The following is a 112,838-nucleotide window of genomic DNA, read 5'->3' as shown; positions in this document are numbered from 1 at the left end:
AGCGTCCGGCCGGCAAACCGCATCCACGACAGCGCGTAGGCGGCAAAGGCGGCGACGAGGATCGGGATGATCGTCGCCGGGATGGCGACCGTCAGCGAGTTGATGAAGGCGCGGCCGATGCCTTCGGAATTCAGCACGGTGCGGTAATTGTCGAAGGTGAATTCCGGCGGCGTCGTCACCGTCAGGTAGATGCGCCGGCCGCGGGAACCGTCGAAAGCTTCCGGCTTGGCATAACGATAGCTGCCGTCGGCATTGACCTGCAGCGTCTCGCCCTCGCCTAGATCGGCCGTTTCGCCGGCCTTGACGGCCGAAGGTTCCTGGATGCGGGTGCCGAAACTGTCGATCGTCCGGGCATCGCCGGCCTCCCAGACGTTGCCGGCGATGACGTAGAGATTGCCTTCCTGCTTCTGCGTCGCGGGATCGGCGAGGCGGGCGACCTCGGTGCGATGGGCGGTCGACAGCGCCGTCCACCAGCCGGAGACGGCAAGCTGGTCCTTGTCGCGCAGGGCGCTAATGAAGATACCGAGCGTCGGGAACAGCCAGAGCAGGACGATGGCGAGGACGGAGAGATGAACGATCAGCCGGGGGAGGCCGATGCGGCGGAGTTGCGCGACTGCGGCGGCCATCTCAATGTCCTCCCATTTCGCGGTTGGCGCGACGGATGTTCCACACCATGATCGGCGTCACCGCAAGCATGATGATGACGGCGATGGCCGCACTTCGGCCGCTGTCGCCGCCGCCGCGGAACATCCAGTCGAACATCAGGTTGGCGAGGACGATGGTGTTCCACTGGCCGTTGGTCATCGTCAGCACGATGTCGAAAACCTTCAGAACCAGGATGGTGATCGTCGTCCAGACGACGGCAATGGTTCCCCAGATCTGCGGCACCATGATCTTCCAGAAGATCTGCCAGCCGTTGGCGCCGTCGATCACCGCCGCCTCGATGGTTTCTTCCGGGATGCCGCGCAGTGCGGCCGAGAGGATGACCATGGCAAAACCGGTCTGGATCCAGATGAGGATCGCCATCAGGAAGAAGTTGTTCCAGAAGGGCAAGGCGATCCAGACCTGCGGCGTACCGCCGAGCCCCTGGACGATGGCATTGAGGATACCGATCTGCGTTTCGCCTTCGGCGCGGTAGTCGTAGACGAATTTCCAGATGACCGAGGCGCCGACGAAGGAGATCGCCATCGGCATGAAGACCAGGCTTTTTGCGATGTTGCCCCACCAGATGCGGTCGGTCAGCACGGCGATGACCAGGCCGAAGAAGGTGCAGGCGGCCGGCACCACGGCGAGCCAGAGGATGTTGTTGAAGATCGACTGGCGGAATTCGCGGTCGTTCAGCGCCCATTGGTAATTGGAAATGCCGACGAATTGCGTGCCGGAACGGTCGTAGAAGGACAGGATCAGCGTGGCGATGACGGGATAGACGAGGTAGACCACCAGGACCAACAGCGCCGGCCCGACGAACAGCCAGGGCCGCACGATGGCCCGCCGCCTGAGGCTGCGCGACGCGGCCATGACGTCGCCGTCGCGCACCGGGAAAATCATGTCGAGCAGCTTGTTGGAAAGCCAGAAATAGGCGATGCACGCCAGCACGCCGACGATCATCACGCCGACCGCGGAAACGATCTGCCCAACCATCAATTCCCCTCCCCTTCGTGGGTTTGCGTATCGTCCCCGCCGGTCTGTCGCCGGCTTGAATCAATGTGTTTTGTGTTCTTGAATGAAACATGCAGGCGATTGCGGAAGTCCCCAGCCCCCCTGCCGGGACCTTCTCCCCGCCGGGGAGAAGGCGGATCGAGCGCCGCCATTGCCCCAAGGTCTCTTCCCCCAGCGCGGAGAAGATACCGGCAGGCAGATGAGGGGGTACTCCCCCCTCATCTGACAGCGAAACGCTTACTTGATCGCGTCCCAGGCCTTCTGGATATCGGCGGCGACGTCGGCTGCCGGCTTTCCGCCGACATAATCGATCATCCCCGTCCAGAAGGCGCCTGCGCCGACCTTGCCGGGCATCAGGTCCGAACCGTCGAAGCGGAAGGTGGTGGCGGTTGTCAGGATCTCGCCTTCCTTGCGCAGCGTGTCGTTGCCGTAGGCTTCGACGTTGACGGCCTTGTAGGGCGTCAGGAAGCCGGACTGCGCCATCCAGATCTCATGGGCGATCGGCGTCTTGAGGAATTCGAGGAAGGCGCGCGCGCCCTTCGAATCCTTGGTGATTGCCATCAGCGTGCCGGCGCCGAGAACCGGGCGACCGAGCTCCGGCTTCGAGGCATAAGGCGGCATGTAGAAGAAGTCCGCATCCTCGCCGAGCTTCGTGCCTTCGGGGAAGAAGGACGGAATGAACGATGCCTGGTGGTGGAGGTAGCACTTCGGCGGAACGCCGAAGAGACCCTTCGGGCTGTCGCGGAAATCGGTCGCGGCAACGCCCGCCGGGCCGCCATCGGCATATTTGTCGGTGAGTGCGAACTTGCCGAACTCCTCGATACCGCCGACCACGGCGGGATCGTTGAACGGGATCTCGTTCTTCACCCACTTGTCGTAGACCTCGGGCGCCTGGGTGCGCAGCATCATGTCCTCGACCCAGTCGGTCGCCGGCCAGCCGGTCGCACCACCCGATCCCAGGCCGATGCACCAGGGCGTGCCACCATCGGCGACGATCTTGTCGCTGAGCGCGATCAGCTCTTCCATGGTCTTCGGCACTTCGTAGCCGGCTTCCTCAAAGTTTTCCGGCACGTACCAGACCAGCGACTTGATATCGGCCTTGTACGGGAAAGCAAAATAGGCGGCATTGCCGTCCTTGCCCTTGTAGGTGCCGAGATCGATCCAGGACTGGCCTGCACCATAATTTTCCTTCACCCAGTCGGCCTCGCCCTGGCCAAGCGGCGTCAGGAAGCCCTTGCTGGCGAGATCGGCCAGCAGGCCCGGCTGCGGCAGGATGGCGACGTTCGGCGGCGAACCGGCCTGCGTGTCGATGACGATCTGCTGCTCGTAGTTTTCCGACGAGGAATATTTGACGTCTGCGCCGGTCGCCTCGACGAAATAGTTCAGCACGCTGGTGAACAGCGTTTCGTCGTCGCCGCGCCACGGGCCGAAAATGGTGATCGTCTCGCCCTTGAGATCCGTATGCGCCGCCTTGAAAGCATCATAGCTTGCCCAGTTGAACTTGGCGTCCTCGCCGGGCTTGAACTTCAGGTCAGCAGCCGACGCGCCGGACGCCAGCAAGGCCACGGCGGCAACGCCGAGCCAGAACGATTTCTTCATGTGATATACCTCCCGATCACAAAAGCAGCCTGTGAATTCCTCGATCAGATTTGCAATGCCGAAGTTTTTCAAAGCGCTTTGACAACTCTTCATCTCACCCCACAGGAAACGAAGTCAAGCGCTTTTACAGTCCGAAGTGGAAAAGTCCCGGCTTTTGCGCCGCAACATAATTTCGCCACGCAGCACGGCCTTTTCCGGTTCCCGTCCGGGCGCCACGCTGTTACATAGGGCGCAACCGCTTTGGGGCCAGAAGAACGATGGAAAAACATCGATCTAACAGGAGGCCGGTAGCGGAGTTGGGACGACGTGACGTGAATTTGAAAGAGCTTTCCAAACTTCTGGGCCTATCGCAGACAACCATCAGTCGCGCCCTGAACGGCTATCCCGAAGTCAATGCCGCCACGCGGGAACGCGTGCTCAAAGCGGTCAAGGAAACCGGCTACCGCCCCAACAAGGCAGCCCAGCGGCTGGCGACCGGCAAGGCCGGCTCGATCGGCCTCGTCATGCCGACGGCGCCCGGCCACCATTCCGACGTGCATTTCGGCGAATTCCTCGCCGGCCTCAGCGAGGCGGCGGTCCGCCATGATTTTCACCTGGTGGTGATGCCGTCCGATCCGGATGACGAGGCAGGCGCCCTGCGGCGGCTGGCGGCGAGCGGCAATGTCGATGCGCTGGTGCTGGCCTACATGCGCTCCAACGACCAGCGCCTGGCCATGTTGCGCTCGCTCTCCCTGCCCTTCATCGTCCATGGCCGCTCCCGCGGCGCCGAGGAAGATTATCCATTTGTCGATATCGACAACGAAGCCGCCTTCTACGAAGCCACCAAGCTGCTGCTGCAGCTCGGCCACAAGCGGGTCGCGCTAATCAACGGCCAGGAATATTACGATTTCGCCATCCGGCGGAAACAGGGCATGGTCAAAGCCCTTGCGGAAAAACAGCTGTCGCTCTCGCCCGACATGGTCAGTCATTCCGCCATGAGCGACGATTGCGGCCTGGCGGCCATGGAACGCTTCCTTCGCCTGCCGGAACGACCGACGGCGGTACTCTGTTCCAGCACGGTCCTGGCGCTCGGCGCCGTGCGGGCGATCAACATGGCGGGCCTGAAACTCGGCGAAGATATTTCGCTGATCGCCCATGACGACGTGCTGCCGGTGCTAAGACCGGAGCATTTTTCCGTGCCGCTGACCACGACCCGCTCGGCCTTGCGGGCGGCGGGCTCGCGCATCGCCGAACGGTTGATCGACCGCACGAAACACGCCGAGGCGGAGTTGCAACAGGAATTGTGGAAGGCGGAACTGATCGTTCGCTCCTCCACCGGCCCCGCTCCGGCCTGACCGGAACGGCAATCCGCTGCGGCCGACAGCCGTCGTCAGAACTTCGGAGCCGGCCGGCCGGCGGCGCGATGGGCGGCAATGACGGTATTGGCCATCAGCATGGCGATGGTCATCGGGCCGACGCCACCGGGGACCGGCGTAATCGCGCCGGCGACGGAGGCGCATTCCGCATAAGCGACATCGCCGACCAGACGCGTCTTGCCCTCGCCCTTTTCCGGCGCCGCAACGCGGTTGATGCCGACGTCGATGACGGTCGCGCCGGGCTTCACCCAATCCGCCTTGACCATTTCCGCACGGCCGACGGCAGCGACGAGGATGTCCGCCGCGCGGCAGATGCCGGCGAGATCCTTGGTGCGCGAATGCGCCATGGTGACGGTGGCGTTGCAGGCGAGCAGAAGCTGGCCCATCGGCTTGCCGAACAGGTTGGAGCGGCCGACGACGACGGCGTTCAGGCCGGACAGATCGGCGCCGTGAATGGTGCGCACCAGGATCAGCGCGCCGGCCGGCGTGCAGGAGATCAGGCCCGTTTCCAGGTCGCCTGTCGCCAGCTTGCCGGCATTGACGACGTGCAGGCCATCGACGTCCTTCTCGGGACGGATGGACTGGATGATCGGCTCGGACTTGAGATGTTTCGGCAGCGGCAGCTGCACCAGGATGCCGTGGATCGACGGATCGGCATTCAGCGTCTCGACCAGGGCGGCAAGCTCTTCCTGCGTCGTCTCTTCCGGCAGCGTGTGCTGCACGGACTTGAAACCGCATTCCTTGGCCATCCGGCTCTTGGAGCCGACATAGGCGTGGCTTGCCGGGTCGTCGCCGACGATGACCACCGCAAGACCTGTCCTGACTCCGGCCTCCGCCTCCAGGGCCGCGCTTTTCGCCTTTACCGCCTCGATCACCGAAGCGGCAACCTGCTTGCCATCAATCACCGTCGTCACGTGTTCCTCCGGGCCTTGAACCGCCTGCAATCTAGGCTGTGTTTTCTGCAGGAATGTGCCTGCCAACGCCCTATGGTGTCTGAAACCGACAAATGCAAGCGGATTTGAAGTCGCGGCCCGTAGCGCTCAGCGCCCACCGCGCCGGTCGGCCCAGTCCTGCACCCGCTGGCGCAGGGCTGCGACCTCCTGCTTGATCTGGCGGATATCCTGCTGGCCGTCCTCGTCGCGGAACATCGTCGGGGCGACGCGGCGCAATTCGGCCAGCAGCGACGGCTGGCGATACGCGGCGTGACCGGCGGTATCGAATTCACCTGGATAATCCGGGTCGAAGTGGACATGCGCCCGTCGCCCGGCAACATGATCCTCGGACTGCTGCGGCCACGGATCGATCTCCTGCGGATAATCCCTTTCGGCGGCGGCATGATAGGCATCGTGATGATCGGACGGCTCCTCCTCGACCAAGTCATCGTCCGCGACGTGGCTCTGACGCCGGATATGCAGCATGGCAAGCCCGCAGGCGGCAACGGCAAGAACGAGCAGGATGGCGAAGAGCAATTCGCCAAGGCGCGAATCGCTCTGCGCCCGCGCCCCGATTTGCGGCAAAGAAACCGCCGGCGTCGCGATGCTGGCGGTCACCAGCGGATCGACGGGGCCGGCGCCATCGTTCTGCGCCAGCGCAGTGCGGAACGTTTCCTGCGCGGCCTCCACGGAGGCCTGCAGCGCCTCGTAGCGCGCCAGGTCGATGCCCGTGCCTTCCAGTTTTTTTGTCGCTTCCGCCGACTGGGCAGCCAGTTGCCTGGCTTTTGCCTGTGCCTGCTGCAGCGAGGCGAGGCCTTCGGCGAAGGCGTTGCGCAATTCGCGCTCGATATCGGATTTCAGCGTATCGACCATCGTCTGCGCCGTCTGCAGCCGCGGATGCCGCGGGCCGAAGGCAACGGCGAGTTGTTCCAGCGCGATCTTGGCGCTGACGTAACGGCCGCGCAGGTCTTCCAGTGCCGGCGTCAGCAGGGCGGCGGGGAAGCTGCCGTCGAGAAGGCTGGACAGGTTGCCGGAAACGGTCTTGCCGCCCTCGTCGTTCAGGCGCTTTTGCGCCAGCGCATTTTCGAGGCGCAGCTTGTCGACATCGGTCTTGAGCTTGATTGCCGCCTGCAGTTTTTCTCCGCCGCCGGCGATAAATGCCTGCAGCTCCGCCTGCGCCTTTTCAAGCGCGACCCGTTCGGCGTCGACATCCGGGCCGGCGGCCGCATCGACCTTGCGGACCGGCCGCTCGGCATTGACCGCCTCGACGAAGGTTTCCGCCACGGCGCCGGCGATCGCGGCGGATTTCTGCTCGTCCGAACTGCGGACGGTGACGACGATGCTTTCGTCGGAGGGATCGACCACCGCATCGACGGCGGCACGCAGCCTGGCTTCGGTACCGCGCTCGAAATCCGCTTCCGGCGAGGACGTCAGAAGCTCGGTGAGCACGCCCCAGGACGTGGCAGTACCGGCGGCGAATTCCGGATCGTAGTCAAGCCGGAGCTTCTCCACCGTCTTCGACAGCACGTCGAGGCCGGTGACGGCCGAAAGCCTTGCATTCAGCAAGGCGAGCCTTTCGCCGCGATCGGCAATATCATTCATCTCCAGCGAAATATGCGCCGAGGCCACCTGCGGCTGCGTACCAAAAGCCCACAGGCCGACGGTCGCGACGGCGGCAATGGCAAGCGCCCCGCCCAGCCAGTAGCGCAGCCGCAGCCGGTTCGGACGATTTTGCGATTTCCCCGAAATCCTGGCAACGGGCGGCTGGTTCTGCTGTTCTTCGGCGGCCCGGAACTGCCGCGGCGCAGCGGATGGGAACTCGGGAGGTTCAGCCGAGGCGTGCCGGCCGGCAAAATCCTGGCGGAACAGGATGGAGCCGATGGTGTCCGTCAGGCGAGGATCAGCCGGCTGGCGGTATGAGCCGGTCTCCGGCGCCTCCCTGCCCGCCCGCATCGGCTGGCCGTCACCATGTGCCGACGGCGGATAACGCCCGTCGAAGCTATCTGTCCTCGAATACATCTGCCTCATCGCCATGACCGCCCGCGCTGGAACGCAACCCGGTCGATGCATGCCATCGCCGGGGTCCTTAACGCAGGTTAAATTTTCATGGCAAAGAAAAGGTTAACGTCCGCTGCCCGCTGCCGCTTTCGGTGCTTGTATCTCTGCGGCGCCGTCATCGAAATCCGTAAGCGGCGGCAACGGGACCATCGCCGGCCGTTCCAGGGGGACTGTCATGTCAGATACTCTCCCGAAACGGTAACGCAGCAGATTGCAAAGGAAGAGCGGAATGCCAATCAGGTAGCGGCGTCCCAGGCGCCGGGGTTCGAGAAGCAGCCTGTAGGCCCATTCCAGGCGCAGCCGGCGCACAAGCGACGGCGCACGCGGCACCACGCCGGCGGCAAAATCGAAATAGGCGCCGACCGTCAACACCAGCCGGGCATGTTTCGGGCGGATATGGGCATCCACCCATTTTTCCTGCAACGGCGTCCCCATGCCGACGATCAGGATATCCAGCCCCTGCCGCTCGATTTCGCTGACCACCTCCTGGCTGTTTTCCTTGTCGAAAAAACCGTCGGAGATGGCGACGACCTCATGCCAGGGCGCATGGGCGCGCAAATTTGCCGCAGCCCGCTCCAGGACTTCCCGGCGGGCGCCGACGAGACCGATCCGCATCGAATGGGTCATGTAGGTCAGCAGCGCCGGCACGAAATCGGTGCCGTTGAGATTGGCGGGAAACGGCGCGCCGTGAAAGACCCGCGACGCCAGATCGACACCGATGCCATCCGGCAGCACCAGGTGCCTGGAGAGCGCCTGCCGATATTCCCCGTCGGCGATCATGAGGTTGGCATTGTTGGCGTTGAGGAACGAAACGACCGTCTGCCCCAGGGGCAGGCAGGCGAGATCGTTAAGGAAGGCAAGCGCGCTCGACCAGCCGCAATCGCAGACGGACAAGCCGAATAGGCTGCGCCGCGACGCCAGCATCGAAAAATTGGCAGCGAGGTTCATTCATTTCCCCCATGCGCCCAAACCGGCACGCTGCGGCACCCGTCATGGTGCCCCCCGCGAACCGGATACGGCTCTACGATGGCCTGCCGTCGAGAAGGAAAGGATGCAAACCGCTTTTCGGCCTTCCCCATCCATCGGCAAACCGACTGGCCGAAGCTATAGAACGGAAGGATGAAACGCTGCTTAAGTCATTGTTTAAAATTGAAGGTGTTGTCGGATTGAAACAGCAGGGCAAAAGAAAATCCGCCCTGCGAGAGGGCGGATTTCACAATGCAACACTTCGGTGCGACCAGCCGTCCCGCGGCACGGTCAGGAAAGATCAGTGCGACTCGCTTGCAGCTGCCGCCGGCGTCTCTGCCGCCGTGCCTTCGACGATCTTGACCGGCTGCTTGACGTTTTCGGCACCGCCGCTGACCCGCGTGTCCGACTTCGCAAGATAATCCAGTTGTTCGACCAGTACGTCGGCGACGATTTCATCGCCGAGTCGCTTGTTGAGGCCTTCTTTCACGCCTTTGCGGAACTCGTCGACGTTGAAGGTCGACGTGTCGGCGATATCGACCATCTTGTTGCCGACCAGGAGCGTGAACAGCTCGTCGGTCAGATATTCGGTCATCGGCAGGTCGACGCCCTTCATCTTCTCCTTGTCGAGCATGAAGGAAATCTTGCTGAGGAAGTAACCGGCGACCTTGCCGTTGGAAATCATCGGCAAGGTGATCGATTCGCCCTTGACCAGTTCAAGGGCTGCTTTTTTCTCGGCATCCGGATCTTTCGCCGGCGCCGTGGCCATGACGACGGAAAAATACACCGTCCCCAACGTGACGATGCAGACCCAGGCTCCTGTGAGAATAAGCTTGATCATCACGAATCGCTATAGCGGAACTGTTCCTGGGAATAGGTGCCGTCACCATCCGCTTCCTGAACGGCATTCTTGAGGATGTCGGCCACCGCGCGCACCGCTTCGAGATGGGCCTCGACGCGCTGCTGGTTGACGACCAGCTTCTTCTTCAGGCCGTGCAGCTGATCGACATACATGGTCGACATCTGGCGCGGGTCCGTGTCGCGGAACAGCATCGTCAGCTCGTAGAGGCAACGGCTCTTGTGAGCATTCGAAACCTTGAGGTCGAACTCCGGATCGGCGCCGATACGCGTATTCTCGTTGTCGATGATCATCTCCAGCCGTCCGAGGACCGACTTGATGCGATAATCATTCGAAGCTGCTTCAATATTGACCGTACCGCTCATGAGTTTTCGGCTCCCTCGTTATCTGTCGCCACTACGCCGAAAGTGCGCCGTTCGAAATCGGTCACCATGCTGAGTGCGAGCTTGCGCTGGTTGTCATCGGGGACAACGCTGCTCATTTCGTTGTTCTGCGCCCGCATCAATGACTGCGAGTACATCTGCGCGGCAATGCCGACGCCGCCGGCCTTGGCGATCGAATCGCCGAGTTGTTCGGCCATCATGCCTTTCCAGATCTCACCGGCGTTGCCCTTGCCGTACAGCTCTTCGCTCTCGGGCAGCATCGAACCGACGAAGCTCTGAAGCACCATGGCTTCGAACTTGCGGTAGCTTGCAGGAATTTTTGATTTGTCGGACGAGACATTGCTAAGACCGGCGCTCGACGCAGTGGTGTCGAGCTGATCGATGGCATTGCTGAAGCCGGCGCCGCTTTCCGTCAGGCCACGAGCAGCCGCTGCCGCGCGCGTCGTCATCAGCTTTTGCTGAGCCGCCTGAACGGCCGCCGGATCGGCCGCCTTCACAACGTCCAGGACCAAATCACTTGGGGGTGAGATAGCCACGTGTCATTCCTCTCATTTCAGATCGGAGCAAGTTATGGCTTTTCAACCTTGCTGGAGGCTGGCGTGTTTATCAGAATGAGTTGATCGACGAGATCGTAAATACTTTCATCGGCTTCGCCGCGCTCCTCCAGGGTGCGCGCCTCCTTCATGTTCTCCTCCAGACGGTCGCCCTTGGCGCGTTCGCGCATGATTTTCATCTCCTGCACCTGCTGGATGCCCGCCAGTTGCTGGTCGCGCACCGAAAGCCGGCCGAACCGTTCGGAATAATGCTGGGTGAACAGGCTATGGATCCCGTCGATGGAGCCGATCGCCTGGATGACGACATCCATCGATTCGTTCACCTCGTGACGATAGCGCGTCGTGGCCGCAAGATCGCTTTCCGCCATCTTTTCCAGCTGGCGCTGGACGCTCACCAGGCGCTTGAGTTTTTTCGACTTGCTTGTTGCAGCCATGACCAGTTCCGTCTTGAAGGCGGCCCCGAAGGCTAACCGCCGATGAACACGCCGGGAAATGCGGCGGCGAACAGCCGCAGCAGGGCCGCGACCGAAAGATAGAGCATGAACAGCCCGCCCATCAGCAGATAGGGCGTCGAGATGAAGTAGATCGGGATCTGCGGCGCCAGCTTGTTGATCAGGCCGATGGAAACGTTGAACATCAGACCGTACAGGATGAATGGGCTGGCGAGCCGCAGCATGATATGCATCGTCTGGTCCAGCGTATCCGTGAGGGTGATCAACGACTTCTGGCTGCTGAACAGGGCGCCGGGCGGCATGCTGGAATAGGAGTCGATCACGGCGCGGAAGACGATGTGATGAAAATCCAGCGCGAACAGGACCATCAAGCCGGCAAAGCTGATCATGTTCGTTACCTGGTTTTCAGGCGTATCTTCCACGATGTCGGGTGCCGGCGGCGAGTTGAAGCCGATCATCATGGTGATGACCGTGCCGGTAAACTGCAGGCCCAGCGTGAAAAACCTTGCCAGCATGCCATACATGATACCGATCGCCAGTTCGTTGGCGATCAGGAAGATGAACGTCACACGATCCGCGGAGACCCGCGGATAGATGGTGTCCCACAGCAAAGGCAGAAGCGCCATCGAAACGGCGACCGCCGTCAGCATCCTGATCATCATCGGGATGCGTGCCGACGTAAACCCCGGCAGGACCATCATGCACCCGCCCACCCGGCATAACACCACGAAGAGGGCGAGTACGGTCCCTTGGGGGTCGTCAATCATGAAATAGAGCCCAGGATCTTGATTTCGATGCCCTTGGCGAGTTCCACATGGGACAGCACCGGCAGCGTCGCAAACAAGCGTTCGATGATCATGCGCACATAGGAGCGCGTTTCCGGCGACGTGACAAGCACGAAAGGCAATCCGCGGTCCATGAATTCACGGATAACTTTGGTCGCCTGCTCGCTGAACTCTTCCAGGCTGCGCGGATCGATGTCGAATTCGACCACTTCGCCCTTGGCATCGCGTTTCAGCGCCTGGTGGAAGACGAGGTCCCACTTGCTGCCGAGGCGCAGGACACGCAGCACGCCGTTGTCGGCCAGGTCGCCGCAGAGCTGCTGCGCCATGCGGACGCGGACATGCTCGACGATCTGTTCCGTCTTGCGGACATGCGGCGCCAGTTCGGCCACCGCTTCGAGGATGAGGTGCAGGTTGCGGATCGAGACGCGCTCGGCAAGCAGAAGCTTGAGCACCGCCTGCAGGCCCGAATAAGACATGTGCGTCGAGCAGATCTCGTCGGCAAGCTTCTTGTATTCCGGGTCGAGGCGATCGATCAGCACCTTCACGTCCTTGTAGGAGAGAAGCTGCGGCAGGTTGTTACGGATGACTTCGCTGACGTGGGTCAGGACCACCGAGACGTTGTCGATCGGATGGAAACCTTCGCGCTTGAGGTCTTCGGTGAAGGCCTCGAGGACGGACACCGCCGGCATGCCAAAGGCGGGTTCGCGGATTTCGTCACCCGGCACGCTCGGCTTGCGCCCCGAACCGGTGACGACGAGGACTTCCCCGACCCGCAGCAGGTTCGATGCCACCGTCGTGCCGTGGATGCGGATCTGGTAGGATTTTTCGGCGATGGCGATATCGTCCGTCACCTTGATTTCGGGAACGACGAAACCGTACTGGCTGGCGAACTTCTTGCGCATCTTGCCGACGCGGAAACCCAGTTCCTGGTGCGCGCCGAGCAGGCGGGTCGAGACCAGCTTGCCGAGCGCAAGTTCGATTTCGGAGGTCTTGAGCACCGCCTTGACCGAATCCTTCTCCTGCTCCTTGGTCTGGACCGCCATCTTTTCCTCCTGCTCGCGCAGGAAGGTATTTTCCTTCTCCAGCTGGCGGGGAATGAACCAGCTTCCGAACGCCATGAGGCCGCCGAGCGCCATGAAGGGCAGCATCGGCAGGCCCGGTATCAGTGCCAGCAACACCATCAGCGCCGCAGCGACCGAAAGCGCACGCGGATAGCCGCTCAACTGGTTGATGACCGCCTGGTCCGTCGAACCCTGCGTGCCGCCGCGCGACACGAGCAGGCCGGCGGCCAGCGAAACGATCAGGGCCGGAACCTGGGAAACGATACCGTCGCCGACGGACAGCTTGACGAAAACGTCGGCGGCTTCGCCGATTTCCATGCCGTGGCGGAAATAACCGATGATGATGCCGCCGAAGATGTTGATGGCGGTGATGAGCAGGCCGGCGACGGCATCGCCGCGCACGAATTTCGAGGCACCGTCCATCGAACCGAAGAACGAGCTTTCTTCTTCCAGCTCGCGGCGGCGGCGCTGCGCTTCCTTCTCGTCGATGATGCCGGCCGACAGGTCGGCGTCGATCGACATCTGCTTGCCTGGGATGGCGTCCAGGGTGAAGCGGGCGCCGACTTCGGCGATACGCGTCGCACCCTTGGTGATGACGATGAAGTTCACCGTCACCAGGATGAGGAAGACGATCACACCGATGACGAAGTCGCCGGACATCACCAGGCTGGAGAAACCGGCGATGACGCCGCCGGCCGCGTTGTGGCCTTCGTGTCCGTGGGAGAGAATCACGCGGGTCGTGGCGATGTTCAGCGCCAGGCGCGTCATCGTCGCGATCAGCAGAATGGTCGGGAAAGACGAGAAATCCAGCGGTCTCTGGATCCACAACGCCACCATCAGGATGAGCACCGAGAAGGCGATCGAGAACGCCAGGCCCATATCGATCAGGAACGGCGGGATCGGCAGGAACAGGATGCAGAGAATGACGACGATGCCGAGGGCAAAGCCGACATCCCGGGCGCTGCCGCCGAGTTTGGGAATAGAAATTGCAGGTGTCTGCGCCATACTTATCCATCTCCTCATGAGAGGCGGGCAAGGGAAAATCGACCTTCTTGCCCAATTGGAAACGATGGATAGTCGGCGAAGCTTGCGCGAGGGTGGCAGGACCGGGCAAAAATGCAAAACGGCCGGAGCGCGAGGGCGGGCCGGCCGTCGTCAGGAGGACATGCGGTCGTCAGAAGCCGGACTGCACCCTGGAGAACACCAGATTGGTGAACAGCGAAATCTGCCCGCCGATGAACGGCGCCGTGATGCCCACCACCACGAAGATCGCGACGATCTTCGGCACGAAGGTCAGGGTAATTTCCTGGATCTGCGTCAATGCCTGGATGAAGGCGATCACCAGGCCGACCACCATGGCCGAAAGGACTGCCGGTCCGGACGCAACAAGAACCGTCCAGATGGCCGCCTGCACGATATCCAGGGCATCAGCCTCATTCATAGGAATCATTCCTTGGTTGGAAATCGCCGGTAGCGATGATTCGCAATTCTACATCAGCTCGAGCCGACTTCATATCGGCCCGGAACGGTTTCGCTGATCGGAGAAAAGCGGAATTGCTCAGCTGGCAGTATCGCCGGTCGCCGTATCGGTATCGCCGGCCATGGCTTCGGCAGCCGTGGTGGGCGTATCGCCAGTGGCAGTGGTGGAGGTCGATGTCGTCGTACCGTCGCTAATCTTGATGCCGGCCTGGATCAGGATCTTGTCGCCCTTCTCGGTGATGGCGATCAGGCCGTCCGAATAAACCTCGACTTCCTTGATGACGCCGGTGACGGAATCGTCGGCGCTGGTCAGGGTCTTGCCGATATAGTTCGACGCCTGTGTCAGCGACTGGCTCTGGATCAGGTATTCGAGGTTCTTGTTCGTTTGGATGGCCTGCTCGACCTGCGAGAAGGTCGCCAGCTGCGAAACCTGCTGGGTCGCATCCATCGGATCGGTCGGATCCTGATTCTTCATCTGGGCGATCAGCAGCTTCAGGAAGCTCTGATAGTTCAGCGACGCTGCAGATGCAGCGGAATCAGCCTTACCGTTCGCCCCGGTGGGCGCGGCAACCGAATTAACACCGCTTACCGCCATGGGGCAATCTCCCTGCGAATCTGTTCGATGGTGGCTGGAGTGAGTTCCTGGTTGTTGAGGATACGATCCTCGGCAACGTAAAGCCCGCGAATGGCCTTCAGCGCGTCGAAGGCGCGGCCGGACGTCACCATTCCGTCGATCCGCTTCAGTTCGGCGAGAATTTCGTCGTCCTTGAAGCAATTCAACAGCATGGCGACGGACTTGCGGAACATCGCCATGGACTGCTCTGCGCCGTCCGGATTGATCAGCATCATCTGGGCGATAAAATACAGCTGCCGCAGCGGCGTCGTCGCATCTTCCGGCTGGAGAACGTGGTTTTCCAGGAGGAACGTCACATCATTCAAGAATTCCAGGGCGACCTTGCGGTCAACACGCAGCACCGCTCCATTTATAAAAATTCTTTCGCCGGATTTAAGCGATATGCGTAGGGTACTTTTCATTTAAGTCCATCCCTGATGATGGTGGTTACGTCGATAATGCCCTGAAAATTTTCCGACTGCCGTTTTCTGATCCGGTCGCACTCCTTCAAGATCCAGATAGCGATCGAGATGAGATTGGCCCGCAATTCGGTGTCGAGCTGATTTTCCGGCTGTTTCAAATCCTCAATAAAGCGAATCCAGATTCGGCGCGTATAGAACAAGGCGTCGATCGCCTCGCGATTATAGCCGCCCCGATCACGCGCAGCAGAAAGCAGTTCAATAGAGCGATTGAGTACCTGTCGTTCGCGATCCTTTGCGTCCGCGACGCCGTCTTCCATGATCTCGGCATATGAAAACTGGTACATTCATGCATCCTTCATTTTCATCGTCTTTCCTTTTACATCAAAGGAAATTTACCAGGCTTAACTGCTGTATTCTTGCCGTCAGCGTGTACGACGCATCGACCAGTGCCAGGAGATTCTTGACCCGTGTCGCCGCTTCGTAGCCGTCGACACCCTCCAGATCCCCGAGATAGGTCTTTATGATAGTCGATTGAGCGTTAAGGGAGTCATTCGCTTTCTTAATTCGCTCTTCGGAAAGTCCAAGCTTACCGCGGTCGACGTCTATGCCGTCGATGCCTGCCGCGATGAATTGGTTCATCTTCTTATTGGCAGCCTGGCGGGCCGGCGTATCGAGCGACGCATCCATGAACGTCAGGGCGCTGATCGCACCCAATGCCATGTAGCGCATGCCCTGGGTATTGGTGTTCGTCGAGCTTTCGACCACTTCCGTCTTGCTGATGCGGCTGGTCATGTTGGTATCGCTGGCCTGCGAGACGTAGGACGTCCAGAGGTCCTCGCCGCCGCGGCCGGTATGCGGCGGATCGGTCAGCGTCGATGTGCCATTGAACTTGGCTTCCACGGTGGTGAGGAAACTGTCCATCTGCGTTGCCGACATCTGCGACTTGTCAGTGAGGCCCTGGCTGGTCAGATAAAACTGCAGTTCGGTATTGTAGGCCGTCGCGACATTGGTCTGCATGTCGGTCGCCGGCTGTACGTCGGAGTTGATGCCGGAGAACAGGAATTCGCCGTTCAGCGCCATGTTCGACATGTCTGAAAAGATCGAAAAGGCATTCTCGATCGACGTCCGCGCCGTCTTCAGGCTGTTGGCATCCTCGCTGCCGCTCAGTGCCAGCACTGTATTGAGCATGGACTGGCCGGCGTTGCTGATATTGTCCAGCGCTGTCTGGGAGGAGGCGAGACGCTGCGTCGAAAGAGAATTGGTCTCCGAAAGTGCCTTGAGACGCGCCACTTCGCGGTTGAGGTCCAGGCTCTGGGACGTCCGCTCCGCGAGCGACACCCCAAGATCGTAATATTTGCCAGTCGTGGCCTCCGACTGCGCCTTGAGCAATTCGGACTGCGCCTGCGCCACCGTCAGGCGCATGGCATTTTGAATGGATAAAGTCGATACAAAGGAAGTCTTCATGACTTAGCTCGCAATATTCAAGAGTGCTTGCAACATTTCATCGATAGCGGACACGAGCTTGGTCGCGGCCTTGTAGGACTGCTCGAGATCCAGCATGAGCGACAGTTCCTCGTCGAGGCTGACGCCCGTCATGTTGGAATAGGCTTCCGCGGAGCGCGACAGCAAGGCAGTCTTGCTTTCACCGGCTGCGGTCGCGCTGCTGCGCAGGCTTTCGAGCCAGCTCAGCGAATTGGAAGAAAAGGTGATCAACGTCTTCTGGACATCGATACCCGCAGTTGCATCGAAGGCCATCGAGCTGTCGAATGCCTGATCGTACTTGTCGAGGAGCGTGGAGAAGCTGCTGTTGTTGTCCGGATTCTGCGTCGTACCGTTGACCGATCCGTCTCGGACCTTGGACGGGTTGGCAATGGCATTGGGAGCGACGACGATACTGGCCGCAAGACCAGGAACAAGCGTGCCGGCCGCGGGAACGGTCGTGCTGGTGCCGTTCTGAAAAAGACCGGCGATCGTGCCACCGTTTTCCGCAAAAATTGTGATCAGGCCGCGTGCGATCTCATCCAGTTGCGACTGGAAGGTCGGAGCAATGTCGTCGCGAACCTGCAAGAGCGCCGGCAACGAACCGAGAGCGGTGGTGTTGGCGCTCTTCGCAGCATCGACAGCGACACCGTCGATGTAGATCGCGTTGCCCGTCGTCGAGGCGCTGTAGAACAGGTTCCGTTGAAAGGTAACCTTTCGAGGGCTTGTTTCGAACAGCGTCGTACCGTCCGATGTATAAAGCACCACGTCGTTGTTTTCGCGGTTGACGATGGACACACCGACAATCTCGGAAATCTGCTTGAGCAGGGAGTCCCGCCGGTCCAGAGCGTCGTTCGGATCACCACCACGTGCGGTTTCCGTGGTCACCATGTCATTGGCGGCCTTGAACTCCGACAGGAGGTTGTTCAGCTTGTCGACCTGCGCCTCGATCTGCTTGTCGGCGTCGGCGCGAACGCGCTGGATTTCACTCGACGCGGTATTCAGGGCCGTGACGGCATCCTGTGCCGCGCTGATCACGCCGGCGCCGACGACCTGGTCGCTCGGCCGCGTGGCATATTCATGAATCTTGTTGCGAAGCGCCTCAAGATACTTGGCGGGCGACATTTCGTAATTCGTGCCGCCCATCACCGAACGCATGTCGCCGAGAGCGGAGAGAACACTCTGCTGTCCGCTGTTCTGCGAAATGGCGGTGAGGTTCTGACGCATCAGAACCTCGTTTTGTGCGCGCACCGTCGTCGAGACCTGCGCACCGAACAGGGTGGTGGAGACGATCGTCGTACGTTTCGCATAGTCCGCGTTGCCCGAGTTCGCCATGTTCTTCGACACGGTAGACGTCTGGGTACCCGTGTTGTTGAAGATGGCCTGGGCCGTGTTCATTGCAGAAGAGAGCGACATCCGACTCTTACCTCACCTTACCTTGTCAACATTATCTCTTGAGGTTGATCAGAACGTCCATGATATCGGCACCGGTCTGGAAGACCTTGGAGTTCGCCGTGTAGCTGCGCTGAGCCTCGATCATGGACGTCAGTTCACCCGCGAGGTCGACGTTGGATTCTTCCACCGCATTGTCGACGATCTGGCCGAAGTTGCCCTGGTTCGGAAAGCCGATGATGACGACGCCCGATTCGGCACCCGGAGAATAGGCATTGCCGGTCTCGATCGTCAGCTTGTCCGGGCTGGCGACGGTGGCGAGCGGAATGCGGTAGAGCGGCTCGACCGAGCTGTCGTCGTAGATGGCGTATACCGTGCCGTCCTTGTCGATCTCGACGTCCTTGATCGCGTTGGCGGCCTTGCCGTCGATCGTCGCCTTGCCCGGCGTGAACTTGGCGCCGAACTGGGTCATGGTCGAGAGGTCGATCGTGATCTCCTGCCCAGGCGACGGCGATGTGGTATCGTCGGAGAAAGTGATTTCCGCCGGAGTGGTTGTCAGCTTGCCGTTGGTGGGATCGAACGTCAGCGTTATGGTTTCCTGCACCAGAGATGCCGGCGCCGTTGCCGTATAGGGGAAGCCCGTGCCCGGGGTCGCCTGGTCCTGGCGATAAACCGTGACCTCCCACTCGTTGGCTGCAGTCTTTGTATAATAGAAGTCGTAGAGAACCTCACGACCGAGGCTGTCGTAGGCCGTCAGTGAGCTCTTATCCGAATAGGTTGAAGTCGCAACGTTGTCGCTTGGCAAACTTCCTGCAGGGACGATTGCTGCATCGGCATTGAGATTGGCGCCGAACGTACCGAAAGTCGACCCCTTGGCCGTCAAGCCACCTTGACCAATCTGAATCGGAACGAGACCATCGAAACCGTTGACGACAGCCGCCGGCGTGCCGGCGGCGTAGGAGTAGCCCATCAGCTTGTAGCCGGCGGAGTTCACCAGGTAACCCTCGGAGTCCTTCTGAAAGGCGCCGGCGCGAGTGAGATAAGCCTGCTCGTTGGCGCTCTGCACGACGAAGAAGCCGTTACCCTGGATGGCCAGATCGGTAGAGCTGGTGGTGTAGGCCAGGTTGCCCTGTTCGGAAATGGAATAACGGACATTCGTGGTGACGCCACCGGACTGGTAGCTGCTGCTGCCCGACGGCAGGACGAGCGACGAGAATTCCGTGGAAGCGCGCTTGTAGCCGACCGTGCTGGAGTTTGCGATGTTGTCGCCCACCGTGCCGAGGCGGTTGGCCTGCGCATTCATGCCGGCGACAGCCGTCTTCATTGTACCAAAAATGCTCATTTTGGATCCTCGTTTCCGTATTAATTACAGAGCTTATGAGTTGGGCCTTGCGTGAAGCTGTCTGGCTTCGTGGGAGGGCGCGGTTTCCGGGAAAGATTATCGCCCGCGCCGGCAGGCCTGCAGAATATCAGTTCCAGTCGATGCAATAGCCAAGGAAACGCTTGGAATCGACGGGATCGAAGCCAAGCTTCTTGCGCAGCTTCTTGCGCAGCTTGCTGATGTGGCTTTCGACGACGTTCTCTTCGACTTCTTCATCGAAGATACCGTAGATGGCATTGAAGATCTGGGTCTTGGATACCCGACGACCGCGATTGGCGATTAGGTATTCCAGGATGCGGCGTTCGCGCCGCGGCAGGGGGAAGACTTCGCCGTGCAGTTCCGGGTCGCGACCGTCCGAGAAGACCCGGATCGGGCCGACATCGGTAAAGTTCGAAATCGCCTTCAGGCGGCGACGGATCGCCGCGGCACGCGCCAGGATCTCGCGAGGATGAACCGGCTTGCGCACGACATCATCGACGCCGCAGTCGAAGAGTGCCAGTGTCGTCTCCAGGGAGGGGTGGTCGCTGACCGCAATCACCGGTGCCATCGAACGATCGCGGATCACCCGCGGCAGTTCAAAGGTCTGTTCGCCCTGGCCGATCAGAAAGGCCTCCACGGCAGCGATATCCGAATCGGCTGCCGTGTTGACCCATTCCCCGAACTCCCGGGGATCAAAGCCTGTGGAGGGAATACCCTCTCTTCCAAACAGGGAAGTGTAACCATCTTTTACGAGCTCACGCTCATCAACCACTACGATCATTCGTCCGCCTCCGAATCACTGTGGTACCTCGATGAAACAGACCTACGAATCGAGCGAATCGCGAACAACTGGAGAAAGTTAATGGCAGGAATTAATAGTAGATTAACAAATTGGCCGTGATTTGATCTATATCTAGTGGGCATCCGAAATTATCCACACAAAAATTTTTTGAAAAGGTTAACGATCGATTAATCCAAGGTTAACAGGCGTTAACCATCCGCCGCTGCACTGCGGTGTTTGAAGGATGAAGCATCAAAGGTAAAAACAATCCAAGATTGTTATCCACGACAAAACTGCGATGCATTCGCAGTCCATTTTCCGTAGCCCGTGGCCACCAGATTGGCGATCACCCGGCAGACATATTTCTTCTGCGCAGGGTCGTTGTTCGGCCCGGCATGGTAGCGGGCGACCGTCATGGTCCACGTCTGGTGGCGGTCATGCAGGTTGCGCAGGAATTTTGCAGCGTACTGAACATTGCGTCGGGGATCGAGCATGTCCTGCACCGATGCGAAATTCTCGCCGTGGAAATGATGATTGATCTGCATGCATCCGAGATCGATCAGCTTGGCGCCGCCTGCCCTGGCAGCCTGAAACTGCTTGAGCGCCTCGCTCTCGGTGCGAGGGAAATAGGTCTTGCCCTCGACATTGAGGGCGTAGGGCTGCAGCGATCCCTTCCTGCCGGTCTCGGTCAGACCGACAGAATAGAGGATGCCTTCCGGAATTCCGTAGCGTACCGCAGCCGCCTGGATTTCGCGCTCACAGGCATTTCCCGACGCCTGGGCGTCAGAGGTAGAGATGCCCAGAACGAGCGCCAGCAGAGCCGGTACCGCCGTCGCTGAGACCATTCTCGCCAGATTGCGAAGCATTGCTCCATTGCTGTTGCGCTGCATTTCTTTCGTCCCTTCGGGAAGCAGCGCCGCCGCTGCCGTCCTGCGCCCCCTGCTGGCCGAACGAAGCGTTCTGGTTGCCGTTCTGGGTGCTGCTGTTGCTGCTGTCGGCGTTGCTCGTCGGCGCCAGGGTAACGGTCACCTGGTCGATCGAGAAACCTTGCGCGCGCAGCGCCTCGATGATGCTTTTGTGGTCGCTGCTCAGCTGCCGGTAGGCGGAGGTATTCTCGACCATCAGATCCACCGACAACTCGTCGCCCACAAGCCGCATCGTCGCCGTCACCATGCCGAGCGAGATGGGCTGCAACTGCAGCTTCAGCATATTGACCACCTTGCCGGTGCTGGCCTGGGTCGCGGCATTGGACAAGGCGCTGCTCGGCTGCATTGCCCTCGCCCACTCGGAATCGCCGGAAATCGCATCCAGGACGGCGCTGGAATTCTGCGCCAGGCCGAGATACCGCCGGGAATCGAGCACGGTCACCGTTTCAACCGACGTCGTGCGCCGCGGTTCGTCGACAGCACCGTTGCTTTCGCGTCCGCCGACGATCATGTCCATCGTCCGGCCCTTGCCATCGGCGCGGGAGAAGCGGAATGTCCTGGCGTCGTCGCCATCACTCTCCGTGGCGGCCATGTCTTCGCCGCCCAGGCCGCTTGCCACATCCTTGCCGGAAACATCATGGGGCGCCGTTTTCGTCCGACCGACGCCGTCGGCGTGCCTTTCCGACGTTGCCGGCACCGTGGACGGCACAGCCTGCCCGATTTCGCGAGCGTTTTCCGCCCCGAGCAAGGACATCACATCGTCGCTGGACGTTGCACCTGCCGTCGCGGCGGGGTCAACCGGGGTTTCATCAACCTTGGCATTCATACCGGCCAGTGCGCTAGCCGCCGACTTGCGGGCATGGGTGCCTCCACCCTTGACGGCAAGGTCGGAGACCGACTGCGGTTCCGCCTCGTCGGCATGCTGGGGAAGCTTGTCAAGCCCTCCCTTCGATTTCGCCATGGCAGCCTTGGCCTCGGAGATCGCGGAGCCTGCCTGGAAAAGATGTTGCGCCGTCTGGCGCTGGGACGCGCCTTGCTGAATGTCGATGATCGGCTTCTTGATACGATTTGCACCAGCCCCTGCAATCGGCGCTTCGGCCGTTTCGCCTGCCTGCTCCGGCGTCGCGTCCGGAAGATCGTCGGCCGCCGCTTTCTGCCCATGCCGGTGGTCACCATGCCCGACCTGCTCGAGCGTCTCGCCGAAGCCACCGTTTTCCGACTGGCCTTGCTGGCCGTGCTTGGCAGCGGGTTTGGCCGATGCGGCCGCATTCAACCCCGGCAAAGCGCTTCCTATCCCCTGATCCATCATTTTTTATCGCTTTCTTTCGCCAGCAAACCGTCGATTTCCACCAATTTGGCCCGACTGTTCGTTACAAACTCTTCGAAGACGGCACCGCTGCGGTAGACCGCCTCATTGGCATCCGCCTGGGCGGCAGCGCCGGAATGCCCCTGAACTGGCAGGTTTGCGGCGGAGTGTTCCTGATTCTCGACATTCGCTGACGCTTCTTGCGTCAGGCTATTCATGTCCGGCTGCCGCAGCACCTCTTCCGCAACGAGCCGGGCGGCCGAACGCAGGGCTTCATCCCGCGGCGACAGCGTGCCCTCCGGGATGCCGTCGATATTTTCAACCGCCTGGTCGATATCCTTCGTCGAGATTTCGGCAAGCCCGGTATAAAGTTCCGTCTGCTGCTTCCGGTCCATGCCGGGTGACGCGGGAATGGCATCGGCATGGCTGGAGGCCATGCGTGCGAGGTCTATCTTGCCGGCGATTGCCGCCCTGCGGGCAATGCGCAGGTAAACCTCCCTGCGTCGCTCGTTGTCCATGAACGACAACGTGTTTTCGATGTCATCGTTCCTGACCGAGTCGTAGTTGTCCACCGCCAGCATCACGAAGAGATCGACGAACTGACTCGCATAGGGGGAATGCAGGAAGCGGCGAGCATAGCGGTTGGCATAACCGAGCCCTCTTTCCACCATGCCGCGCTCTGCGGTAACGGCAACCGAGCGACGTAGCGCAGCTTCCTCGATGATCGTGCCGGGCGCCGTCAGCCGGGCGAGATCGTAAAATTTCAGGGCTTCTTCCGGATTGTTGCCGACAACCGCATTGGCGGCGACCAGCGCCAGATAGGGGCCGAGCGTCGTATCCCGGTATTCCGGTAGCATCTCCACCAAGCTCTTGGAGACCAGCGTTCCCTTGCCGCTCAGATATTTCCTGAGCGCATCGGCAACACGGTTGTCGAAATACCCGCCGACATCCCTGGATACCAGATATTCGAGCGTCGCGGGATTGCCGCCGCTCATCGAATAGATCAGCGCGGCATCGACATTGCGCGTGTCGTCGAAGATTTCCGGGTCCGCCGTCCTCAGCCGCCTGTCGATCGTCGCCAGCATGAATTTCTGCATCTCTGCGGCCGAATGGTCGCCCGCGACGACGGAATCCTGCACGAACTGCATGGACCGCAACATTTTATAGGGCGCCAGGTCTTCCGGGGTCGGCAGAGCCTCATCCTCGGCGACGGCCACCCCCGACATCGCGATGCCGAGGGCGAACAATGCGGTGAAACGTAGCGACGATCGAGCCATGGCCATGATCACCCCTGGTTCGCCTGCAGGAGGATTTCGATCCGCCGGTTGGCGTCGGCAAGCGGGTCCTCGGGAACCTGCAGGCGCCGGTCGGCGAAGCCGGAGATCTGCTGCACGCGCTTTTCATCCAGGCCGCCGCGGACCAGCATGTAATAAGCGCTCTGCGCACGATCGTTCGACAGTTGCCAGTTGTCCATCTTGCCGCCCTTGAACTGGCGGCCGTCGGTATGGCCGCGGATCAGCACCGCGCCCTTGCGTTCGCCGAGAACCTTGCCGACCTTTTCCATGGCCAGCACCATGTCCTTCTGCGGCACGGCCGAACCGATATTGAACATCGGCGTGTTCTGCTGGTCGGAGATGGTGATGAGGAGACCGCCTTCGGTCGGCGTCACGACCAGGCCCTCGGCGAGTTTGCCGCCCGTGCCGCCGAGCGCCTGCTCGAGCTGCTCGTGCAACTGCGCCGCCTGCTGCTCGCGCTTTTCGGCCTTCTCCTGCTTGTCAGCGGTGTCCTTGCCGTTTTTGTCGGCGGTTTCCTTTTGCGTCTTGTCGTGATCGTCCTGCTTGTCCTTGGCCTTGTCGGCCGTTTCGACGTCGGGCTTGTCTTTCGTCGCCTGGTCCGGATTGGCCATGGCGATCGCCTGCTGCTCGACATCGTTCTCGGCCGCAACCGGCTGGTCGGAGGTCGTCCGCCCCTGCTGTGCCCGCGATACCTCGACCTGCTGCGTCCAGAAATCGGGATCGAACGGGTCGCGATAGGCTTCGCCGCCATCGGCGCCGGTCGCCGGGCCGGAATCGGCAGCACCGCCTTCGCCCTTGGCGCTGACGTTCGCCTGTTGGCCGACTTCCTGGGCAATTTCCGCCAGAACCGAATAGGGATTTTCGAAATAATCGGCTTCGGAATAATTGGTCTGCTCGCCGGAGGCCGCCGTCTGGTCGTCGCCGGTCGCAGCGGCAGCACCGACCGTCGTACCGTCGGCCTTCACCTTCGAACGCTCGTTCTGCTCTTCGCCGTCCGCCTGCTCGACCGGTTTTTTCAAGCCCTTTTCCGTCGGCTTCTCGTCGGCGAGCTTGATCGGGTTGAAATAGGTGGCGACGGAGGCCTTCGTCTCTTCGTTTGCGGCGTTGACGAGCCACATCACGAGAAAGAAGGCCATCATGGCCGTCATGAAGTCGGCGTAAGCGATCTTCCATGCACCGCCGTGGTGACCGTCGTGATCGCCGCCATGCTTCTTGACGATGATGATTTCGTTTTTGCCGTGGTGGTGATTTTCGCCTTCGCTCATTCGAGCACCTTCTTCAAGCTAGCCGCCCACGCGGAGATCCGGGTCACCAGGACCGCTCCGGCCACATCCGCAGTGAGATCGAGATCCGGCGTTTCCACATGGCGCAGGAGCGCGGCGTCTTCGCCCAGCTCGGTTTTCAGAATATCGAAGAGTTGACCCGGGCCGCGCACGACGATCGTGCCCGCCGCGCCATCCAGGATCGCCTTCCTTATCATCTCCGCCATGGCCCGCACGGCGTTGGCCGCCAGCGTTTCCGAGAGGATCGGCGCAAGGATTTCGGCCGTCTGCACGCTGATCGCTTCAGAAATGGTAAGGGAAATTGCGTTGATCCTCGTCGCGATCAGCGCTGCCGCCTGGGCCTCGTATGCCTGGCGCAAAGCCTCCAGTTCTTGCTGGTGGGCGGCGGCTACGGCCTCGGCTTCTGCGGCATGCTGCGCCTGCAGTTCCCGGGTTGCGGCTTCGAAACCCTCGGCGTAGGCCTCGCGGCGCACCGCTTCGGGGTCGACCGGCTCCGGTTCCGGCAAGGCGTTGACGAAAACGTCGTCATCGAACGCAGACGTATCGAAGACCGGTTCCGGCTCGGCCGGCTCGCTGAAATCCTTCAGGTATCGGGCAAGAGCTGCTGTCATAGATCTGCCCCGTCATTCCCGCCGAAGGCGACATGTCCACCCGGCGTCCCTGTCAGTTCATAGGATAGTCTCAATTTTTCGATCATCAGCACATCCGGCATTTACTTCCGACGGTCACGAAGACAGCGCCTGGGCGTTTGCGGATACATTTCCGCATGGTCAGTCGCCGGGAAATTAGGATGTCAAACTTGTGCGAGGATGAATGCGTTGGACCGCGCCAGGGCAGTGCGCGGTCCAACTGTTCCACCATATGCCGATGACCGGCGGCACGGCTGGAATGCTTTCGATCGGCTCCGGTCAGCCGATCCTGCTCTTACTTGAAGAGCTGGAGAATATTCTCCGCATTGGTATTGGCGATCGACAGCGACTGGATGCCGAGCTGCTGCTGCGTCTGCAGCGCCTTCAGCTTTGTCGACTCTTCGTTCATATCCGCATCGACCAGACGTCCGACGCCCTTTTCGATCACGTCCATCAGCGTGGCGACAAAATCTTCCTGCATGTCGACACGCTTGGTGATCGCGCCGAGCGTCGAGGCCGAATCGGTCAGGCGTGCCAGCATGGCTTCCACGGCAAGCATCATGCCGTCGATCTGGTCGTCGCTCGTCGTCGACGTCAGCTTCACTTCCGTGGCGCTGGCCGCTGGCGTGCCCGGATTGATGAGATAATACGTGACGGTGGTCGTGGTGGTGCCGCTCGGCTGAGCGATCGGATAACCCTTACTCAGAATACCGCGGCTCGCATCGCTGGTATCGATGAGAACCGATGTCGCCGTGTCGTAAGCCAGAGTGGTGATGGAAACCGAGCCGTCGGCGGAACGATTGAAGGACGCGACGATTTCTTTCGTCGCCGGCGCGGCGGTCGATTCGTTATAAAGCCAGTTTTCGCCGGAGAACGATGCCGATTCGGCAATCGATTGAATCTGGTTCTTGAGCTCGGTCAGTTCCTTGTCGATTTTCGTTCGATCGACGCCCGGTTCGCGAGCCGCAACGAGCTTCTTCTTGATTTCGGTCACGACATCGACGGCCGATTCCAGGCCGGTATAGGAAACGTCCGTCTTTGCGGCGCCAAGGCCGAGAGCGTCCTGAACGGTGGACAGAGCGCCATTGTCGGAGCGCATCGTGGTTGCGATGGACCAATAGGCGGCGTTGTCGGCAGCCGTCTGCACCCGGTAGCCGGAAGAAATCCGGTTCTGGGTTTCTTCCATGTTGTTGTTGATGCCGCGGAGAGTCTGGAGAGCCGCCATGGCGGCGGTGTTGGTCAAAATGCTGGTCATATGTCTTGCCCCAAGGAGATTGCGGGACATACCGGATTGCACGAAAACACCGGTAACGACGGGCTGCTTCATGCTTGCCGATCACGTGTTTGCCCTGATGATCGACCCGACGCTGTTAACGAATGGTTAAGACCATATGGTTAACAAATGGTTAACGCAATAAAGAAGTTGTTAGGTTTCCTGAACAAAACCTTAACGGCGCACCTTGCAAGACGTTGCGACAAAACAAAAAAACCGCCTCGCGGAGAGGCGGTTTTTCGTTTTCGAACATCCGAAGCCGAACCGAAAGTCCGGCTTTGGCCAATCGCTTCCGATTAACGGAAGAGCGAGAGGATGTTGTCGGCGTTCGAGTTGGCGATCGACAGAGCCTGGATGCCCAGTTGCTGCTGCGTCTGCAAAGCCTTCAGTCGGGTCGACTCTTCGTTCATGTCAGCGTCGACGAGGCGGCCAATGCCGGTGTCGATCACGTCCGTGAGGTCGGCAACGAATTCCTTCTGCAGTTCAAGGCGGCTGTTGGTCGCACCGATCGTTGCAGCAACGTCGGTCATCGTCTTCAGCATCACGTCTACAGCCGAAACCATGGCCTCGACAGTGTCGTCGCTCGTGGAAGTCGTCAGCGAGACCAGCGTACCCGTGGCCGTGCTTGCTGCCACGAGGTAGTAGGTGGTTGCCGTACCGGTAACAGAGTTGGAGACGCCCTTCGTCAGAATGCCGTTCGCCTGGGTCTTCATGTCGATCAGAACGGACGTGGCGGCGTTGAAGTCGATGGTCTTGATCGATACGCTGCCGTCTGTGGCACGAACGAAGGAGCCGACCATTTCCTTGGTACCGACTGCAGTCGTCGTGTCGTTGTAGAGCCAGTTTTCACCGTTGAAGGAAGAAGACTGGGCGATAGACGACAGCTGCGACTTGAGTTCGGTCAGTTCCTTGTTGATCTTGTCCTTGTCGACACCCGGTTCGCGAGCGGCAACGAGCTTCTTCTTGATTTCAGAAACGACGTCGATCGCAGCTTCGAGACCGTTGTAGGCAGTGTCGGTCTTGGCAGCGCCGAGGCCGATCGCATCTTCGACAGCGCCAAGGGCCTTGTTGTCCGAACGCATGGTCGTTGCGATCGACCAGTAGGCTGCGTTGTCAGCTGCAGACTGAACGCGCAGACCGGAAGAGATACGGCTCTGAGTGGTCTCCATGCTGCTGTTGATCGAACGCAGCGTGTTGAGAGCTGCCATTGCTGCATTGTTGGTAATGATACTCGTCATGATACTGCCCCTTTTGGACTATATAAATGGAAGGGACATGCCGGACTCTTTATACCGGCAAAACGGCAACGCATCATGCAAGCTAATACTCGAAAACTCTATTTGACTTAGCTCGCCGTTTCGATGGTTGTATTAGAAATCATTAGGGTTAAGGAACCTTAAATTCGAAATCTTTTTGTGAATAAATTTAGTTATTATTTCATTAATATAATTAAATGTTAATCATTACTTAAATTTCGTTAAAATGGCGCCCACTGCTTGCGCCATACCAGTTGCGATTGCCGAACAGAAAAAACCCGCCGAATGTGATCGGCGGGTTTCGGATGTCAGGCGCGCCGTCTAAAGAGGCGCGGTTGTCACGCTGGCAGCACTTACTGGCGGAAGAGCTGCAAGATGTTTTCGGAATTGCTGTTGGCGATCGACAATGCCTGAATGCCCAGCTGTTGCTGAGTCTGCAGTGCCTTCAGCCGAGTGGATTCCGCATTCATGTCTGCGTCCACCAGGCGGCCGACACCCTTGTCGATCGTATCCATCAGGTCTTTAACAAATTCCTCCTGCATTTCGATGCGCGTCTTGGTGGCGCCCAGTGTCGCAGCGGCATCGGTCATCGACTTCAGGATCGTGTCAACGGCCGAGATCATCGCTTCGACAGTATCGTCGCTCGTCGAAGTCGTCAGCGAGATCAGCGTACCGGTGGCCGTGCTTGCCGCCACGAGATAATAGGTGGTTGTCGTACCGCTGATGTTGTTCGCGACGCCCTTTGTGAGGAGGCCGTTCGCCTGCGTTTTCATGTCAATCAGGACATAGGAGCCGGCATTGAAGTCGATGGTCTTGATCGATACGCTACCATCGGAAGCGCGAACGAAAGAGCCGACCATTTCCTTGGTGGTGATGGCGGTCGTCGTATCGTTGTAGAGCCAGTTTTCGCCGGAGAACGAAGCCGACTGCGAGATGGAAAGCAGTTGCGACTTGAGTTCGGTCAGTTCCTTGTTGATTTTGTCCTTGTCAACACCCGGTTCGCGAGCAGCAACGAGCTTGGCCTTGATTTCCGAAACGACGTCGACGGTTGCTTCCATCGCCGTATAGGCCGTATCGGTCTTGGCAGCGCCGAGGCCGATTGCATCCTGCACGGCGCTCAGGGCCTTGTTGTCCGAACGCATGGTGGTTGCAATCGACCAGTAGGCCGCGTTGTCGGATGCGGTCTGGACACGCAGACCGGACGAGATGCGGCCCTGGGTGGTTTCCATGTTGCTGTTGATCGAACGCAGGGTATCGAGAGCTGCGATTGCTGCGGTGTTCGTAATAATGCTGGCCATTAGAGTGCCCCTTTTGGATCGGTTTGAGGGACATTCCGGATTGGGTACCGGGAACGGTGGTCGACGTCATGCCAATTAATGCGAGTTGAGTTGTGATTAATTCACCGTTTCTATGGCTGCAGAAAACACGATTATGGTTAACAAAACTTAAAAGCATTGAAGCTCGAACTTTAAAAATCGAGTAACAAAGGTAAATAAAAAACCGCGCCTTTGCAGACGCGGTTTACATTGTTTTAACGCTTCGTCTTTGACCGTTACGAAGCAGGTGTACCGATTAACGGAACAGGGACAGGACGTTGTCGGCGTTCGAGTTGGCGATCGACAGAGCCTGGATGCCCAGCTGCTGCTGCGTCTGCAAAGCCTTCAGTCGGGTCGACTCTTCGTTCATATCTGCGTCGACGAGGCGGCCTACGCCAGCAGTGATCACGTCGCGAAGATCCTTCACGAATTCCTTCTGGGTATCCAGACGGCTGTTGGTCGCGCCCAGCGTCGCGGCGACGTCGGTCATCGTCTTCAGCATCGAGTCTACGGCCGAAACCATGGCCTCGACAGTATCGTCGCTCGTGGAGGTCGTCAGCGAGACCAGCGTACCCGTGGCCGTGCTTGCTGCCACGAGGTAGTAGGTGGTCGCCGTACCGGTCACAGAGTTGGAGACGCCCTTCGTCAGAACGCCGTTGCCTTGGGTCTTCATGTCGATCAGAACCGAGGTTGCGGCGTTGAAGTCGATGGTCTTGATCGATACGCTGCCGTCGGTGGCACGAACGAAGGAGCCGACCATTTCCTTGGTACCGACTGCAGTCGTCGTGTCGTTGTAGAGCCAGTTTTCACCGTTGAAGGAAGAAGACTGCGAGATCGACGTCAGCTGCGACTTGAGTTCGGTCAGTTCCTTGTTGATCTTGTCCTTGTCGACACCCGGTTCGCGGGCAGCAACGAGCTTGGTCTTGATTTCAGAAACGACGTCGATCGCGGCCTGCAGACCGGTGTATGCGGTGTCGGTCTTGGCAGAGGCCAAGCCGATGGCGTCCTGTACGCCGGAAAGCGCGCTGTTGTCCGAACGCATGGTCGTTGCGATCGACCAATAGGCTGCGTTGTCGGCTGCCGACTGAACCTTGAGACCCGAAGAAATACGGCTCTGCGTCTCGTTCATGTTGTTGCTGATGGACCGCAGCGTGTTCAGAGCGGCCATTGCAGAGTTGTTGGTGATAATGCTGGTCATGGGATTGTCCCTTTGGTTACGCAAAACAAAAAAAGAGAGGGACATACCGGACTTATAACTTACCGGTGATGGCGGCTCGGCTTCATGCCTCTCGGTTCTGCCCTACGGCCAAAAACCAAACCCGTCATGTGAGGTTCACACTAGGGGCCAGCCGTTTCAAATCAATTAATTTGAGCGCCCGCGACAAAGGCGGCTCTGACTATGGCTAACAAATGGTAAAAATCGAAAATTTATAGTTAATTTTTCCCAAATAATTGTTTTTATTATGAAAAAGAGCGAACCAAGCTCCCTACGAGCAGGTTCCAGCCATCGATCAGGACGAAGAAAAGGATCTTGAACGGCAGCGAGATCGATGTCGGCGGCAACATCATCATGCCCATGGCCATGGTGATGGTGGCAACGATCAGGTCGATGACCAGGAAGGGAAGGATGATCAGGAAGCCGATTTCGAAACCGCGGCGGATCTCGGAAATCATGAAGGCGGGAACGAGGACCCGGTAGTCGATGCGGTCGCCGGTGCCGACCGCCTGTCCGCGTTCGCGGGCGATGTCGACGAACAGCGCCAGGTCCTTGTCGCGGGTATTGGCAGCCATGAAGGTGCGGAACGGCTCGGCTATGCGCTCGACGGCCTCCGCCTCGGTCAGGCGGTTCTCCAGAAGCGGACGAACGCCGTCGTTCCATGAGCGATCGAGCGTCGGCGACATGACATAGAAGGTCATGAACAGCGCCAGGCTGAGGAGAATCATGTTGGAAGGCGTCGTTGCCAGGCCCATGCCTGAACGCAGGATAGAAAATGCGATCACGAAGCGGGGGAAACTGGTGACCATGATCAGGATGCCGGGCGCAACTGACAGCACGGTCAAAAGACCGAAGGTGCGGATGATCCAGGCTGCGGCGGAACCGTCCACCGGAATATTCAAAAGGTCTGTCGGAAGCTGCTGGGCTTCCGCCACACCGGGTAGCGCCATCATGGCACCGAGAAGAAGAAGAAATCGAATCATTCGATCACAAAGGTCCTGAACATGACCTTGGTTACTCGCCCCTGCGAACGCTGGTCAACACGTTCCTGAATGTCATCCCGAAGATATTGAAAGCCGCGCGGCCCTTCGATCTGCTGCAGCGACACCGTCCGCAGATAGAAGAGGATGTCCTGGTGCACCTCTTCGGAAACCTTGACGTCGGGCTTGTCCTTGAACATCAGCGCCACCTCGAGCCGGATCCAGCTTTCGGAGGGATAGGCAAGATTGGTGGTGATCGGCTCAAGCGCCACCACGCCGGTGGTCTCGTTCGAGATATGCGGCAGTCCCTCGCCTTCCTTTTTCTTCTCGCCCTCTTTTTCCTTCTTGGCTTCGGCAGCCTTTTCCTCGGCCGCCGGTTGAAGCTTCCCGGCGAGCATACCGCCGATGACCCAACCGCCGCCGCCGCCGATCGCCGTCAGCACGACCAGCGCGATGACCAGCGGCATGGCACCGGACTTCTTTTTCTTCCCGGTCGATTCGGCGTTTTCCAGTTCAGCCATTGCTTCCTATCCGTCCTTGTGGTTGCGAACCGTCCCGGCCATCAGATCGGCGAGAACAGGTCGACGACCTGCTGGCCGACCGGGGGCTGCTGCACTTCCGTCAGGCGGCCGCGGCCGCCGTAGGAGATGCGGGCTTCGGCAATCTTTTCGTAGGAGATGGTGTTCTGCGAATCGACGTCCTGCGGCCGGACGATACCGGCGACGTTGAGAATACGGATCTCGTGGTTGACGCGGACTTCCTGGGAGCCGCTGATCAGGAGGTTGCCGTTTTCGAGAACGCCGGTCACGACGGCGGCGACGAGCAGCGTCAGCTTTTCCGAGCGCTTCGTCTTGCCCTTGGCCTGCGTGTCCGTATCGGAGCCGAAGCCGACGCTCGAATCCGTCTCCGGCTTCCAGCCGAAGATCTGCGCATTCGCTTTCCAGCCGAGATTGCTCTTGTTGGCGCGGTTGCGTTCGGTTTCGTTGTTGAAATCGGCCCTGTCGTTGATCTGGATGTTGACCGTCAGGATATCGCCCATGTTGATGGCGCGCGAATCCTTGAACAGCGCCGCCTGAGAATCATTCCACAGCGAGTAACCGCGGTTCATGCTCTGCGGCTGCTTCGGATACATCGCCATCTGCGGCGTCTGCGAATATTGCAGGCCGCTGCCGATCGGGCTCATCGAAGGCGCGTTGCCGATCTCACGAACGGTCGTGTTCGAGCAGCCGGCCAAAAGGGCGGCGGCCAGGAGGGCGGTGAGACGCTTCGTCATGAGGGATCCTTCGAGGTATTGGGGTCGGACGCGCTCGACATGATCGAAGCAACCATCGCCGCCTTCTCGGCGTCCATTTCAGCCAGGATGAGGCCCGATTGCCGGGCCGGCAGGCGCATGACGATGGCTGCCGCCAGCACGATGTCCATCTTTTCGAGCTGCGGTGCGGCGGCATCGGCCTTCATCGTCTTGTAGACGTCGACCAGTCCGGCTTCCGCCTGCTTCATGAAATCGTTGCGCCGCTTCAGCCAGTCTTCGTATTCCGCCTTGCGCTTCTCCATGATGGCGATACGCGCATCGACGTCGCTCTGGAGTTTTTCCAGTTCCTGCTTCTGCAGCAGGTAGCGGCGATCGCGTGCGGCGTCTGCGATGTTGGTGCAGAACTGCTTGATCTCTTCTTCCGAGCTCATCTCGGTGAGCGCCTTCGGCTTTTCCTGGGCGAAGGCGCCGGGAATGGCGGACAGCCCGAGGAAAACGGCCGGCAGGACGAATGTCAGCCAGGGCCGCGTCGATGGGGTGGGAAAACGGGATGGGGTCATTGGATGACAAGCTCCGCTTGCAGTGCGCCGGCCGATTTGATGCCTTGCAGGATCGAGATGATCCCGTCGGGCTTGACGCCGATGCTGTTGAGGCCGGAGACGAGGGTGCGCAGGTCCGGGCCATCGAGGATCGCCACGCGGCCGCCGTCCTTCTGCGCCTGGATATCAGTCTGCGGCTGCACCGCCGTCTCGCCGCGCGAGAAAGGTTCCGGCTGGATGATCTGCGGCGTTTCGGTGACCTGCACGGTCAGCGTGCCGTAGCTGACGGCGACCTTGGAAACGCGCACGTCGGCGCCGATGACGATCGTTCCGGTGCGTTCGTTGACGACCACCTTGGCCGGCGTGTCGGTCTCGACCACCAGGTTTTCGATATCCGCCATCAGCCGCGTCAGATCGGCCGACTTCGGCTTCATGATCATCACTTCCTGCGAATCGCGCGGCTCGGCGATGGCGCCGCCGAACTGCTTGGCGGCATAGCTGTTGATCACGTCGGCGACGCTGACGGCCGTGGTGAAATCCGGATTGCGCAGTTGCAGCACCAGGTCGATGGAATCCTTGAACTTCGACGGCAGCTCGCGCTCGATGATCGCACCGTTCGGCACGCGCCCGCCGGTCGTCACGCCCTCGGTGACCGTGGCCGCCTCGCCTTGCGCCTGGAACCCGGAAACGATGACGGCACCCTGGGCGACGGCATAGATCTGGCCGTCTGCGCCGGAGAGCGAGGTCATGATCAGCGTGCCGCCGCGCAGCGAGGTGGCGTCGCCCAGCGAGCTGACCGACACGTCGATGCGGCTGCCGGGGCTTGCAAAGGGCGGCAGGTTTGCGGTCACCATGACGGCGGCGACGTTCTTGGCGCTCGACTGGCCGCCCTGGGTCGAAATGCCAAGGTTCTGCAGCATGGCGCGCATCGACTGCTCGGTAAACGGCGACGAACGCAGGCTGTCGCCGCTGCCCTGCAGACCGACGATCAGGCCGTAGCCGATCAGCTGGTTGTCGCGGCCGGACTGCAGCGAGGCGATGTCCTTGATGCGCGAGGAAACGGCGTTGGCGGCACCGACGCCGACAACGCTCAAGACAGCGGCCAGAATGATCGTAGACAGGAAACGCAATTTGCTCATTTAGCCACCACGTGGATAGTGCCGTCCTGCATGACGGTGCCGCTGACGATAATGCCGGAATCGAGATTGCGGACGCGGATCACGTCTCCGACCGACGCGTCCTGCATCGGAGCGCCGGAAGCGGAGATCGCCAGATTGCCGAGCGTGAAGGTGATGCGCACGTTCGTGCCGCGCTGGACGGCATAGGGTTCGCGCAAGGAGGAAAGCTGGATGGTGCGGCCGGCCAGCAGCGTGCGCTTGGTCACGAGGCCGACCACCTCTCCGGCGCGCTGTGCGTAGCCGCCGGTCAGCTTGGGATTGGTGACCTCGACCTCCTCGACCCGGTTGGCGGTAATTTCTTCGCCCGGATAGATCGTGGAGGTCGGCACCACGGCGTAACCCATGTCCGCCGTGGCCGTGTGGATTGCGCCAGAGAAGAGAAGGACGAAAACCGTTCCGACGACATTCTTCCCGATCAGGCTGCTCTTGCGGCGAAATCTCATATTTGCCACCCTCTTTTTAAAGGACTTACTTCAGGTTCTTGCTGACGATGGAGGCCATTTCGTCGGCGGTGGTGATCACCTTGGAGTTCATTTCGTAGGCACGCTGCGCCGAGATCAGCTCGGTGATTTCACGGACGGCGTCGACGTTGGAGGATTCCAGGTAATTCTGCTTCAGGTAACCGAAGCCCTGGGTGTCCGGATTGTCGACGACGGGCTCGCCGGAAGCCGGCGTCTGCGCGAAGAGGTTGTCGCCGAGCGGCTGCAGGCCGGCTTCGTTGACGAAGTTGGCGATCTGCAACTGGCCACGCTCCTGGACTTCCATCTGGCCGCTGGCGGCATTCAGCACCTTGGCGGTGACGAGGCCGCTGCGGCTGATCTCGATGTCGGTGTCGTCCTGCTGGAAGACGATGCCCGGCGTGACGGTATAGCCGTCGATGGTGACGAGCTGGCCGTCGGCATTCTTGTTGAACGAACCGGCGCGGGTGTAGAACGTGCCGCCGTCCGGCGTCTGGATCTGGAAGAAACCCTTGCCGATCAGCGCGACGTCGAGGTCGTTGCCGGTTTCGGCCAGCTGGCCCTGGAGGTGCAGGTTGCGCACCGCCGAGGTCTTGACGCCGAGACCAATGTTGGCGCCTTCCGGCACGATGGCCTGGTTAGCGCGGTTCGGTACGCCGGCGGCGCGCTCGGTCTGATAGAGCAGGTCGGAAAATTCGGCGCGCGCCCGCTTGAAGCCGGTGGTGTTGATGTTCGCGATGTTGTTCGCGATCACCTCGAGGTTGGTCTGCTGGGCATCCATGCCGGTGGCTGCAATGGCAAGAGCTCTCATGATCTTGATCCTTTACGCTTTAGATCTGCATCCGGGTGATATCGAGGAAGGCCGTGACGACCTTGTCGCGCAGTGCGATGGCGGTCTGCAGCGACTGTTCGCCCTGCATCACCGCATCGACGACTTCGCGGGTGCTGATTTCACCCTTGATACCGGCGAAGGAGGCGGCTTCCGCGCCCTTCAGGTTGGTGATGGCTTCGGTCGTCATGTTGCCGAGCACTTCGCCGAAGGTCAGCCCGGTGGCGAGGCCGCCGGTCGCCTGCTGCGGAGAGAGGGCCTGCTGGGCGGCGTCGAGCGAGACATCGCCGATGCCCCGGGTCATGCCAAGCGCGCTTACAGCGTTGATTGCATTGATCATTGCGATGCTTTCAGAAGATCAAGCGTCGCAGCGATCAGCTCACGCGTCTGCTTGATGGTTTGCAGGTTGGCTTCGTAGGACCGGTTGGCTTCGCGCATGTCGGCCATTTCGACCAGCATGTTGACGTTCGGCATCTTGACGATGCCTTTCTCGTCGGCCGCCGGATTGCCGGGGTCGTATTCCTCGGTGTACTTCGAGCGATCGACGCCGAACTTCTTGACGGTGGCAAGCGTGCCGCCCGTCGCCTTGTCGAGTTCGCTGCCGAAGGTGATCGTCTTGCGGCGATAGGGATCGGCACCGGGGGTGTCGCCCGTCGAGCGCGCATTGGCGATGTTTTCCGAAACGATGCGCAGGCGGGTGGACTGGGTTTCCAGTCCGCTGCCCGAGATTTTCATTGAGGCTGCAAGGGGATCCATGGTCCTACTTCTTCAAGGTCATCAACATCATGCGATGAAAGGATTTCACCAGCGCGGCATTCAGCTCGTACTGGCGCTTGATTTCGCCGGTCTTGCTCATTTCCTCGACGATACCGACGCTGTTGCCGGATTCCTGGACGCCGATTTCCTGATCCAGCTTTGCCTTGACCACATCGACTTCGTCGCTGAGTTGACTGCTGTCGGTCATGTGCCCGGGGTTGGTGCGCGCCATGCGAACAGGCGTCGAATCCAGGACGGCGTTGAACGGCGTCACATCCTTGGCCATGTACTTCGGCGTGTTTGCATTGGCGATGTTGGTGGAAACCACCTGCTGGCGTACCGAAAGCCACGAGGCCTGGCGGGACGCGAGATCGAACAACTGGATAGGCTGCATAAGCGACTCTCCGACTTTTACTGTCCCGACCCTATGCTGCTAATCTTGCGTGGGACTTACGGAGAAACGCCGGAAAAGACGGTGTTCGGCGCAGATTTTGCAGGAAGGCGAGGACAGCCCGGATCGGCTGTCCAGGAACGCGAAAGGGCGCGGCATGACCTGCCGCGCCCGTCAAACACGCTTGCTGCAGCGCTTCAGTTGGCGCTGTAGATATTGCCGTTCGAGGTGACGATCACCCATTTGCCTTCACGCTGCTCGAGGCTTGCAAGGCGGCTTTCGTCCGGCAGGATCGAACCGACGCGCACCATGTACATGCCGCTCGAATCCTCGATCAGCGCGCGGCCGTTCGCCACGTGCAGCAGGCGGAAATCGCTCTTGCCCGGGAACGGCTGGTCTTCCTTGATATTCCGCTTCTTCCTGTCGCCTGTGTTGGCGACGGTCGCCGTCACCAGGTCGTCGAGCGGTTCGGCGGTGTTTTCCGTATTGTCGGTCATCGCCAGCGGCGAGACGCTGAAGACGTTACGGGGCGGCAGGTCCGGCAGATCGCGCGTGCCGTCCCAATTGGTCATCTGTACGCCGAACTTGTCGGCGTTGAAAAAGACGTACCAGGGAAAGAAGGCGGCGGCGGCGGCAATGGAGAGGCCCAGTATAGTCAGGACGCGATCGCCTGTCCGTGACGCGCGCGGCGGCGCATCCAGATTGACAGCGATATCGGCGATCCTGGCTTTTTTCTTTCTGGCCATCGCTACGCTCTCCTAGCCATCGGTTGATTGACGTTGCCGGAACCGTTCTTCAGACCGGTGGCGAGATCGGTGAAGGCATCCAGCGACGGCCGGTCGCCCGGAGACTGCTTCAGCACGTCGTAGATGATGGGAACCTGCTTCACCGCCATGTCGAGATCGGGGTCGGCGCCGGGACGGTAACCGCCGATCAGCCGCAGGTCCCGGGTTTCCTCGAAACGATGAATGAGGGATTTCAAACGCGATACCAGCTTTTCCTGGTCCGGCGTCCAGGCCTTGCGCGCCAGTCGCGAGATCGAGGACAGCGGATTGACCGGCGGATACCGCCCTTCGTCCGCCAGGCTGCGCTCCAGCACGATGTGGCCGTCGAGAATGCCGCGGGTGGAGTCGGCGATCGGATCGTTGTGGTTGTCGCCGTCCACCAGGATGGAGATGATCGCGGTGATGGTGCCCGACCCCTCCGGCCCCGGCCCGCCGCGCTCCAGCAACCGCGGCAACTCGGTGAAGACCGATGCGGGATAGCCGCGCGCGATCGGCGGTTCGCCGGCGGCGACCGCGACCTCGCGGATGGCGTGAGCAAAACGCGTGACGCTATCGACGATGAGCAGCACGTTATCGCCCTGGTCGCGAAAATGTTCGGCGATGGTCATGGCCGAAAGCGGCGCCATCTTGCGCAGCATCGGGCTCTCGTCGCTGGTGGCGACGACCGCGATCGACTTGGACATGTTGTCGCCCAGCGTATCTTCGATGAATTCGCGCACTTCGCGGCCGCGTTCGCCGACCAGCGCGATCACCACGCGGTCGAAGGCATCGGCGCGGGCAAGCATCGAAAGAAGCGTCGACTTACCGACGCCGGACCCGGCGAACACGCCGAGACGCTGGCCGAGGCAAAGCGGGGAAAAGATATCGATAGCGCGCACACCGGTCTTGAAACCCTGCTCCACCCGCTTGCGCGTCATCGACGGCGGCGCGGTGTTGGAGATCGGCCGGCGCATCGTTCCGGAAACCAGCGGCCCCTTGCCATCGATGGGCTCGCCAAGCGCATTGATGGTGCGTCCGCACCAGCTGTCGTCGGGCGCGACACGGAAGGCGCCCTTGCGGATCACCACATCGTGGATGCCGATCGGCTCGCCCGGCTCGATCGGGCAGACATAGACGACTTCCGGTTCGACCCGCACCACTTCGCCGAGATGGATGCCGGTCGGGCTGCGGTGCCCCACGAATTCGCCGAGCCGGACATGCCGCGACAGCCCGCTGACCGTATAATGGCCGGCGGCTATCGTCTGAACATGTCCGCCATGCGTGACGGAGTAATCGGGATTGGCATACCGGTTCACCAGGCTGGCGAGATGGGCCAGCTTGCGTGACGGGTGGATACCGGCGGACTGCTCTTCGATCATCGGGCTTTATCCGGGCTCAGGCGCTGCCGCCGAGCGTCTTGATGGCTTCCTGGATGGACGTCTCGCTGTCGCGCATCAGAGCCGAGACGCTCTCGAAGGCGCGATTGACCTGGATGAGCTGCGTCATTTCGGCGATGCCGTTGACGTTCGACTGCTCGATGTAACCCTGCATGACGCCCGAGGTGGAATCGTCGACCACCGGCTGCGGCCGGTCCGTGGTGATGACGCCGCTGTTTTCATAGCGGATGAAACCCTTGGAGATATCCGCCTTGAAGATGCCGATCGAGCCGACCTGCGTGTCGTTCTGGCGGATGGTGCCGTCGATGGCGACGGAAATCTCGCCGCCGGAGCGATCGATCTGGATCGGCGCGCCGCCGGCATCCAGAACCGGATAGCCCTGCGACGAGACGAGCTCGCCGGTATCCTTGAGCGTGAAACGCCCGTCGCGCGTCAGCACCTGGCCGGCCGGTGTATCGATGGCGAACCACGCATCACCCTTGACGGCAAAGTCGAGCGGGTTGCCGGTCTTGTCGAACTGGCCCTGGCGGGTGGACAGGTAGTCGTTGCCCTGCGAGACGAACGCGATCTTGGCGTTCATGTCGTTCTGCGTATTGCTCATCACCTCGTCGAACTTGACGTCGGTGGCGCGAAAGCCGGCCGTGTTCATGTTCGCCATATTGTCGGCGATGGTGGTCAGGCGTCGCTCGAGTGCAATCTGCGAGGAAAGAGAGACATAGATCCCGGACTGCATTAGCTGCCTCCAAGTTTGAGATTATTGATAGAAAGCAGGAGATCGGTGGAAATGCCGTGGCCGGAGGAACCGCCGAAGACGGCGAGCGGATCGTAGTTGTCGGACGGATTCTCCATTTCCCACATGGCGGTGAAGCGCTCGAGGAACTTGCCGACCTTCTCCGGATCCTTAAAATCCGCGATGTTGAGGACACGGTCGAGATAGGCCGCCTGCTTGTCGATATCGGTCGCTATCGTTTCCGCCGGCATCTGCAACGTGGTGCGAACCACCTGGATCAGAGCGTCGTCGGCGAGAATGTCGAGACCGGACTTGATCGTCGATGCCGTGCGCTCGAAATAGAGAGCGAGGCGCACGCCGTTGTTGTCGTTGCCGGCGTCCTGTTCCAGCGTCTGGCGCGTGTATTTGTCGACCACACCCTTCGTCGCACGGTCGAAGGACGTTGCCGCCGCGCCGTGCGTGGCAAAATTCAGCGACTTCACCAGGTCGCCGTAACGGCTGTCGGCGAGCTTGTTGGCGAAGGCTTCCTTGTCGTCCACGCCTTCGGTCAGCACCTTGCGAATGAAAGCCTTGGCATAAGCCATGTCTTCCAGACCGTGCGCCTTGAGCGCGTAATTATAAAGGCGGGAATCGGCCATGAAATCGTCGATCGACTTGATATCGCCGATCTTCGACAGGTAATATTCCGTTTCGCGCTTGACGTCAGGCTTGGCAGCCACCCGTTCAAGCGACGTCGTGAGGTCCTGACTGATCAGCCGGTAGCTTGTGTATGTCGTCGTCACGAGATCACCGCCGTGTTTGATGGACATTTGCCGCAAGGGCGTCTGCGGCATTAATGGCGGCAAAGCCTTGCGCGAAACTGTTTGCCGCCGCGCATCCGCAACCGGCCGTCCGATTCAGCTTCACGCAAGCCAGAAACCGTATCCGTCTCGATGAAGAACAACGCTCGGATGCAGGCTCAAAATGAATATTATCATCGGATTTGTGATTACCTGCGGCTGTATCATCGGCAGCTTCATGGCCATGGGTGGTCACGTCGAGGTGCTATTCCAGCCGTTCGAATTCGTCATCATCGGCGGCGCCGGCCTGGGTGGCTTCATCATGGCCAACCCGATGAAAGTCGTAAAGGATTCGGGAAAGGCGCTTGGCGAGGCCTTCAAGCACGCCGTACCGAAGGAGCGTCACTACCTTGATACGCTGGGTGTTCTCTATTCGCTGATGCGCGACCTGCGCACCAAGTCGCGCAACGAGATCGAGGCACACATCGACAATCCCGACGAATCGACCATCTTCCAGTCGGCGCCGACCGTTCTCAAGAACAAGGAACTGACGGCCTTCATCTGCGACTACGTGCGCCTGATCATCATCGGCAATGCCCGTTCGCACGAAATCGAAGCGCTGATGGACGAGGAGCTCAACACGCTCCAGCACGACAAGATGAAGCCCTATAACGCCATCTCGATCATGGGCGATTCCTTCCCGGCCATCGGTATCGTCGCCGCCGTTCTCGGCGTTATCAAGGCCATGGGCGCCATCAACGAGTCGCCGGAAGTTCTCGGTCACCTGATCGGCGCCGCACTCGTCGGCACCTTCCTCGGCATTCTCTTGTCCTACTCGGTCTGCAACCCGCTGGTTTCCCAGATCAAGGTCGTCCGCAGCAAGCAGCACCGTCTCTACATCATCGTCAAGCAGACCTTGCTTGCCTATATGAACGGCTCGGTCCCGCAGGTCGCGCTCGAATATGGCCGCAAGACGATCTCCGCTTACGAACGCCCGTCAATCGATGCCGTTGAACAGGAAATGATGAATCCTGGCGGCGAAAACAAGGCAGCGTGACTCCTATGACAGTAGCATCCGCCAAATATGGAATGAATCCCGCCCTGCTCGCCAAACTGACCGGCGGGTTGGGCGACCAGAAATCCATCGCCAGGCTCTGCGCCGAATTCGGCCAGCTCTATACGGAATTTCTTCCCGACGTCTTCAAGAGCGAGACCGGCCTGAACGTCAAGGTCGGTTATACGGGTTGCGAAACCGGCCTGATGACGGATCTCATCACCGATCTCGGCGACGATATCGTCATCGCCAATGCATCGCTGCGCAACTGGTGCCCGCACTATGTGCTGACCTGCGGCAACAACTTCATCATTACCCTGATGGAAAACCTGCTCGGTGCTTCGCCGGACGCGATCGAGGAACCGATCGAGCGGCCGCTCTCGCGCATCGAACTCGACCTGGCGACGATGGTTTTCGACAAGATCGGCAGCGTGCTGCGTTCGGGCGTCAACGCGCCTGGCGGTTTCGAAGCCACGATCCAGCGTCCCCGCAATGCCGAGGACCGGGTAAGCCCGGCCGGTGAGGCGGACGATTTCGCTGCGGCTTTCAAGATGACGATCGGCATCGGTTCGGTGGTCGGCGAGTTCGCACTTGTCGTTCCGCAGAAGGCCTTGCTGAAAACCAACGTCACCCTGCCGAAGTCGCGCAATCAGGCGCCGAAGGGCCAGAAGGACTGGGGCGACCAGATCGGCGAGCAGGTTCGCCGCTCGCATGTGACGCTGCAGGCCCGCATCCGGCTTGATTCGCTGACCTTGCGGACGATTTCCAAGCTCGCTGTCGGCGACGTGATCCCCTTCCACGACAAGGAAGACGTCCAGGTCGACATCAGCGCCAACGGCAAGGACATGTATGTCTGCGAACTCGGCAAGGCCGGCGCCAACTACATGGTCCGGGTCACCGATAACGTCAGCACCGAAGACGAGATCCTCCGCCACCTGATGGGTTAAGCGATTTTCCGCCGCACTGCAGCGAAGGCAGGTTGAGGCAAGTTTCAACTGGAATAGTGATTTTCATGGCTACCAAGAAAACCCCTTTGGACACAGACTTCTCCATGGACGCTCCCGGCAATGACGCCGACCTGGAGCAGGCCATCGACGATCTGCGCGGCGTGCTCAAGAGCGATGCCGACGGTGAGCTGCCGGGCAGCGATTTCGGCGGGGCAGCCGATCTCTCGGCCTTCGGCGGCGACGATTTCGGCGCAACGACGAGTGCTGCCAGCGACTTCGGCGGCAGCTTCGACAGCAGCCCGAGTTTTTCTTCCGGCGGATCGAGCAGCCGCTCGTCCTCCCGCATGCAGGAGCCGGGCAGCGCGCTCAACTCCAACCTCGACCTGATCATGGACATCCCGATCGAAGTCCAGATCATTCTCGGGACCAGCCGCATGCAAGTCTCCGGCTTGATGAATCTTCAGGAAGGTGCAACCATAGCGCTTGACAAGAAGATCGGCGAACCGGTCGATATCATGGTCAATGGCCGCAAGATTGCCCGCGGCGAAATCACCGTTCTGGATGGTGACGATACCCGCTTCGGGGTCAAGTTGATTGAAGTTATGAGTACGAAGAAGGCCTGATCCCAGTTCGGGACAGAGAGGTGAGAGACCATGATGGACTTTGAGGATTTTGGCGGATCGCTTCCCGGTAGCCCGCTTTCCCAGCCAGACAAAGCCGCTGCGGTTCTTCTGGCCATGGGCAAGCAGGTTGCCGGTCGGCTGCTGAAATATTTCACCCAGCACGAACTGCAATTGATCATCTCCTCTGCGCAGACCCTGAGAACCATTCCGCCGGATGAACTGGCGGCACTGGTCAGCGAATTCGAAGACCTGTTCACCGAGGGAACGGGTCTCATGGACAACGCAAAGGCCATCGAGGACATCCTCGAGGAAGGCCTCACCCCGGAAGAAGTCGATGGCCTGCTCGGCCGCCGCACCGCCTTCCAGGCCTACGAATCCTCCATCTGGGATCGCCTCCAGGACGCCGATCCGGCGTTTGTGGCGCAGTTCCTGCTGCGCGAGCACCCGCAGACGATCGCCTATATTCTCTCGATGATCCCGTCGTCCTTCGGCGCCAAGGTGCTGCTGCAGCTTCCCGACAGCCGCCGGGCCGACATCATGAACCGCACGGTCAACCTGCGCGACGTCAGCCCCAAGGCCGCGAGCATCATCGAAAACCGTGTCCACGAGCTGGTGAGCGAAATCGAGGCCGAGAAGAATTCGGTCGGTACGGCAAAGGTCGCCGACCTCATGAACGAACTCGACAAGCCGATGGTCGATACCCTGCTCAACTCGCTGGAATCGCTCAACAAGGATGCCGTCAACAAGGTTCGTCCGAGGATCTTCCTTTTCGAAGACCTCATGTACATGCCACAACGCAGCCGCGTCATGCTGCTCAACGACATTGCCGCCGACATCCTCACCATGGCGCTTCGCGGCGCACCGAACGAAATCCGCGAAGCCGTGCTCGTCTGCATCAGCCCGCGCCAGCGCCGCATGATCGAATCGGATCTCTCCACCGGCACCACCGGCATCAATCCGCGCGAAATCGCGATTGCCCGCCGCGCCGTCGCCCAGGAAGCCATCCGGCTTGCCAATGCCGGCCAGATCGAGCTCAAGGAAAAGGCGGGCGATCCGGCAGAGGCCGCCTGATCGCTCTACCCTTGCCCAAACAAGACCGGGAGAAACCACCGGGCTTGTTGCCCGCCAATGCGCAAAAGCGTAATTTTACTGGGAAGAGTCGCCCGTGATTCGTCACGGGCTTTTTTCTTTGTGAAAGGCAGCGCGTATGGCTGACGACCAAGACAAAGATAGTAAAACAGAAGCCCCATCAGAGAAAAAAATTCGTGACGCGGCTGAAAAGGGCAACATTCCCTTCTCCCGCGAAGTCACGATCTTCGCGTCTTCCGTCGCCTTTTACATCTACCTGATTTTCTTCATCCCCTCCGGCATCGCCCGCATCGGCGAAACACTGCGCGACCTTTTCGAGCAGCCGGACCAATGGAAGATCGAAACGAGCACCGACGTCCTGTCCCTCTTCGTGCATCTCGTGTGGGAATCCAGCGCGCTGCTAGTGCCGGCCTTCGTGCTTTTCCTGCTCTTCGGTGTCGGCTCCTCGATCCTGCAGAACATGCCGAGTTTCGTACTGGAGCGAATCAGGCCGCAAGTATCACGCATATCGCCGATGAAAGGCTGGTCGCGCATGTTCAGCGCGCCGGGTTTCGTCGAATTCGGCAAATCGCTGTTCAAGATCATGATCGTGTCGCTGATCATGTTTTTTGCCCTGAGAGGCGAATTTTTCTCGTCGATCGACGCGATGTTTTCCGATCCGCAGGTCGTCTTCGTCAAGATGGCTGCCACGGTCAAGAAGATCATGATCGTGATTCTCTTTGCCACCGCTACCGTGGCGATCGTCGATTTCTTCTGGACGCGCCATCACTGGTTCACCCAGCTGAAGATGACGAAGCAGGAGGTCAAGGACGAATACAAGCAATCGCAAGGTGACCCAGTCATCAAGGCGCGCCAGCGATCCATCGCCCGCGACCGCGCCCGCCGACGGATGATCGGCAACGTGCCGCGCGCCACGCTGGTCATCGCCAACCCGACCCACTTTGCCGTTGCGCTACGGTATGTGCGGGAAGAAAACGACGCCCCGGTGGTCGTCGCCAAGGGCCAGGACCTCATTGCCCTGAAAATTCGCGAAATCGCCGCGGAAAACGGCATCCCGGTTTTTGAAGACCCGCCGCTTGCCCGCTCCATGTTTGCGCAAGTCTCGATCGATAGTGTCATCCCGTCAGTATTTTACAAAGCTGTCGCTGAACTGATTCACCGTGTTTATGCGATGCAACCAAACAGACGGGTTCACTAAGCCTGATGAAAAAATGCCCCTATTCCACACACCGTGAAAAAATCATTGCAGACGCGATCAGCCCGGTCGCGACAGAACTTCGTCTGCTCGACGCCGCAGATCTCATCTCCCTTCTGCGCTTCGAATATCATGCCAATCTCGCGGACCTCGTTTCATCGGCCGCGGAGTTGTTCTTCCACCCCGGCACGGTGAATTTCGGCGCGGGCGGGAACTACACGCTGGAATGGGGCGGCGTACCGGAGGTCACCCTCGATCTGGAGATCAAGCCGCCGGGCGTGACGATCTATGCGCAACTGATGCTGAGCGATACCGTGGCCGGTATCGAGATCAATCATATCGCCTTCCAGAACCCGTCGGCGAACCCGGACGAAAATACCGCCTTCCTCGCCCGCAGCCTGGAAGAGTCGAAGTTCGTCAAGGCGACGGAACGCTTCAGGAAGTCGGCCTGAGCCGCAAGCCCCGCAAAGGGGCTTCGCCCCCCCTGCTCCGAACGCACCGGCGTTTGAAGGCAAGCGATATCGACGGCACGATCAGCTAATGTAACCGAGACGGATCGCCTTGGCGATGGCCTGGATGCGGTTGACCGAATCGAGCTTGATCGTCGCGGAGCCGAGATAGGCGTTGACGGTATGGACGGAGAGACCGAGCTTGTCGGCAATTTCGTCGCTGATGCGGCCGTCGCCGGCCAGTTGCAGGCAGGCGACCTCGCGCTCGCTTAGTGTTTCAGCCGGCACCGCCCGCCGCTCGTCGAGCGACAGCAGGTCCATCATGATATGGCAACTCTTGCCGTGCAGGTCGACGAGCGCGTCGCTCGCCAGGTCGATGTAGTTGGATGTGAACATGGTGTAGCCGTTGCCGACGGCGCCGAGCCGCACCGGAAAGGCGACACCCGAGAACGGCAGGAGCCGCCCCTTCAGGCGCACCGTGAACATGTCGAGATCCGACGTCTCGGCAATGCTCGCCTCGTCGCGGCCGTTCCACATCAGCGGCAGCAGCGATTTCTCCATATGGTCGATCAGCGCATCGCCATAGGCCTCGACGAACATCTGCGATGCGGTGATGTTCGACGGCCCCCAGTTTTCGAGCTCACAGACCAGCTTGCGCTTGCTGGGCAGGCCGCCGCCGGAGATGCGAAATACGGCAAAATGCCGGGCGTTGATGATCTTCTGCATCGACACGAGGCGGGGAAACAGGTCCGAGCGACTTGTGATCCGCGTCATGCGGAACGTCCTGATCTCACCTGGAGATTCACCGTTCTTGTCCTGCGAATACGCCATCTATCTTCCCGTCAGACCAGGTTGTTGCGCACCGCATAAGCGATGGCTTCCGACCTGGTCTTGGTTGCTGTCTTGCGCATAACGCTGGTGATGTAGTTGTTGATCGTGTTGCGCGATATTCCCAGGATCATCGCGATCTCATCGCTTGTCTTGCCTTCGGCGATCCAGAAGAGGCACTCGAGTTCACGTTCGGTCAGATCGAAATCCCGTTCCGCCTTCTGGTCGCGTGCCCGCGCGAAGCTGGAATAATATCCGGCAAACAGGCCGACGTCGCGCAGCCGGTCCTGCGAGAGGATGATGCCATCGGCAAAAAGCAGCATCAGCGACAGACGCGTGCGGCCGACATTGAAGGTCAGGGAACAATATTGTTGGCTGACGCCGGCCGGAAGCTCGACATCATCGGGCAGCAAGGCGAAGCTCGGCTGCAGAATGGAGAGGCACTTCTCCAGCTCCGTCGAACGGGAATACAGGCTGGCGAGATCGACGCTCAGGCGCCGCACCAGGTCGAAGGGCCAATTCGAGGACACCACGAATTCGAGCCCCTGCTCCTGCACCAGGTCGTATCGGGCGAGAAGATAATGCGAGGCACCGACATATTCGGTCAGAGCAGCCATGCCTGCGGGAAGATGATTCGAACCGGCCAGCCGTGCCAGCCTGCCGATCAGTTGCTCCCGGGACATCGCCTTGGACAACGGGCCGCTCCCCACGAAAGGACGGCCTTTGAGCGCTATGTCGGACTGCAATGTCTCCACTTCCATATTGCACTCCCATGGGGCTCACATCGAGAGCCGAATTCCGGCCCGAACCGCCCCGGCCCCCAACGATCGATGCGCAGATATCCTGCGACAGGTCAAAATCCACATATCTGCCGAATCACTGCAGTCTAGACAAGAAAGGCAATCGCGGCACCACCAAGCTTTAGGGATTTACCCAGCCTGAATTTTGTGATGCGATTCGCCAAATTTTTGCCAATATACGGGAACACCCAGCATCCGCACCGTAATATGATTCCCGCAAGGCGGCAACGAATTTCCCAAAAAACCAAATCGAACCGCCGTTTCCAGCTATTTTTTCGCACAATACACATCAAATAAGAATATTATTCTTGGAAACGCTCACCAATGGTGAACTGTACAAACCTTACCTGAAGAATATTCTATTGTTTTTGAATATGGATCGTTACGGTATTTATCTCATTATTTTCACAACGTAGCGATGACATAAATCAAATTTAACGAGCACTGCGATTTTTTCTGGTCTGTCTATCGAACCGGACAATCATGTCGTTCTTGTATTTTTTTGAGGCACCGTCCGGTGTCCTCCAATGGAATTCCCGGGAGAGCAACACAGAAATCGCATTTGTCAAAAGGCGATGCTTTGCCGCCATGGATATTCTGCTGAACTAGACCTGCGGACGGTTGAAAGGCACAGTTGCTAAACTGTCGCAGACCTGACTCTTGTCGTGACAAACTTTCGCCGAAATCGACAGCCGCCTTCGAAATGAAAACACCGGCTCGCGGGTGCGGACCGGTGTTTTGGGATCAGGCGGCCTCGTCGATGGCCCATTTGCGGAGGATCTTGGCGGCGCGTTCTTCGCTGATCTCCACCATTCGCGCCAGGCGTCGTTCCGGTCCTTCGCGAACCCGGCGGTTGAAGCCGCCTTCGTCGCCGTCCATGAGCATGTCGTCCGTGCTGTCGAAACCGAAATCCGAACCGAAGCCGTCCATGAGGCCGGTGCCGCCACCCGTCGAGGGCGCGAAGTCGGGCAACTCCAGTCCTGCTTCCTGCTGGGCCAGGGCCTCGCCGGCGGCAGCGTCTGCACCGACCGAGCGGACCAGCGGACGGACACCCAGCCAGACGATCAGGAAAGCCACGGCAACGAAGGCCAGCGAGTTGATGATGCCCGCCATGTTGCGGCTCAGCATATCCATGACACCGGGACCGGACGCGGCTTCGTCGAGAAGCTGGTTTTCCAGGAAGTCCATCGCGGTGACGGTCACGACGTCGCCACGGGCGGTATCGAGGCCAGCCGCAGAGCTGACGATCTTCTGCATTTCGGCAAGATAGGCATCGACCTTCGCCTGATCGGCCGGCTCGCCGACCATCTTGGCGATCCGCCCACGGTTCACGACGACGGCGACGGACAGTTTTTCGAGCTTGTAGCTGTTGCGGGTCGTGGCAACGGTCTTGCTGTTGATTTCATAGTTGGTCTGCTCTTCCTTCTTGTCGGCTTCGTCGGACGATTCCGGACCGGTGCTGCCTTCCGGGCCAGCCTGCGGGACGTTCTGCTCGACGGTGGCGGCGGTGTCGGCCTGCCGGGAGAGCGATTTCTGGGCTTCCTTGGTAATCCTGACCGACCGCTCGACGCGGGATTCCGGATCGAAAACCGTTTCCTGGATCTGCTGGCTGTCGGTATTCAGCTGTGCGGTGACGCTCGAACGGAAGTTGTCCATGCCGAGGAACGGCGCCAGGGCCTTGTCGATGTTCGATTCGACTTCGTTCTGGACCGACTGCACGATACCGAGATTGCGCGCCAGCGAACCGTTGGCGCTGTCGTCGCCGGAGGCGAGAAGCTGGCCGGTGGAGTCGAGGATCGTCACGTCGTCGGCGTCGAGGCCAGGAACGGAGGAGGCAACCAGGTGACGAATCGAAGCGGCGGCCTTGCGGCCCGCTTCGGCACCGGCGCGGATCATCACCGACGCGGTCGGTTTCTGCTCACCCCGGCGAAAGTTGCCGACATCGGGCATGACGATATGGACCCGTGCGGCGGAAATACCGTTGATCGTCTGGATGGTGCGGCCGACTTCACCTTCCAGTGCGCGAACCCGGGTGACTTCCTGCATGAAGGATGTAAGGCCGAGCGAGCCGACATTGTCGAAGAGTTCGTAACCGGCATTGGCGCTGTTCGGCAGGCCGCGTTCGGCGAGCAGGAGCCGGGCCTTGCCGGTGTTTCCAGCCGGAACCCGCAGGCTCTTGCCGTCGGTGCCGATTTCGAAATCCATGCTCGCTTCCGCAAGCGCGACACTGATCTGGTTGAGATCGTTTGCCTCAAGCCCGACATAGAGTGTCTCGTATGCCGGCTTGTTGACGTAGAATGCGGCGAACAGGATGATTGCCATCGAGACGACGCCAACCCCAATCAGGGTCAGCAAACGCGCCTGCCCCAGGGAGGCAAAGTTCCTAAAAACCTGAAGTAATTGATTTAACAGATTCATTCTGTTCTCGCACCGTCAACCAGAGAGGAAGAGTCTTAATTCTCTGCTGCGACACTAAGAAGCGAAGCTTGCGCGAACGTTTCGTTAAATGGTTTTCGGGGCCGGAAAGCGGCCGGAAAGCTTGATATTTGTCAGGGCGTGAAAGGAAGGAAGAGCCTCAGAAGAGGTCGAAGTCACCAGCCACCTTGGTCAGCGGCTGCGAATGGCCGTGGCGCATCCCACCGCCGAGCGCCTTCTGCATGTCGGCAAGCTTGACGAGGCTGAGGGCGGTCGCAACATCGACGATCCAGTTTTCCGGCACGGTTCCCGTAACGGTGTCGATGAATTCGGCAAGGCCGCGCGTCTTCTGCACGGCAAGATCGATGCCCTGCAATATCTTCATGGAATCGGGTGAGGCGAGAATCTCCGCACCACCGAGCTCCAGGAGCTGCGGTTCGATGCGCTCGATCAGATAGGCGACGTCGTGCAGCTCCGAAACAATCCGCATGAGAATTTCGGGTAGCGATTCCTCGACCGCCTGGGTCTGGTTGGCAATGTCCGGCAGCATAGTCTAAAACAGTCCTTAAAAAAACTCGATTGAACTTTCCACCGGACGGGGCGCAGGCGCAGGCCTCTGCTCCAGAGCCACCGTTTTTTGCGTTTCCGCACCCGTCAGAGGATACTGGCGCGCACGGCCGCTGACAGGCCAGTATTCCAGCTTGCGGCCATATTCGCCGCCGGTACTCGAGCCGACGACGGAAATGCCTTCGTCCCGCAAAAATTGCATGGCAAAGGCGGCATTCTGATCGCCGACATTCGAGAAGGTGGCGATCGTCTTGGCGCCGCCGAAGATCTTGGCCTCGAGCCGGTCTCGTCTGGCGCCCTTTTTCAGAAGCCCGTTGATCAGCAGTTCCATCAGATGGACGCCGTAGCGGGTCGCGTCACCGCCAGCCGACATCGCAGAAGCTGACCCCGGCAAGAGGAAATGATTCATCCCCCCAACGCCGGCGACCGGGTCTCTGAGACATGCAGCCACACACGACCCAAGGATGGTGGTCAGCACGACATTCGGATCGTCGATGACCTTGTACTCTCCCTGGATGATGTTCACGCGCCTGGCTGCAGTATCCGTCATCATTTCAAGGCTCCGAACACGGCCTCGATCGCCGCCTTCATTTTCTCGATGGTGAACGGCTTTGCCAGGACGTTGTTGGCGCCCAGCTGCGCGGCCTTCTGCACCAGTGCGCGGTCGCCCTGCGCGGTCAGGATGATGAAGGCAGCCTTCTTGGTGTTCGGGTTCGCACGCACGGCCTGCAGAAAACCGATGCCGTCCATCTTCGGCATGTTGAAGTCGGAGATGACGAGGTGATGCGGCTGCTCGGCCATGATCTTCATGCCCTGCTCGCCATCGCCTGCGGAGGTGATCTGCTTGAATCCGAGCTGGACCAAGGCATCGCTGAGCAGCAACCGGCTGGTGACCTGATCGTCGACGATCAGAACTTTGATTTTTTCGGCTATAGACATTAATCGCTCCCTTCTTTTCGGGCGGCTGTAAATTTCAGGATTTCTTCCCCGATGGCTCCAAGGGGGAGTTGCTGCTCAACGGCGCCGAGCTCGTGAGCAACCCTTGGCATCCCGTAGACCACGCAGGTTTTTTCGTTTTGCCCAATGGTACGCGCACCTGCATGACGCATCTTGAGCAAACCGGCCGCACCGTCGCGTCCCATGCCGGTGAGGATGACCCCCACGGCATTGCGACCCGCCAGTTCAGCGACCGAATCGAACAGGACATCCACCGATGGCCGATGGCCGTTGACGGGGTCCCGTTCAATGAGACGGCAGCAGGGAGCTGCTGCATTCGTGACTTGCAGGTGGCGGTCGCCACCGGGTGCAAGATAGATCTTTCCGATTTCCAACCGTGCGCCGTCCGTGGCTTCCTGCACCGCCGGCGCGCAGATGCGGTTCAACCGCTCGGCAAAGCTCTTGGTGAAGGTGGAGGGCATATGCTGGGTAATGACGGTCGGCGGACAATTGACCGGAAATTTTTGCAAGACCGTGATCAACGCCTCGACGCCGCCCGTCGAGGAGCCGATGGCCACGATCTTTCGTCCGACACGGAAATCACTGGTAGGAGCCACCACCGGGGCCGGGGCCGAGACCGCCGGCCGGCTGATGGACCGCAGCGACCGGGCTGCCGCCTTGACCTTGTCGGCAAGGTCGGTGAACGGCCTCGGTTCGCCCGGCACAGGCTTGCTGACGCAGTCGAATGCGCCGATTTCTAGGGCCGCAAGCGTTGCGTCGGCCCCACGATGGGTCAGGCTGGACACCATGATCACCGGCATGGGACGCAGCCGCATGATCTTTTCCAGAAAATCGAGACCGTTCATGTTCGGCATCTCGATATCGAGGGTGACCACGTCGGGATTGAGCTTCTTGATCGCCTCGCGCGCTTCCAGCGCGTCGCCGGCCTGACCGACGACGCTCACATCCGGATCGGCGCTCAGCACGGCCGTGATCAGGCCACGCATCGTGGGCGAGTCGTCGACGACAAGAACCCGGGCAGGTACGCTCATACTTTTCTCCCCGCCCTGCCGCCGGTATACCGGTAGGTGGTGATGCCGATATTGTCGAACAGGTTCTTGGCGTCGCCGGAAACACGTTCCGAATGGCCGATGTAGAGATATCCGCCGTCCGGCAGGTTGGTGGCGAAGCGCGACCAGATCTTCATCTGCGTCGGCTCATCGAAATAGATGACCACATTGCGGCAGAAAATCACGTCGAACGGTCCCTTGAACGGCCATTGTGCCATCAGGTTCAGTTCGTTGAAGGTGATCAGCTTCTTGACGCGGTCGTCGATCTGGAACTTGCGGCGGCCGCTGACGTCGACTTCACGGAACCATTGCTTGCGCATGGCCGGAGACACCGTTTCCAGCGCCGTCTCGTCGTAGACGCCGGCCCGTGCGAGCGCCAGGATCTTCGGATCGATATCGGTCGCCAGGATGCGGATATCGTAATCGGCGGCATTCGGCATGACCGAAAGCAGCGTCAATGCGATCGAATAGGGCTCCTGCCCGTCCGAGCAGGCCGCCGACCAGATGCGGACGCGACCGCCGGACTTGGCGCGGGTCAGCAATTCCGGCAGCACGTCGTTCTTCAGGTGCTCGAAATGATGATTCTCCCGGAAAAAGCGGGTGAAGTTCGTCGTCAGATGCGACAGCATCTCACGGCGCGGGCCCGCTCCGGCCGGCGAGGACACCAGCTGGCAATATTCGCGAAAACCGCTCAGGCCGAGCGTGCGGATATGCTTCGACAGGCGCGAATAGACCAGCGACGCCTTGGAGTCGTTGAGATAAATGCCCGCATCCGCGTAGATCATCGCCGCGATCTCCGAAAGGTCGCGGCGCGTCAGAGGATATTCTCCACTCGCCAGCACCTCGTCCGGCGATTGCCGGTGATCGCTCAGGCTGATGGCATTCATGCTGCCTCGCTTTCGTCTGGGAAGAGCCCTTCAAGTTCGACAAGGCAGATCATGCGCTTGTCGATCGCCAGAATGCCGCGGGCGAACTGTTTTTCGAGATCCGAAGAGATTTCCGGCGTCGGCTGGATGTTGTCGTCGGTCACCGTCAGTATGTCGGAAACCGCTTCGACCAGCAGGCCGACAACCTTGCGGTTGACCTGCGCCACGATGATGACGTGGCGCGGGCTGGGTTCGGTCGGCCGCATGCCGAGCCGCGCCGACAGATCGATGATCGGCAGCACGGCGCCACGCAGATTGAGCACGCCTTTCATGTAGGAAGGCGAATGCGGCATCGGCGTTGCCGGCGTCCAGCCGCGAATCTCGCGGACCGACATGATGTTCACGCAAAATTCCTGGTCACCAATGCGAAAGGCGATAAGTTCACGACTTCCCTGTGTCAGATTTTTTACGAGGTACGACATGATTTCATCCAACGGAAGCTAATGACATTTCCTGCTTGAGCGACTGACCGCGCGAGGCTGCAACGACCGCATCCACATCGAGGATGAGCGCAACGCGCCCGTCGCCCAGAATGGTGGCCGCTGCAATTCCCGGCACATGCGTGTAATTTGCCTCAAGACTCTTAATAACGACCTGACGCTGGCCCTGAATCGCATCGACCATCAGGGCGCGCTGTCCGCCGCCTTCGGATTCGACCAGAAGCGCCACGCCTTCCACCGGATTTGCCTGCATCGCGCGGAAATTCAGGATCCGGCCGACATCCACCAGCGGGCAGAAAGAGTTGCGGATCGAGATCAGGCGCTGCGTCGCTCCGAAGGAATGGATCGACGAGGCTTCCGGCTGCAGCGTCTCGACGATCGCCGTCAGCGGCACGACGAGCGTCTGGCCGGCCACGGTGACCACCATGCCGTCGAGGACGGCGAGCGTCAGCGGCAGGCTCATGGAGAAGGTCGAGCCCTGGCCGGGCTTGGAGGAGATCGAAATGCGGCCGCCGAGTGCCTGGATCGAGCGCTTGACCACGTCCATGCCGACGCCGCGGCCGGAAAGGTCCGAGACCTTGTCGGCGGTGGAGAAGCCGGCGTGGAAGATCAGGTTGTCGATCTCTTCGTCCGTCAGGTTGGCATCGGCCGAGATCAAGTCGTTGGCGATCGCCTTCTGGCGCACCTTCTCGCGGTTGATGCCGGCGCCGTCGTCGGTCAATTCGATGACGATGCGGCCCGAACGGTGCTTGGCGGTGAGCTTGACCGTGCCTTCCGGGTTCTTGCCGAGCGCGACGCGCTTTTCCGGCATTTCCAGGCCGTGGTCGACGGCGTTGCGGATCATGTGAGTCAACGGCTCGGCGAGCTTGTCGATGACGGTCTTGTCGACTTCGGTGTTTTCGCCTTCGGTGACAAGGCGGACCGACTTGCCGGTGATGTCGGCGATTTCGCGAACGGTGCGGGCCATGCGCTGGAAGACCGGCTTGACCGGCTGCGCACGGATGGCCATCACCGAATCCTGGATCTCGCGGGTGAGCTGCTGCAGCTCCTCGAGGCCCATATTGATCGACGACGTGCCGTTGTTGTCGTTTTCGATGACGCTCTGCGACAGCATCGCCTGGTTGATGACAAGCTCGCCGACGAGATTGATGAGGCGGTCGACGCGGTCGAGATCGACACGGATCGTCTGGCCGGCGCTGGCATTGTTGGCAGCCTGGGCGTTGTTGGCAGCAGCAGCCGCGGCGGTCGCGGCGGATTCCTTTTTCTCACCGCGCGCGGCGGCACCCGCCATCTGCATGACGTTGCTGGCCGTATCGGCGGCAGCGACGGCGGCGGCGACATCGGCAGACGTGTCGGCCTCGGCGACGGCCGGGCCGTCGTCGAGGATCGACAGGTCGAACGGCACGGGGATCATCGGCAGTTCGCTGTCAGCTTCAGCGGACGCAGCATCGTCTTCCTGCAGCTTGATGTCGAGTTCGCAATCCCACTCGGCGAATTCGAAAACCTGACGAATGCCGTCTTCACCCTTGTCGGTCTTGATGGAGATGACCCAGTGCAGGTAGGAGCCTTCCGGATCCATCTTGTGGAGCGCCGGCACGTCGTCGGTGTTGCAAAAGATGCTCATCTCGCCGATGCGCGAGAGATCACGCAAAAGCAGCGAGGCTTCGTTGCCCTTCGAGAACAGTTCCGCACGCGGCTTGAACGTGACCTCGTAGGTCGGCAGCGCGGCTGCGGGTTCGTCTTCCCCGCCGAAATCGTCGAAGGAGAACGGGATCGGCTGGAAACCGCTCGGATCCGTCGGCGCTACGGCAACCACCGGAGCCGCTGCCTTAGGCACCGGCGCCTCGACGGCGGCGCTGGGTGCCGGAACTTCGCCATGCGCCAAAGCTTCCAGCTCCTTGACCAGGCCGCGGCTGCGCGATTCGTCGACGCTGCCGCCGTCGCGGGCGGCATTGGTCAGGTCGGCCAGGACGTCGGCCGACTTGAGCATGACCTTGAGCACGTCCTGGGTCGGCTCGAGCTTGTTGGAACGAACGCAATCAAGAGTCGTTTCGAAAACGTGAGCAAAGGCAACCAGATCGTCCAGACCGAACGCACCTGCACCACCTTTGATCGAGTGAACGGCACGGAAAACAGCATTGACTGTTTCCGGGTCGCGATCACCGTCATTCAGCTTCAAAAGACCGGATTCCAGCTCCGCGAGCTGCTCCTCGCACTCCTGGAAAAAGATCTCTTTGATTTCGTTCATATCCATAGGAGAAGTTCCCGGTTCAGGCGGTTACACGTTCGATGGCATCGATCAGTTTCGTCGGGTCGAACGGCTTCACGATCCAGCCGGTGGCCCCGGCCTGGCGTGCGCGATTCTTCTTTTCCGCGTCGCTTTCCGTGGTCAGGACCAGGATCGGGATGGCACGGTATTTTTCATTGCGGCGAACGCCTTCGATGAAACCGAAACCGTCCAGGCGCGGCATGTTGATGTCGGTGACGATGACATCGGGATTGCAGTCTTCCAGGACTTCGAGGCCTTCCACGCCGTCTTCGGCCTGGATCGTTTCGAAACCCGCATTGTTGAGGGTCACCAGAAGCATGTTCCGGATCGTCCGTGAATCATCCACGGTCAGAACTCGTTTTTTCATTGCCGAATCTCCTTGCCGAGCAGCTGCTCGAAATTGACACCGATGAGTTGGGTCGTTTTCTCAAACGCATCGGAAACCTTGCCGATGGTGAAGGTCTTCTTGTCCTCTTCCCAAGCCTTTGCTCCCGCCAGGAGAACCTGGATACACTGGGTTCCGCAGCGTTCCACCGCCGAAGCGTCGATTACGATATCGCTCCCACGCAAGGACTGGAGCGTCCCTTGCAGCGTCGTGGCCTCGTTGAGGTCCAGAACTGCGGCCAATTTCACATTCTGCGCGCCCGCTTTGCTCGCCATCAGATCGTTCCTCGTCTGTCGCGTCCGTCAAACATCAGGGTTTTTGCATCGGCCGGACGTATCGGTTGCCCCCTCGGCACGGCCGCATGTCGCCACCCCATGTCCCGTTTATAAGCAAAGGTGGTAAAGAAACCGCTCATCGCATGCTTCCCATTCGGTGAATCGGACGATTAAAATTGTTCCGAACGTCATTCTCGCGGGATATTTGCCGCGCAGACGGCAAGATCGCGGTCCTTGCCGGCGCCAAGGGGGCGGCCTTCGGCGCGGCCTGGCGTGCAGCATATTCCTGCCGGTGGATGCGGAATTCGCGAATGGTCTCGCCGAGTTCGAGGATGACGTTGTGAAGCTCGTCCGTTTCCGTCCCGGTGCGGCGCGCAAGCTCGGCGTGGCTGCCGATGTCGCCGCCAAGCGTGCCGAGATCGGCGGTGACGGCATCCAGGCCGCTGGCATGCTCTTCCGTCGACCGGGCGATATCCGATATCGCCGCGTTGATGTCGGTGACCTGGCGGACGATGTTGCCGATCGCGTCCTGGGTGCGGCCGACCATCTGGACACCGGCCTCGACCTGGGATTTCGTGCCGCCCACCAGCGTCTTGATTTCCCGGGCGGCATCGGCGGACCGCTGCGCCAAAGCCCGGACCTCCTGGGCGACGACGGCGAAACCGCGGCCGCTGTCGCCGGCGCGCGCCGCCTCGATGCCGGCATTCAGCGCCAGGAGATTGGTCTGGAAGGCGATCTCGTCAATGACGCCGATGATCTCGCCGATCTGGGACGCGGATGTCTCGATATCGGCCATGGCGCTGATCGCCTTGCCGACGACATTGCCGCTGTCTTCCGCCGCCGAACGGGTCGCCAGGGCAATCTGTTCGGCAGATTTCGTGAAGCCGACGCTTTCGCGGACGCGGGCTGCGATGCCGCCGAGCAGGTTTGCGGTGCCGAGCAATTGCTGCGACTGGCGAGCCGCATGGCCGACCAGCGTGCCGGCATCGCCGGCAAGACAGCCGACCGCAGCTTCGGCCGCTTCCGACCGTTCGGCAAACGAGCTCAAGGCCGTCTGCATTTCGTCGAGAGCGGAATTCAGCGTTTCGGCAAGCTCGGAATAGAGGTCCGGCACCTCGCCGGCCACCCTCACCGTCAGGTCCCGGGAGGCCAGGCCACGAAACACATCGCCGAACAGGCGCTCGACGTCGGCGTGATCCGCCTGCCGCTGGTCGTCCAGCTGGCGCTTGTGCTGGAAGCGCTGCTGGTTGAAGCGCAGCGACACGGCGATTTCGACATCCACCAGCACCATGCGCATGACGGCGGAAAGGACCTCGCCCAGTTCGCGGGCGCGCCTGCGTTTCGCCGGCGTGACGTGCCAGCCGTCCAGTTCACCGATGAGGCCGGAGAGCAGGTGTTCCATGACGACTGCATGGCCGGCCACGTGCCAGCGCGGGTCGATGCCCATCTTGCTCTCGGCATCCGAAAGCACCTTGACGCGCTCGGCATACAGGCTGTCGAAACGGGCGTCGGTCAAAACGTCCCAATGCGACGACTGCAGATCGTGCATGCGCTCGACCTGGCGTTCGCTGGAAAAGACGCGGGCCGCATCGGGAAAGGTCTGGAACCGGTGGAAGAGATCGCGCAGGCCGGCTTCGACCAGCGGCTGCAGCATGGGGCGATACCGGCGCACGAGGTCGCACCGATCGCCGTCGAGACCGGCAAATCTCAAGCGATCGCGCAGGCTGCCCTGCGTCCGCTGCGACTGATCTGATGGCCCCTCGTGCCCCAACAAAAACCCCATGCGACTGGGCCGCCGCATGAACGTGCGGTCGGCCGAACTGATTGCGCCAGACATGCCGCGGAGAAACGGGATCGGTCGGGGATATCGGCCCCAGGCGAATGCCAACGCTGTCTCCAAAGGCTGTTTCTGCAACTGCTTTGTGAGAGATACCGGATCGATACCGGTACGGCGGTGCGGCGTCATGCCTGGTCGGGATTTCCAGGAAACGAAATCCCATTCCGACGTGCCTTCAAATATTTATGGTTAATTCCTTGCCTGAAGGTTAATTGTCTATAGTCATCTTCCAGTGTTTCGTCAAATCGGCACGCCTGCCATGGAATTTGCGCCGAACGGGGACAGTTCCGCGGGGCCGGAGACGCAAGCCAGAGGCAAGTTCCAGGTCTTAGAGCTTAAGATGCAAGTTGGCGATGATGCCGACGGAGGAACGAGCAATGATTGTTCTTGGAATAGGCGCTTCGCTTATCACCGTCCTGACATTGGCAGCAATAGGCTTGCTTCTGGATATTGAAATGGGGCGACGAGAAACGGGCATCCGGATTTTCTGAATTCCAAATTTGAACTGTAATGCTTGAAACGCATCCGGTGGGAAGAAATCTCCATCGCGAATCGAGCAAAAGAGCGGCGGAAGAAAGCAACCGGCATCAGGCCAAGGGTCTTCTTCTTGTCCATTTTGAATCGAAAAGGCACGCAGCATCAGGTGGCGTGCCTTTTCTTTTGATTATTCCGATTGTGCCGCCACCGCGGCTCTCCAGGCAGCTGCATAGGCGGCCAGCGCCGCATCGGCATCGGCGGTCCAGATCCGGGTGCGCGGCGCGATCTCATGCTTGTCCCGCAACACCAGGCCGGCCGTGCCGAGGCTCGTACCCGTCGTCCCCGCGCTCAGGCGAACCGGACGGCCGGTCGCTGCCGCCAGCATGTCGAGATAGGACGGATTGGCGGCGAACGGCCCTTCGACGACGATATCGCCTTCGGCACCGATGAGGTCGAGGCTGGTTGCCGTCATCAGCGCCAGATAATAAGAAACCGCCAGAAGACGGGCGCCGGGCGACAGGCTGCCTTCTTCGCATGACCAGCCGCCATGACGATGCGGGAAAGGCCCGGACCCTTCCGGCAGCGACGGCAGGAAGAACACCGGCTCCTCCAGCACCCGTTTCCGGTCCGCCGGCAGGATTTCCACGTCGCCGGCAGGGGCGAGAAACTGGAAGGCGCGGCCGCCCATGAAGCGCGCCGAGGGGACCGGCTGGCCCAGCGCACTGACATTGACCAGCGTATCGCGATGTTCGTCGAGCGAGACCGGCCGGGCGCCGGGCGCCAGCATCACCACCCAGGTGCCGGTCGAGACCACCGCGAAGGGCGGTTCGCTCGCCCAGAGATGCGGCAGCAGGGACGCGTTCGAATCGTGCAGGCCGCAATAGACGGGCATGTCGGCCGGCAGGCCGGTCGCGGCGGCGACGTCGGGTCGGAGGGTGCCGAGCACCTCGTCCGCCTTGCACATCGGCGGCATTTTCCGTCGCCAGCCCATGGCATCCGTCAGCGTCGAGTAGTCGTTCTTCCACGGCGCCCAGAGATCGGTGTGGCAGGCAATCGAGGTGATTTCGTTGGCGAGCACGCCCGTCAGGCGAAAGGCCCAATATTGCGGATAAGCGATGATGGTCTCGACCTGGTCGAAGAGATCGGCAAAACGCTGTTTCTGCCAGAAGAGCTGCGCGCCGACATTGAGGCCGCCCGGCAGGCGGGCCGAGCCGGTTTCGGCAAAGGGCGGCCGGATCGCGTCGTATTCGGCGGCGAGGTCATCTGGGCCGGCATGCTCATAATCCAGCACCGGCAGGGCAAGCTCACCCTTGCCGTCGAGCACGACGATCGTCGCGCCGTGGGCTGTGATCGAGATCGCCTCGAAGCCGCGTTCCGCATGAAGTTCCTTCAGCGCCGAAAGGATGAAGGTCCACAATGCCTCCGTATCGAAATGCGGATAGGGCGCGGTGTCGAGGACACGGTTGGGAACGGTGCGGGCAGCGACTTCGCTCGACGTGGCGAGGTCGAACAGCACCACCTTGGCATTGGTCTTGCCGATATCGATGACGGCGACGCGGGAAATGTTCTGCATGGCTCAGGCCGCGCTCCTGGCCCAGCGACGGCTCAACCGTCCGTAGACGATTGGCAGGGCGATGACGAGGATCAGAAGCAGGCCGATGAAGATCGACATGACGATGCCCGGCACGTTGAGCAGGCCGAAACCGAAGGTGACCATGCCCATGATCAGCGCCGCCAGGACGACGCCGGGGATGGAGCCGGAACCGCCGAGGATGTTGACGCCGCCGAGAACGACCATGGTGACCACTTCCAGTTCCCAGCCGAGCGCAATCGACGGGCGGGTCGAGCCGAGCCGCGACGTCAGGCAGATCGACGCCATGCCCGCCATCAGGCCGGTCAGCAGGAACAGGATGAATTTTATGCGGCCGACGCGGATGCCGGAGAAAAGTGCCGCCGTCGCATTGTTGCCGATCGCATAGACGGCGCGGCCGAAATTCGTCTTGTGCAGCAGCAGGCCGTAAACAATCGCCGCAACGACGAACAGCGCCAGTTCGAAGGAAAACACCCACCAGACATAACCCTGGCCGAAATAGGCGAAGCTTGCGGGATAGCTGGTGAACGCCTGGTCGCCGAGGATGATGAAGGAGGTGCCGCGAAACAGGCTCATGGTACCTATGGTGACGACGATCGACGGCAGGCCGAGGCCGGTGACCAGCAGCCCGTTGATCGCGCCGCAGCCAAGGCCGGTGGCAAGGCCGATCGCCACCAGCATCGGCGTATCGAAGCCGGCCTGTGCCGCATAGCCCATGGCCGTCGAGGTGAGCGCGATGATGGCGGCGACCGAGAGGTCGATTTCGCCGGAAATGATCACCAGCGCCATGGCGAAGGCGATCAGCGCCTTTTCGGTAAAATTGAACGACGCGTCGGAGAGGTTCCAAGGATCGAGGAAATATGGAGAGGCGAAGGAGTTGGTGATGAAGATCGCCAGCGCCACGACGATCAGCAGGCTTTCCCAGCTTTTCACCCAACGGGCTGCCGGGCTTTTCAGCCGATCGGGAACATAACGGGCTGTCTGTTCGACGCTGATCATGCCACATGCTCCGCGCGCTTGAGGATGACCCTGCCCTTGCGCCGTTCCGCCCGGGCGTTGACGGCGACGGCGATGATGATCACCGTGCCCGAAATCGCCATCTGGGCGAAAGGCGAGATGTTCACCACCGGCAGGGCGTTCTTGATGATGCCGAGGAACAGTGCGCCGAGCACCGCCCCCGGCACGGTGCCGACACCGCCGGCGATCGAAATGCCGCCGATGACGCAGGCGGCGACGACATCCAGCTCGAAGCCGGCGGCGATATCGACATAAGCGACGGCATAACGCGATACCCAGAGATAACCGGCAAGCCCGGCAAAACCGCCCGACAGGCAATAGGCCTTGAAACGGGTGTAACCGACATCGAGGCCGGTATAGACGGCCGCATGCGGATTGCCGCCGACGGCATAAAAGGCGCGGCCGGTCGGCGTGCGGCGCATGACCACCAGCATGGCAATGATCACCGCCAGCGACAGCCAGGACAGCACCGGCATGCCGGCGACGATACCGCGCGGCAGGCTCTTGAACAGGTCGCTCATCTGGTGGGCGTTGATCCAGGCGCCGCCGCTGAGCAGGAAGATGGTGCCGCGGAAGATGGTCATGGTGCCCAAGGTGACGACGATCGGCGGAATGTCGAGCTTCCAGACCAGCAGGCCGTTGATGGCGCCGAGCGCGGTGCCGAGCACGACGGCGATCAGCACCAGCAGCAGCACCGGCAGGCCGGGCACGTAAAAATTCAGCATCGCCGCGACCATGCCGCAGAGCGCCAGGTTGGCGGCCATCGACAGGTCGATGCAGCGCGTCAGGATGACGACCATCTGGCCGAGCGCCAGGATGATCAGGATCGACGTGTCATTATAGACATTGGCGAGATTGGCGAGGGTGATGAACCCCGGAAAGCGCCAGGTGACGACGACGAGCAGTGCTGCAATCGCCACCAGGAGCAACAATTCGCGGCTGCGCAAAAACATGGTGAGCATCAGGCGCCCTCCCCCGGCACCGCGCCGATGCCGGCGGCAGCGCGCACCAGCCGTTCGGCGGTCAATTCTTCGCGTTCGAAACGGCCGACGATCCGGCCTTCGCGCATGACGATGACACGATCGGCCATGCCGATGATCTCAGGAATTTCCGAAGACACCATGATGACGCTGAGGCCTTCGGCCGCCAGTTCGCTCATGAAGGCATGCACCGCAGCCTTGGAACCGATGTCGATACCCTTGGTCGGCTCATCGAGGATGATGACCTTCGGCTTGGTGGCCAGCCACTTGGCGATGACCACCTTCTGCTGGTTGCCGCCCGACAGCGTGCCGACATCCTGGTCCAGCGAGGCGGCACGCAGGTCGAGCCGCGCGGTATATTCCCGCGCCAGCGCAAATTCGCGCGCCATGCGCAAAAAGCCCTTGCGGGAGACCTGGCCGAGCGACGGCAGCGTGACGTTCTGGAAGATCGGCAGGCCGATGACGGCGCCCTGGCGGCCGCGCTCTTCCGGCACGTAGACGATGCCCTGCGCGATCGCTTCCGAGGGGGTGCGGATGACGGCGATGTTGCCGTCGATCCGCACCGCGCCGGCGGACGGTTTGGTGACACCGAACAGCGATTGCATGAATTCGGAGCGTCCGGCGCCGACAAGTCCGTAGAAGCCCAGAATCTCGCCGCGGCGCAGCTCGAAATTGATGTCCTCGAATTCCGTCGGGTGGCGGTAGCCGGCAACGGTAAGCACCGGTTCGCCGATTTCGGCCTGCTTCTTGGGAAACACCTGACCGACGTCGCGGCCGACCATCATGCGCACCAGCTGGTCTTCGGTGGTTTGCGAAATCAGCCCCTCACCCACCATCCGGCCGTCGCGGAAGACGGTGTAGCGATCGGCAATCCGAAAGATCTCGTCGAACTTGTGGCTGATGAACAGGATCGCCTTGCCGGCGGCTTTCAGCTTTTCGACAAGCTCGGAGAGTTCATGGATTTCCTTGTGCGACAGCGCCGCTGTCGGCTCGTCCATGATCACGACCTGCGCATCGATCGACAGGGCACGGGCAATCGCCACCAGATGGCGGTTGGCGATGCCGAGATCGCGTAGGCGGATCGACGGATCGATGTCGGCGCCGATTTCCTTCAGCAGGGCGCGGGCCTTTTCATTAACGAAAGCCCAGTCGACGAAGCCGAAACGCGTTTTCGGCGCGTGGCCGATGAAGATGTTTTCCGCCACCGACAGATCGTCGAACAGCACCGTTTCCTGATGGATGGCGGTGACGCCGGCCTTGGAGGCGGCGTGTGCGGTGGGGAAAGAAACGGCCGTGCCGTTGATGCGGATGCTACCGCCATCCGGCTTGTAGATGCCGGTGAGGATCTTGACCAGCGTCGACTTGCCGGCGCCGTTTTCTCCCACCAGAGCGGTGACGCTGCCGGGATACAGCGTCAGCGACACATCCGACAAAGCGCGAACGCCGGGAAAGGATTTCGAGATCCCCTCGAGCGTGATGGCGGGCGCGATCCGCGATGTGGTGGTGTCGTGCAGCAATGGTCGAGTCCGTTGGTTTAGTATGGAGTGCCGAGTTTGCACGGCAATGACTGTTGAGAGTGCTCTTGCCCCTCATCCGCCTGCGTCCTTCGGACCCTTCTCCCCGTCGTGACGGGGAGAAGGAACTCGCGGCACGGCTTTGAGACCATCGTCAACGATGCGATGGAGGACGTGGGTTCGGCATACTCATCGTCTCTCCCCCCAGCGGGGAGAGGGTTCGGGTGAGGGACACCCCCCACCCGCCAACTTCAAAATCAGAAGATCTTGGCGAATTCTTCGACGTTCGAAGCATCATAGATGAAGGGGTCGGCCATGGCGCCTTCATTGTTGTCGTCGAGTTTCAGCGTGCCCATGCGGCCCATCTTGAGTTCCGCGCCCGGCTTGGCCTCGGCACCGTTGATCAGGTCGTAGGAGAGCATGGCAGCCGAATAGCCGAGGTCGATCGGGTTCCAGATGGCGAAGGATTTTGACGCGCCAGACTTCACATGCGCCGCCATTTCAGAAGGCAGGCCGAGGCCGGTGACGTTGATCTGGCCGATCTTGCCGGCGTCGGTGACGGCCTGCGCCGCAGCGACGATGCCGACGGAGGTCGGTGCGATGATCGCCTTCAGGTTCGGGTACTTCTGGATGAGGCCCTGCGTTTCGCGGTAGGACTTGTCGGCGAGGTCGTCACCATAGACTGTGGCGACGACGTTGATGCCCTTGTAGTTCGGCAGCACCTTGGTCATTTCCTCGATCCAGACGTTCTGGTTGGTCGAGGTAGCGGTTGCCGAAAGAACCGCGACATCACCGCCTTCCGGCAGGTTGTCGGCGGCGAGCTTGATGATCATGTTGCCGATCAGCGGGCTGGACGACGGGTTGAGATGCAGGGCGCGGCCATCCTTGGCGACGCCGGAATCCCACGAGATCACCTTGATGCCGCGATCCTGGGCCTTCTTCAGCGCCGGCACCAGGGCATCCGTATCGTTGGCGGACACGGCGATGGCATCGACCTTCTGGGCGATCAGCGCGTTGATCACTTCGATCTGGCCTTCGGCCGTCGTGGTCGTCGGGCCGGTGTAGATGATCTCGACGTCGCCGAGTTCCTTCGCAGCTTCCTGGGCGCCCTTGTTGGCCGCTTCGAAGAAGCCGATGCCGAGCGCCTTGACGACGAGGGCGATCTTCTTGTTTTCCGCATGCGCCATGTTGGCCATCAGCGCCGTGGAAATGGCTGCCGTCACCAGCAGCGTCTTCAAAATCTTCATGTCCGTTCCTCCCTTTGTTGTTCAAAGACCGTCGGCACCCACTCCTCAGGCGATCGACGGCTGTTCCTCTCTCATTCCTTGCGTTTCGGCGACGATCAGCTGAACGCCGGCCTCTTCCAGCATCGAGGCATGCCTGTCCTCGATGCCCGAATCTGTGATGACGGTGGCGATGCGCTTCAGCCCACACAGGATGAGGCTGGAACGCTGCCGGAATTTCGATGAATCGACGAGCACGACGAGTTCGTCCGCCTGGTCGATAAGTTTCTGCTCGGCCTGGATCAAAAGCGGATCCGTTTCCATCAATCCGAGAGGCCCGAGACCCTGCGCCCCCATGAACATGCGGCGCGCATAAAAATTGCGCGTCACGTCATTTTCGAAAGGCGAGAGGATGACGCTCTGCTCGCGATAGATCACGCCGCCGGAGAGCATGATGGTGTTCTTGGAATTCTTCAGGAGATGTTCGGCGATCGGAAACGAGTTGGTGAAGATGTGCATCCGCCGGTTCGACAGGAAATGCACCATCTGGAACGTCGTCGTGCCGCCGTTGAGGATGATCGGGTCGCCGTCCTCGCACAGCGCCACCGCCTCCTTGGCGATCGCCTGCTTTTCCCGCGCATGCATGGTTTCGCTGACGCTGAAGGGCCGACCGGCCAGGCCGACGAACTGCGGCGGATGCAGCGCCTCCGCCCCGCCGCGCACCCGGCGCAGCCGTTTCTGCACGTGCAGCGCCGCGATGTCCCGGCGGATCGTCGCTTCGGAGCTTTCCGTCAGCTCCACCAGCTCGGCAACGGTCACGACCGGCTTGCCCTGGATGGCGGACATGATGATCCGATGGCGTTCTTTTTCGTGCATGGTTCCTCCAATGCCTGTCATGCTTCCATCATCTTCGCGCAGTGTCAATCACAAACAATCATATTTTTTCATTGTGCAGCGCATCATGATCGAATTTGATCGTTTGTGATTGACAATCGCCGTTCTTCCATGGAATTTGAGCGAAGCAAAGCGGGACCGGCCCAACGGTCCGCGCATGGGAGGATCTCAGCGATGGCAAGTGGAAACCAGGGCTCGCACCTTGCGGATTTGTGGGATGACGCCAAGGCGGCGGGCAAGAACGAGGCGGAACTGCTTCTCTATCGTTCCAATCTCCTCGGCTCCGACAAGCGCATCACCAATTACGGCGGCGGCAACACCTCGGCAAAGGCGACCGAGCGCGATCCGCTGACCGGCCAGCCGGTGGAGGTGCTGTGGGTCAAGGGTTCGGGCGGCGACGTCGGCACCATCAAGCTCGACGGTTTCGCGACGCTCTACATGGACAAGCTGGAAGCGCTGAAGGGCCTCTATCGCGGGCTTGAGCACGAAGACGAGATGGTCGGCTACCTGCCGCATTGCACCTTCAACCTCAATCCGCGCGCGGCCTCGATCGATACGCCGCTGCATGCCTTCGTGCCGAAGAAGCATGTCGACCACATGCATCCCGACGCGATCATCGCCATCGCCGCCTCGAAGAACAGCAAGGAGTTGACGCAGACGATTTTCGGCAACGATATCGGCTGGTTGCCGTGGAAACGCCCGGGCTTCGAACTTGGCCTCTGGCTGGAGAAATTCTGCAAAGAGAACCCCAACGCCCGCGGCCTGATCCTCGAAAGCCACGGCCTGTTCACCTGGGGCGCCACCGCCAAGGAATGCTACGCAACGACGGTCGAGATCATCAACAAGGCGATCAACTGGCTGGAAGGCGAAATCAAGGGCGAGGTCTTCGGTGGCCCCAAGGTGAAGGTGCTGCCGGCCGACGAGCGCCGCGCCGTGGCGCGCCAGTTGATGCCGGTGCTGCGCGGCCTGATCAGCGCCGACGAGCGCAAGCTCGGCCATTTCGACGATAGCCCCGCCGTGCTGGAATTCGTTTCCTCGCGTGAGATGGAAGCCTTGGCCGCGCTCGGCACCAGTTGCCCCGACCACTTCCTGCGCACGAAGATCCGGCCGCTGGTGGTGGATTTCGATCCGGCGAAACCGGACGTCGAAGCGACCATCGCCGGCCTGCCGGCAGCGCTCGACGCCTACCGCAAGGATTACGCCGCCTATTACGAACGCTGCAAACGCGCCGACAGCCCGGCTATCCGTGATCCGAATGCCGTGGTCTATCTGGTGCCCGGCGTCGGCATGCTGACCTTCGCCAAGGACAAGGCGACGGCACGGATTTCCGGCGAGTTCTATGTCAACGCCATCAATGTGATGCGCGGCGCCTCCTCCGTCTCCACCTATGTCGGGCTGCCGGAGCAGGAAGCCTTCGATATCGAATACTGGCTCTTGGAAGAAGCCAAGCTGCAGCGCATGCCGAAGCCGAAGCCACTGGCCGGCAAGGTCGCCTTCGTCACCGGCGGCGCCGGCGGCATCGGCAAGGCGACGGCGCACCGGCTGATCCGCGACGGCGCCTGCGTCGTCATCGCCGACATCGATGCCGATGCGCTTGCCGCGGCCAAGGATGAGCTGTGTGGCGTGCATGGTCGTGATGCGGCCGAGGGCGTGATGCTGGACGTGACATCGGAAGATCAGGTGATCCGCGCCTTCGACGAAGCCGTGACCGCCTTCGGCGGCATCGACATCCTGGTGTCGAATGCCGGCATCTCGTCGGCCTCGCCGTTCGACGAGACGGACCTCGCCACCTGGAACCGCAACATCTCCATTCTGGCGACCGGTTATTTCCTCGTCTCGCGCCAGGCCTTCCGCCTGATGAAGCAGCAGAAGATCGGCGGCAACATGGTGTTCATCGCCTCCAAGAACGGACTGGCCGCCTCGGTCAACGCGTCGGCCTATTGCACCGCCAAGGCGGCGGAAATCCATCTGGCCCGCTGCCTGGCGCTCGAAGGGGCGGAATTCGGCATCCGCGTCAACACCGTCAACCCGGACGCCGTGCTGCGCGGCTCGAAGATCTGGACCGGCGAATGGCGCGAGCAGCGTGCCGCCGCCTACAATATGAGCCCGGACGAGCTGGAGGAGCACTACCGCAAGCGCTCGATGCTGAAGCTCGGCGTCTATCCGGAAGATGTCGCCGAGGCGGTGTTCTTCCTGGCATCCGACATGTCGGCAAAATCGACCGGCAACATCATCAATGTCGATGCCGGCAACGCGCAGTCGTTCACGCGCTGATCACTTGCGGAGGATCACCCAGACGGCGTGGATGATGCCCGGGATATAACCGAGCAGCGTCAGCAGGATGTTGAGCCAGAAATGCAGGCCGAGACCGACCTGCAGGAAGACGCCGACCGGCGGCAGGAGAATGGCGATCAGAATGCGAACGACGTCCAAGGGGACCTCCGAAAACCTTTATTCAACAAACCCATAACGCAGAGAAACGCGGGATGGTTCATGTGTCCGGGGAGGAGAACATGACGGAACTCAAGATCGAGGCCGCGCTGGTGGCGGCCGAAAACGACAAGCGCCGCGCCGCCCTCAAGGCGGATTACCACGCGCTCGGCGAACAGCTTTCCCGCCGCGGCATCGATATCGATGCGGTCAAGCGCAAGGTGGCGGCTTACGGCGTCGCCGTGCCCTCCTGGGGCGTCGGCACCGGCGGCACGCGGTTTGCCCGCTATCCCGGCAAGGGCGAGCCGCGCAACATTTTCGACAAGCTGGAGGACTGCGCCGTCATCCAGCAGCTGACGCGGGCGACGCCGACCGTTTCGCTGCACATTCCATGGGACAAGGTGGCCGATCTGGGCGCGTTGAAGCAGCGAGGCGAGGCGCTAGGGCTCGGCTTCGACGCCATGAACTCCAATACCTTCCAGGACCAGCCGGGCCAGATGCATTCCTATAAATACGGCTCGCTTTCCAATGCCGATGCCGCGACCCGGGCACAGGCCGTCGAACACAATATCGAATGCATCGAGATCGGCGAAAAACTCGGCTCCAAGGCGCTGACGGTGTGGATCGGCGATGGCTCGAATTTTCCGGGGCAGGTGAATTTCACCAAAGCCTTCGAGCGTTATCTCGACTCGATGAAGGCGGTCTATGCCAGGCTGCCGGACGACTGGCGGATTTTCAGCGAACACAAGATGTTCGAGCCCGCTTTCTATTCTACTGTCGTGCAGGACTGGGGCACGAACCTGCTGATCGCCCAGGAACTCGGTCCGAAAGCCTTCTGCCTCGTCGATCTCGGCCATCACGCGCCGAACACCAACATCGAGATGATCGTCGCCCGCCTGATCCAGTTCGGCAAGCTCGGCGGTTTCCATTTCAACGATTCGAAATATGGCGACGACGACCTCGACACCGGCTCGATCGATCCCTACCGGCTGTTCCTGGTGTTCAACGAACTGGTGGATGCGGAAACACGGGCTGCGGCGGGCTTCGACCCGGCGCACATGCTCGACCAGAGCCACAACGTCACCGACCCGATCGAAAGCCTGATGATCAGCGCGACCGAGGTGAGCCGCGCCTATGCGCAGGCGCTGCTGGTGGATCGTGCAGCCCTTGCCGGCTATCAGCACGGCAACGATGCGCTGATGGGATCGGAAACGCTGAAAGCCGCCTTCCGCACCGACGTGGAACCGATCCTCGCCATGGCGCGACTGGAAAACGGCGGCGCGATATCGCCCGTCTCCTGCTTCCGCGCCTCGGGTTACCGGGCGAAGGTGGCGGCGGAGCGGCCGGCGGTCACCGGTTCGGGCGGCGGGATCGTCTGACGCTTACATCGTATGCCGCTGCAGCAGGCGATGCGCCTGCTTGGCGATCATCCATTGCTCCCGGGTCTGGGTGACCAGCACCTTGATCCGCGAGCCTTCCGCCTGCACCTGCGGCGCCTCGAAACCGTCGAGCTTGACCGCCGCATTGCGCGTTTCGTCGAAGGCGAGGCCCAGGAATGCGAAACCGCTGCAGATTTTCGCCCGCATGGCCGCATCGTTTTCGCCGATGCCGCCGGTGAAGGCGATGACATCGAGACCGTTCATCGCCGCCGCATAGGCGCCGATATATTTGAGCACACGATAGGCATATAGCTCAATCGCAAGCCGGGCATCGGCATCCCCCTCGCCTGCCCGCTTGCGGACGTCGCGCATGTCGCGTCCGGCGGCCGAGAGCGCGGCAAGGCCGCTGTCCTTGTAGAGCGCGTCCTCGATCTCGGCGACGGACAAGCCAAGCTCCCGGTTGAGATAATGAAAAATGCCGGGATCGACATCGCCGGAGCGCGTGCCCATTACCAGACCTTCCAAGGGCGTCATGCCCATCGACGTATCGATCGAAACGCCGCGATCGATGGCGCAGACGCTGGCGCCATTGCCGAGATGGCAGGAAATCAGCCGCAGGTCGGACGCCGGCTTGCCGAGTTCTTCCGCCACGCGCTCCATGACATATTGATGCGATGTGCCGTGAAAGCCATAGCGCCGCAGCCCCTTCTCCCGCCAGGAGCGCGGCACCGCATAGGTATAGGCATGCGCCGGCATGGTCTGGTGGAAGGCGGTATCGAAGACGGCGATCTGCGGCACGTCCCAGGTGGTTCGCGCGATGCGGATGCCGGCGAGGATCGGCGGATTGTGCAGCGGCGCCAGCGCGGTGCAGGCTTCGATTTCCTTCAGCACCGCATCATCGATCAGTGTCGCTTCGGTGAACTGCTCGCCGCCATGCACGGTGCGATGACCGACGGCATCGATCTCGGCGACGCCGGCTTCTTGCAGCAAACCGGGAATGGTCGCCACCGCTTCGGCGACATCGGCAACCCGTTCGAGCTCGGATTTGAACCGCTGCTCGCCGGTCAGCATGTCGAAGACGCTGAATTTTACCGACGAACTGCCGGCGTTGATGACCAGAATACGCATCTCGACCCTCCGCTGTGGCACAGGCTGCCGATGCAGCACGCTTTTCGATGCTTAGGAAATACGGTCGTCACGATCAAGCCGGATCAGGCGATGCGACAAAAGCAGGCCGCAAATAAGAAACCCACCGGGGGAGGAAGTCCGGTGGGTTTCTGATAGCGGACTGACAACTGGGAGGAGGAGTGTTGCCAGTCACATCGAGCGGCGTTGGGAGGAGGAGTAGCCGCTTCGATGCTGTGAATATACACGCTTTCGCAGCAAAAAGTATGATTATTACCGCAATGCAGCAATGCATTGAGCGCATGGGCAGCAACAGAAATAGCTCCTCTCTGCCTAGATTTTCGGCAACTGGCTGAGAAGACGGCAAAATCGGAAGTAAAATGCAAGAAACCCACCGGGGGAGGAGATCCGGTGGGTTTCTAATAGGAGACTGACAACTGGGAGGAGGAGTGTTGTCAGTCGGATCGAGCGGCGTTGGGAGGAGGAGTAGCCGCTTCGATGAGTTTTTTATAGCGGAGCCGGCCGATTGGCAAAAGAGGAAATATTGCATTGCAGCAATGCAAATCCGGCATGGCATTCTCTTGCGACTGAAAGTGCGCCGGCGGGCACAATATTGCTCGACGCCGGCAATCGCCCTTTCCGGAAACGCCGCGGAGAACGGTTTCGAACCCCTTGTTCAGCTGCAATTGCGGACCGAAGATCATTCTTGTGCCGTGTCTCAGCGCCGCAACGATATTGGCAGTATCGCCGCCGCCGGCAATCGAAATAAAGCGGCCGCCGTCGTCGCAGCGGACGACGCGGCAGGCCCAACGGTCCTCCATTGTCCGCAAGGCGCAGCCGTCGGCCAAGGCGTGGGGTCAGGCACCGAGCAAAGTGCGCGTCAGCGGATGCGCGGCATCCGCCAGGCCGTCGACGACGTTGAAATGATGCCGGTCCGGCTCCTCGATCGCTGCGGTTTCGGCGCCGAGGCCGGTCCATATATTGGCCAGCAGGGCATTCTGGCGGATGAACTCGGCCCGTTCGCCGGCGCCGACCCAGCAGGTGATGCGAGCACCCGCCATCGGCGGGAGCAAAGCCGGGCTCTCGCTTACCGCCTCGGCATCGTCGATCTTCAACACTTCGTTCATCGCCGTGCGCATCATCGGCCGCAGGTCGTGCACGCCGGAGATCGACACGACATGGCGGATGCGCTCGCGCACCGCCTGCGGCAATGGCGAGGTGGCGCTGACCATGCGGCTGACCAGATGGCCGCCGGCAGAGTGGCCGGTGAGGAAGATCGGCCCGCCGATCATGCCCGCCGCCTTTTCGACCGCCCTGCCGACTTCGGCGGTGATGCCGCCGATGCGGATATCCGGGCACAGCGTGTAGGACGGCATGGCGACCGCATAGCCGCTGTCGACCGAACCCTTGGCGAGATGCGACCAGAAACTGCGGTCGAGACGGTGCCAGAAGCCGCCGTGGACGAACACCACCAGCCCCTTCGCCTCGCCTTCCGGCAGAAAGAGGTCGAGTTGGTTGCGCTCGCCGTCGCCGTAAGCGATGCCGATTTTTGCCCGGCCCGCCGCCAGCGCGCCGTCGCGATAGGCCTGCGCCGGCCCGACCCAGGCGGCCGGCCAGCGGTCGCCGCCGGGAATGTTGACACCGTTGGCATAGGCGTTGTCCCAATCGCTGATATGGTGCAGGATCATCGTCGTCAGTTCCCTTGCAAGCTGTTCGGCAGCATCTTTCCGGCAAACGTGGCGCAATCGTCGAGATATTACAACCTTAAAATTTCTCCTTGAAACCGGCGGGATGCGGTGCAATTCTCGAACCGTCGGCTATATCGCCGGACGCGAAACCATACGAACGGATGAAAAACGCGGTAGACGTTTTTGGCCGAATGTGGAAAGTACGGTTAGAGCATTGATAAAAAAGGCACATAAGATGCCTTTGACAATGCGGTGGACGGGCGCGCAGGCGCAATCCGGACGCTCGATAAAGTGGAACGAACACAAGAAACGGGAGTGCACGACATGAAGAATCTGCTTTCTGCCGCCGTCATCGGCTTGGGCATCGCCGCCACAGGCCAGGCCGCCGCCGAGCCGCTGAAGATCGGCATGATCACGACGCTTTCGGGCGGTGGCGCTGGCCTCGGCATGGATACGCGTGACGGCTTCATGCTGGCGATCAAGCAGGCCGGCAACAAGGACATCGAGGTCATCACCGAAGACGACGGCCAGAAGCCGGAGCTTGCCGTGCAGATCGCCGACAAGATGATCCAGAGCGACCAGGTGGACATCCTCACCGGCATCGTCTGGTCGAACCTTTTGATGGCGGTGGCGCCGAGCGCCGTTGCGCAGGGCAAGTTCTACGTCTCGACCAATGCTGCACCGGCAGCACTTGCCGGCGAAAAGTGCAATCCGCTCTATTTCAACGCCGCCTACCAGAACGACAACCTGCACGAGGCGATGGGCGAATACGCCAACAAAGACTACAAGAAGATGTTCATCATGGCGCCCAACTATCCGGCCGGCAAGGATTCGCTGACCGGCTTCAAGCGCTATTACAAGGGCGAGGTCGCGGCCGAGGTCTACACCCAGGTCGGCCAGACGGATTATGCCGCCGAGATCGCCCAGATCCGCGCTTCGGGCGCCGACGGTGTGTTCATCTTCCTGCCGGGCGGCATGGGCATCGCCTTCATGAAGCAATATTCGCAATCAGGCGTGAAGACGCCGGTCATGGGCCCGGGCTTCTCCTTCAGCCAGGACGTGCTGCCGGCCATCGGTGATGCGGCGCTCGGCGTGAAGAATTCCGGCCAGTGGGCCAAGGACCTCGACAACGAGGCCAACAAGAAGTTCGTGCCGGCCTTCCAGGCGGAGTACGGCCGCCTGCCGTCGATCTATGCGGTGCAGGCCTATGATGCGGCGCAGTTGATCCTCTCGGCCGCCGCCAAGGCGGATGTGAAGGACACGGAAGCCTTCCGTGCCGAACTGCTGAAAGCCGACATCCAGAGCCCGCGCGGAAAATTCAAGTTCAACACCAACCAGCATCCGATCCAGGACATCTATGTCGCCGAGGTCATCAAGGAAGACGGCGTGCTGACCAATAAGATCATCGCCCCCGTCTTCACCGATCACGGCGATGCCTATGCCAAAGACTGCAAGATGTAAGGCGATAACGCCTTGACCATCGCACTCGCCATCGAGCAACTGCTCAACGGCCTGCAGCTCGGCGTCATGTTGTTTCTCATGGCCGCCGGGCTGACGCTGATCTTCGGCGTCATGGGCCTGATCAACCTGGCCCATGGCTCGCTCTACATGGTCGGCGCCTTCGCCTGCGCCACCATCGCCGCGTGGACGGGATCGTTCTGGCTCGGCCTGGTCGCCAGCCTTGCCGCCGCCGCGGCGGCGGGGGCGATCATCGAGCTGACCGTCATCCGCAGGCTCTATGACCGCGATCATCTCGACCAGGTACTGGCGACCTTCGCGCTGATCCTGATCTTTTCCGAAGGCACGCGCTGGATCTTCGGCTCCTTCCCGCTCTATCTCGATATTCCGCCGCTGCTGCAGGGTGCCGTCGCCCTGCCCGGCGGCGCGGAATATCCGCTCTACCGCCTCGCCATCATCGCCGTGGGTGCCGCCGTCGCCATCGGCCTTTACCTCTTGATCTCGAAGACGCGGCTCGGCATGCGCATCCGCGCCGGCGAAAGCGACCGGGAAATGATCGGTGCGCTCGGCGTCGATATCCGCACGCTTTATACCATCGTCTTTGCCCTCGGTTCGGCGCTGGCGGGCTTTGCCGGCGCCATGGTCGGCGCGCTGCAATCGGTGCAGGTCGGCATGGGCGAGCCGGTGCTGATCCTCGCTTTCGTCGTCATCGTCATCGGCGGCATCGGCTCGATCAAGGGGGCGCTGATCGGCGCCATTCTCGTCGGCGTCGTCGATACGCTCGGCCGGTTCCTGCTGCCGCAGATCCTCGCCATCCTGCTGCCACCGGCGCAGGCCGGGCTGATGGGCGGCGCGCTGGCCTCGATGCTGATCTACATCGTCATGGCAGTGATCCTGGCGGTGAAGCCGCGCGGCCTGTTTACGGCGCACGGGTGAGGACAAGATGACGCTCAGCCGCGAAACCCTGATCAATCTCATCCTCATCGTGCTGCTCGCCGCCGTGCCCTTCGTCGCGCTCGGCATCGGCCAGCCTTTCTACATCACGCTCGCCACCCGCATCGCCATCCTGGCGCTCGCAGCGGTCGGCCTCAACCTGGTGCTCGGCCTCGGCGGGCTTGTCTCCTTCGGCCATGCGGCCTTCTTCGGCATCGGCGGTTATGTCGCCGGCATCCTGGCCGCACATGCCTCCTCGGGCGAAGCGCTGATGTTCGGCCTTGCCGGCAGCGACCAGATGCCGGTGATCTGGCTGGTGACGCTCATCGTTTGCGGCATCGTCGGGCTGGCCATCGGCGCCGTCAGCCTGCGCACCAGCGGCGTCTATTTCATCATGATCACGCTGGCCTTTTCGCAGATGATCTATTATTTCGCCGTCTCCTGGCCGGCCTATGGCGGCGAGGACGGGCTGTCGATCCTGGTCCGCAACCGGTTTCCCGGCGTCAACAGCATGAAACCGATCAGCTATTTCCTGATCTGCCTCGGCATGCTCATCGCCGGGCTGGGCCTGTTCAGCCTCATCCGTGCCTCGCGCTTCGGCGCGGCGCTGCAGGCGGCGCGGCAGAATGCCGTGCGTGTCGCCGCCGTCGGCATCTCGCCCTACCCGATCCGGCTTGCCGCCTTCACGCTGTCGGGCATGATCACCGGCGTTGCCGGGGCGCTCTACGCCGACCTCAACCGCTTCGCCAGTCCCTCGATGATTTCCTGGCACATGTCGGGCGAACTCATCGTGCTGATCGTGCTCGGCGGCACCGGCCGGCTGTTCGGCCCGGTGGCCGGCGCCATGCTTTACGTCGTCTTCGAATTCGCGCTCGGCGGGCTGACGGAGCGCTGGCAGTTCTTCCTCGGCCTCATCCTGCTGGCCGTCGTGCTGTTTGCCCGCGGCGGCCTGCTCGGCCTTCTGGCCGGAAAGGCCCGCCATGGCTGAGACCGTTCTCGAAATCGAAAACCTCGTCAAGAATTTTGGCGCGCTCAGGGCCACCGACGGCGTTAGCCTCGACCTCAGGCAAGGCGAGATCCACGCGCTGATCGGCCCGAACGGTGCCGGCAAATCGACGCTGATCCACCAGATCTGCGGCACGCTGAAGCCGGACCAGGGCAACATTCGCTTTTCCGGGCAGGACATCACCGCCCTTGGCGTCGCCGAACGCGCCCGGCTGGGGCTTGGCCGGACGTTCCAGGTGTCCTCCATCGCCCCGGAATTTTCGGCGTTGCGCAATGTCATGCTGGCGGTGCAGGCGAAGCAGGGAACGAGCTTCCGCTTCTTCACGCCGGTGATGCGCGACCGCTCGCTCACCGAGCCGGCCATGGCGATGCTGGAACGTGTCGGCCTCGCCGCCCGCGCCGATATCCCCGCCGCCGAACTGTCGCACGGCGAACGCCGGCAGCTGGAAATCGCCATCGCGCTGGCGCTCGAATCGAGAGCCTTCCTGCTCGACGAACCGATGGCCGGCATGGGGCCGGAAGGCTCGAAGGCGCTGACGGGTTTCCTCGACGGCCTCCGGCACGAAGCGCCGATCCTGCTGGTGGAGCACGACATGGATGCCGTCTTCGCGCTTGCCGACCGGATTTCGGTGCTCGTCTACGGCAAGATCATCACCACCGGCACAGTCGACGAGATCCGCCGCGACCCGGCGGTGCGCAGCGCCTATCTCGGAGACCACGCCTGATGCTGCTCGAAGTTGCCAGTCTCAAGGCCTTCTATGGCGCCAGCCAGGCACTGTTCAACGTCGACCTGACGGTTTCCGAAGGCGAGGTCGTGGCGCTGATGGGCCGCAACGGCATGGGAAAGACCACCACGATCCGTGCCGTCTGCAACCTGACGCCGCCGCGCGGCGGTTCCGTCCGGCTGGCCGGCACGGATCTCAGGGGACGTCGGCCGCATCACGTAGCCCGCCTCGGCATCGGCCTCGTTCCCGAGGGCCGGCGCTGTTTTCCCAATCTCACCGTCGAGGAAAACCTCGTCGCCGCCGCCCGTTCCGGCGCCTGGACGCTGGAGCGCGTCAACACGCTCTTCCCGCGCCTGAAGGAGCGTCGCGACCAGATGGCGCTGTCACTTTCCGGCGGCGAACAACAGATGCTGGCGATCGGCCGGGCCTTGATGACCAACCCGCGCCTGCTGATCCTCGACGAGGCGACCGAAGGGCTCGCCCCTGTCATCCGCCAGGACATCTGGGCGGCGATCCGCACCCTGAAGCAGGATGGGCTTTCCATCCTCGTGGTCGACAAGACCCTGCCGGAACTGCTGCCCGTCGCCGACCGCTGCACCATCCTGGAAAACGGCCGCTCGGTCTGGACCGGCCGCCCGGCGGAACTCGACAAGACGCTGCAGGATCGTTTCCTGGGGATCTGATAGCGGGCGCTCAATGCCCGTTGGAGGCCTTGTGCCAGTTCCACGCGGTCTCGACGATCTGGCGCAGGTCGTAGCGGGGTTGCCAGCCGAGCAGGTCGAGGGCCTTGCGGTTGTCGGCCACCAGCGTCGGCGAATCCCCTTCCCGCCGCGACGACAGCGTCACCTTGAAGGTCCGGCCGGAAACCTGCCGTACGGCATCGAGCAATTCCCGCACCGTCGTGCCGGTGCCGGTTCCGAGATTGACCGCCGTGGACTGGCCGCCCGACAGCAGATGCTGCAGCGCCCGCACATGCGCATCGGCGAGATCGAGCACGTGGACATAGTCGCGCACGCAGGTGCCGTCGCGGGTATCGTAATCCGTGCCGAAAACCGTAAACCCGTCGCGGCGGCCGAGGGCCGCCTCGATGGCGAGCGGAATGGCATGCGTTTCCGGCGTATGCCATTCGCCGATGCGCCCTTCGGGGTCGGCGCCGGCGGCATTGAAGTAACGCAGGATGACGGAGCGCAGGCCGTCGTCGAGACCGAAATCGCCAAGCGCCTGCTCGACGATCCATTTGGTGCGGCCGTACGGATTGATCGGCGCCTGCGGATGCGCCTCGCCCATCGGAAGCTGCTGCGGCAGGCCGTAGGTGGCGCAGGTGGACGAGAAGACGAAGGCCTTGACGCCCGCCTGCCGGGCGGCGGCCAAAAGCGTCAGCGTGCCGACGACATTGTTGTCGTAAAAGGCCGCCGGCTCGCGGACGGACTGGCCGACTTCGATCAGTGCGGCAAAATGCAGGATGGCGGCAGGGCGGTATCGCGCCAGCACGTCATCGAGGCGGTCTCGGTCGCGGATATCCCCCGGCTCGAACGGTCCCCATTTGACGAATTCCTGGTGGCCGTTGCTGAGATTGTCGAAAACGACCGGTGTGAAACCCTGCCTGGCCAGTTCCAGGCAGGTGTGGGAGCCAATGTAACCGGCCCCTCCGACCACCAGTATGGTCTTTTCGTTCATGGCGCTGCTGCCTCTGCAGATGACATTGGATCAGCGTTAGATGATTTCGCTTTACCGAGTGTGAAGCCATGGACGATCCGGTCCATTTGTTGCGCCCTCTTGCGGTGGAGACCGGAATTTTCAACCAGCTCGGGCAAGCTCCCCGACCGGGCGGAAATGGGTTCGGCCGGCTCCCCAGCTTTCGCCGAAAAGCGGAAGATTGGCCCCGCCTGCGATCCGCCGGCCGGCATCCTGCGGATCGACGCTCGTCGGCCCGCCGCCATCCAGCAGGGCGAAACCGCAGCTTGCCTGGTCGAGGCATGTCACCGAAAGGTCGGGCGCCACCGCGACGGCGCTCGATGCCGCCGCTTGCAGATCATGCGCGATTGCCGACCGGAGCACGGCAAGGTCGAGCGGCGCAAGCCGCAGCGTGCCTTGCCAGGCATTCGGCGCATTGGTGGGATCGACCATATCGATGCCGGCGAGGCCGGCGGCCTCGTGCGCCAGCGGCCCGGCGCCGTGCCGCGTCACGTAGCAACGGGTGACATAGTGGGCGTCGATGCTGTCGATGCCGGCTTCCCGGGCGATCGACACCATGTTTCGCAGGCCGGTATTCGAGCGCGTCACATGCGGAAACGCGCCGTAATCCTGGTCGAGCAGCAGGCCCTGCGCACCCTCGAAGATCACCTGGCCTGTTTCTCCCAGGCGGCTGTCGGGCCGCAGGGTGACGTGGTCGAGATAGGCTTCGCAATCGCGGAGGAAGCGACCGATCACCGTCTCGATATCGACATGGCGCATGATGTCGTCGGGCAGCCGGTCGAGGCCGAGGCCACGAAGCCTTTGCGGCACCCAATCCGTCCAGATGCACCACAGGCAGCCGGCAAGGTGCGGCTTCGAGAGATCGCCGGTGCGGATCGCGTGGTCGGGCCGCAGGCACCGCTCGATGGCCTCGCCGAAACCCAGGCCGCAGCTGCCGTGGCGCCCGGTCCCGCGCGACAGTTCCAGCGCCTGGTTGATCATCATGTCGAACGGCGTGGTGACGATGGCGCGCGGATCGGCACTGACCGCAAGCTCGGCGCCGAGCGCCTTCAGGGCCTGCCGCTCGCCCTGGAAAAACATCGGATGGGCGACGAAGAAGGCGCTGAGATGGGTGGGGGCGCCGGCCAGCGCCCCCGAGCCGAAATGATGGAACACGTGCCGGCGCCCGTCGGGCGTCGCCACCGTGTGCCCCGCCTGGGCGCCGCCGTTGCTGCGCACCACCACGGCGTCCGCCGTGCCGCAAGCCAGCCTGTCGGTCAGAAGGCCCTTGCCCTCGTCGCCGTAGCCTGCCCCGATGACTGCCTGTGCCTGTCTGGTCGCCATGGCGGCCTCCCTTTCCTCAAGACGTCGTTCAACGGAAGTAGCGGGCGATGCCGCGCCGGCCGAAATCCTTGACTGCCCTCGCGACGACCGCCGAGGCCGCGCCGCCCCAGCTTGCCGCCACGTCCTGCGGATCGCGGCCTTCGTTGATCTCGATGCTCGAGACCACCAGCTCGGCGATGCGGCGGTAATCGTCGAGGACCAGCGTGCGCTCGGCCAGAAGCGGCCGCCAGCTGCGCAGGACGCGGTCGAGCCCCGTCGCCGCATAACCTTCGCGGATGACGATATGGAACACCTCGTAGCTGCGCTGCGCCAGCGCCAGGCACTCCCGCGCGCCAAGGCCGCGCGGCGCCTCGGTGCCGAAGATCCGGGTGATTTGCTGCTGCGTCAGCCCGTCATGGATCGGCTCGTCGCCGATGGTGAAGAGATACCCCTTGCGGCCGTTGCGCTCGAAGCAGTCCGTCGAGGTCTTGAGGGCGGCGAGCAGATGCGCCAGGCTGTAGCTCTCGCCGTTGTTGCCGCCGCCGTTGCCTTCCAGCCAGAGGCCGCGGATCTGGTCGGCAAGCGAGATATCGGCCTCGAACTGCGTCGCCTGCAGTGGCGCCCGGTCGGTATAGGCATCGCCGATGGCGGCGACCATGATGTGCGGATCCGACACCGGCTTGCGGTCGTAGATCTCCGAGGTGAGCGTGATCAGGCCGCTGCGCATCAATTCATGCGCGATCATACCCATCGAGCCGGTGACATCCGATGCCAGGATGATCGGTGTCGAAAACGGATTGACGGCGCTGTCGCGGCTTTCGCGAACGGTAAAGACCGCCGGGTCGAAGCGCGGATCGATCGTGGTGGCGGCAAACACGTCGTCCCGGCTGCGGCCGTCGACATGGTCGCGATTGTAGGCTGCCCAATCCTCGGTGCTGAAACGTCCCATTCCCATGGTCTTGCTCCTTTCGGTTCTGCCCGCGTCGTCATCGGCGCGCATTCACCTTATAAACTTGCAAAATGTAATTTGCAAATTGCTATTTGCAAATTGTTCCGGCAACCATCTGTGCTAAGCAGGAGAAAACGGGGAGACGACCATGCAACCGGAATACGAACGGCCGATCGTCACGGTCGATATCGTGCTGATGACGATTGTCGAGGGCGCGCTGGCGGTGGCCCTGCTGGAGCGCGACAACGCACCGTTCCAGGGCGTGCCGGCGCTGATCGGCGGTTATGTCCACACCGACGAGGATGAGGACGCCGAGGCGGCGGTGCGGCGCATCCTCAAGGCCAAGGCGGGGCTGGAAGGGCTGTTTTTCGAACAGTTGCGCAGCTTTGCCGGCCGGGACCGCGATCCGCGCGGCTGGTCGGTGTCGATCGCCTATTTTGCGCTGGTGCCCCCTTCCCTGCTGAGCGGCGGAACGGGGAAAACGCTTCTGCTCCGCCCAGCATCGGCGCCCGGCGAGCTTCCCTTCGACCACGAAAGAATCGTTCTAGCGGCGCGCGAACGGCTGCGCGGCAAGGGCGCCTATTCGACCATCGCCGCCTGCCTTCTCCCAAAGGTCTTCACCATGTCGGAACTGCAGGGCACCTACGAGACGGTGCTGGGCGAAACGCTTGACCAGAGCGCCTTCCGCCGCAAGATGAAGGATCTGGATCTGCTGGAAGAGGTGGAAGGCGAAAAGCGCCAGACGCTGATCGCGCGTCGCCCGACGACGCTCTACCGCCTCAAGGCCGCACCCTCGGTCTTCGACCGGCGCATATGAACCGCTACAGCGTGTCGCGATCCTTCAGGTTCGCTCTAGCACTACTATGGCGGAATTGAATTTCCGCTTTTAAAGAGAGAGGTTCGCAGTGCGGACCTCGGATGTGTGCTGTCGGTATGGCAAGGGCGTTGATGACCGCTCGCCGCACAGCTGGTAATGTCGGCTCAGGTGGTCCACGACGAATTCGTCGTTTCTTTTTTTTCCCGCGCTGCAGTCTGCAATCTCTGATGCTGGAGGAAGGCATAAGCGATCATCGTCATCAGAGCGTGTCGGTGCAGTCCTTGCCATGATCGGCCTTCGAAGTGGTCGAGACCAAGCTCCTCTTTCATCTGCTGGTGCGCCTGCTCGCAAACCCATCTCGCCTTGATGGCGGCCGCCAGCGCTTTCAATGTCGCATCGGCCGGCAAGTTGGACAGGTAGTATTTGCGCTCGTCGTTTGATCGCCATTCACCAACCAACCAGGCTTCCTCGCCCGGCATGTGTTGCTGTCCCTTGTCAAGAATGCGTTGCGGCGTGCCGTCGGCGATCCGGACGCGCAATGCTGCAAAGCGTGCCGTCAGGCGGCCCCTTGTGCCACGCCGCCAACTGACCTTCTTCCAGCTTGCGTGCGCCAGGATCGTTTCCGCGGCAACCGACAGAATGTCGGGAATCGGATGCTTGCGTGGCCGACCATGACCGGAGATGGGAAAGATCAATGCGACATCATGGGGATAGACCTTCTGATGCTTGGGGATACCGACCGCCCAGGTGAGGCCACGTCCACTCAGCCCCTGGCGGAAGGCCGCTGACAGGCCGTAGCCTGCGTCAGCCAGCACTGTACCAAACCGGACACCGGTCACGATCAACCGATCGATCTCGGCCAGAGCAATCTCCGGCTTCGTGCGAGATGTCTGCATGGCATCGGGAACCCCGGCCTTGGCCATCCGTTCCGTGTCGCGGGTCCAGCTCTCGGGCAAAAACAAACGCAAGCCAACCGGAACAGGAACCTCGTCTCGGGCAAGTGTCACCGAAACCAGCGTCTGGCAGTTTGCCCTCTTGCCCAGCATCGAAGCGTATTGCGGCGCGACACCGACCGAGTGGTCGCCCTTCTTCGGCAGACCGGTGTCATCGATCACCAGAAACGCATCGGATGCACCACCGATCCTGTCCGCCTGTCGCGCGAGTTCCGTCTCAAGAGGCGCTGCATCCCAAAGGCCATCGGAAATGAAATGGTGGAGGCGGTCGTACTGGCCTGGAGCGAACCGTTCCGCCATCGGCTCGATGCTCTTGCGGTCACCAGGACCGATGAGCCCGGATAGGTAAAGCGGACACATCTGCCGCCGTTTCTTGTGGCCCAGCTTGTTCAGAAATGGCTGCAAAAATGCAGAAAGCTCCGTATCCAAATCGACCATATCGCGCTCCCAATGAAGAGAGCGCAAATCATCTCAAACCAATCTTGCCTCAATCTGCCAAAGTAGTGATAGGGCCAATCCCATTCAGGATTCCCTTTGAGGGTCTTAGCTGAATCAATGCGTTTCGGATTTACTGATTCGGAGCGGACTGATGGGTGTGAAGCGCTATGAACTGAGCGAGGCGCAGTGGGCGCGGATAGCATCTGTGCTACCGGGCAAGGTCGGCGATCCGGGCCGCAGTGGCGCCGATAACCGTCTGTTCGTGAACGGCGTTCTGTGGGTTCTTCGTTCGGGCGCATTCTGGCAGCACCTGCCGGAGCGCTATGGCAAGTGGAAGAGCGTCCATGCCCGCTTCACGCGCTGGGCCAAGAGCGGCGTGTGGGAGAAGGTGTTCGCCGAGCTGATCAAGGACCGCGACAACAAATACCTGATGCTCGACACCACTCTTGTGCGCGTCCACCAGCAGGCTGCGGCTGGAAAAGGGGGGCCAAAACTCAGGCGTTGGGGCGTTCCCGAGGCGGACTGACGACCAAGATCAACATGATCTGCGACACACTCGGCCGTCCGCTGCGCTTCATGCTAACTGCCGGTCAGCGGCACGACAACCTGACGGCGAAAGCCCTGCTCGAAGGCTTCCAGGCCGAGGCCGTGCTGGCCGACAGGGCCTATGACAACAACGACTTGCGCCAGATCATCGCCGACATGAACGCCGAAGCGGTGATCCCCTCAACCCGATCCCGCATGACGCTGCGATCTACAGGGCGCGCAACCGCATCGAGCGTTGCTTCAACAGGCTCAAACACTTCAGACGCTTCGCAACCCGATACGATCGTCGCACCGAATACTTCCTCGCATTCGTCCACATCGCAGCTATCGCTCTATGGCTCCGCTGAATGTGGATTCGTCCTAACATTACAGTTGCGATTTTGATTTGATGTGAGCTTGTGTGGCTACGGCTTGATGTGCCCGACGCCAAAGCGACCATGCGATAATATGTGCAGGTTCGATATGTCGTCGCGCAAGACGTGTTGCAATCCGGCGGATTTCCTGGATCGACCAGCGGATCACAGCCGGAGCCCTTTCGGTATTCGTTTCATCGCGCTTTTTGGGGGCGTCGCGACATTGGCGCGATGGCGGATCGCCGCCGTCATGGCGAATGCAAGCATGACGAGCGGGATATGGCGATGCCAGCCGCCGGGAGCGGGTCTCGTTGTGGTCAAGGCCGAGCTCGTTCTTGGCGGTCTCGAAGCTGTCTTCAATCGCCCAACGACATCTTCCTTGCTTATGTCGAACAGGTGCTGGTGCCAACCTATCGGTAACGTGGTCATCATGGATAACCTGCCGGCACACAAAACAGCAAGTGTTCGCGGTGCCATCGAAGGTGTAGGCGCCAAGCCCATGTTCCTCCCGCTATAGCCCAGACTTCAACCCCATCGAGAACGCATTCTCGAAGTTGAAAGCCATGCTGCGAGGATGCGCGGAGCGGAAGATCGATGCACTGTGGGACGCAGTCGGCGCCTTGATACCAAGCTTCTCGCCAGCCGAGCGCGCCAACCACTTCAGGGCTGGCGGATATGGCCCAGATTGAGCAGGATCTGCTCTAGCTCTTTGTTTCTGCATGTCGTTTTCGCAAAACCGCTGCGCGCTTTTACGCGACATGCTTCAGGATCAGCGCAGGATCTTGGCGATCTCGCGGGAAAGCTGGTCCTGGGTGTAGGGCTTGCTCAGCCGCGGCAGGCTGAGTCCCGAGCCGGGCGGCAGGTCCGCGTAACCGGTCGCCAGCAGGAACGGCAGGTCGGGCCGCAAGCCACGCGCGGCTTCGAACAGCTGCGCGCCATTGAGGCCCGGCATCGAATAATCGGTGATGACGAGCTCGATATCCCTGTCCTTGCCGATCAGTTCGAGCGCCTGCACCCCGGAATTGGCTTCCATCACCTGGTGTCCCAGATCCTCCAGCATGTCGACCGTGCTCATGGCGATCAGCAGGTCGTCGTCGACGACCAGGATCTTGGCCGGCTTGGCGGCGCTTCCCGTCTCCTCCGGCAAAACCTTCGGCGCCTGTCGCACCGCCCGGGTGCCGGCCGGCAGCCACAATTCGGCCGTCGTCCCCTTGCCGGCGACGCTGGAGAGCACGAAGGCACCCTTGAGCTGCAGGGCAAGGCCGTGGATCATCGACAGGCCGAGGCCGGTGCCCTTGCCGATGTCCTTGGTGGAAAAGAACGGTTCGATCGCCCGGTGCAGGGTTTCCTCATCCATGCCCTTGCCGTTGTCGGTGACGCTGAGGCAAAGGTAGGCACCGGCCGGCAGGTCCTCATGCGGCCGGGCATCCGGCTCCTCGCGCAATCCGATACGGATCGTTCCGCCCTCCGGCATCGCATCGCGGGAATTGACGACGAGATTGAGCAGCGCCAGTTCGACCTGGTTGCTGTCGGCCAATGCCGGCGGCAGGTCCTTCGGCAGCCGGACGCTGATTTCGACGTCGCCGCCGACCGAGCGGTTCAGCAGTTCCCGCATGTTTTCGACCAGCGCCGCCAGGTCGACGGCCTCGACCTTGAGCTCCTGACGGCGGGCGAAGGCCAGCAGGCGCTGCGTCAGCGACGCGCCACGCCGGGCGCCCTGCAATGCGGCCTCGATGAGCCGCAGGGCCTTGGGATCGTCGGCGAGATGCTTGCGCAGCAGGTCGAGATTGCCCATCACCGCCATCAGCAGGTTGTTGAAATCATGCGCGACGCCGCCGGTCAGCTGGCCGATCGCCTCGAGTTTCTGCGATTGCCGCAACTGTTCCTCGGCACGCTCGCGCTGTGCCACCTCGGCCACCATGGTGACCTGCACTTCCCAGAGTTCGGCCGTGCTTTCGGTGACGCGTTCCTCGAGGATTTCCTTCTGCCGGAGTTGCCATTCCTGCTCCAGGCGGCGTTCCGTGATATCCGAGGCAACGCCGACCAGGCGCGACGGCGTGCCGCTGCGGCTCCTGACGACACGTCCGCGGACCTCGGCCCAATGCGGGCTGCCGTCCGGCCAGACCGTGCGGTATTCGATCAGGTAGTCTTCGCAGGTCTCCAGTGTGTGCAGCACATTTTCCCGCACGCGGGCGCGATCGTCCGGATGCACGCTGCGCAACAGATCGTCATAGGTCAGTGTGTCCGCCGGGCCGCGTCCGAAGACGGATTTGAAGCCATCGGAGGCGGTCAGGTTCCATGTCTGCGGATCGAGTTCCCAGGTGCCGAGCCGTCCGGCCAGCAGCGCCGTCTTCAGAGTCAGTTCGTTTTCCCGCATCTCCTCCATGCGGGCCCGCGCCTCATATTGCCGCCGGCGGTTCTTCTGGGCGGAACGGGCGGCACTGACGAAGGTGGTGGCATGGAAGGGTCTTTCGAGGAAAAACACATGCCCGAGAACCTCCGTCAGCCGCGCCGCGGCCAGGTCGCGCTCCGGCCCCTCTCCCTTGGCGGTCAGGACGATGAACGGCAGGTCGGACCAGCCCGGCTGCGACAGGACCCAATTGTGGATCGGGGTCAAATCGTTCGGGCACAAGGCCTCGTCGGCCATCACGGCAAACAGCACAGCGTCGCCGAGCGCATCGAGGAACTCGGGAAAACGCGAAGCGACGCGTGCGCTCATGCCATGCGTTTGCAGCAGGGAGACGATCGTGGCGTCGCCACGCTCGAGAGGATCGAAAACCAGGACATTGTTGTGGAAATCAGGAATCGGACCGGCTCCTTGATTTTGGGAACCATACGCCGCCGCTCGCAGACCATGACGTGATCCGCGCAGACGAGGAAACACGCGATAAAACAATCCGCGCATCCCAGGCCTTCATGAACCAGCCGAAACCGGCCGTCGGCTTTGCCTGTGCTACTACCATCTGTCTCCCATCGGCACGCGCAGGCCGAAGCGGCAGATGCCGTTCGGCTGCCTTGTCAGGCACGACTTGATAAGCAGAGATAAACTGTTTCTTTCCGTTCGAACAGATGCAGGCGCCAAAACGGCGGTGGTAGCGAATAGCAGGCCGGTGCGGCAGCAAGAAAACGCGGCCGCTATCCTTGCAGACAACCACGAAAAAAGATTGGTTCTCAAAAGAAAGACCCCGCGCGAGGCGGGGCCGGGGGGAGATCAGGCGACGGCCTTGCGGCCCTTCCAGCGAAGGCTGTCATCCAGCCTTTCGGCTTCCAGATGCTTCTCCAGGGTCTTCAGCCGCATCAGATGCGAATTGCGGAAGTTTCCGTCGGAGAAACCGGCGCGCTGCAGGCATTCCCGAAGCCGGACGATCGATTCATCGAGAGAAAGCTGCGGCAGGTGATCAGGTGCCAGCGATTCATAGAGGCTGAAATCAACCTTGTAAGACCGCTTGTCCGGCGGGGCGTCGATATTGATGTGTACTTTGGTACCCGGAACGTGGTGGGCCACCGCCTCGGCAAGATCCTTGACCTGATAATTGGCATCGTTGCGACCGGTATTGACGGCAAGGAACTGGCCGCCAACCGACTTGTCGCGAGAGATGGCCCAGGAAATTGCCCGTGACATGTCTTCGACATCGATCAGCGGGCGCCAGGGCGAACCGTCGCTGAGCACGGTAATTTCACCGGTCGACACCGCGCAGGCGACGAAGTCGTTGAGCACGAGATCGAGGCGCAGACGGTCGGATTGACCGCAAGCCGTGGCAAAACGCAGGCAGGTGGTGGTCATGGCGCCGAGTTCGGCCTGGCGCAGCGATTCTTCAGTACCGATCTTCGAGCGTGCATAGGCCGTCAGCGGATTTGTCGGATCGACTTCCCGGCGTGCGCCGCCTTCGGCAAAGCCATACATGCTGCAGCTGGAGGCGAACACGAAGTTGCGGACGCCGGCATCCGCAGCAAGCTGCGCCAGCCGTACGCTGGCGAGCTGATTGATCTCGCGCGTCACCTCTTCGAACTTGTTGCCCATCGGATCGTTCGAAATGGCGGCCAGATGCACCACCGCATCGACGCCCTTGAGGATTTCGGCCGGCAATTCGCGAATATCGCCATAATGCTGACGGTCGATCAGCGTTTCCGGCATGACGTCCGTGCCGGTCAGCAGATGGCCGAAGAAGGCCGAATCATAACCGATGATCTCGATATCGGGATGGGCCTGGCGCAGAAACCGTGACAGTACCGGGCCGATATACCCCATATTCCCTGTGATTAGAACGCGCACAGAACCATGCCTCCGTTTCAACATTCGTTCGAATTTGCGCTGAAAGCCAGCTTTTGCCGTTTTTTAGGGCACAGAGCTTGCCTGAAACTTCCCTGAAAAACATACCGCGCGTTGCCGGGTTGGACTGTGGAGCGCGCATGCTGCTATAAGGCCGCAACACGTTCGTCACATTTCAAGGCAAGCCCATGACGGAATTTCGAACCGACGCCATCGTGATCGGCGCCGGCGTCGTCGGTCTGGCGATTGCCCGGCAGCTTTGCCTGCTCGGGCAAGAAACACTGGTGATCGAGAAGGAAAAGACCTTCGGCACCGCCACATCCTCCCGCAATTCCGGCGTCATCCATTCCGGCATCTATTATCCGAAGGGATCGCTCAAGCATCTGTTTTGCCTGGCGGGCAAGGAATTGCTCTACAGCTATTGCGAAAGCCGCGGGATTGCGGCGAACCGTTGCGGAAAGCTCGTCGTCGCCACATCGCCCGAGCAGCTTCCAAAACTTTCGGCGCTTTTCGCAACGGCCCAGGCCAACGAGGTCACCGGATTGCGCTGGCTGCAGGAGGCCGAGGTGGCCGAGATGGAACCGGAACTCTATTCCCAAAAAGCCTTCTATTCCCCAGACAGCGGCATCGTCGACACGGGCAATTACATGCTGTCGCTGGAAGGAGATATCTTCAACGCCGGCGGCATGATTGCCTACAATACCGCCGTCAGCGCCATCCTTGCCGCAGACGACGGCCTGCATGTGATCGCGACCGGAGAGGAGGAGATCGAAGTTGCCGCCCCCCTCGTCATCAATGCGGCCGGCCACGGCGCGATCGGCATCGCGGCGCGGACCGAAGGACTGGCTGCACATTTCGTCCCCCGCCAGTCTTTTGCCAAAGGCAACTATTTCAGCCTGTCCGGACGTCAGCCGTTCAAGCACCTGATCTATCCGATCCCGGAAGCGGCTGGCCTCGGCATCCATGCGACGATAGATTTCCAGGGAAGATGCCGGTTCGGGCCGGATGTCGAATGGGTAGACAATGACGACGATTTTATCGTCGATCCTGCCCGTGCAGACGGGTTCTATGGCGCCATCCGCAGCTATTGGCCGGGCCTGCCCGATCACGCACTGCAGCCGGATTATTCTGGCATCCGCCCCAAGATCCACACGGAAAGCGAAACGATGCCGGATTTCCGTATCAGCGGACCGGAGGATCACGGGATCGCTGGACTGATCAACCTCTTCGGTATTGAAAGCCCGGGGCTGACGAGTTCGCTGGCCGTTGCCGACCATATCGCCGCTCTTTCCGGCCTTTCCGGCCGCAGCCTTTAGTGGCCGCAGCTCTTTCCGCCAGATTTCCTGGGCCAACAGTTTCACGACAGTTTCAGCCGCTAACGATGGGTAAAGTCGCTTTGCTGCCCCAGTCATACCTGTGCCCGTGAAGCGGCGGCCCTGTGCGGTGCGACCGGACATGACGGCTCTTTCCAGATACGGAGATAAGTGATGGCACCGTTGCTATCGATTTGCGTCCCCTCAAGAAATCGCCAGAAGTATTTCAAGAAGACGATCGAATGGATGTTGAAGTCGACGCTCGACAACGTCCAGTTCGTCTTTGCCGACAATTCCGACGATCCGAGCATCATGGCCGAATACATGGCCAATATCGTCGGCAACGATCCCCGCGTCGTCTTCCTGCCGCCCCTCGATACAACGCTGTCCATGGTCGACAACTGGGAACGCACTGTCGCGGCTACGACGGGAGATTGGATCGTCGTGGTCGGAGATGACGATTACGTCGATCCCAATGTCGCGACACTGATCGAATCGGTAACCAAAGTGGAGCCGGGCCTGGAAGCGTTCGCCTGGAGCATCATAGGCTATTGCTGGCCACATGCGGAACGCGAAAAGCAATCCGTTCTGGTGTCGCTCGAAGACTACATCTACAAGGTGTCGCACACCGATGTCTTCCGGCGCATGTTCGGTTGGCACGAGGCAACCCATACGCCGACCTCGGGCTTCTCGATCTATCATACGGCCATATCCCGGACTTTGCTGGAAAAGATCAAGCGCACCTATGGCGGCCGATACTTCGAACATCCCGTCGTCGATTATGACAACGCATTCAAGGTTATCTGCTCCGGTCGCAACTTTGCGGTATCCGGCCGGCCCTTTTCGGTCATGGGCAGCTGCCCGGAAAGCAACTCCTTCAGCATCGGCAAGATAGAGCTTTTCAAGAAGACCACGAAGACGTTCATCCAGGAAGCCGGCCGTGACTTCGAGGACGACCCGGATGTCCGAGACTTCCCGTTCAAGAGCCTTCTCGGGGTGCCGGCAACGATCATGCAGGCCCAGAACTGGTTCAAGCAGAAATACAATCTGAAATATGAGGGCTGGGAAAAGGATTTCGTCAAGGCCTGCGCCAACGAGGTCTTTGTCTATACCGATCGCGAGGCCTATGAGCTTGCTTGCGAAGGCTACCGCACTGCCCTGCGTGCATGGAAGGGCGGAAAGTATCTCAAGGACTTCACCCCGAAGTTCAGAGGCGACAGTCACGGAATCCATGCTACCGGCTTTACGGAGAGCAGCGTCTATGTCGACAGCGACGTAGCCCCTACACCTGGTGAGCTTTTCGCCATCGTCGAAGACATGATAATCGCCGCCAAGGACATAAAGGTCGATCCGACGGGTCTCAAGCTGCCCGGACAGGTCAACAATCCGAAACTGCGCGCGGCCAGCTAAGCCGCGCTCATGAAAAAGAGCACGCAGCATCGACAAGCTGCGTGTCCCACTCCTCCACCCTATTCGAACAATTCCGGATTGTCGGCCTCGATCTGCGGCAGGTCGGCGAGGATGCCGTTGAGGTGGCCGCGCATGGCACCGGCCGCCGCATCGGCGTCCCGCGTATCGATCGCCGCGATGATCGCCTCGTGTTCGGCGATCAGCCGCAGCATCGAATCCGGGTGGCGAAGCTGCAGGTTGCAGACCCGGTCCATATGGGCCTTGATGTCGGATATGGCGTTCCAGGCAAGGCCGCAGCCGGCCCCTTCCGCAATCGCAATGTGAAACTGCTCGTCCTCGCGGCGGAAGGCGTTGTGATCGTGCGCTTCCATCGCCGCCTTCTGCCGGGCAAGGATCGTATCGATCCGCCGCCGCGTCCAGCTGTCGAAACTTTCGCTGGCGCGCCGCGCCACCGCGACCTCGACGGCTTCGCGGACGAAACGGGCTTCCATCATCTGCCGCGCCGAGATGCGCACCACCACCGTGCCGCGGTTCGGCCGGATATCCACCAGCTTCGATTTTCCGAGCGCAATAAGTGCTTCGCGCACCGGCTGCCGCGACACGCCCATGCGCGTGGCGATGTCCTGTTCGGAAAGGCGCGTGCCGGGGGAGAGTTCCAGCCGAATGATCGCTTCGCGCAGGTCGCGCTCGACCTGTGTCGCCGCCGTTTCGCCGGTCTCCGCCCTCAGGGATTCAATGTTCATGTCTTTTGCCGCCGCCCCTAGATTGACATCCGATTTAAACCACCATACAGTACCATACAATTCAAACGCAACATAAATCCGGTGCCCCAAAGACCGGAAGAACAGGGAGAGGCCGGGACCCCGCATCCGGTCTGAAAACGCTATTGCTGTCCAATTTCATCGCACCCGATTCCAGTGATCCGAGACTTAGCATTAAATCCCGCTACCAGATGCTTGTCGATGGCAAGTCCGTCGATGCATCATCCGCGAAAACGATCGACCGGGTCAGCCCCGGCCATGCCGGCGCCGTGGTCGGCACATGGCCGGAAGCGTCTGCCGACGACGTGCGGCTTGCCATCGCTGCCGCTCGCCGCGCCTTCGATACCGGCCCCTGGCCGCGGATGTCGGGCGCCGAGCGGTCGCGGCTGATGTTCAAGGTCGCAGAACTCATTCTCGCCCGCCAGGAAGAACTCGCCGTGATCGAAAGCCTGGAAGTCGGCAAGCCGATTGCGCAGGCGCGCGGCGAAATCGGTTTCTGCGCCGACCTCTGGTCCTATGCCGCCGGCCAGGCCCGCGCGCTCGAAGGCCAGACCCACAACAATATCGGCGACGATCGTCTGGGCCTGGTTCTGCGTGAGCCGGTCGGCGTCGTCGGCATCATCACGCCGTGGAACTTTCCGTTCATCATCGCCTCGGAGCGCGTGCCGTGGGCGATCGGCGGCGGCTGCACCGTCGTGCTCAAGCCGTCGGAATTCACCTCAGGCACCTCGATCCGCATGGCGGAACTGGCGCGCGAGGCCGGCATCCCCGATGGCGTGTTCAACGTCGTCACCGGCTACGGCGATCCGGCCGGACAGGTGCTTGCCGAAGATCCGGGCACGGACATGGTGGCCTTCACCGGCTCGGTGCGTGTCGGCACGAAACTCGGTGAAATTGCCGCGCGCAGCGTCAAGCGTGTCGGCCTGGAACTGGGTGGCAAGGGACCGCAGATCGTTTTTGCCGATGCGGATCTCGAAGCGGCGGCGGACGGCATCGCCTACGGCGTCTATCATAATGCCGGCCAGTGCTGCATTTCCGGCAGCCGGCTGCTGGTGCAGGAAGGCGTTCGCGATGCACTGATGGAGCGCCTGCTCGACATCTCCCGCAAGGTGACCTTCGGCGACCCGCTGAACGAGCGCACCAAGATCGGCGCGATGATCTCGGAAGCGCATGCGCAGAAGGTGCATTCTTATGTCGAGGCGGGCGTCGCCGCAGGGGCAAAGCTGCTGCTGGGTGGGGAAAGGGTCGGCCAGGATGCCGGTCTCTACTATGCGCCGACCGTGTTTGCCGGTGTGACGCCGGACATGTCGATCGCCCGGGAGGAGATTTTCGGGCCGGTGCTTTCCACCTTGACCTTCAAGACTGCGGATGAGGCCGTGGCGCTTGCCAATGCCAGCGAATTCGGGCTTTCGGCCTCGGTCTGGTCGACCAATCTCGAAAATGCCCTGCAGAGCATCCGCCGCATCCGGGCGGGCCGCTGCTGGATCAACAGCGTCATCGACGGGACGCCGGAAATGCCGATCGGCGGCTACAAGAAGAGCGGCCTCGGCCGAGAACTCGGCCGCTACGGTTTCGACGAATATTCGCAATTCAAGGGCGTGCACGTCACGCTCGGGCGCCCGGCGCCCTGGTTCGGATAACCGGAACGGCTTTCCGTTCGACATTGCGAAAAACAAGGAGATTGGGCCTTTTCGCGTTTCGCAGAAGCGCGGCAAGGCCTGGGAGGAAAATCTCGGCTGGCGTGATCTTTGGTCGGAGCCCGCCAGCCGAGACTTGGGTCTTTCGACCCCGCATTGCACATCCAAAGGGAGGATACGCAAATGAAATTGACCAGGTTGAGAACCGCAGCACTGGCTGCGGGCCTTGCCACCATGATGACGTCCACGGCACTGGCCGCCGACGTCAAGGCCACGATGATCATCTACCTCGATCCGAGTGTCCAGTTCTTTAATCCGGTGGTCAAAGGCGCGCAAGATGCCGCCGCCGCCTTCGGCGTCGATCTCGACGTGCAATATGCCAACAACGATCCCGTTCGCCAGAACGACCTGATCGAAAGCGCGACGGCCAGCGGCGTCGACGGCATCGCCGTGGCGATTTCGTCGTCGGATGCCTTTGACGAAAGCATCTGCGCTGCCGTCAAGGCCGGCATCGTCGTCATCGGCTTCAACAATGACGACCTCGAAGGCGCCAAGGGCAATTGCCGCCAGGCCTATGTCGGCATGAACGAATTCGCTTCCGGCTACGAACTCGGCAACCGGATGATCAAGGAATTCGGCCTCAAGTCTGGCGACGTGGTGTTCAATCCGCGCGAAATTCCGGAAGCGAGCTTCGCGGTCGCCCGTGGCGGCGGCATCGAGAAGGCGATGACCGAGAGTGGCATCAAGGTCGAGACGGTGCGCGCCGGCCTCGATCCGGCCGAGGCCCAGAACATCATCGCCCAGTTCCTGATCGCCAATCCGAACGTCAAGGCGCTGTTCGGCACGGGATCGGTCACCTCCACCGTCGGTGCGGGTGCCATCAAGGATGCCGGCGTCAATATCCCGTTCGGCGGCTTCGACCTCGCGGTCGAAATCGTCAATGCGGTCGAGAGCGGCGCGATGTTCGCCACCATGGATCAGCAGCCCTACCTGCAGGGTTACCACCCGATCGCCCAGATCGCGCTTGCCAAGAAATATGGCCTGACCCCCACGGATATCGACACGGGACAGGGCGCTTTCCTCGACAAGTCGCGCATCAGCTCGGTCAAGCCGCTGATCGGCAGCTATCGCTAAAAAGCTTGTCTTTGCCGAAAGGCAAAAGCTTCAGGCCTTTGTTCAGTGGGAACCTGCAGGCGACGCCGGCAGGTTCCCCCTCCCCAACGATCGGGTGCCAGACCGTGACTCCTATTCTTGCAGACAGTGCCGCGCCGAGATCGCGGACCCAGAGACAATCCATCCTCAAACAGATCATGAGCATGCCTGCGGGTGCGATCCTGCTCGTCTTCGTGACGTTGCAGATCGTCTGCATCGCCGGCGCACTGATCTATCCGAATGACTTCCGTTATCTTTCGCCGCAAAACCTGACGATCCTGATGAAGGCGGTTCCCGTGCTCGGCTGCCTGGCGCTCGGCGCCGGCGTGTTGATGATTGCAGGCGAATTCGACCTGTCGATCGGCTCCGTCTACACCTTCACCGCCATCCTGATGGCAACGCTGGTCAATGCCGGCATGAGCGCTTTCGTGGCGGCACCGCTCGGCATTCTTGCCGGCGTGCTGATCGGGCTTCTCAACGGCCAGATCACGCTGCGCTTCGGCCTGCCGTCGTTCATCGTCACCCTGGGCGGGCTGCTGTTCTGGCGCGGCGCCGTGCTTCTCTACAACGGCGCGGTCCAGGTTCGTTTCGATCCCGAGCCCGCCTTCTCCAGCCTGTTTGCCGGCACGCTGTTCGGCATCAATGCCGCCTTCATCTGGATCATCCTGTTCGTCGTCGGCTTTCATCTGTTGCTGCACCGTCATCGCTTCGGCAACCACGTCTTCGCGACCGGCGGCAATCCCGGCGCGGCAACGGCGATCGGCATCAACACCGGCCGCGTCAAGCTCGTCGCCTTTGCGATTGCCGGCGGCATGGCGGCGGTGGCCGGCATCCTCGCCACCGCCCGCGTCGGCAGCGTCCAGCCCGGCCAGGGTGCGGGCCTGGAGCTGCAGGCGATCGCCGCCTGCGTCATCGGCGGCCTGTCGCTTCGCGGCGGACGCGGTTCGATCATCGGCATCTTCCTCGGCGTGCTCCTGATCCACACCATCACCGACGTGCTGCTGCTGCTGCGGGCGCCGGGCTTCTATCTCGACATGTTCATCGCCACGCTGATCGTGCTGGCTGCGATCTTCAACCATCTCATCGAACGGCGGGGGCTTGCGTGATGGCCGGAGCCAATCTTCTCGAACTCCACAATATCTCAAAGAGCTTCGGCGCACTGACGGCGCTGCGGAACCTCAGTTTCCATGTCGGGGAAGGCGAAGTCGTCGGCCTGCTCGGCGACAACGGCGCCGGCAAGTCGACGACGGTCAACCTGATCTCCGGCATCCACAAGCCGACCGACGGGTATTTGAGCATCGACGGCAAGCAGACCTGCTTCACCTGCCGGTCGGACTCGGCGGATGCCGGCATCGAAACGATCTACCAGCACACCGCGCTGGTCGACTCGCTCTCCATCACCCGCAACATCTTCATGGGGCGGGAACTGACGGATGCCTTCGGGTTCCTCAGGCAGAAGGAGATGCGCGACATCGCCATGGAGGTGCTGCAGAATGCCGTGCATATCTCCGGCATCGATTCTCCCGATACGCTGGTCGGCAATCTTTCCGGCGGCCAGAAGCAGGCCGTGGCCATCGCCCGCGCCGTGCATTTCAAGAAACGCATGCTGCTCTTGGACGAGCCGACCTCGGCGCTTTCGGTGCGCGAGACCGAAGCACTCCTCAATCAGGTGCTGCGGCTGAAGGGAGAGAACGTCTCCAGCGTGCTGGTGACGCACAATCTCTATCATGCCTACCAGGTCTGCGACCGTTTCGTGATCATGAGCCACGGTACCAAGGTCTTCGATGTCCACAAGGCCGATACGACGATCGGCCAGCTGACCGAATATGTCGTGCTTACCTAGGGTATTCCGCTTTCAGCAATTCCGGCCATGGACTGCCGGAGTTGCCCCAACCCATTCCAGATTATGAGAGGCAAATGCCGTGACCATTTCCGTAAACATACGCCAGGTCGTCGGACCCGAGGATGCGGCAAGACGCAACACGCAGGGCCTGCGCGACGGCTTCGTCATCGAGGAGCTGTTTCGCCCGGGTGAGATCAGCCTCACCTACAGCCATCTCGACCGGATGATCGTCGGCGGGGTTTCGCCGGTGGCGGATGCCCTGACGATCGACCGTGTCGCCGAAACCGGCACGGACCATTTTCTCGACCGCCGCGAAGTCGCACTCATCAATATCGGCGGGCCGGGCACGGTCTCGGTCGGCGGAACCGATCATGCGCTCGGTTTCCAGGAAGCGCTTTATGTCGGCATGGGCGGCGGCGAACTGGCGTTCAGGAGCACCGATCCGGCAAAACCGGCGCTGTTTTATCTCCTGAGCGCACCGGCCCATCGCAAATGCCCGACCGTGCTCATCACCCGCGACATGGCAAAGAAGGTGGTGCTCGGATCGGCCGAGGAATCGAACGCCCGCACGATCAACCAGTATGTGCATCCCGAAGTCTGCGAGAGCTGCCAGTTGCTCGTCGGGCTGACGATGTTCGAGCCCGGTTCGGTGTGGAATACCATGCCGGCACATGTGCACGACCGGCGCATGGAGGTCTATCTCTATTTCGGCATGCAGGAAACGACACGCATCTTTCACTTCATGGGGGAACCTGGCGAGACGCGGCATCTCGTTCTCAAGAACCATGAAGCGGTCCTGTCGCCGGGGTGGTCGATCCACTCCGGCGCCGGCACCGGGCGCTACGCCTTCATCTGGGCCATGGCCGGCGACAACATGAGCTTCACCGACATGGACAAGGTGCCGATGGAAGCGCTGCGATGACCTCGTTCGACCTCAGCGGCCGCTGGGCGATCGTCACCGGCGCCAATACCGGCATCGGCCAGGCCATCGCCGTCGGCCTTGCCCGCGCCGGTGCCGATATCGTCGGCGTCGGCCGGTCGGACATGCACGCGACCGAAACCGAGGTAACGGCCCTCGGTCGCACCTTCCTGTCCATCAGCGCCGATCTTTCAAAGATTGACGAGGCTGCCAAAGTCGTCGAACGGGCGCTGGCAGCGGGCGCGACACCCGATATCCTCGTCAACAATGCCGGCATCATCCGCCGCGCCGATGCGCTGGACTTTTCCGAAGAAGACTGGGATGCCGTGCTCGACACCAACCTGAAATCGGTGTTTTTCCTCTGCCAGGCCTTTGCGAAAGCGGCGATTGCGGCCGGGCGCGATGCCAGGATCATCAACGTCGCCTCGTTGCTGTCCTTCCAGGGCGGCATCCGCGTGCCGTCCTATACGGCTGCCAAGAGCGGCCTTGCGGGGCTGACCAAGCTTATGGCAAACGAATGGGCGGCACGCGGCATCAACGTCAACGCCATAGCCCCGGGTTATGTCGAGACCAACAATACCGCAGCGCTTCGGGCCGATGCCGAGCGCAGCGCCGATATTCTCAAACGCATCCCGGCCGGACGCTGGGCGCGGGCGGACGACATGGCGGGTGCCGCAGTCTTTCTTGCATCACCGGCCGCAGATTATGTGCATGGCGTCATCCTGCCGGTGGACGGCGGATGGCTGGCACGCTGAAAGGACAGAAGATGCAATCCAACCATACCCTGCCCGAAGACACCGCCTGGACGGAGGTTTCTCCCGGCAATCGCCGCGCCGTCCTCAGCCATCGCCCGGAAATGATGCTCGTCGCCTTCAGCTTCGACGAAGGCGCCATCGGCGCCCTGCATTCGCACCCGCACACGCAGGTGAGTTATGTCGCCGAGGGCAGTTTCGACGTCACGATCGACGGCGTGACCACCCGGCTCGACGCCGGCAGCAGCTTCATCGTTGCCCCCAATCTCGTCCACGGCGTGGTCGCCCGCAGCAAGGGGTTGCTGATCGACACGTTCACGCCGCGCCGCGACGACTTCCTGTAATGCGAGACAGGCGCAGGCTCACCTCATGGTTAGCCTACACTTACACAAAAACCCTTTGTCAAAGCCGGACGACATGGATCGGATGTCGTCCCGGCTGCTGCTGGTCGCCTGCCCGGTGCTCATCCGCCAAGCAATCTTCCGGCCTACGGCACGGCGTAGACCAGGCGCAATTTCATACACCGCCGGCCATGTCCTTTCTGCGGCTGCATGACTCTAGGCGTTCTCCTGCTTCCCCTGACCAACAGTTCCGGAACACAGATCGGTGTCATCGCCGTATCTTCCGATTTCAGCGCGTCGCGGGCAGCCGCAGGCCGTTCCCTTGTCTGGCAAGCGCTTATCGCTTCCTTCTCGATCGTGCTGCTGATTGGAATGGCGATCATCGTCATGCGCGGCCTGCTGATCCGGCCGCTTCAGGTTCTGAGCGACCGTTTCGAGGCCATCACCACGAACCAGACGCTGACATCGATAGAGGGCGTCGATCGTTTCCCGGCGGAGCTTCAGGTGTTCGCCCGGATCTATGAGCGCATTCGTTTGCGCCGGGAGACGGCGGCGCTCTCCGCAAACTGACGGTCAGGAGAAGGCCGCGTGTTTTCCGATCGGTTTTACCCAGCCACGTCCGATGCCAAGAAGGGTACTCATCATCCGAGTATCCCCGCTTTATCGCCGCTGCGCCGAGGCGTACATCAGGAATCCTGATCGCATTCGACGATTTCGCAGACCTGGTCTTCGTTCGTCCGGGTCGCGCATTCGTTCAACGCACGCTCCCGGGCGCTGTTTTCATCTCCGTACTCGTAGCTGTAACCGTAGGTGCCCTGCTCAGACACGGCGATGCAGCCCCATGCCGACGCAGAGGTGGTTGTGGTGGCGAGTGCGGCCGCGATGGCAAGAGCTGCCAACGACGAACGAGCCAAAAAATTCATTGGAGTTCCCCTAAGATGCAGGCGCGACATGCGCCGCAAGCCACTATCGGCATATCAGGCGACCTTGCAACAGGCGCCTGTCCGGAGGACAAAAAAAGCTCACTTGTAAGTGCGGTCCGTCACATAAGTCGACCGACCAAAGGCTTGTGTCCGGCGTTTTTACCGCGTCATGACATAGTCGGTGGCCAACAGATCGGCGTCGCATCGGAAACGGGCGTTGCCGGCGCGGCCATGGAAGCGAAGGCGGAACAGGCCGTCCAGTTCGGCGGGCCGGGCGACGGCTTCCGGCATCGCCGTACCGTCGAAATAGAAAAGGTTCGACATGGTGGTCGATTCCATGCCGGGCTGCAACTTGCCGGTCGCCGGATCGACGCCGGCAAAACTGCGCATCGCCGCCATGGCCTGGCGGCAGGCTTCGTCGGGCGTGGCGCCCTCGTCGATTTTCTCCACCTTCACCAGGTTCAGGAGGATCGTTTCCGTCTTGGCATCATAGATGACGGTTGCGATTTCCCCGACCTTGCCGCTGAGCGGGGCGACAAAATCGGCGTAAACTTCCCCGGACTCCTTCGAGAAGGCATAGCGGAAATCCTGGCGCAACACCGAAAGTCCGTAGGTGAGGACGGAGACCGGTGTCTGCTTCAACACCTCCATCGCCGCCTTTGCCCCGTCCTGCGCCCCGGCTTCCAGCGGCACGCAAACGAGAGATACCGCAAGCCATGCGACTGCCTTGCCTGAACGTGCCGGTCCCATGTGCAGTTCCTCCTCGCCGATATCGACGGTTGCCGCGCGATGCTGCCTCGCATTGTGCTGCTTGACGGCAGAAGAAATCAATCCTCCCGCCGGAACGGGCAGCATGCAGGGTGACGATTCCCGGCCTGGCGCGGGAAATGCAGGTCTTTGCCGGGCAGCGGCCGCCCGTCGATCACGTTGCGAATTTCGGGCCCCGGTATGTTTCGAAATTTCCGCAGACGCTGATCGATTGTCCGGAGATGTGACGCCCCATGTCGGATGCCAGGAATGCAGCCATGTCGGCGATTTCCCTCATGCTCACCATCGCGTGCATGGAGATGTTGTGCAGGAAAAACGGCATGAATTCCTCAAGCGACATGCCGCGGGCCGCCGCCTGCTCGCTCATCACCCTCTGCCCGCGCGGCCCGTCCACCAGGCCGGGGAGGATGGCGTTGACGCGAACATTGATCTCGCCGAGTTCGACGGCAAGCACGTCGGTCAGGCCGCGCACGGCATATTTGGAGGTCGAATAGGGCGCCCGCATCGGCATGCCGACGCGCCCGGCGACCGACGACAGATTGACGATGCAGCCGCCGCCTGCCTGCCTGAACAACGGCACGGCCTTGCGCACCATATAGAACTGGCCGGTGACGTTGACCGCCATCGTCTCGTCCCATTCCTCGTCGGTCACATCCTCGACATGCTTGGTCGGACCGGAAATGCCGGCATTGTTGACCAGGATATCGAGCCGGCCGAACCGGGCGGAGAAGGCGTCGTAGAGGTTGGCGACATCCCCGGAGTTCGAGACGTCCGCCTTGAGCACCAGCGCGTCGGGCAGCGCCTTCTCGACATCGGCAAGCGCCCCGTCGGCGACGTCGCAGAGGCACACCGAGGCGCCGAGCTCGGTAAATCGTTCCGCCGTGACACGGCCGATGCCCGAAGCCCCGGCGGTGATGATAGCGGTCTTTCCAGTGAGATCCATCTTGATGCTCCAGACGTTTTCTCGGAGCAGCCGGATGCGCTGCCCGATCAAAGCATGATTTCGGGTGTCGGATATTGCGATTTCAACGGTTCGGGACGGGACCGGTTCAGAACCGATCCGTGCCGCCTGCGCGATGCTTTCAGCGCGGGCAGAAACCGACCGGGCGGATCGGCGAACCGGAACCCTCGTCGATATGCAACGGCATCGCCAGGAACAGCGAGCGCGGCGTCAGATCTTCGAGGTTCGTCAGCATCTCGATGATCAGGATATCGTGCGGCAGCCAGCTTTTCATGTGGCCGGGATTGTTCTGCGGCACACCGTCGACGATCGCCGTCTCGGCCGCGACCGTATCCGTCGCAACAGCCCGCACCTTGCGTTCGCGGAAGAACTCGCAGGCATCCTCTGACATGCCGGGGGCATTGAGCACGTACCATTGCGCCTGGCCGTCGGTGCGCCAGTAACGCTTCATCCAGCCATAATTGACGATGGCGATCTCGCCCTCACCGACCTTCAACCCCGATTTCTCTTCATAGCCGCGCAGCATGTCGGCCGTCACGAGATCGCCCGGCTTCAGGTCGCGGTCGCTGAAATCGTAGAGGACGGCCGCCGCGAACAGGTGGTCGGCGGCAAACGTGTCGATGGTCCGGTCCATACGATCGGGCAGCATGTGCGCCGGTGCGTCGACATGGGCGCCGGTGTGCTCGGCCATCATGATCGCCTGGCAATAATAGCCGTCGTGTTCGTGGGTGACGGCCTTGTCGATCGTCAGATGCGGGTGTGTCGGCCAGCGCGGTATGCCGCGTTCCAGCTTCGGCGCGAGATCGACCATCCGCATGCCGCCCAGGGCCTGCAGGACAGCGTCGATCGGCCCAACGTTGCCATTGTTCATGAGTGCCTCCAATTTTTTTAACAGGTTCCCGTCACCGCGACGTGCGCAGTCCTCAACTCCGAGGCGTCGGCAATGTCAGGAAGTCCTCTCCTCCAAGACCCGAATTGTAATCACATCCCGCCCCGCTTCGTCAACGGACGAAATTATTGATCTGTGATCACAGTGGAGTTGACATCTTTTTGCGCGTGACCAATCCTGTGGCTGGAGGTGTGACCGGGGCTGGAGGGCCGCGGTGACGCACGACTTTGAAAAAGGGAGAGGACTGATCGTGGTTGATATTCGATTACTCGTCGACAGCAAGAATCATTTGGGAGAAGGCCCGCTTTGGGACGTGGAGGAGCAGCGGCTCTACTGGATCGACAGTTCCGCCGCCGAAATCTGGACCTGCAAGGAAGATGGCAGCGATGTCCGCCTGCATTACGTCCCGTCGCATATCGGTTCGATGGCGTTGCGTGAAAAGGGCGGCGCCGTGCTGGCGCTGGCCAACGGCTTCAGCCTCTACGAATTCAAGACCCAGCGCCTGACGCATATCGGCGATCCGGAGGCGGACGAGCCGGAAAACCGTCTGAACGACGGCAAGGTCGACCGGCGCGGCCGCTTCGTCGCGGGCTACATGTCCTATGACCACGATCGCCAGGATGCCAACCGCGGCCAGCGGCCGGTTCGCAACTCGGCGCTTTACCGCCTCGATCCCGACCTGACGATCCACCGGCTGGACAGCGGCATCAAGTGCTCCAACGGCCCCTGCTGGAGCCCCGACAACAAGACCTTCTACTTCTGCGATTCCTACGACGACAAAATGTATGCCTATGACTACGACATCGAAACGGGCAATGTTTCCAACAAGCGCCTGTTCCTGTCGAATGCCGACTATCCCGGCACGTTCGACGGCTCGACGGTCGATTCCGAAGGCTACATCTGGAATGCCCACGTCTTCGGCGGCCGCATCATCCGTTATGCGCCGGACGGCCGCATCGATCGCGAAATCGAGTTCCCGGTTCGCAACCTGACCAGCGTCATGTTCGGCGGCAAGGACCTCGACATCATGTACGTGACCAGCATGGGGCGTCCGATGAAAGGCGTTCCGCAGAAGGAAGCCTCCGCCGGCGGCCTTTTTGCCGTCTACGGCCTCGGGGTCAAGGGATTGCCGGAGCCGCGCTTCGGCGGCTGACGGCAGCCGGTGGTTTGGGACATGGGGGCATCGCGAAAGTTGCCCCCTTACCGCTCACTCGAGGGAACTGAGAACGGCGGGCTGTGGGTCGCTGGCGCCATTGGCAAGATGGTGGTTCTTGAACCAGCGGGCCATGGCCCAGATGTCGAGCGCCAGGCCTTGCGACGCCTTGCGGCCGTCCCGCATCCGTATGGCCGCGATGATCCGCGAATGGATCGTAATCCCCATCGAGAAAGGAACGGACGAGCCCTTTCGATAGGCCATTCCGAGATAAGGGCCGGTGCGCAGCCACAGATTGCTGATGATTTCCAGCAATTGCGGCATGTCGGCAGCCTCATAGATGGCGAAGTGAAACCGCTTGTTGGCCTCGAGGACGTCCTCGGTAAAGCCGGAGGCGATCGCCATCTGCATTTCGGCGTTGATGGCATCGAGCGTGTCGGCAAGCGAGGCCGGTCCATATTTCGCGGCACGGTCCGTCGCCATGCCTTCTATGGACATGCGGATGCGGGTCAGTTCGGTGAACGCCTCCAGCGCAAACGGCGCGACGGTGACACTGCGGCTCGGCAATTGAACAAGCGCCTTTTCGGCGACAAGCCGCTGCAGCGCTTCGCGGACCGGCATCGCGCTCGTGCCGAGTGCTGCGGCAATGTTGCGGATGGTTACGGTTTCCCCCGCCGCAAAGCGGCCCTGGTAAAGCGCGTCGCGAAGCTGCTGGTAGACGCGCTCCTGCAAGGTCCTGATATCGAGAGGCGATAGTTTTTCTATCATTCATTTCCATCCGTGGCGGATCAGCCGATGTCGTCAACACCGAGCACCGATCCAATCGAAGGGGCCAAACGCTTCGCCCCTATCTGCGATGTCGCGCATCGCAGTTCAATGCACCTCAAATTTATGAAAACGCAAGACCCAATTTCATCAGAGTTATCTGTGATCACACATCAACGATTAATTATTGACTGCCCAGAGCTTTTGTGGCTCATCTTAAAACCGGCCGTGGAGGCGGCTGGGGAGAAGGGCGCCAACGACAAAGGCGCCGGGAGGTTCATTCAGATCGCATTGCCCGCTTTGGCCCCCGGCCAAGGTGCGGGATTGACTTTGTCTGATCGCGGCTTGCCCGCGACCTTCCGGCTTTCGTCGTTCCGGTCGCCCCGAGGTTGCCGGTTATTCGGCTGACGGTCTGTGCTGCGCATCGCGGCCAGTCAAAAGGGAGAGAGATGAAATGATATCGACCATACGTAAACTGGCATTTGGCGCTCTGGCGGCTCTCGCCGGCACCGCGCTTGTTGCACCCGCCGTGCAGGCGCAGGAAAAATTCAAGGTCTTCCTGAGCATGAGCTACATCGGCAATGACTGGCAGGCCGAAGCCGCCAACATGCTGAAGGCGCTGGCCGTTCACAGCAGCATGATCGACAAGGTCGATCTGCAGGTGCAGGTGGCGGGCCCGAGCGCCCAGAAGCAGATCCAGCAGATCAACGCCATGGTTCGCGCCGGCGCCAAGGCGATCATCGTCTATCCGATTTCGCCCACGGCCCTGAACGGCGCCGTCAAGAACGCCTGCGAGAAAGGCGTCGTCGTCGTCGCCTACGATTCGATCATCACCGAACCCTGCGCCTACAACGTTCACATCGACCAGAAGCAGTGGGGCATCAAGTCGGCTGAATGGCTGGTCGGCAAGCTCGGCGGCAAGGGCAAGGTCGTGATGATCAACGGCGTGCCGGGCACGACCGTCGATACGCTGCGCATCGAAGGCGCCAAGGAAGTCTTCGCCAAGAACCCCGGCATCGAAGTCGTTGCCGAAGCGAACGGCATGTGGAGCCAGGCCGTCGGCCGCACGGAACTCTCGAAGATCCTCGCGACCCGTCCGTGGGACCAGATCGATGGCATCTGGATGCAGGCCGGTTGCTACACCGCCAACTCCATGCAGAGCGAAGCCGGCATCGCCGATGACAAGCTGCGTCCCTGCGCCGGCGAGGCATCGAACGGCGGCCGCATCCAGATGTTGCCTGTCGGCACCGAAGTCGACGGCGCGAACGGCACGTACCGGCCGATGGGCGCACCGCGCTGGTCTTCCGGTTCGCAGAACTTCACCGGCGCGCTGGCTCTGAAGCTCGCCGTCGCCAAGCTCGAAGGCAAGGAAATCCCGGCGCTCACCGACGTTGCGCAGAACATCGTCACCAACGAGAACATCAAGCTCTGCAAGGAAGGCAGCTGGGCCGAAATGAAGGACGGCTGCAACGTCTTCCAGCCGGCGATCATTCCGAACCCGGGCTGGTTCGCTTCGATCTACTCGGCCGAAACGCCGGAAGTCGGCCTGAACGCCGCCCTCGTCGGCCAGCCTGAAGACTGAGACCCATCTTGGCAAGCGGCAGCCCGCCCGACAGCGGGCTGCCGACCCCCGACCAGCATTCTGGGCTACTTTTATCATGACACATGACATTCCGGCGATCCGGGTTTCGCAGATCCGCAAGATCTATGGTGCGACGACCGCACTCGACGACGTTTCGTTTTCCATCAAGCCCGGCACGGTCCATGCACTTCTCGGCGAGAATGGCGCCGGCAAGTCGACGATCGTCAAGCTGCTTTCGGGCCTCGTTTCGCCCGATGTCGGCAGCATCGAGGTCTTCGGGCAGCCGGTGCAACTGAGTTCGCCGCGCGACGCCCACAGGCTGGGCATCCAGACGGCGTTCCAGGAGATGACGCTGGTCCGCAATCTCACCGTTCTCGACAATATCCTCATTCCCGAAGCACCGGTCGGCCTGACCGGCATGATGAACCGCAAGCGCGCCCGCCAGGAGGTCACCGCCCATTTCCGCGACATGGACCTGCACTCGGTCGATCTGGACGACGAGATCGGCGATCTCGATCTGGCAGTGCGCCAGAAGATCGAAATCGCCCGCGCCGTTTTCCGCCAGCCGAAAATCCTGCTTCTGGACGAGCCGACGTCGGCCTTGTCGGGGCCGGATGTCGACTGGCTCGGCAGGGTCATCCGCCGCCTGAAGCAGAAAGGCACGACGATCGTCTTCATCTCGCACCGGCTGCGCGAAGTGCGCGACTTCTGTGACGAACTGACCATCCTTCGTGGCGGCAAGCACGTCGCCTCCGGCGACGTCGCCGACTATGACGACGGTGCCGTGGTGCGCATGATTGCCGGCAAATCGCTCATTCATTCGTTCCCGCCGCGTACCGAACAGCGCCATACGATCGGCGAGGAAGTGTTGCGCGCCGAAAACATCGGCACCGAGGGCAAGCTCGTCGATGCGTCGTTCACGCTCAAGGAGGGAGAGATCCTCGGCGTCGCCGGCCTGCAGGGCATGGGCCAGCTCGACCTGTTCCTGTCGATCTTCGGCATCGTTCCGCTCAGCCGCGGTAGTTTGTTCGTCGATGGCAAGCACGTAGCGATCGCTTCGCCGCAGGACGCGATCTCGGCGCGCATCGGCATCAGTCTCGTTCCCGAAGACCGCAAGACCGAAGGCCTGTTCCTGAAGCTCAACGGCAAGCACAATGCAACGATCCCGATCATCGACCGGTTCGTCCGCCACGGCCTGATCGACAAGGCACTGGAAACGGATGCCGTTGAACAGATCTTCAGACGCGTCGAAGTCGATGGCCGCGCCCTGTGGTCGCGCGCCGACGCCTTCTCCGGCGGCAACCAGCAGAAGATCGCCATTGCAAAATGGCTGCTGTCGGAAAGCCATATCCTCATGGTCTACGATCCGACCCGCGGCATCGACGTCGGCACCAAGAACGAGCTCTACCAGCTGCTGCGCGGCTATGCCGAAGCGGGCGGCGCGGTGATCTTCTATTCGACCGAGGTGCCGGAACTGGTTCACCTCGCCGACCGGGTGATGGTGTTCTACGCCGGCGAGGTCGGCGCCGAACTGTCCGGCAGCGATCTCACCGAGGAAAACATCCTGAGTGCCGCACTGGGCACCAGCAACAAGGCGACGGCGGCATGATGGCCTATTCCGAAGACTCCCGGGAGATCAAGACGTCCATGGCAATGCCGTCGCTGCGCCTCGGCCGCCATCGTGGCCTTATCACCGCCACCATTGCCTTCATCGTTCTGATGTTCGTCGTCTCCGGCCTCAGCGACGTACCGCTCGGCTATTACGACATCTCGCAGATGGCGACGAGCGGCGCGACGCTGGCGATCGTCGCCATGGGCCAGACGCTGGTGATCCTGTCCGGCGGGTTCGACCTGTCGGCGGCGGCCGTCGTGTCGCTCGTCAACGTCGTGCTCGCCAGCATGCCGGAGCCGATCGCCACCTCGCCGGCGCTGATGGCACTGGTCGGCATCGCCATCGGCATGGCCGTCGGCGCCTTCAACGGCTTCTTCATCGCCATATTGCGGTTGCAGGCAATCGTCGTGACGCTGTCGACGATGTTCATCCTGATGGGTATCTCGCTGCTGGTGATGGACAAGCCCGGCGGCATGATCGACGCCTCGCTTTCCGATCTCCTGCTCGGAGACCTCGTCACCGACTGGGTGCCGATGTCGGTGGCGCTGATCTTTGCCCTCCTGCTCTTCTGGTACTGGCTGAAGCGCACCAAGCTCGGGCTGGCGATCTATGCGATCGGCGGCGATTTCGACAGCGCCCGCTCGGCCGGCATCTCGACGCGCCTCGTGCAGTTCCTCGTCTATGTCATTGCCGGCGCCTTCTACGGGCTGGCTGGCGTCTTCATCAGCGCCCAGACCGGCGCGGGCGATCCGCTGGTCGGCAATCCGATGCTGCTGCAGATGTTCGCGGCCGTTGTCGTCGGCGGCACGCTGCTCGGCGGCGGTCGCGGCGGGCTGACGGGATCGGTGGTCGGCGCCTATGTGCTGATGGTGATCGTCAACATCCTGCTCGTGCTCAACGTTTCGGCCTATTTCTCGACGGTCGCCGAAAGCACCATCCTGCTGCTCGCGGTGCTCAGCGCCTCGCTGCACCGCAAGTCGGTGCTGTTCAAGAACCTGCGCCAGTTGGGCGGCCGGTGGGCGGCACGGCGGGAGGGCATCCTGCCGTCGCAGGTGCTGATCAACCCGAAAAAGCTGGTGCTGCCGAAATCCGGCAAGGCGGAGGAGACGGCAATCCCTACGAAAGCCGATCCCGGCTATCTGGTGCGCCATGCGGAAACCATCCGTTATGCGCTGCCTGCCTATATCTGTTTCGTTCTCGTGCTGATCGCGACGCAATTCGTCCTCGGCAATACGCTTCTCAACCTGAACTACTACAATTCGCTGATCGTGCTGTCGTCCTTTCTGCTGATCCTCGCGCTCGGCCAGGGCACCGTGATCCTGACCGGCGGCCTCGATCTTTCGATACCGTGGACCATCGGCGTCTGCGGCATCCTGCTCGCCGGCATGGTCAGCGGCTCGAACGTCGCTCTCGTCTACGCCGTTCCGCTGGTGCTCGCGGTCGGACTGCTGATCGGCTTCCTCAACGGCTTCGGCATCGTCGCACTCGGACTGTCGCCGATCGTCATGACGCTCGCCATGAACGGCATCCTGCAGGGCGTGGCACTCGTCTATTCCGGCGGCACGCCGGACGGTTTTGCAGCACCTCTGCTGCGGGAATTCATGACCGCGCGCTTTGCCGGCATCACTCCGGTCGTCCCCTTCATCGTCTGCTTCGTCGTCGTCGCCATCCTGCTGCTCGGCCGCACCGCCTTCGGCCGGCGTGTCTACGCCATGGGCAACAGCGAGCGGGCGGCGGAGCTTTCCGGCATTCCGGTCAAGCGGACGACGATCAAGGTCTACATGCTATCCGGCTTCTGCGCCGCACTCGTCGGCATCCTGCTCACCGGCTTTTCCGGCCAGGCGAGCCTCGGCATGGGCGACGAATATCTGCTGCCGTCGATTGCCGTGGTCGTCGTCGGCGGCGCGCTGATCACCGGCGGCCGCGGCTCCTATGTCGGCATGGTCGGCGGCGTCATCCTGCTGACGGCGCTGCAGACGCTGCTGGCCGGCACGATCATCCCGTCCTCCGCGCGCTCCATCCTCTACGGACTGGTGATCCTCGGCGCCATCATCGCGCTCCGCGACCGCAAGAACTGAACAGGCTCCTGCGCCGCCACATCTTATGAAAAATCGAAAGGAATGACGATGTCACGAGTTGCGATCATTGGTACAGGCTTCATCGGCCGTGCCTGGGCGATCAGTTTTGCGCGCGCCGGGCACGATGTGGCGCTCTGGGACCAGGCACCGGACGCACCGACCCAGGCCCGCGACTATATTGCCGGCCTGCTGCCCGATCTCGCCGCCAACGACCTTCTGAACGGCCACAGCCAGGACGCCGTGCTGCAGCGCCTGCGTGTCACAACGGACATCGACGACGCGCTCGATGGCGTGATACACATCCAGGAGAACACGCCGGAAAAGCTCGAGATCAAGATGAAGGTCTTCTCGATGCTGGACGAGAAGGCACCGAAGGATGCGATCATCGCCAGTTCGACCTCGGCGCTGCTGCCCTCGGCCTTCACCGCCCATGTCGAAGGCCGGCACCGCTGCCTCGTCGTGCATCCGATCAATCCGCCCTATCTCGTTCCCGCCGCCGAACTGGTGCCGGCACCCTGGACCAGCCCGGAGACCGTCGAGCGCACCGCCGCCCTCTTCCGCTCGATCGGCCAGGCGCCGCTGATGATGAAGAAAGAAATCGACGGCTTCATCATGAACCGCCTGCAGGGCGCGCTGCTCGAAGAAGCCTTCCGGCTGGTCGAAGACGGCTACGCCTCGGTGGAGGACGTCGATATCGGCATCCGCGACGGGCTGGCGCTGCGCTGGTCGTTCATGGGTCCATTCGAGACCATCGATCTCAATGCCCCGTCCGGCATCCGCGACTATGTCGAGCGTTACGAAGGCATCTATTCGGGCCTGTGGCCGAGCACGCAGCGCCGCGCCGAATGGGGCGGGCCGGTTCTCGACCAGATCGAGCGCGACCGCCGCGAACGGGTGCCGGCGGAGAAGCTTAAAGAGCGCCAGGAGTGGCGCGACCGCCGCCTGATGGCGCTGATCGCCCACAAGCGCGAAGCCAGCCGCAAGATCGGCTCCTGAACCGAACGATTGACAGACGAGGAAACACTGCCATGGCAAAAGCCGCACGCAAAGTCATCATCACCTGCGCCGTCACCGGCGCGATCCACACGCCGTCGATGTCGCCCTACCTGCCGATCACGCCGGAAGAGATCATTAAGGATGCGCTCGGCGCCGCCGAGGCGGGTGCGGCGATCCTGCACCTGCACGCCCGCAATCCCGAGAACGGCAAACCCGACCAGACGCCGGAAGCCTTCATGAAGTTCCTGCCGCAGATCAAGCAGGCGACCAATGCGGCGATCAACCTCACCAGCGGCGGCAGCCCCTACATGAAGGTCGAGGAACGTGTATTGCCGGCGCAGATGCTCAAGCCGGAGGTCGCATCCCTGAACATGGGCTCGATCAATTTCGGGCTTTTCCATCTGCTCGACAAATATACCGAGTTCAAGCACGACTGGGAAAAGCCGCATCTGGAAGCGACGCGCGATCTGGTATTCCGCAACTCGTTCAAGGACATCGAGTTCATTCTCAAGACCTGCTACGAGAACAACACGCGTTTCGAGTTCGAATGCTACGATATCGCGCATCTCTACAATCTCGCGCATTTCGCCGAGCGCGGCCTCGTCAAGCCGCCGTTCTTCGTACAGTCGGTCTTCGGAATCCTCGGCGGCATCGGCACACATCCGGAAGACGTGCAGCATATGAAGCGCACCGCGGACCGGCTGTTCGGCGATGATTACCGCTGGTCGGTACTCGGCGCCGGCGCCAGCCAGTTGCGCATCGCCGCGCAGGCGGCGGCGCTTGGCGGCAACGTCCGCGTCGGACTGGAGGATTCGCTATGGGCCGGCCGCGGCAAGCTCGCAACATCGAGCGCCGACCAGGTCAGGCTGGTGCGTCAGATGATCGAAGGCCTCGGCCTCGAAATCGCCTCGCCGGACGAGGCGCGCGAGATCCTCTCGCTGAAGGGAGCCGACAAGGTCGCGTTTTAGCCGCACGGCAAGCTACACAGAGCACGCGGCAAAAAACCGACGGTCGGCAGTCCGTCGCCAGGAATCCGCATCGCCATCGTTTAAGGGCGCCTCTGCGGGGCGCCCTTGACTCGACGAGATCCGCCCAAAGCAGTCTCATCAAGCTCGATGGAATACATTGAGGGCATTGCCATCGAGCGCGCTCCAAGCGAATCCCGAAAGGCCAAGCAAGCGGATCGTCCATCTTTCCGACCTTCTCTGAGGACATCGGTGTCACAACGCGAACATATCGGCTACCCGCGATAGCGACCTTCGTTCATATCTTTCGGATCGTAGTTCAATGACCACTCCTTTTCCGGTCCTTTCTGGCCCGGGGGTATCTTGTTGGCAGTGGCGTCATCCGACCCGGTTACAACCGTAGGCTTTGCGCTCGCGACGCCGTCATGGGTTTTGCCCTTGAGCGGTTTTGCAAACTGCCCTTTGGCATCCTCATGGATTTGCTGCTTGGCGGTTTCGGTATTCGAGCGAGCGACCATCACGCGTCACCTTTTGTCTTCAGCGCGTCGGAAAGATTTCGCTTCCGTGGATCTTTAAGATTTTCGCCTGCTGCATCGCGGTCATGATCTGGATCATCTTTTGCAGGAAGGTAGCCGCGCGGCGTGTTCTCTTGTGGACCTTCCCAACGTGGTGACTGGTCTGTCGTGCCGGCTGCTCCGTCTCTCGGGCTAGTGATACCCATCGTTTTTCTCCTTCTTGGCTTGATCCGAACCCAACAAGGATGAGGGCCTATGGTTCCAATCATCTGTCTGCTCTCCCCCGAAGCAAGGAACAAAGGCAGCGATTTTCAGCAGATTAAATTAGTTGAATGACATGTGGGTCGGGAGTGGCAGGATACCTGAAACGGAGGTATCGCGTGACTGAATCAATCAAACGCCCAAGGATATCAACGACGACAGAGGGTCGTAGAGATGCCGCTGAAATTACTACGGTAGTCGCCCTGGAATGCATAGACATCGAGAAAAAGGCTCGCGAGGAAAAGACAGCTCGCCTCCGTGCCCTGCGTGAACAGGCGCTTGCAGGGCCTAAGCAGACTTAGTCTGCTATCCGGGCATAAGGCTCGCAGACTGCTAATCTTGCATCGGCGCTTGGCTCAAAAAGCGGAACTATCCGGCGCTCCTATCGTTTTGCGATGAAGTTCAACTTGAAGGGAGATGACGATGGCGAACAGTGTCACGAATGAACGAAGCGCTTCCGGCGAAACGCTTGGTACGCGCTTCGGACACTCCGTTGAGAGCCAGGCGCAACAGAAGGATTCAATGAAACTCGCAGCGCCGGGGGAGACGGGAGAGACGCTGAATATATACCGTTTGGTGCCGGTCGCTGCATCAACCGACCCTCGTTGGGATAATTCCCCAGGCTCAGGGGAG

The 112,838-nt window shown here is 61.3% G+C and carries 113 protein-coding genes and 4 pseudogenes (2 of these 117 only partly in view); 35 read left to right on the top strand and 82 right to left on the bottom strand.

Annotation, left to right across the window (positions count from 1 at the left end):
* The 3 genes from DEM27_RS01150 to DEM27_RS01140 all read right to left on the bottom strand — a co-directional run.
* A protein-coding gene (locus tag DEM27_RS01150) for a carbohydrate ABC transporter permease (RefSeq protein WP_109456350.1) crosses the window boundary here: on the bottom strand, positions 1-626 show its 5' portion. It extends 538 nt beyond the left edge of the window; 626 of the gene's 1,164 nt are visible here — the first part of the coding sequence; its start codon is at positions 624-626; the stop codon falls past the left edge of the window.
* Between the two features lies 1 nt (position 627).
* Complete coding sequence (locus DEM27_RS01145) at positions 628-1,641, bottom strand: carbohydrate ABC transporter permease (protein WP_109456349.1); 1,014 nt, start codon at positions 1,639-1,641, stop codon at positions 628-630.
* Positions 1,642-1,896: 255 nt separating this feature from the next.
* Positions 1,897-3,258, bottom strand: a complete 1,362-nt coding sequence (locus tag DEM27_RS01140) for an ABC transporter substrate-binding protein (RefSeq protein WP_109456896.1) — start codon at positions 3,256-3,258, stop codon at positions 1,897-1,899.
* A gap of 311 nt (positions 3,259-3,569) precedes the next feature.
* Between DEM27_RS01140 and DEM27_RS01135 the strand changes: the two genes are divergently transcribed.
* Positions 3,570-4,592 carry a LacI family DNA-binding transcriptional regulator gene (locus tag DEM27_RS01135; RefSeq protein ID WP_109456348.1) on the top strand — a complete coding sequence of 341 codons (1,023 nt, stop codon included), beginning with the start codon at positions 3,570-3,572 and terminating at the stop codon, positions 4,590-4,592.
* Positions 4,593-4,627: 35 nt separating this feature from the next.
* On the opposite strand, the gene folD is transcribed toward DEM27_RS01135, so the two are convergent.
* From folD to DEM27_RS00935, 40 genes are all read right to left on the bottom strand, one after another.
* Positions 4,628-5,527 carry a bifunctional methylenetetrahydrofolate dehydrogenase/methenyltetrahydrofolate cyclohydrolase FolD gene (folD, locus tag DEM27_RS01130; RefSeq protein ID WP_109456347.1) on the bottom strand — a complete coding sequence of 300 codons (900 nt, stop codon included), beginning with the start codon at positions 5,525-5,527 and terminating at the stop codon, positions 4,628-4,630.
* Positions 5,528-5,653: 126 nt separating this feature from the next.
* The gene (locus DEM27_RS01125) at positions 5,654-7,564 is read right to left on the bottom strand and encodes a GumC domain-containing protein (RefSeq protein ID WP_109456346.1); all 1,911 of its coding nucleotides are present in this window, start codon (positions 7,562-7,564) and stop codon (positions 5,654-5,656) included.
* Between the two features lie 102 nt (positions 7,565-7,666).
* On the bottom strand, positions 7,667-8,551 hold the full coding sequence (locus tag DEM27_RS01120; RefSeq protein ID WP_109456345.1) for a WecB/TagA/CpsF family glycosyltransferase: 885 nt from the start codon (positions 8,549-8,551) through the stop codon (positions 7,667-7,669).
* Positions 8,552-8,870: 319 nt separating this feature from the next.
* Positions 8,871-9,410, bottom strand: coding sequence for a hypothetical protein (locus DEM27_RS01115; protein ID WP_109456344.1), 540 nt, complete (start codon positions 9,408-9,410; stop codon positions 8,871-8,873).
* Positions 9,410-9,775, bottom strand: a complete 366-nt coding sequence (locus DEM27_RS01110; RefSeq protein ID WP_109456895.1) for a hypothetical protein — start codon at positions 9,773-9,775, stop codon at positions 9,410-9,412. The genes DEM27_RS01115 and DEM27_RS01110 overlap by 1 nt, the downstream gene beginning before the upstream one ends.
* A 14-nt stretch (positions 9,776-9,789) precedes the next feature.
* On the bottom strand, positions 9,790-10,347 hold the full coding sequence (locus DEM27_RS01105; protein ID WP_109456343.1) for a rod-binding protein: 558 nt from the start codon (positions 10,345-10,347) through the stop codon (positions 9,790-9,792).
* 32 nt (positions 10,348-10,379) lie between these two features.
* Complete coding sequence (locus DEM27_RS01100; RefSeq protein ID WP_109456342.1) at positions 10,380-10,799, bottom strand: hypothetical protein; 420 nt, start codon at positions 10,797-10,799, stop codon at positions 10,380-10,382.
* A 32-nt stretch (positions 10,800-10,831) separates the two neighbouring features.
* Positions 10,832-11,584, bottom strand: coding sequence for a flagellar biosynthetic protein FliR (gene fliR, locus DEM27_RS01095; protein WP_109456341.1), 753 nt, complete (start codon positions 11,582-11,584; stop codon positions 10,832-10,834).
* Positions 11,581-13,668 carry a flagellar biosynthesis protein FlhA gene (flhA, locus tag DEM27_RS01090; protein WP_109456340.1) on the bottom strand — a complete coding sequence of 696 codons (2,088 nt, stop codon included), beginning with the start codon at positions 13,666-13,668 and terminating at the stop codon, positions 11,581-11,583. Before flhA ends, fliR begins: the two co-directional genes overlap by 4 nt.
* A 169-nt stretch (positions 13,669-13,837) precedes the next feature.
* Entirely contained in the window at positions 13,838-14,104 is a 267-nt protein-coding gene (gene fliQ, locus DEM27_RS01085; protein ID WP_109456339.1) for a flagellar biosynthesis protein FliQ, read from the bottom strand.
* 117 nt (positions 14,105-14,221) lie between these two features.
* The gene (flgD, locus tag DEM27_RS01080) at positions 14,222-14,737 is read right to left on the bottom strand and encodes a flagellar hook assembly protein FlgD (RefSeq protein ID WP_109456338.1); all 516 of its coding nucleotides are present in this window, start codon (positions 14,735-14,737) and stop codon (positions 14,222-14,224) included.
* Complete coding sequence (gene flbT / locus DEM27_RS01075) at positions 14,728-15,177, bottom strand: flagellar biosynthesis repressor FlbT (RefSeq protein ID WP_109456337.1); 450 nt, start codon at positions 15,175-15,177, stop codon at positions 14,728-14,730. The genes flgD and flbT overlap by 10 nt, the downstream gene beginning before the upstream one ends.
* Positions 15,174-15,521 carry a flagellar biosynthesis regulator FlaF gene (gene flaF / locus DEM27_RS01070; protein ID WP_109456336.1) on the bottom strand — a complete coding sequence of 116 codons (348 nt, stop codon included), beginning with the start codon at positions 15,519-15,521 and terminating at the stop codon, positions 15,174-15,176. The genes flbT and flaF overlap by 4 nt, the downstream gene beginning before the upstream one ends.
* Before the next feature lie 37 nt (positions 15,522-15,558).
* On the bottom strand, positions 15,559-16,641 hold the full coding sequence (locus tag DEM27_RS01065) for a flagellar hook-associated family protein (protein ID WP_109456335.1): 1,083 nt from the start codon (positions 16,639-16,641) through the stop codon (positions 15,559-15,561).
* Between the two features lie 3 nt (positions 16,642-16,644).
* Positions 16,645-18,072, bottom strand: a complete 1,428-nt coding sequence (gene flgK, locus DEM27_RS01060; protein WP_109456334.1) for a flagellar hook-associated protein FlgK — start codon at positions 18,070-18,072, stop codon at positions 16,645-16,647.
* 31 nt (positions 18,073-18,103) lie between these two features.
* Complete coding sequence (locus tag DEM27_RS01055; protein ID WP_109456333.1) at positions 18,104-19,390, bottom strand: flagellar hook protein FlgE; 1,287 nt, start codon at positions 19,388-19,390, stop codon at positions 18,104-18,106.
* A gap of 127 nt (positions 19,391-19,517) precedes the next feature.
* Entirely contained in the window at positions 19,518-20,189 is a 672-nt protein-coding gene (gene rem, locus DEM27_RS01050; protein ID WP_109456332.1) for a transcriptional activator Rem, read from the bottom strand.
* A 278-nt stretch (positions 20,190-20,467) separates the two neighbouring features.
* Positions 20,468-21,034 carry a transglycosylase SLT domain-containing protein gene (locus DEM27_RS01045; RefSeq protein ID WP_245445641.1) on the bottom strand — a complete coding sequence of 189 codons (567 nt, stop codon included), beginning with the start codon at positions 21,032-21,034 and terminating at the stop codon, positions 20,468-20,470.
* Positions 20,973-22,397 (bottom strand): flagellar hook-length control protein FliK, encoded by a 1,425-nt coding sequence (fliK, locus tag DEM27_RS01040; RefSeq protein ID WP_165823317.1) that lies wholly within the window; start codon positions 22,395-22,397, stop codon positions 20,973-20,975. Before fliK ends, DEM27_RS01045 begins: the two co-directional genes overlap by 62 nt.
* Before the next feature lie 23 nt (positions 22,398-22,420).
* Complete coding sequence (gene motC, locus DEM27_RS01035) at positions 22,421-23,698, bottom strand: chemotaxis protein MotC (RefSeq protein ID WP_109456894.1); 1,278 nt, start codon at positions 23,696-23,698, stop codon at positions 22,421-22,423.
* 8 nt (positions 23,699-23,706) lie between these two features.
* On the bottom strand, positions 23,707-24,981 hold the full coding sequence (locus tag DEM27_RS01030; protein ID WP_109456329.1) for a MotB family protein: 1,275 nt from the start codon (positions 24,979-24,981) through the stop codon (positions 23,707-23,709).
* Positions 24,978-25,610: a hypothetical protein gene (locus DEM27_RS01025; RefSeq protein WP_109456328.1), complete on the bottom strand. Its 633-nt coding sequence runs from the start codon at positions 25,608-25,610 to the stop codon at positions 24,978-24,980. Before DEM27_RS01025 ends, DEM27_RS01030 begins: the two co-directional genes overlap by 4 nt.
* Positions 25,611-25,923: 313 nt before the next feature.
* Positions 25,924-26,883 carry a flagellin N-terminal helical domain-containing protein gene (locus tag DEM27_RS01020; protein WP_109456327.1) on the bottom strand — a complete coding sequence of 320 codons (960 nt, stop codon included), beginning with the start codon at positions 26,881-26,883 and terminating at the stop codon, positions 25,924-25,926.
* 314 nt (positions 26,884-27,197) lie between these two features.
* Complete coding sequence (locus DEM27_RS01015) at positions 27,198-28,139, bottom strand: flagellin N-terminal helical domain-containing protein (RefSeq protein ID WP_109456326.1); 942 nt, start codon at positions 28,137-28,139, stop codon at positions 27,198-27,200.
* A gap of 371 nt (positions 28,140-28,510) precedes the next feature.
* Entirely contained in the window at positions 28,511-29,455 is a 945-nt protein-coding gene (locus tag DEM27_RS01010; RefSeq protein ID WP_109456325.1) for a flagellin N-terminal helical domain-containing protein, read from the bottom strand.
* Between the two features lie 274 nt (positions 29,456-29,729).
* Complete coding sequence (locus DEM27_RS01005; RefSeq protein ID WP_109456324.1) at positions 29,730-30,671, bottom strand: flagellin N-terminal helical domain-containing protein; 942 nt, start codon at positions 30,669-30,671, stop codon at positions 29,730-29,732.
* 263 nt (positions 30,672-30,934) lie between these two features.
* Positions 30,935-31,672: a flagellar type III secretion system pore protein FliP gene (gene fliP, locus DEM27_RS01000; protein WP_109456323.1), complete on the bottom strand. Its 738-nt coding sequence runs from the start codon at positions 31,670-31,672 to the stop codon at positions 30,935-30,937.
* Entirely contained in the window at positions 31,669-32,190 is a 522-nt protein-coding gene (locus DEM27_RS00995) for a flagellar basal body-associated FliL family protein (RefSeq protein ID WP_109456322.1), read from the bottom strand. Before DEM27_RS00995 ends, fliP begins: the two co-directional genes overlap by 4 nt.
* Before the next feature lie 41 nt (positions 32,191-32,231).
* Positions 32,232-32,942 carry a flagellar basal body L-ring protein FlgH gene (flgH, locus tag DEM27_RS00990; protein ID WP_109456321.1) on the bottom strand — a complete coding sequence of 237 codons (711 nt, stop codon included), beginning with the start codon at positions 32,940-32,942 and terminating at the stop codon, positions 32,232-32,234.
* Positions 32,939-33,481, bottom strand: coding sequence for a MotE family protein (locus tag DEM27_RS00985; RefSeq protein WP_109456320.1), 543 nt, complete (start codon positions 33,479-33,481; stop codon positions 32,939-32,941). The genes flgH and DEM27_RS00985 overlap by 4 nt, the downstream gene beginning before the upstream one ends.
* A complete protein-coding gene (locus DEM27_RS00980; protein ID WP_109456319.1) occupies positions 33,478-34,599 on the bottom strand; it encodes a flagellar basal body P-ring protein FlgI in 1,122 nt (373 codons plus the stop codon). Before DEM27_RS00980 ends, DEM27_RS00985 begins: the two co-directional genes overlap by 4 nt.
* Positions 34,596-35,081, bottom strand: a complete 486-nt coding sequence (flgA, locus tag DEM27_RS00975) for a flagellar basal body P-ring formation chaperone FlgA (protein WP_109456318.1) — start codon at positions 35,079-35,081, stop codon at positions 34,596-34,598. Before flgA ends, DEM27_RS00980 begins: the two co-directional genes overlap by 4 nt.
* A gap of 25 nt (positions 35,082-35,106) precedes the next feature.
* Positions 35,107-35,907: a flagellar basal-body rod protein FlgG gene (gene flgG, locus DEM27_RS00970; RefSeq protein ID WP_109456317.1), complete on the bottom strand. Its 801-nt coding sequence runs from the start codon at positions 35,905-35,907 to the stop codon at positions 35,107-35,109.
* 19 nt (positions 35,908-35,926) lie between these two features.
* Positions 35,927-36,265, bottom strand: a complete 339-nt coding sequence (gene fliE / locus DEM27_RS00965) for a flagellar hook-basal body complex protein FliE (RefSeq protein WP_109456316.1) — start codon at positions 36,263-36,265, stop codon at positions 35,927-35,929.
* Complete coding sequence (flgC, locus tag DEM27_RS00960; RefSeq protein WP_109456315.1) at positions 36,262-36,681, bottom strand: flagellar basal body rod protein FlgC; 420 nt, start codon at positions 36,679-36,681, stop codon at positions 36,262-36,264. The genes fliE and flgC overlap by 4 nt, the downstream gene beginning before the upstream one ends.
* Positions 36,682-36,685: 4 nt before the next feature.
* Positions 36,686-37,075, bottom strand: coding sequence for a flagellar basal body rod protein FlgB (gene flgB, locus DEM27_RS00955; RefSeq protein WP_109456314.1), 390 nt, complete (start codon positions 37,073-37,075; stop codon positions 36,686-36,688).
* Between the two features lie 194 nt (positions 37,076-37,269).
* Positions 37,270-37,818 (bottom strand): flagellar protein, encoded by a 549-nt coding sequence (locus DEM27_RS00950; protein WP_109456313.1) that lies wholly within the window; start codon positions 37,816-37,818, stop codon positions 37,270-37,272.
* 2 nt (positions 37,819-37,820) lie between these two features.
* Positions 37,821-39,215 (bottom strand): flagellar protein export ATPase FliI, encoded by a 1,395-nt coding sequence (fliI, locus tag DEM27_RS00945; protein WP_109456312.1) that lies wholly within the window; start codon positions 39,213-39,215, stop codon positions 37,821-37,823.
* A gap of 16 nt (positions 39,216-39,231) precedes the next feature.
* Positions 39,232-39,966 carry a flagellar basal-body rod protein FlgF gene (gene flgF, locus DEM27_RS00940; protein ID WP_109456311.1) on the bottom strand — a complete coding sequence of 245 codons (735 nt, stop codon included), beginning with the start codon at positions 39,964-39,966 and terminating at the stop codon, positions 39,232-39,234.
* Positions 39,966-40,745 carry a DUF1217 domain-containing protein gene (locus tag DEM27_RS00935; protein WP_109456893.1) on the bottom strand — a complete coding sequence of 260 codons (780 nt, stop codon included), beginning with the start codon at positions 40,743-40,745 and terminating at the stop codon, positions 39,966-39,968. The genes flgF and DEM27_RS00935 overlap by 1 nt, the downstream gene beginning before the upstream one ends.
* 181 nt (positions 40,746-40,926) lie before the next feature.
* Between DEM27_RS00935 and motA the strand changes: the two genes are divergently transcribed.
* The 6 genes from motA (at position 40,927) to DEM27_RS00905 (ending at position 46,102) form a co-directional block, all read left to right on the top strand.
* Entirely contained in the window at positions 40,927-41,799 is an 873-nt protein-coding gene (gene motA, locus DEM27_RS00930) for a flagellar motor stator protein MotA (protein ID WP_109456310.1), read from the top strand.
* Between the two features lie 5 nt (positions 41,800-41,804).
* Positions 41,805-42,743, top strand: coding sequence for a FliM/FliN family flagellar motor switch protein (locus DEM27_RS00925; protein ID WP_109456309.1), 939 nt, complete (start codon positions 41,805-41,807; stop codon positions 42,741-42,743).
* A gap of 65 nt (positions 42,744-42,808) precedes the next feature.
* On the top strand, positions 42,809-43,366 hold the full coding sequence (gene fliN / locus DEM27_RS00920) for a flagellar motor switch protein FliN (RefSeq protein WP_109456308.1): 558 nt from the start codon (positions 42,809-42,811) through the stop codon (positions 43,364-43,366).
* A gap of 30 nt (positions 43,367-43,396) precedes the next feature.
* Positions 43,397-44,437, top strand: a complete 1,041-nt coding sequence (fliG, locus tag DEM27_RS00915) for a flagellar motor switch protein FliG (RefSeq protein WP_109456307.1) — start codon at positions 43,397-43,399, stop codon at positions 44,435-44,437.
* 136 nt (positions 44,438-44,573) lie between these two features.
* Entirely contained in the window at positions 44,574-45,653 is a 1,080-nt protein-coding gene (gene flhB, locus DEM27_RS00910) for a flagellar biosynthesis protein FlhB (protein WP_109456306.1), read from the top strand.
* Positions 45,654-45,658: 5 nt separating this feature from the next.
* Complete coding sequence (locus DEM27_RS00905) at positions 45,659-46,102, top strand: hypothetical protein (protein WP_109456305.1); 444 nt, start codon at positions 45,659-45,661, stop codon at positions 46,100-46,102.
* A gap of 81 nt (positions 46,103-46,183) precedes the next feature.
* On the opposite strand, the gene visR is transcribed toward DEM27_RS00905, so the two are convergent.
* The 20 genes from visR to DEM27_RS00810 form a co-directional block, all read right to left on the bottom strand.
* On the bottom strand, positions 46,184-46,930 hold the full coding sequence (gene visR, locus DEM27_RS00900; protein ID WP_109456304.1) for a transcriptional regulator VisR: 747 nt from the start codon (positions 46,928-46,930) through the stop codon (positions 46,184-46,186).
* 11 nt (positions 46,931-46,941) lie between these two features.
* A complete protein-coding gene (gene visN, locus DEM27_RS00895; RefSeq protein ID WP_109456303.1) occupies positions 46,942-47,688 on the bottom strand; it encodes a transcriptional regulator VisN in 747 nt (248 codons plus the stop codon).
* A 783-nt stretch (positions 47,689-48,471) separates the two neighbouring features.
* A complete protein-coding gene (gene fliF, locus DEM27_RS00890) occupies positions 48,472-50,145 on the bottom strand; it encodes a flagellar basal-body MS-ring/collar protein FliF (RefSeq protein WP_109456302.1) in 1,674 nt (557 codons plus the stop codon).
* Between the two features lie 157 nt (positions 50,146-50,302).
* A complete protein-coding gene (cheT, locus tag DEM27_RS00885) occupies positions 50,303-50,692 on the bottom strand; it encodes a chemotaxis protein CheT (RefSeq protein WP_109456301.1) in 390 nt (129 codons plus the stop codon).
* A 15-nt stretch (positions 50,693-50,707) separates the two neighbouring features.
* Complete coding sequence (cheD, locus tag DEM27_RS00880; protein WP_109456300.1) at positions 50,708-51,262, bottom strand: chemoreceptor glutamine deamidase CheD; 555 nt, start codon at positions 51,260-51,262, stop codon at positions 50,708-50,710.
* A complete protein-coding gene (locus tag DEM27_RS00875) occupies positions 51,259-51,648 on the bottom strand; it encodes a response regulator (protein WP_109456299.1) in 390 nt (129 codons plus the stop codon). Before DEM27_RS00875 ends, cheD begins: the two co-directional genes overlap by 4 nt.
* Positions 51,648-52,697, bottom strand: a complete 1,050-nt coding sequence (gene cheB / locus DEM27_RS00870) for a protein-glutamate O-methylesterase CheB (RefSeq protein WP_109456298.1) — start codon at positions 52,695-52,697, stop codon at positions 51,648-51,650. The genes DEM27_RS00875 and cheB overlap by 1 nt, the downstream gene beginning before the upstream one ends.
* Positions 52,694-53,602, bottom strand: coding sequence for a protein-glutamate O-methyltransferase CheR (cheR, locus tag DEM27_RS00865; RefSeq protein WP_109456297.1), 909 nt, complete (start codon positions 53,600-53,602; stop codon positions 52,694-52,696). Before cheR ends, cheB begins: the two co-directional genes overlap by 4 nt.
* Entirely contained in the window at positions 53,599-54,063 is a 465-nt protein-coding gene (locus tag DEM27_RS00860) for a chemotaxis protein CheW (RefSeq protein WP_109456892.1), read from the bottom strand. Before DEM27_RS00860 ends, cheR begins: the two co-directional genes overlap by 4 nt.
* A gap of 4 nt (positions 54,064-54,067) precedes the next feature.
* On the bottom strand, positions 54,068-56,335 hold the full coding sequence (locus DEM27_RS00855; RefSeq protein ID WP_109456296.1) for a chemotaxis protein CheA: 2,268 nt from the start codon (positions 56,333-56,335) through the stop codon (positions 54,068-54,070).
* Positions 56,336-56,351: 16 nt separating this feature from the next.
* Positions 56,352-56,717: a chemotaxis response regulator CheY1 gene (cheY1, locus tag DEM27_RS00850; RefSeq protein ID WP_109456295.1), complete on the bottom strand. Its 366-nt coding sequence runs from the start codon at positions 56,715-56,717 to the stop codon at positions 56,352-56,354.
* On the bottom strand, positions 56,714-57,010 hold the full coding sequence (locus tag DEM27_RS00845) for an STAS domain-containing protein (RefSeq protein ID WP_109456294.1): 297 nt from the start codon (positions 57,008-57,010) through the stop codon (positions 56,714-56,716). The genes cheY1 and DEM27_RS00845 overlap by 4 nt, the downstream gene beginning before the upstream one ends.
* A gap of 136 nt (positions 57,011-57,146) precedes the next feature.
* Complete coding sequence (locus DEM27_RS00840) at positions 57,147-58,793, bottom strand: globin-coupled sensor protein (protein ID WP_245445596.1); 1,647 nt, start codon at positions 58,791-58,793, stop codon at positions 57,147-57,149.
* 382 nt (positions 58,794-59,175) lie between these two features.
* Entirely contained in the window at positions 59,176-59,487 is a 312-nt protein-coding gene (locus DEM27_RS33445) for a hypothetical protein (RefSeq protein ID WP_128755413.1), read from the bottom strand.
* A gap of 24 nt (positions 59,488-59,511) precedes the next feature.
* Positions 59,512-60,897 (bottom strand): FGGY-family carbohydrate kinase, encoded by a 1,386-nt coding sequence (locus DEM27_RS00835; RefSeq protein WP_109456293.1) that lies wholly within the window; start codon positions 60,895-60,897, stop codon positions 59,512-59,514.
* A gap of 3 nt (positions 60,898-60,900) precedes the next feature.
* Positions 60,901-61,914, bottom strand: a complete 1,014-nt coding sequence (locus tag DEM27_RS00830; RefSeq protein WP_109456292.1) for an ABC transporter permease — start codon at positions 61,912-61,914, stop codon at positions 60,901-60,903.
* A complete protein-coding gene (locus DEM27_RS00825) occupies positions 61,911-62,894 on the bottom strand; it encodes an ABC transporter permease (RefSeq protein WP_109456291.1) in 984 nt (327 codons plus the stop codon). The genes DEM27_RS00830 and DEM27_RS00825 overlap by 4 nt, the downstream gene beginning before the upstream one ends.
* The gene (locus DEM27_RS00820) at positions 62,894-64,402 is read right to left on the bottom strand and encodes a sugar ABC transporter ATP-binding protein (protein WP_109456890.1); all 1,509 of its coding nucleotides are present in this window, start codon (positions 64,400-64,402) and stop codon (positions 62,894-62,896) included. Before DEM27_RS00820 ends, DEM27_RS00825 begins: the two co-directional genes overlap by 1 nt.
* A 281-nt stretch (positions 64,403-64,683) precedes the next feature.
* Positions 64,684-65,673 carry a rhamnose ABC transporter substrate-binding protein gene (gene rhaS, locus DEM27_RS00815; protein ID WP_109456290.1) on the bottom strand — a complete coding sequence of 330 codons (990 nt, stop codon included), beginning with the start codon at positions 65,671-65,673 and terminating at the stop codon, positions 64,684-64,686.
* 45 nt (positions 65,674-65,718) lie between these two features.
* Positions 65,719-66,525 (bottom strand): DeoR/GlpR family DNA-binding transcription regulator, encoded by an 807-nt coding sequence (locus DEM27_RS00810; protein ID WP_109456289.1) that lies wholly within the window; start codon positions 66,523-66,525, stop codon positions 65,719-65,721.
* A gap of 192 nt (positions 66,526-66,717) precedes the next feature.
* Here DEM27_RS00810 and DEM27_RS00805 point away from each other — a divergent pair, with 192 nt between their 5' ends.
* On the top strand, positions 66,718-68,817 hold the full coding sequence (locus tag DEM27_RS00805; RefSeq protein WP_109456288.1) for a bifunctional rhamnulose-1-phosphate aldolase/short-chain dehydrogenase: 2,100 nt from the start codon (positions 66,718-66,720) through the stop codon (positions 68,815-68,817).
* Here the strand turns inward: DEM27_RS00805 and DEM27_RS00800 are convergent, their stop codons facing one another.
* Positions 68,818-68,976 carry a YqaE/Pmp3 family membrane protein gene (locus DEM27_RS00800; protein ID WP_109456287.1) on the bottom strand — a complete coding sequence of 53 codons (159 nt, stop codon included), beginning with the start codon at positions 68,974-68,976 and terminating at the stop codon, positions 68,818-68,820. It abuts the gene before it with no gap.
* 80 nt (positions 68,977-69,056) lie between these two features.
* On the opposite strand from DEM27_RS00800, the gene rhaI reads away from it, so the two are divergent.
* The gene (gene rhaI, locus DEM27_RS00795; RefSeq protein WP_109456286.1) at positions 69,057-70,352 is read left to right on the top strand and encodes an L-rhamnose catabolism isomerase; all 1,296 of its coding nucleotides are present in this window, start codon (positions 69,057-69,059) and stop codon (positions 70,350-70,352) included.
* A 3-nt stretch (positions 70,353-70,355) separates the two neighbouring features.
* Here the strand turns inward: rhaI and DEM27_RS00790 are convergent, their stop codons facing one another.
* From DEM27_RS00790 to DEM27_RS00785, 3 genes are all read right to left on the bottom strand, one after another.
* Positions 70,356-71,480, bottom strand: coding sequence for an acetate/propionate family kinase (locus DEM27_RS00790; protein ID WP_109456285.1), 1,125 nt, complete (start codon positions 71,478-71,480; stop codon positions 70,356-70,358).
* A 452-nt stretch (positions 71,481-71,932) separates the two neighbouring features.
* On the bottom strand, positions 71,933-72,298 hold the full coding sequence (locus DEM27_RS33440) for a hypothetical protein (RefSeq protein WP_128755412.1): 366 nt from the start codon (positions 72,296-72,298) through the stop codon (positions 71,933-71,935).
* A 36-nt stretch (positions 72,299-72,334) separates the two neighbouring features.
* Positions 72,335-73,165 (bottom strand): alpha/beta hydrolase, encoded by an 831-nt coding sequence (locus DEM27_RS00785; RefSeq protein WP_109456889.1) that lies wholly within the window; start codon positions 73,163-73,165, stop codon positions 72,335-72,337.
* A 324-nt stretch (positions 73,166-73,489) separates the two neighbouring features.
* On the opposite strand from DEM27_RS00785, the gene DEM27_RS00780 reads away from it, so the two are divergent.
* Genes DEM27_RS00780 through DEM27_RS00760 form a run of 5 tightly spaced genes read left to right on the top strand, consistent with a single transcriptional unit; the run spans position 73,490 to position 77,969 of the window.
* Entirely contained in the window at positions 73,490-74,626 is a 1,137-nt protein-coding gene (locus tag DEM27_RS00780) for an ABC transporter substrate-binding protein (protein WP_109456284.1), read from the top strand.
* Positions 74,627-74,638: 12 nt separating this feature from the next.
* Positions 74,639-75,559: a branched-chain amino acid ABC transporter permease gene (locus DEM27_RS00775; protein WP_109456283.1), complete on the top strand. Its 921-nt coding sequence runs from the start codon at positions 74,639-74,641 to the stop codon at positions 75,557-75,559.
* 7 nt (positions 75,560-75,566) lie between these two features.
* On the top strand, positions 75,567-76,544 hold the full coding sequence (locus DEM27_RS00770) for a branched-chain amino acid ABC transporter permease (RefSeq protein ID WP_109456282.1): 978 nt from the start codon (positions 75,567-75,569) through the stop codon (positions 76,542-76,544).
* On the top strand, positions 76,537-77,286 hold the full coding sequence (locus DEM27_RS00765) for an ABC transporter ATP-binding protein (protein WP_109456281.1): 750 nt from the start codon (positions 76,537-76,539) through the stop codon (positions 77,284-77,286). Before DEM27_RS00770 ends, DEM27_RS00765 begins: the two co-directional genes overlap by 8 nt.
* Positions 77,286-77,969, top strand: coding sequence for an ABC transporter ATP-binding protein (locus DEM27_RS00760; protein ID WP_420028784.1), 684 nt, complete (start codon positions 77,286-77,288; stop codon positions 77,967-77,969). The genes DEM27_RS00765 and DEM27_RS00760 overlap by 1 nt, the downstream gene beginning before the upstream one ends.
* A gap of 10 nt (positions 77,970-77,979) precedes the next feature.
* Here the strand turns inward: DEM27_RS00760 and galE are convergent, their stop codons facing one another.
* The 3 genes from galE to DEM27_RS00745 all read right to left on the bottom strand — a co-directional run bounded on the left by galE (position 77,980) and on the right by DEM27_RS00745 (position 81,238).
* On the bottom strand, positions 77,980-78,963 hold the full coding sequence (gene galE, locus DEM27_RS00755; RefSeq protein ID WP_109456279.1) for a UDP-glucose 4-epimerase GalE: 984 nt from the start codon (positions 78,961-78,963) through the stop codon (positions 77,980-77,982).
* Between the two features lie 120 nt (positions 78,964-79,083).
* Positions 79,084-80,304: an adenylosuccinate synthetase gene (locus tag DEM27_RS00750; protein WP_109456278.1), complete on the bottom strand. Its 1,221-nt coding sequence runs from the start codon at positions 80,302-80,304 to the stop codon at positions 79,084-79,086.
* 28 nt (positions 80,305-80,332) lie between these two features.
* Positions 80,333-81,238, bottom strand: coding sequence for a hypothetical protein (locus DEM27_RS00745; protein WP_109456888.1), 906 nt, complete (start codon positions 81,236-81,238; stop codon positions 80,333-80,335).
* 142 nt (positions 81,239-81,380) lie between these two features.
* On the opposite strand from DEM27_RS00745, the gene DEM27_RS00740 reads away from it, so the two are divergent.
* Positions 81,381-82,049, top strand: a complete 669-nt coding sequence (locus DEM27_RS00740; RefSeq protein WP_109456277.1) for an NUDIX hydrolase — start codon at positions 81,381-81,383, stop codon at positions 82,047-82,049.
* A 44-nt stretch (positions 82,050-82,093) separates the two neighbouring features.
* On the opposite strand, the pseudogene DEM27_RS00735 reads toward DEM27_RS00740, so the two are convergent.
* Positions 82,094-83,440 (bottom strand): annotated as a pseudogene (locus DEM27_RS00735) (IS701 family transposase).
* A 157-nt stretch (positions 83,441-83,597) separates the two neighbouring features.
* On the opposite strand from DEM27_RS00735, the pseudogene DEM27_RS35340 reads away from it, so the two are divergent.
* Positions 83,598-84,333: pseudogene (locus DEM27_RS35340) on the top strand (IS5 family transposase).
* Positions 84,334-84,504: 171 nt separating this feature from the next.
* Here DEM27_RS35340 and DEM27_RS00725 read toward each other — a convergent pair.
* A pseudogene (locus DEM27_RS00725) lies at positions 84,505-84,709 on the bottom strand (IS701 family transposase); the annotation flags it as partial.
* Between DEM27_RS00725 and DEM27_RS00720 the strand changes: the two are divergent.
* Positions 84,709-85,028 (top strand): annotated as a pseudogene (locus DEM27_RS00720) (transposase); the annotation flags it as partial. The pseudogenes DEM27_RS00725 and DEM27_RS00720 sit on opposite strands and share 1 nt — an antisense overlap.
* A gap of 80 nt (positions 85,029-85,108) precedes the next feature.
* On the opposite strand, the gene DEM27_RS00715 reads toward DEM27_RS00720, so the two are convergent.
* Positions 85,109-87,058: a hybrid sensor histidine kinase/response regulator gene (locus tag DEM27_RS00715; RefSeq protein ID WP_109456275.1), complete on the bottom strand. Its 1,950-nt coding sequence runs from the start codon at positions 87,056-87,058 to the stop codon at positions 85,109-85,111.
* A 492-nt stretch (positions 87,059-87,550) separates the two neighbouring features.
* The gene (locus DEM27_RS00710) at positions 87,551-88,612 is read right to left on the bottom strand and encodes an NAD-dependent epimerase/dehydratase family protein (protein WP_109456274.1); all 1,062 of its coding nucleotides are present in this window, start codon (positions 88,610-88,612) and stop codon (positions 87,551-87,553) included.
* Positions 88,613-88,797: 185 nt separating this feature from the next.
* Here DEM27_RS00710 and DEM27_RS00705 point away from each other — a divergent pair, with 185 nt between their 5' ends.
* Positions 88,798-89,925, top strand: coding sequence for an NAD(P)/FAD-dependent oxidoreductase (locus DEM27_RS00705; RefSeq protein ID WP_109456273.1), 1,128 nt, complete (start codon positions 88,798-88,800; stop codon positions 89,923-89,925).
* A 171-nt stretch (positions 89,926-90,096) separates the two neighbouring features.
* Positions 90,097-91,332 (top strand): glycosyltransferase family 2 protein, encoded by a 1,236-nt coding sequence (locus DEM27_RS00700; protein WP_109456272.1) that lies wholly within the window; start codon positions 90,097-90,099, stop codon positions 91,330-91,332.
* A gap of 59 nt (positions 91,333-91,391) precedes the next feature.
* On the opposite strand, the gene DEM27_RS00695 is transcribed toward DEM27_RS00700, so the two are convergent.
* A complete protein-coding gene (locus tag DEM27_RS00695) occupies positions 91,392-92,075 on the bottom strand; it encodes a GntR family transcriptional regulator (protein WP_109456271.1) in 684 nt (227 codons plus the stop codon).
* 143 nt (positions 92,076-92,218) lie between these two features.
* On the opposite strand from DEM27_RS00695, the gene DEM27_RS00690 reads away from it, so the two are divergent.
* The 8 genes from DEM27_RS00690 (at position 92,219) to DEM27_RS00655 (ending at position 99,307) form a co-directional block, all read left to right on the top strand.
* Positions 92,219-93,733 (top strand): aldehyde dehydrogenase family protein, encoded by a 1,515-nt coding sequence (locus tag DEM27_RS00690; protein WP_109456270.1) that lies wholly within the window; start codon positions 92,219-92,221, stop codon positions 93,731-93,733.
* A 180-nt stretch (positions 93,734-93,913) separates the two neighbouring features.
* Positions 93,914-94,864 carry a sugar ABC transporter substrate-binding protein gene (locus DEM27_RS00685; RefSeq protein WP_109456269.1) on the top strand — a complete coding sequence of 317 codons (951 nt, stop codon included), beginning with the start codon at positions 93,914-93,916 and terminating at the stop codon, positions 94,862-94,864.
* Between the two features lie 104 nt (positions 94,865-94,968).
* Positions 94,969-95,988 carry an ABC transporter permease gene (locus DEM27_RS00680; RefSeq protein WP_109456268.1) on the top strand — a complete coding sequence of 340 codons (1,020 nt, stop codon included), beginning with the start codon at positions 94,969-94,971 and terminating at the stop codon, positions 95,986-95,988.
* A complete protein-coding gene (locus tag DEM27_RS00675; RefSeq protein ID WP_109456267.1) occupies positions 95,988-96,725 on the top strand; it encodes an ATP-binding cassette domain-containing protein in 738 nt (245 codons plus the stop codon). Before DEM27_RS00680 ends, DEM27_RS00675 begins: the two co-directional genes overlap by 1 nt.
* Before the next feature lie 79 nt (positions 96,726-96,804).
* On the top strand, positions 96,805-97,647 hold the full coding sequence (kduI, locus tag DEM27_RS00670; RefSeq protein WP_109456266.1) for a 5-dehydro-4-deoxy-D-glucuronate isomerase: 843 nt from the start codon (positions 96,805-96,807) through the stop codon (positions 97,645-97,647).
* Positions 97,644-98,399 carry a 2-dehydro-3-deoxy-D-gluconate 5-dehydrogenase KduD gene (kduD, locus tag DEM27_RS00665; protein ID WP_109456265.1) on the top strand — a complete coding sequence of 252 codons (756 nt, stop codon included), beginning with the start codon at positions 97,644-97,646 and terminating at the stop codon, positions 98,397-98,399. Before kduI ends, kduD begins: the two co-directional genes overlap by 4 nt.
* Before the next feature lie 11 nt (positions 98,400-98,410).
* Positions 98,411-98,740, top strand: a complete 330-nt coding sequence (locus DEM27_RS00660; RefSeq protein WP_109456264.1) for a cupin domain-containing protein — start codon at positions 98,411-98,413, stop codon at positions 98,738-98,740.
* Positions 98,741-98,947: 207 nt separating this feature from the next.
* Positions 98,948-99,307: a hypothetical protein gene (locus tag DEM27_RS00655; protein ID WP_109456263.1), complete on the top strand. Its 360-nt coding sequence runs from the start codon at positions 98,948-98,950 to the stop codon at positions 99,305-99,307.
* A gap of 116 nt (positions 99,308-99,423) precedes the next feature.
* Here the strand turns inward: DEM27_RS00655 and DEM27_RS00650 are convergent, their stop codons facing one another.
* The 4 genes from DEM27_RS00650 to DEM27_RS00635 form a co-directional block, all read right to left on the bottom strand.
* Positions 99,424-99,660, bottom strand: a complete 237-nt coding sequence (locus DEM27_RS00650) for a DUF4189 domain-containing protein (RefSeq protein WP_165823314.1) — start codon at positions 99,658-99,660, stop codon at positions 99,424-99,426.
* 159 nt (positions 99,661-99,819) lie between these two features.
* Positions 99,820-100,515 (bottom strand): hypothetical protein, encoded by a 696-nt coding sequence (locus DEM27_RS00645; RefSeq protein WP_128755411.1) that lies wholly within the window; start codon positions 100,513-100,515, stop codon positions 99,820-99,822.
* A 67-nt stretch (positions 100,516-100,582) separates the two neighbouring features.
* The gene (locus tag DEM27_RS00640; RefSeq protein ID WP_109456887.1) at positions 100,583-101,371 is read right to left on the bottom strand and encodes an SDR family oxidoreductase; all 789 of its coding nucleotides are present in this window, start codon (positions 101,369-101,371) and stop codon (positions 100,583-100,585) included.
* A 139-nt stretch (positions 101,372-101,510) separates the two neighbouring features.
* On the bottom strand, positions 101,511-102,260 hold the full coding sequence (locus DEM27_RS00635) for a cyclase family protein (RefSeq protein ID WP_109456260.1): 750 nt from the start codon (positions 102,258-102,260) through the stop codon (positions 101,511-101,513).
* A gap of 268 nt (positions 102,261-102,528) precedes the next feature.
* On the opposite strand from DEM27_RS00635, the gene DEM27_RS00630 reads away from it, so the two are divergent.
* Complete coding sequence (locus tag DEM27_RS00630) at positions 102,529-103,431, top strand: SMP-30/gluconolactonase/LRE family protein (protein ID WP_109456259.1); 903 nt, start codon at positions 102,529-102,531, stop codon at positions 103,429-103,431.
* A 54-nt stretch (positions 103,432-103,485) separates the two neighbouring features.
* Here the strand turns inward: DEM27_RS00630 and DEM27_RS00625 are convergent, their stop codons facing one another.
* Entirely contained in the window at positions 103,486-104,199 is a 714-nt protein-coding gene (locus tag DEM27_RS00625) for a GntR family transcriptional regulator (protein WP_109456258.1), read from the bottom strand.
* A 27-nt stretch (positions 104,200-104,226) separates the two neighbouring features.
* Between DEM27_RS00625 and DEM27_RS00620 the strand changes: the two genes are divergently transcribed.
* From DEM27_RS00620 to kce, 6 genes are all read left to right on the top strand, one after another.
* The gene (locus DEM27_RS00620; RefSeq protein WP_128755410.1) at positions 104,227-104,604 is read left to right on the top strand and encodes a hypothetical protein; all 378 of its coding nucleotides are present in this window, start codon (positions 104,227-104,229) and stop codon (positions 104,602-104,604) included.
* A gap of 46 nt (positions 104,605-104,650) precedes the next feature.
* Positions 104,651-105,778, top strand: a complete 1,128-nt coding sequence (locus DEM27_RS00615; protein ID WP_109456256.1) for a sugar ABC transporter substrate-binding protein — start codon at positions 104,651-104,653, stop codon at positions 105,776-105,778.
* A 76-nt stretch (positions 105,779-105,854) separates the two neighbouring features.
* Positions 105,855-107,387, top strand: coding sequence for a sugar ABC transporter ATP-binding protein (locus DEM27_RS00610; protein ID WP_109456255.1), 1,533 nt, complete (start codon positions 105,855-105,857; stop codon positions 107,385-107,387).
* Positions 107,384-109,468: an ABC transporter permease gene (locus DEM27_RS00605; RefSeq protein ID WP_337250461.1), complete on the top strand. Its 2,085-nt coding sequence runs from the start codon at positions 107,384-107,386 to the stop codon at positions 109,466-109,468. The genes DEM27_RS00610 and DEM27_RS00605 overlap by 4 nt, the downstream gene beginning before the upstream one ends.
* Before the next feature lie 48 nt (positions 109,469-109,516).
* Positions 109,517-110,464 carry a 3-hydroxyacyl-CoA dehydrogenase gene (locus tag DEM27_RS00600; protein ID WP_109456885.1) on the top strand — a complete coding sequence of 316 codons (948 nt, stop codon included), beginning with the start codon at positions 109,517-109,519 and terminating at the stop codon, positions 110,462-110,464.
* A 32-nt stretch (positions 110,465-110,496) separates the two neighbouring features.
* Positions 110,497-111,432 (top strand): 3,5-dioxohexanoate:acetyl-CoA acetone transferase, encoded by a 936-nt coding sequence (gene kce / locus DEM27_RS00595; RefSeq protein ID WP_109456254.1) that lies wholly within the window; start codon positions 110,497-110,499, stop codon positions 111,430-111,432.
* Positions 111,433-111,704: 272 nt separating this feature from the next.
* Here kce and DEM27_RS00590 read toward each other — a convergent pair whose 3' ends face one another.
* Complete coding sequence (locus DEM27_RS00590; RefSeq protein WP_109456253.1) at positions 111,705-111,947, bottom strand: hypothetical protein; 243 nt, start codon at positions 111,945-111,947, stop codon at positions 111,705-111,707.
* Positions 111,947-112,150: a hypothetical protein gene (locus DEM27_RS00585; protein ID WP_165823313.1), complete on the bottom strand. Its 204-nt coding sequence runs from the start codon at positions 112,148-112,150 to the stop codon at positions 111,947-111,949. The genes DEM27_RS00590 and DEM27_RS00585 overlap by 1 nt, the downstream gene beginning before the upstream one ends.
* Positions 112,151-112,628: 478 nt before the next feature.
* Here DEM27_RS00585 and DEM27_RS00580 point away from each other — a divergent pair, with 478 nt between their 5' ends.
* Positions 112,629-112,838: the beginning of a hypothetical protein gene (locus tag DEM27_RS00580; protein WP_109456252.1), read on the top strand. The gene runs 237 nt beyond the window's last position; the window shows 210 of its 447 coding nt (coding positions 1-210); the start codon lies at positions 112,629-112,631; its stop codon lies off the right edge, out of view.

It is taken from the genome of Rhizobium album (genome assembly GCF_003122325.1).
Classification (GTDB): domain Bacteria; phylum Pseudomonadota; class Alphaproteobacteria; order Rhizobiales; family Rhizobiaceae; genus Metarhizobium; species Metarhizobium album.
Note: the sequence above shows the minus strand (reverse complement) of the source record. Positions and strands in the feature narration are given on the sequence as shown.

What these genes read in the sequence shown, in the direction of transcription:
- DEM27_RS01145 (WP_109456349.1), bottom strand. Translation starts at nt 1,641, where the DNA reads ATGGTTGGGCAGATCGTTTCCGCGGTCGGCGTGATGATCGTCGGCGTG.
- DEM27_RS01140 (WP_109456896.1), bottom strand. Translation starts at nt 3,258, where the DNA reads ATGAAGAAATCGTTCTGGCTCGGCGTTGCCGCCGTGGCCTTGCTGGCG.
- DEM27_RS01125 (WP_109456346.1), bottom strand. Translation starts at nt 7,564, where the DNA reads ATGTATTCGAGGACAGATAGCTTCGACGGGCGTTATCCGCCGTCGGCA.
- DEM27_RS01120 (WP_109456345.1), bottom strand. Translation starts at nt 8,551, where the DNA reads ATGAACCTCGCTGCCAATTTTTCGATGCTGGCGTCGCGGCGCAGCCTA.
- DEM27_RS01115 (WP_109456344.1), bottom strand. Translation starts at nt 9,410, where the DNA reads ATGATCAAGCTTATTCTCACAGGAGCCTGGGTCTGCATCGTCACGTTG.
- DEM27_RS01100 (WP_109456342.1), bottom strand. Translation starts at nt 10,799, where the DNA reads ATGGCTGCAACAAGCAAGTCGAAAAAACTCAAGCGCCTGGTGAGCGTC.
- fliR (WP_109456341.1), bottom strand. Translation starts at nt 11,584, where the DNA reads ATGATTGACGACCCCCAAGGGACCGTACTCGCCCTCTTCGTGGTGTTA.
- flhA (WP_109456340.1), bottom strand. Translation starts at nt 13,668, where the DNA reads ATGGCGCAGACACCTGCAATTTCTATTCCCAAACTCGGCGGCAGCGCC.
- fliQ (WP_109456339.1), bottom strand. Translation starts at nt 14,104, where the DNA reads ATGAATGAGGCTGATGCCCTGGATATCGTGCAGGCGGCCATCTGGACG.
- flgD (WP_109456338.1), bottom strand. Translation starts at nt 14,737, where the DNA reads ATGGCGGTAAGCGGTGTTAATTCGGTTGCCGCGCCCACCGGGGCGAAC.
- flbT (WP_109456337.1), bottom strand. Translation starts at nt 15,177, where the DNA reads ATGAAAAGTACCCTACGCATATCGCTTAAATCCGGCGAAAGAATTTTT.
- flaF (WP_109456336.1), bottom strand. Translation starts at nt 15,521, where the DNA reads ATGTACCAGTTTTCATATGCCGAGATCATGGAAGACGGCGTCGCGGAC.
- DEM27_RS01065 (WP_109456335.1), bottom strand. Translation starts at nt 16,641, where the DNA reads ATGAAGACTTCCTTTGTATCGACTTTATCCATTCAAAATGCCATGCGC.
- flgK (WP_109456334.1), bottom strand. Translation starts at nt 18,072, where the DNA reads ATGTCGCTCTCTTCTGCAATGAACACGGCCCAGGCCATCTTCAACAAC.
- DEM27_RS01055 (WP_109456333.1), bottom strand. Translation starts at nt 19,390, where the DNA reads ATGAGCATTTTTGGTACAATGAAGACGGCTGTCGCCGGCATGAATGCG.
- rem (WP_109456332.1), bottom strand. Translation starts at nt 20,189, where the DNA reads ATGATCGTAGTGGTTGATGAGCGTGAGCTCGTAAAAGATGGTTACACT.
- DEM27_RS01045 (WP_245445641.1), bottom strand. Translation starts at nt 21,034, where the DNA reads ATGGTCTCAGCGACGGCGGTACCGGCTCTGCTGGCGCTCGTTCTGGGC.
- motC (WP_109456894.1), bottom strand. Translation starts at nt 23,698, where the DNA reads ATGGCTCGATCGTCGCTACGTTTCACCGCATTGTTCGCCCTCGGCATC.
- DEM27_RS01030 (WP_109456329.1), bottom strand. Translation starts at nt 24,981, where the DNA reads ATGAGCGAAGGCGAAAATCACCACCACGGCAAAAACGAAATCATCATC.
- DEM27_RS01025 (WP_109456328.1), bottom strand. Translation starts at nt 25,610, where the DNA reads ATGACAGCAGCTCTTGCCCGATACCTGAAGGATTTCAGCGAGCCGGCC.
- DEM27_RS01020 (WP_109456327.1), bottom strand. Translation starts at nt 26,883, where the DNA reads ATGACCAGCATTTTGACCAACACCGCCGCCATGGCGGCTCTCCAGACT.
- DEM27_RS01015 (WP_109456326.1), bottom strand. Translation starts at nt 28,139, where the DNA reads ATGACGAGTATCATTACCAACAATGCAGCAATGGCAGCTCTCAACACG.
- DEM27_RS01010 (WP_109456325.1), bottom strand. Translation starts at nt 29,455, where the DNA reads ATGGCCAGCATTATTACGAACACCGCAGCAATCGCAGCTCTCGATACC.
- DEM27_RS01005 (WP_109456324.1), bottom strand. Translation starts at nt 30,671, where the DNA reads ATGACCAGCATTATCACCAACAACTCTGCAATGGCCGCTCTGAACACG.
- fliP (WP_109456323.1), bottom strand. Translation starts at nt 31,672, where the DNA reads ATGATTCGATTTCTTCTTCTTCTCGGTGCCATGATGGCGCTACCCGGT.
- DEM27_RS00995 (WP_109456322.1), bottom strand. Translation starts at nt 32,190, where the DNA reads ATGGCTGAACTGGAAAACGCCGAATCGACCGGGAAGAAAAAGAAGTCC.
- flgH (WP_109456321.1), bottom strand. Translation starts at nt 32,942, where the DNA reads ATGACGAAGCGTCTCACCGCCCTCCTGGCCGCCGCCCTTTTGGCCGGC.
- DEM27_RS00985 (WP_109456320.1), bottom strand. Translation starts at nt 33,481, where the DNA reads ATGACCCCATCCCGTTTTCCCACCCCATCGACGCGGCCCTGGCTGACA.
- DEM27_RS00980 (WP_109456319.1), bottom strand. Translation starts at nt 34,599, where the DNA reads ATGAGCAAATTGCGTTTCCTGTCTACGATCATTCTGGCCGCTGTCTTG.
- flgA (WP_109456318.1), bottom strand. Translation starts at nt 35,081, where the DNA reads ATGAGATTTCGCCGCAAGAGCAGCCTGATCGGGAAGAATGTCGTCGGA.
- flgG (WP_109456317.1), bottom strand. Translation starts at nt 35,907, where the DNA reads ATGAGAGCTCTTGCCATTGCAGCCACCGGCATGGATGCCCAGCAGACC.
- fliE (WP_109456316.1), bottom strand. Translation starts at nt 36,265, where the DNA reads ATGATCAATGCAATCAACGCTGTAAGCGCGCTTGGCATGACCCGGGGC.
- flgC (WP_109456315.1), bottom strand. Translation starts at nt 36,681, where the DNA reads ATGGATCCCCTTGCAGCCTCAATGAAAATCTCGGGCAGCGGACTGGAA.
- flgB (WP_109456314.1), bottom strand. Translation starts at nt 37,075, where the DNA reads ATGCAGCCTATCCAGTTGTTCGATCTCGCGTCCCGCCAGGCCTCGTGG.
- DEM27_RS00950 (WP_109456313.1), bottom strand. Translation starts at nt 37,818, where the DNA reads ATGGCCAGAAAGAAAAAAGCCAGGATCGCCGATATCGCTGTCAATCTG.
- fliI (WP_109456312.1), bottom strand. Translation starts at nt 39,215, where the DNA reads ATGATCGAAGAGCAGTCCGCCGGTATCCACCCGTCACGCAAGCTGGCC.
- flgF (WP_109456311.1), bottom strand. Translation starts at nt 39,966, where the DNA reads ATGCAGTCCGGGATCTATGTCTCTCTTTCCTCGCAGATTGCACTCGAG.
- motA (WP_109456310.1), top strand. Translation starts at nt 40,927, where the DNA reads ATGAATATTATCATCGGATTTGTGATTACCTGCGGCTGTATCATCGGC.
- DEM27_RS00925 (WP_109456309.1), top strand. Translation starts at nt 41,805, where the DNA reads ATGACAGTAGCATCCGCCAAATATGGAATGAATCCCGCCCTGCTCGCC.
- fliN (WP_109456308.1), top strand. Translation starts at nt 42,809, where the DNA reads ATGGCTACCAAGAAAACCCCTTTGGACACAGACTTCTCCATGGACGCT.
- fliG (WP_109456307.1), top strand. Translation starts at nt 43,397, where the DNA reads ATGATGGACTTTGAGGATTTTGGCGGATCGCTTCCCGGTAGCCCGCTT.
- flhB (WP_109456306.1), top strand. Translation starts at nt 44,574, where the DNA reads ATGGCTGACGACCAAGACAAAGATAGTAAAACAGAAGCCCCATCAGAG.
- DEM27_RS00905 (WP_109456305.1), top strand. Translation starts at nt 45,659, where the DNA reads ATGAAAAAATGCCCCTATTCCACACACCGTGAAAAAATCATTGCAGAC.
- visR (WP_109456304.1), bottom strand. Translation starts at nt 46,930, where the DNA reads ATGGCGTATTCGCAGGACAAGAACGGTGAATCTCCAGGTGAGATCAGG.
- visN (WP_109456303.1), bottom strand. Translation starts at nt 47,688, where the DNA reads ATGGAAGTGGAGACATTGCAGTCCGACATAGCGCTCAAAGGCCGTCCT.
- fliF (WP_109456302.1), bottom strand. Translation starts at nt 50,145, where the DNA reads ATGAATCTGTTAAATCAATTACTTCAGGTTTTTAGGAACTTTGCCTCC.
- cheT (WP_109456301.1), bottom strand. Translation starts at nt 50,692, where the DNA reads ATGCTGCCGGACATTGCCAACCAGACCCAGGCGGTCGAGGAATCGCTA.
- cheD (WP_109456300.1), bottom strand. Translation starts at nt 51,262, where the DNA reads ATGATGACGGATACTGCAGCCAGGCGCGTGAACATCATCCAGGGAGAG.
- DEM27_RS00875 (WP_109456299.1), bottom strand. Translation starts at nt 51,648, where the DNA reads ATGTCTATAGCCGAAAAAATCAAAGTTCTGATCGTCGACGATCAGGTC.
- cheB (WP_109456298.1), bottom strand. Translation starts at nt 52,697, where the DNA reads ATGAGCGTACCTGCCCGGGTTCTTGTCGTCGACGACTCGCCCACGATG.
- cheR (WP_109456297.1), bottom strand. Translation starts at nt 53,602, where the DNA reads ATGAATGCCATCAGCCTGAGCGATCACCGGCAATCGCCGGACGAGGTG.
- DEM27_RS00860 (WP_109456892.1), bottom strand. Translation starts at nt 54,063, where the DNA reads ATGTCGTACCTCGTAAAAAATCTGACACAGGGAAGTCGTGAACTTATC.
- DEM27_RS00855 (WP_109456296.1), bottom strand. Translation starts at nt 56,335, where the DNA reads ATGGATATGAACGAAATCAAAGAGATCTTTTTCCAGGAGTGCGAGGAG.
- cheY1 (WP_109456295.1), bottom strand. Translation starts at nt 56,717, where the DNA reads ATGAAAAAACGAGTTCTGACCGTGGATGATTCACGGACGATCCGGAAC.
- DEM27_RS00845 (WP_109456294.1), bottom strand. Translation starts at nt 57,010, where the DNA reads ATGGCGAGCAAAGCGGGCGCGCAGAATGTGAAATTGGCCGCAGTTCTG.
- DEM27_RS00840 (WP_245445596.1), bottom strand. Translation starts at nt 58,793, where the DNA reads ATGGGGTTTTTGTTGGGGCACGAGGGGCCATCAGATCAGTCGCAGCGG.
- DEM27_RS33445 (WP_128755413.1), bottom strand. Translation starts at nt 59,487, where the DNA reads ATGCTGCGTGCCTTTTCGATTCAAAATGGACAAGAAGAAGACCCTTGG.
- DEM27_RS00835 (WP_109456293.1), bottom strand. Translation starts at nt 60,897, where the DNA reads ATGCAGAACATTTCCCGCGTCGCCGTCATCGATATCGGCAAGACCAAT.
- DEM27_RS00830 (WP_109456292.1), bottom strand. Translation starts at nt 61,914, where the DNA reads ATGATCAGCGTCGAACAGACAGCCCGTTATGTTCCCGATCGGCTGAAA.
- DEM27_RS00825 (WP_109456291.1), bottom strand. Translation starts at nt 62,894, where the DNA reads ATGCTCACCATGTTTTTGCGCAGCCGCGAATTGTTGCTCCTGGTGGCG.
- rhaS (WP_109456290.1), bottom strand. Translation starts at nt 65,673, where the DNA reads ATGAAGATTTTGAAGACGCTGCTGGTGACGGCAGCCATTTCCACGGCG.
- DEM27_RS00810 (WP_109456289.1), bottom strand. Translation starts at nt 66,525, where the DNA reads ATGCACGAAAAAGAACGCCATCGGATCATCATGTCCGCCATCCAGGGC.
- DEM27_RS00805 (WP_109456288.1), top strand. Translation starts at nt 66,718, where the DNA reads ATGGCAAGTGGAAACCAGGGCTCGCACCTTGCGGATTTGTGGGATGAC.
- rhaI (WP_109456286.1), top strand. Translation starts at nt 69,057, where the DNA reads ATGACGGAACTCAAGATCGAGGCCGCGCTGGTGGCGGCCGAAAACGAC.
- DEM27_RS00790 (WP_109456285.1), bottom strand. Translation starts at nt 71,480, where the DNA reads ATGCGTATTCTGGTCATCAACGCCGGCAGTTCGTCGGTAAAATTCAGC.
- DEM27_RS33440 (WP_128755412.1), bottom strand. Translation starts at nt 72,298, where the DNA reads ATGGAGGACCGTTGGGCCTGCCGCGTCGTCCGCTGCGACGACGGCGGC.
- DEM27_RS00785 (WP_109456889.1), bottom strand. Translation starts at nt 73,165, where the DNA reads ATGATCCTGCACCATATCAGCGATTGGGACAACGCCTATGCCAACGGT.
- DEM27_RS00780 (WP_109456284.1), top strand. Translation starts at nt 73,490, where the DNA reads ATGAAGAATCTGCTTTCTGCCGCCGTCATCGGCTTGGGCATCGCCGCC.
- DEM27_RS00770 (WP_109456282.1), top strand. Translation starts at nt 75,567, where the DNA reads ATGACGCTCAGCCGCGAAACCCTGATCAATCTCATCCTCATCGTGCTG.
- DEM27_RS00765 (WP_109456281.1), top strand. Translation starts at nt 76,537, where the DNA reads ATGGCTGAGACCGTTCTCGAAATCGAAAACCTCGTCAAGAATTTTGGC.
- DEM27_RS00760 (WP_420028784.1), top strand. Translation starts at nt 77,286, where the DNA reads ATGCTGCTCGAAGTTGCCAGTCTCAAGGCCTTCTATGGCGCCAGCCAG.
- galE (WP_109456279.1), bottom strand. Translation starts at nt 78,963, where the DNA reads ATGAACGAAAAGACCATACTGGTGGTCGGAGGGGCCGGTTACATTGGC.
- DEM27_RS00750 (WP_109456278.1), bottom strand. Translation starts at nt 80,304, where the DNA reads ATGGCGACCAGACAGGCACAGGCAGTCATCGGGGCAGGCTACGGCGAC.
- DEM27_RS00745 (WP_109456888.1), bottom strand. Translation starts at nt 81,238, where the DNA reads ATGGGAATGGGACGTTTCAGCACCGAGGATTGGGCAGCCTACAATCGC.
- DEM27_RS00740 (WP_109456277.1), top strand. Translation starts at nt 81,381, where the DNA reads ATGCAACCGGAATACGAACGGCCGATCGTCACGGTCGATATCGTGCTG.
- DEM27_RS00715 (WP_109456275.1), bottom strand. Translation starts at nt 87,058, where the DNA reads ATGAGCGCACGCGTCGCTTCGCGTTTTCCCGAGTTCCTCGATGCGCTC.
- DEM27_RS00705 (WP_109456273.1), top strand. Translation starts at nt 88,798, where the DNA reads ATGACGGAATTTCGAACCGACGCCATCGTGATCGGCGCCGGCGTCGTC.
- DEM27_RS00700 (WP_109456272.1), top strand. Translation starts at nt 90,097, where the DNA reads ATGGCACCGTTGCTATCGATTTGCGTCCCCTCAAGAAATCGCCAGAAG.
- DEM27_RS00695 (WP_109456271.1), bottom strand. Translation starts at nt 92,075, where the DNA reads ATGAACATTGAATCCCTGAGGGCGGAGACCGGCGAAACGGCGGCGACA.
- DEM27_RS00685 (WP_109456269.1), top strand. Translation starts at nt 93,914, where the DNA reads ATGAAATTGACCAGGTTGAGAACCGCAGCACTGGCTGCGGGCCTTGCC.
- DEM27_RS00675 (WP_109456267.1), top strand. Translation starts at nt 95,988, where the DNA reads ATGGCCGGAGCCAATCTTCTCGAACTCCACAATATCTCAAAGAGCTTC.
- kduD (WP_109456265.1), top strand. Translation starts at nt 97,644, where the DNA reads ATGACCTCGTTCGACCTCAGCGGCCGCTGGGCGATCGTCACCGGCGCC.
- DEM27_RS00660 (WP_109456264.1), top strand. Translation starts at nt 98,411, where the DNA reads ATGCAATCCAACCATACCCTGCCCGAAGACACCGCCTGGACGGAGGTT.
- DEM27_RS00655 (WP_109456263.1), top strand. Translation starts at nt 98,948, where the DNA reads ATGACTCTAGGCGTTCTCCTGCTTCCCCTGACCAACAGTTCCGGAACA.
- DEM27_RS00650 (WP_165823314.1), bottom strand. Translation starts at nt 99,660, where the DNA reads ATGAATTTTTTGGCTCGTTCGTCGTTGGCAGCTCTTGCCATCGCGGCC.
- DEM27_RS00645 (WP_128755411.1), bottom strand. Translation starts at nt 100,515, where the DNA reads ATGCTGCCCGTTCCGGCGGGAGGATTGATTTCTTCTGCCGTCAAGCAG.
- DEM27_RS00640 (WP_109456887.1), bottom strand. Translation starts at nt 101,371, where the DNA reads ATGGATCTCACTGGAAAGACCGCTATCATCACCGCCGGGGCTTCGGGC.
- DEM27_RS00635 (WP_109456260.1), bottom strand. Translation starts at nt 102,260, where the DNA reads ATGAACAATGGCAACGTTGGGCCGATCGACGCTGTCCTGCAGGCCCTG.
- DEM27_RS00625 (WP_109456258.1), bottom strand. Translation starts at nt 104,199, where the DNA reads ATGATAGAAAAACTATCGCCTCTCGATATCAGGACCTTGCAGGAGCGC.
- DEM27_RS00620 (WP_128755410.1), top strand. Translation starts at nt 104,227, where the DNA reads ATGTCGTCAACACCGAGCACCGATCCAATCGAAGGGGCCAAACGCTTC.
- DEM27_RS00615 (WP_109456256.1), top strand. Translation starts at nt 104,651, where the DNA reads ATGATATCGACCATACGTAAACTGGCATTTGGCGCTCTGGCGGCTCTC.
- DEM27_RS00610 (WP_109456255.1), top strand. Translation starts at nt 105,855, where the DNA reads ATGACACATGACATTCCGGCGATCCGGGTTTCGCAGATCCGCAAGATC.
- DEM27_RS00605 (WP_337250461.1), top strand. Translation starts at nt 107,384, where the DNA reads ATGATGGCCTATTCCGAAGACTCCCGGGAGATCAAGACGTCCATGGCA.
- DEM27_RS00600 (WP_109456885.1), top strand. Translation starts at nt 109,517, where the DNA reads ATGTCACGAGTTGCGATCATTGGTACAGGCTTCATCGGCCGTGCCTGG.
- kce (WP_109456254.1), top strand. Translation starts at nt 110,497, where the DNA reads ATGGCAAAAGCCGCACGCAAAGTCATCATCACCTGCGCCGTCACCGGC.
- DEM27_RS00590 (WP_109456253.1), bottom strand. Translation starts at nt 111,947, where the DNA reads ATGGTCGCTCGCTCGAATACCGAAACCGCCAAGCAGCAAATCCATGAG.
- DEM27_RS00585 (WP_165823313.1), bottom strand. Translation starts at nt 112,150, where the DNA reads ATGGGTATCACTAGCCCGAGAGACGGAGCAGCCGGCACGACAGACCAG.